Origin of the sequence: Amycolatopsis sp. NPDC051903 (assembly GCF_044452505.1) — a bacterium.
GTDB lineage: Bacteria > Actinomycetota > Actinomycetes > Mycobacteriales > Pseudonocardiaceae > Amycolatopsis.
Genome location: NZ_JBITBT010000018.1, coordinates 1 through 113678 on the forward strand (window position 1 = coordinate 1; position 113678 = coordinate 113678).

Sequence of the window (113678 nt, forward strand, 5' to 3'; positions counted from 1 at the left end):
CCGACCTGCCCGTCGGTGCCTTGGACGATTTCGCTGTGTCCGATGGCGGCGAGGAAGTCGGGGATGTCGCCGAAGGCGCGGACGCGGGCCCAGACCTTGTCGGCGGGTGCGGCGACGACTCCGCTGGCGTAGGGACGCGGCATGGTCACTCCAAGGTGTCGGTGAACGATGGAAAGCGCAGCAGGATCCGCCCGGACACCGCGAAAGGGGCACGACCGGGCGGCGGCGACGTCGGCAAAGGACTCGGCATCGGTGACCCTCCCCCGTCCATCACAACAGAATCTCCCCGGATCATCAACACGCGATCCGTGTGCCGGGCGGCCCTCGCACGGAGGCTCACGCTAGAGGGGCGGGGCGCCGTGCGCACGGCGGAAGGATCCCGAGCCGCCCGGCTTGACCTCTATGTTGGTGGAGGTTCCAGGCTGGCTTAATGACGATCTGGATTTGCGGAACCTGCGGGGTCGAACACCCCGACACCAGCCGGCCCCCGGCCGGTGAATGCGCGATCTGCGCGGACGACCGGCAGTGGGTACCGAGCTCGGGCCAGACGTGGACGACGCCGGCGGAGCTGGCCGCCGACGGGCACGAACTGGTGCACCAGGAACTCGAACCGGGCATCCACCGCCTCAACCGGGAACCCGCGTTCGGCATCGGCCAGTGGACGTACCTGGTGCAGACCGCCGGGGGCAACCTGCTGTGGGACCCGCCGAACCACCTCGACGAGGCGCTGGCCGCCAAGGTCGGCGAACTCGGCGGAGCCGCGGTGATCGTGGCCAGTCACCCGCACATGTACGGCTCGCAGGTCAGCTGGAGCCACTGGCTCGGGCACATCCCGGTACTGGTGCACTCCGCCGACCGGCGGTGGGTGCGGCGGGAGGACCCGGTGATCCGGGAGTGGTCCGGCACCGAGCGGATCCTGCCCGGCGTGACCCTCGTCGAGGCGGGCGGGCACTTCCCCGGCGCGTCGGTGGCCCACGTCGCCAGTGGCTCCGGCGCCTTGCTCGTCGGGGACACCATCGTCCCGGTGGCGGCGGCCGGCTGGGTGACGTTCATGCGCAGCTACCCGAACAAAATCCCGCTTTCCGCGGGCTTGGTGCAGCGGATCGTGGACCGGCTCGAACCCTACGAGTTCGACCGCCTGTACGGACTCTTGGGCGGCACCGTGCCGGGCGACGCCAAGGGTGCGGTGCGGCGTTCCGCGCAGCGCTACATCGCGTGGGTCAGCGGGGCGAACGACCACCTGGGCTAGACGTGAGCCGAGGCGGCCGGTTCGATCGCCCGGCAACGCGGTGCGATCTCGCGGGTGGGGACCGGTCCCCGGCGGCGGGTCTTAGGGTGAAGCCGCGGTGCAGATCACCGGCGGTGAGCGGAGGTGCCTTGTTCGGAGAGAAGTGCGCGGGGTGCAACCGGCGGGCCACTCGCTCGCGCGGCCGCCGCGCTCGGTACGCGTGCCGGGTGTGCCGCCGGGAGGTGAAGGATTTCGCCGCGGTGGAAGCGACGTCGGAACGGCTTCACCAGGCCGTACGTGCGTGGCTCGCGGCGGCCCCGCCCGTCCCGGAATCGCCGCGGCGCCAGGGCCTGAGTGAGAGCGTCGTCTCCCTGGAGGACGCTGTCGGGACGTTCGCCGCCGCCGTCCGCACCATTTCGTTGAACGGGCCGAGCGCGAGCTGGCTGGCGGCCGGCGTGCCGGAGCCGCCCGGCAGGTCGAACTACCTCAGCATGCGGTTCCTGCCCCGGCATCCGCACCAGCTCGCGGGTCCCGCCCTGCCGGCGGGCCACGCGGACGTGCTCGTGCGCGAACGCGTCTACTACCCGGCCCCGGACTCGCAGGGGTTGTTCAACTTCTACATCGGCAGCGTGTTCCGCCACCCCGGCGGCGACGTCGTCGTGCGGTGGTACGAAATCGGCGTCTGGCCCCCGGGGTTCGTCGACTTCGACCGCCCGCTGGGCGATCGGCGCTACACCCCCTGACGGCGCCCAACCCGCCTTTCGAACCTCAGCGCGGCTCTGCTTCCGGCGACGGATTCCGCGGTCGGGTGTCGGCGACTGGGCGAAATCCGCCGCGATCGGTGTTTCGGGTCGGTACCGCTGGGTCATTGCTGCGCGGTGCTTCGGCTACGGGGCCGGGCCGACGGGAAGTCCGTGCTCTGGAAAGGGCCGGCTGCGGTGGGTGCGGGCGTCGTGCTCGCGATGGGACTGGGCGTTACGGCGCCGAACGCGGTGCAGCACAATGAGTTTCGGTCCGAGTACGCGCCAGGTTCGTGCCTCGACTGCTGGGCCGGCTTCGGCCCCTCCAGCACCACCTGCAACGAAGGCGCCTGTCGGCACTGGCTCTGGACGCCCGGCATCCCCGCGACCGGGATGCGGCAGGACGCGACCGGCCTGTGTGTGACAGTCCGCAACGACGTGGCGACGAGGAAACCTTGCGCGGTGACCGACGCCGCAGCGCTGGGGAAGCTTTCACCCGCACGCCCGAATCCGGCCGAGCCGCGCGTGCTGATCACCGACGCCACCGGAAGTACCCCGCGCTCGCCCGCGTCTCCACCGCCATGAGCACCGGCGGCTCACAGCGCTGGGTGCCCTGCGCCGTCTTCTTCTGATCGCGAGCTCTCCGCGCTGCACTGCCTCCGTCGCCGAAGGAGGTCGAGTCGGGTCAGGCGTCGGCCAGTGCTGCACGGATCGCGTGGCGGGCGGTGTGGGCCATCGCGGGGTTCGTCGTCCGGTAGTACGGGAGCGCGATCAGCGCCTGGGAGAGCGCCCGGCCCCGGCCGCGGGTCCAGGTGGCGTCGTCCAGGCCGAGTGCGTCGCGGAAGGTCGCGCGGGCCGCGGGTGGCAGGAGGTTCCACGCGGGGAACAGATCGCAGGCCGGGTCGCCCACGCCGGTGCAGCCGAAGTCGATCACCGAGGTCAGCCGGCCGTCGTGCACCAGGAGGTTGCCCGGCATCAGGTCGGCGTGCAGCCACACCGGCGGCCCGGCCCAGGCCGGCGCGTGGAGCGCCTCCTCCCACACGGCGATCGCCGCGTCGCAGTCGACGCCTTCCTGCGGGATGCCGCGCAGTTCCTCCGCGGCGGCCCGGGTCGAGGCGTCGAGTGAGGCGAGGGGGCCGCCGCGGTAAGCGTTCGGCGCCCCCGGCAGGGTGCTGCTGCGCATCGACGCCACGAACGCGGCGAGATCCTTGGCCAGCAGGATCGGTTCGCCCACCGCTCCCGGCTCGGGAGTCTCCCCGCCCAGCCACCGGTACACCGACCACGGCCAGGGATAGTCCTCGGTGGGTTCCCCGGCCCCGAGGACCTCCGGGATGGCCACCGGCAGCCGGGACGCGAGGCGTGGCAGCCATTCCTGCTCCACCGCCACGTCCGCGGCCCCGCCTTTCAGCAGCGGCAGCCGGACGACCAGGCCCTCGCCCAAGCGGTACATGGCGTTGACCGTGCCGCCGGACGGAAACCGTCGCACCGTCAGCCCCGCCCACTGCGGGAACTGCTCGGCGATCAGCCGCCGCACCAGGTCGTCGTCGATGGGGTGCTGGCCGAGATGCATCTGCCCGGTGCTCATGGGGTGTTATCCGATCGCCGGCCCACCTTGGGCGTCAAACGGGTTTCCGGCCGCCGGGAGGTCCGGACCACCGACGGGCGCACCGAGGAGAACCACCCGGGGGACCGGGACGGCCGCCGCGGTGGCCGTCCCGGTCGTGGTTCAGACCGCCTTCCCGACGCGGGCGGCCGCGGCGGCGTCGACCCAATAACCGGCGTACGACGTGTCCGTGCGCTGCCCGGACGCGTTGGCACTCCAGGCCCGGACGGAAAGCACGTACTGCGTCTGGTCCGCCGGTGCCGTGAACTCGAACGCCGCGGTGCCGTCGGCGCCGGGCTGCACGGTCACGTCCGGTCCCGGCCCGCTCGCCGTCTCGACGGCGTACCCGTAGGAGACCAGGCCCGGCTGGACCGGGGTGACCGTGCAGTGGATCACCTGGCCGGGCCGGACGGACCCACTCGCGTCACAGGTCAGCGGCGGCGCCGCCGAACGCGGCGAGAACGAGTAGTACCCGGCTTCCGAGACCGTGCCGTCGGCGAACGTGGTGGTCGCGTTGAGGTACTGCGAATCGGTGGTGAGCGGTGTCAGGACGACGCTGGCCGTCCCGTCCGGACCGGCGGGCACGGTGACCGGGTCCCCGCCGCGGTAGCGGTAGGTGTAGCTCACCGCGCCCGGCACCGGCGACGAGAACGTGAACGTGCCCGGCGTGGTGACGTAGGCCCCGACCGCCCACTGCGGGTATTCCACGCTCGCGATCGTCGGTCCGTTCGTGCGGGCCACGACGTTCACGTCGTTCGTCGCCGACACCAGCCCGGCCGCGGTCGTCGTGCGGACGTTGATCCAGTGCTGGCCCCCCGACGCCGGGACGAGGGTGACCCGTGCTGTGCCGTCCGGGCCCACCGGGATCGTCACCGGGTCCCCGTGGTCCCAGTCGTAGGTGAAGGACACCGAACCCGGCAAAGTGGCGTGCAGGGTGAAGGTGGCGGGCTTGCCGGTGATGACGCCTTCGGGCACGTCGACCGCGGGCAGGCCCCGATCGATCGCGAGCTGACCGCCGCCGGGGCCGGACAGGTTCCCGTTGGTCATCCGCGCCCGCACGCTGACGTCGTAGCGCTTGGCGGCGTCCGTCGGCGTGACCGTGATGGTGGCGGTGCCGTCCGGGCCCGTGGGCAGCGTGACCTCGGGCGCGTCGTCGATCTTGTAGACGTATTCGGTGGCGCTGTCGCCGTCGTGCGGGCCGAACGTGCACTGCCGGGTCTCGCCGAGGTACGCCTGGGGCGGCGTGCACGTCATCGACGGACCGTTGGCGGCCACGAAGAACCGGTAGGAAGTGGACGGCGAGGAGTTGCCGCCCGCGTCCTCGCCGCGCACCAGCAGCCGGTTGGTGCCCCAGTTCCTGGGGGTGAACGTGTAGGCCGCCGTGCCACCGGGCCGATCGGCCTCGACGTAGATGGGCGGAACGGCTTCGCCGACGGCGAACCGGACGATGTCCTGGTCGCCCCGCGCGTCGAACGTGAACACGCCGGGCTCGCCGATGCCGCCGGCCTCGGCGTCCTCGCCGTCGGGGTAGTCGGCCGAGGTCACCAGGGGCGCGGTCGCCGGCGGGGTGAAATCGGTGCTGAAGCGGCAGGTCGGGCTCCACGGCCCGGCGGTCAGGCCGTCTTTCGCGCGGACTTGCCAGTCGTAGGTGACGCCGTCGGTGAGCTGCTGCTGCCCGACCTCGAGCCACATCGGGTAGCCCGGCGTCCAGAACCGGTCGAGCTCCGCGTTCTGCCGCTGGTCCGGGTGCTCGACCGGCCACCAGGCGAACTCCGCGCCGAGCTGGGCGTCGTCCGGATCGGTGGAGACCGCTTCGAGGCGGGTGTCACCCACTCCGACTACCGGGTTTTCCGTGCAGGCCCTGCGGTTCGTGGCGAGCTGCACGGGCGCGGTGGGCGGCTGGTTCTTCTGCAGGCTCACGTACAGCATCGGCCGGTGGGTGCGGCTGAAACGCGGGTTGTCCTGCTGGCCGTCCGGCAGGCGCAGGACCAGCGTCAGCGAGGTGCGCCCGGCGTCGATCGCCTGCTGCAGGGCCGGTCCGGCGTCCCAGTCGAGGTAGTCCGACGGGCAGACGTCGAGACTGCCGGGGCCGGGCAGCTTGGTCAGTTCCTCGGGCTGGTCGTCCCACGTCGGCGGGTTCGTCGCCGGCGCGGTGACCCACAGCTCGGTGCGGCGCGGCACCGAGCAGTCGGCGACCGCGGTCTCCTTTCCGGACAGTTCCGCGGAGAGCACTTTCGCGCCGCGCAGTCCGGAGAGGTCGAAGGTGAAGTAGGACTTGGACACGTGCTTCTCGTGGTCGGCCGTGACCTTCGCGCCGATCGGCGCGTCACCGGCCGGGTTGGCGAAACTCTCCTTCGGCCGGGCCGAGTCGGTGTACGACCACGACACGGACTGGATCGACGTGTAGCCGGTCGCGTCGGCCGGTGCCGCGAGCACCGCGGACCCGGTCGTGAGCAGCGCCGCGGTGACGGCGAGGACGCCCGCTCTCGCGGGCAGGATCGATCTACCGGAGCCCAAAAGGCTCACCCCCTGTGTGCGGCGGCCGCCGCTGCGGCCGGTCCGAATACCGACACGCGCGAAGGAGGTGGACGGTTGCCCCGAAACGGACTTCGGGCAGGGGGCAGCACTCAAGTGGCGGGTTCGCGATCGCAGCCGCGTTCTCGATCGCCGGCCTTCGGTGAGCACTGCTTCACCGCCGCGGGTTCACAGTTCCCCGTTGCTCACCGCGGCTGCGTCAAGGGGGGAGAGGCCGCGCGATCCGAGGCCGGGCAGCGGTTCCCAGGACCACTCCGCCGGAATCTGCCCGAGCCCGGTCCGGCCGCGACGACGCCGCCCACGATCGCGCACGTCGTGTCCGTGTCCCCACCCGCCGGCACCGTCGCCCACAACGCTTCGGGCAGATCATCGAGGCTGCGGTCCGCGCTCCACAGCGCGCGTACGGGACTGTGTCCGCAGCCGAAATCCGCAGGCCGCAGCCCAGCGTGCCCGCGGCGTACCGCGGATCCAGCCCGAACCGCAGCCGCGTCGCGCGCCGCAACCCGGACGCGACCTCGCCGTCGGGCACGTGCTCCAGGACACCCGGGATCAGGTCCTGCCCCGCCACGCCCCGCACCGCCAACGCCGCGGCGACCGCGACGGCACCAGCCGCCGCCTCCGGATGCGCGTGCGTCACCACGGCCTGGGCCCGCGCCTGCTCGACGACAGCACCCGGACCATCGGCGAACCAGACCCCCCACGGCGCGACCCGCATCGCCGCACCGTTGCCCCACGAACCCAGCCCGTCGAACATCCCCGTGGTCACCACCCGCCAGCCCGCACCGTCCCCGATCGCTTGCAGCACCTGGTGCATCGAACCGCCGTACTTCCGATGCGGATCGTCGCGATAGGACTCCGCGAACCGGCTCGCCAGCGCGTCCTGGTCAACCTCACCACACTCACGCAGCACCGCGACCAGCGACAGGGCCATCGCCGTGTCGTCGGTCGACGGCACGGAGAACCACTGCTCACCGAACGCGTCCCCCACAGCCAACCCGCGCAATGAAATCTCGACGTCCACTCCGCCGTGGTCGCCACGCCGATCAGTCACGGCAACCACATTCCGTTTGCCGCCGGGATTTCTACCGGCCGCTCGCCTCCGCCAGGCTCTGGTCCCGGGTTTCCGGCGCCATCACCACCGACACCACGACGCCGACGGTGCTGACCACGGCGGCGATCAGCATCGTCACGCCGATGCCCGCCGAGGCGAGCAGGAGGGGGGTGAGGAAGGTGCCGACGGCGGCGCCGATGCGGCTGACGGACGTGCCGACGCCGACGGCGGTGGCGCGGACTTCCGTGGGGAACAGTTCGTTCGGGTAGATCCACTGCATGATGGTGGGGCCGCCGATCGCGATGGCGTAGACGGCGAAGAGCGTGGCCACCACGGGCACCGCCGCGTGGGGGAAGAAGCCGAGGGCGAACAGGGCGGCGGTGGCGACCGCGAACGGGGCGATCAGCAGGCCGCGCCGGCTGAAGCGGTTGGCGACGAGGGTCGCGGCGACGCAGCCGATGAGGAACAGCAGGCCGATCGACGCGTCGCCGAAGTTGGCGAGGCCGGGGCCGTCGAGGCCGAGCGCGGCCAGCAAGGCGGGGCCGAAGGCGTAGATGGCGTAGATCGGCAGGATCGAGCACGTCCAGAAGAGCGCGACGAACACCGTGCGCCGCAAGTAGTTTCCGGAGATCAGCGTGCGGAACCGGACGGGTTCGGGTTCCTCGGGCAGGTCTTCGAGTTCGGCGTCCGGGCCGAACACCTTGTGCAGGGCCGCGCGCGCCTCGTCGACGCGGCCGCGAGCGGCGAGCCAGCGCGGCGACTCCGGTGTGCCCCAGCGCGCGAGGACGAGGAGGATCGCGAACACCGCCGGGGACAGCAGCATCCAGCGCCACGCGTCGGGCCCGAGGTGCTTGAGCCCTTCTCCCACGAGGTACGCGGCGGCGTTGCCCGCGGCCCACATCGCGGTGAGCCAGCCGAGCAGGCTGCCGCGCTTGCGGCGGGGCGCGAACTCGGCCAGCAGCGACGTGGCGATCGGGTAGTCGGCGCCGATGGCGATGCCGAGCACGAACCGGAACGCCAGCAACATCACCGGGCCGGTCGCGAAGAACTGGGCCACCGAGCAGATCGCGACGAGCAGCAGGTCGAGCGTGTACATCACCGTCCGCCCGATCCGGTCGGTCACGTACCCGCCGAGCAGGCCCCCGGCGAACAGGCCGATCAGCGCCGACGCACCCAGCACGCCCTGCCACGCTCCGGACAGGTGCCACGCCGGGGTCAGCTGCGTCAGCGCGACCCCGATGATGCCGAGCACGAACCCGTCCAGGAACGGACCACCGGCCGAGTACACCGTCAGCCGCCGGTGGAACGCGGTCAGTGGGAGATCGTCGAGCGTCCGGCGCGAACCGGTCTCCGCAGGTGTGTCGGCGCCGTTGCCTCGGACACTGCTCATGGTGGTTCTCCTGTCGGGAGGGCCTGCTGTCGTGTCGCAGTGCGCAGCACCGTAGGTATTGTTCAACAACCACGTCAAGACCTCAGCGAGATTGGCCTGGAAACGATGATCGAGATGAACAAGCGCAGACTTTGCTCAACAATCCAGATTGACTGTTGAACAAACTCCGCTACAGTCAATCCCGTGACGGAGAGCGCAGCAGCACAGATCACGGGCGTCGCCGCGCCGGAGCGGGTCGCCGAGACGTTGCGGGACCGCATCGTCGAGGGCGAGTTGCGGCCAGGGGCGCCGCTGCGGGAAGTGGCGCTCGCCGAGGAGCTCGGCGTTTCGCGCAACACGCTGCGCGAAGCCGTGCGCTTGTTGACCACGGAAGAGCTGGTCGAGGTGAAGCGGCACCGGGGCGCGGTCGTCAAGATGATCACCGTCGAGGAGGTGCGCGACATCTACCTCGTCCGGCGCACCGTCGAACTGCGGGCGATCGACGACAGCGCGCTGGCGACCGAGCGCACGATGGCCGGGCTCGAGCGCGCGTGCGCGGCGGCCGAGGAAGCCGCGGTCGCCGGCAGCTGGCGCGAGGTCGGCACGGCGAGCCTGCGGTTCCACCAAGCTCTGGTCGCGACGCTCGGCAGCCCGCGCCTGGACGCGCTCTTCCGCACCACCGTCGCGCAGATGCGGCTCGCGTTCGCGGCGATCGCGGACGAGGCCGACTTCCAGCGGTCGTTCGTCCCGCGCGATCGCGAGATCTGCGACCTGCTCGCGGCCGGTTCCCGGGCCGCGGCCGCGGCCGCGTTGCGCCGCTACCTCGACGACGCCGAACGCGCCGTGATCGAAGTCCTCCGGCTGCACGCCGTGCCGTACCCGTCCTGACCCGACCCTTCGAACCAGCGAGGTTTTCCATGGGCAGCTACCCCGCCGCGTACCAGACGGAAGGGGGCGCGCTCGGCGTCGACCGTGACTTCTACGGCCGCATCGCGAGCGACACCGAGGGCCGCGAACTCGTCGAGGAGTTCACGCTCCCGATCCGCTCGGGCCGGGCGTGGGAGGTGCCGGCGGGGCACGTCTGCCGCATCGTCACCCCGGAAGGCCCGCAGGTGGGCGACTTCAACGTGTGGAACCGCCACGACCCGCGTGAGCGGATGTGGGCCGCGCGCACGCGCCAGCTGCAGGCGGCTCACGTCACGACGTTCGACCGGATCTGGTCCACGCTGCCGTTCCTGCGGCCGCTGCTGACCGTCACCAACGACACCCTCGCCGGCTACGGCACCGACGAAGACGGCGGCCGCGTGCACGACCTGCTCGGCACGCGCTGCGACCCGTACGTGAACCGGATGCTCACCGGCGAAGACTTCGACTTCCACTGCCACTCGAACCTCACCCGCGCCGTTCTTCCCTACGGGCTCACGGAATTCGACGTGCACGACGTGCTGAACGTGTTCCAGTGCACCGGCCTCAACGACGAAGACCGGTACTTCATGAAGGCGTGCCCCGCGAAGGCGGGCGACTTCTTCGAGTTCTTCGCCGAACTCGACCTCCTGTGCGCCCTGTCGACCTGCCCGGGCGGCGACCTGTCCGTGCCGCTGTGGGGCCCGGACGCGAAGGACCCGATCGACGTGTGCCGCCCGCTCGCCGTCCAGGTCTACCGCGTCCCCGACGAACTGCGCGCCGGCTGGCAGCCGCCGCAGCCCGCCGCGTACCGCAACCTCCACGGAATGCGGCTTCCTCACTGGACCGATCCGAACTGATGCGGTCGCACCCGGTGGTGATGATCCACTGTGGACGGTTCCGGGGCTCTGGCCCTGCTTGCCGCCGCCGACCTGGTGAACAACGGGAACCAGCCCGGTTGTTCGTGAGCCACTTCGAGACCGGCGTGATGTACGGGCGCGGGAAACTGAAGCCCCCAAGCCGTACAGCGGGCTGGGGATCACCGCGAGCAGGGCGACGAGCCCGGTGAGGAACCTGCGGAGCCGGCCGCTGTCGCAGGAGGTGATGAACGCCGGCGCGCGCGGCGGCTCGAGCGACTGGCGCACCGCTGAGTCCACGTCGTTCCAGGGCAGCGACCTCGGCGCGTGGGCCGCGCTCGTCCTCTTCGCCGCCGTCTGCCTGCCGCTGCTGATCCGCGGGATCCTGCGCCGCCGGCGACCGTGAGGCGCCGGCCCGGGTGCGTCCGGCGAAAGTGCTCTTGATCTTGCCCTCGTGGGCCATCCTCAGGGCAGCGGCATGGTGACCGTGCACAGCCGGGGCACACACTGGGCGGGTGCTTGATCTTGCCCCGGGGAACCGCTTCGCGTTCGGCGTTTCGCTTCCCGCTCCCGGCAGCGACATCCGGGTGCTGACCGCCGCTCTCGAGGACCTCGAAGCGGCCGACTTCCTCGTGCTGACCGGCGACACGGGCCTCGCACCGATCGCCGCGCTGGGGTTCCTCGCGCCGAGGACGACGATCGGGCTGGTGGCCGAGGTCGACGCGGGCTACGTCGAACCGTTCTTCACGTCGAAGGAACTGGCGACGCTCGACCTCGTCTCCGCGGGCCGCGCCGGGTGGCAGCTCGCCGTCGACCCGGGTGCCGGAGCGGCGCGCAAGCGGGGACGCGCTCCGTTGCCGCCGGCGGAGCTGACCGAGCGCGTCGTCGAATACGCGACCGTCGTGCGGGACCTGTGGGACAGCTGGGATCCCGACGCCGTGGTCCGGGACCGGGCCCGCGGGCTCTTCCTGCGCGCCGACCGCGTGCACCGCCTCGACCACGCCGGCGCGCACTTCCGCGTGCGCGGCCCGGCGATCCTGCCCCGGCCGGTCCAAGGGCACCCACCGGCGTTCGTCCGGCTGACCGGCGATGAGCACAGCTGCCGGCTCGCCCGCGCGGTGGCCGAGGTCGTCCGCGTGCCGGCCGGCTCGGCCGGGCGGGCCCGCGAGACGTTCCCGGACGCCCGGGTGCTGGCGGACGTCCCGTTCGACGGCGTGTCGGCCACGCTCGCCGCGGCCGAGAGGATTTCCGCGGTGGCGCAAGGGATCGTCGTCGAATTCGGGGATCCCGGGGACCTCGCGGCGCTGCGGGAGGTCGCCGGCGGGCTGGGGGAGCGCGCTCCCCGCACCGCAACACTTCGCGAGCGGCTGGGTCTGCCGGCCGCGATCAGCCGGTTCGTCCGGGAGGAGAAGCCGTGACGCGGTCGCGCCACATCCCGCTCGGGTCGGGGTTCTACAGCACCGGTGAGCCCGTCGCGTGGGCCCACCCCGAAGCCGGTGACGTGCTGGACTTCGCCGCGCACCGGCACTTCGCCGCCGCCGCGGAGGCCGCCAAGGTGGACTTCATGTTCTACGGCGAGACGCTCAGCCTGGCCGACGCCGGCGGCGAGGTCGTCGAGGCGTATTCGGCCGGCCGGTTCGACTCGCTGACGATGTACTCGGCGCTGGCCGCCGAGACGTCGAAGCTCGGGTTGATGGCGACGGTCAACACCAGTTACTACGACCCGTACGAACTGGCGCGCCAGTACGCCTCGCTCGACGCGATCTCGGGTGGCCGCGGCGGGTGCAACCTGGTGACGTCCGCCGCGCCCGCGACCGCGGCCAACTTCACCGCCGGTGACGTGCCCCGGGCCGAGCGGTACCCCCGCGCGACCGAGTTCACCGACCTGCTCAAGCGGCTGTGGACCAAGGGGCCGCAGGGGATGTCCTTCCGCGGGCACTTCTTCGACGTGGCCACGGACGCCGGGCTCCCGCCGAGCCCGCAGGGGCATCCGGTGCTGATGCAGGCCGGCGAATCGCCCGCCGGGCGCGACTTCGCGGCGGCGGGCGCCGACCTGGTGTTCACCGGGTTCGACTCGGTCGAACGCGGCCAGCCGTTCTACGCCGACGTCAAACAGCGCGTCGCCGATCGCGGGCGCGACCCGGGGGCGGTGAAGATCATGGCCGCCGCCTTCGTCCACGTCGCCGGCAGCGACGGCGAAGCCGCCGAAGAACTCGCCGAGATCCGCCGATCCCTGACCACGCCCGCCATGGTGCACACGTACCTGGGCCGCTACTTCGGCCGCGACCTGTCGGCCTACGACGTCGACGGCCCGCTGCCGGACCTCGAACCCGATTGGGCCGTCGCCGACGTCTTCACGGCCAACCGCCTCCGCGGCGAACGCGACCCCCGCAGGGCATTCGCCCGCCTGAAGGCCATCGCGGACGACGAGCACCTCTCCATGACGCGCCTGGTCCAACGGGTCTTCGACGACGCACTGCTCGCCACCGTGGTCGGGTCGCCCGAGACCATCGCCGACCTGATCGAAGACGCGGTCGACCGCCGGGCCGTCGACGGGTTCGTCTTCTCCTCCGCCCTGCAGCCCTACGGCATGGACCGCTTCTACAGCCTGGTGCTCCCGATCCTGCGCAACCGCGGCCGCTTCCGCGACGACTACGAGGGCGACACGCTGCGAGACCACCTGGGGCTCCCGCCGGTGGCGTCCGTGCGCCGCTAGACGGGTCTCGACGGCACCAGCCGCCGGCCGGCCGGGACTCGCGCGGATCGGCGCGCGGGGGAGACCGGCCGGGCCGGGTTGCCCGGCCAGGACTCACGCCCGGGACGACAAGTCCTTCACCGAGGATTCCTACCACTTCACGGATCCCAGTGACGCCACATCGCAGTGGCGTTCCCCTACCTTCCCTCGCCCGGAAAGCGTTCTGCTGGGCATGCAACCCCGTACGGGGCGCGCTCGTCGCTGCCGACGAGGCGAACTGGCTCCTGTCCGGGACCGTCCACAACGGACAGGAATTCCCGAGCCGGTCGGGAACGAGTACGAGCGAGTGGACCTTGCGGTGCCGACACCGCGTTCCTCGAATTCCTCTTCCACTCGCCGGTGACCTGCCGCGGGCGCCCGGCCTTCGCCGACGCCACCTACTGCACCACGGCCGCCGCCGCCGTCTTCTCCGCCGGTACCCCAGTACTGGACCTGCGCGCTGGACCCCACCTGCCCCGAGGATCACGCGGACAAGACGGCCAACGCCGCGATCAGCGCCGGTTCCTGCGCGAATACGCCTGAGGGTCGGCCGGACGCACGCACTCCGCCGCCGACAACCTCGCCGCACCCGGAGCCTGAAAGCCGCGCGCGGATCCGCCGCACCTGACGGCGGTTGACGCGCCGACGTCGAGGATGCGACGATTGTTCACAGGCAATGTAAACGTTTTCATCGATTTCTGCAAACCTTTACAGGCCGGAGGTTCGGTCATGACTGCTCAGCAGCGGCGCGCCGGTTCGGTGGGCGTCGTCGATCTCGCCCGTGAGCTCGGGGTGTCGACGGCGACGGTGTCCCGCGCGCTCAACGGCAGCACAGCGGTTCGTCCCGAGCTGGCCGAGCGGATCCGGGCGCACGCGGAGTCCCGCGGGTACGTCGCCAACCGGCTCGCCAGGGCGCTGTCGGCCAACACCAGCCGCGCGTTCGTCGGCTTCGTCATCCCGTACGTGGACACGCCCGCGTATTCCGCGGTCGCGGCGGAATGCGCACGGTTGCTGTCCGCCGACGGCACGCAGATGATCCTCACCGTCACCGGCAACGACCCGATGCAGGAGCTGCGGCAGCTGCGGGAGCTCGTCGCCAGCCGGATCGCCGGGCTGGTGATCTCCCCGACCACGGGAGTGCTCGACGAAACCCGGCGGTTGCTCGGCGGGCTCCCGGTGGTGGAACTGCACCGCGCGTCGGGGATCGAGGCGCCGGGTGTGTTCAGCGACGACGAGCAGGTGCTGGTCGAGAGCGTGCTGCACCTCGCGGCGCTCGGGCACAGCAAGATCGGCTACCTGGGCACACCGGAGGAGCTGTCGAACGGTGCCGTGCGGTTGCGCGGTATCCGCCGGGGGATGGACCTGGCGGGCCTCGACCCGGACACCATGGTCACGCGGCTCTGCGAACCGATTCACGAGAACGGTTATGCCGCGGCGGTGGAACTGCTGGCCACCCACATCACGGCGCTCGTCGTCGGCGGTGGCTCGCTGTCCGTGGGTGCGGCCCAGGCCGTGCGCGCGGACCGGCGCCGCGTTCCCGACGACCTTTCCCTGGTGGTGTACGGCGATCCGATGTGGTTCGCACTGGCGGACCCACCGCTGACGACGATCCAGGTCGACTACCCGGGGCTCGCCCGGCGGGCCGCGCAACTGCTGATCGAGGCGCTCGACGCTCGGCACTCCGGGCTGGCGGGACCCCGCCCGGGACCGCACCTCGTGAGCCCGCACCTGCTCACCGGCGGCTCGACCGCACCCCCGCGCAGCTGAATTTCCGCGAACACCTGTCCGGCACAACGAAGTGCGAGGAGCATCCATGTTCAAGGGCCGCCGTCGATGGCTGGTTGCGACCTTCGTCCTGATCATCACCGCCGTTGCGTACATCGACAGAGTCAATCTCTCGATCGCGGCACCGATCCTCACCCACGAGTTCCACACCAACGCCGCGGTCATGGGACTTCTCCTGTCGAGTTTCACCTGGACCTACACCCTGTTCAACGTCCCGGCCGGCATGCTGGTCGACCGCATTCAGGTGCGGGTGCTGTACTCGCTCGCACTGCTCGTGTGGGCGGTGTCGAGTCTGCTCACGACGCTCGTGCGCTCGGCGGGCACGTTGTTCGTGCCCCGGTTGCTGCTCGGCATCGGCGAGGCACCGTTCGCGCCGGCCGCGATCCGCACGCTGGCGGATTGGCTGCCGAAATCCGAACGGGCGACCGGCAGCAGCATGTTCATTTCCGGGGTGGCGCTGGGCTCGGCGGTCGGCCCGCCCGTGCTGGCCTACCTGGTGAGCGGGTTCGGCTGGCAGAGCGCCTTCATCGCCACCGGCGTGCTGTCGCTGCTGGTCGCGGCGATCTGGTACGCCTGGTACCGCCACCCGCTCGACGACACCAAGCTCACCGAGGCCGAGCGGCAGCTGATCTTCCGCGATCAGGAGCCGCCGAAGCAGGAGGGGCGCGCCCCGTGGAGCCAGATCGCGCGGCACCGCGACATCTGGGCGATCACCGCCGGGTACTTCTGCCTGCTCTACATCCTCTACACGTTCATCACGTGGCTCCCGAGCTACCTCATCGAAGACCGGCACATGACGGTGCTGAAGTCCGGGTTCGCGACGTCGATCCCGTGGGCGGTCGCCTTCCTGTGCGGGATCCTGGGCGGACGGCTGTCGGATTTCGCGCTGCGGCGCGGAGTGTCCACTTTGAACGCCCGCAAGATCGTGCTCGTCGGCGGGATGGTCGCGGCGCTGGCGATCGTCGGCACCGCGCTCGCCTCTTCGGCCGCGCTCGCGATCGTGTGCTTGACGATCTCCACCGCGGGGATCATCACCGCGAACGGTGCGGTGTGGGCGGCGACCCAGGACATCGTGCGCGAGCTGGATCTGACCGGCTCGGCCACGGGGTTCATCAACGGGCTCGGCAACGTCGGCGGCATCCTGGGACCGATCATCACGGGTGCGGTGGTCTACGCCACGGGCTCCTTCCTGGCGCCGCTCATCCTCGCCGCGGTGCTCGCGCTCATCGGAGCGCTGGCGTGGGGCTTCGGGATGCGGAGCACGCCCCGCAACCGCACGACCGGGCAGACCCGGATCCAGGAAACCGCAGTGGCGAAAGGTGGCCATGACCGCTGATACGGGCCCGCTCTCCGGGCTGAAGGTGATCGACGCCGCCACGCTGGCGGCAGGACCGCTGGTGGCGACGTGGCTCGGCGAATTCGGCGCCGAGGTGATCAAGATCGAACAGCCGGGCTCCGGCGACCCGGTGCGCCAGTGGGGCGCCCAGCGCGACGGCGTCGGCCTGATGTGGAAGAGCCTGGGCCGCAACAAGAAATCCGTCACGCTGAACCTCCGCCTCGACGAGGGGCGCGACCTGCTGCGGAGGCTCGTGGCGGAGGCGGACGTGTTGGTCATCAACCTGCGTCCGTCCACATTGCACCGCTGGGGGCTGGACCACCCCAGCCTGGCGAACGTCAACCCGGGTCTGGTCATGGTCCACGTCACCGGGTTCGGGGCCGGCGGCCCCAAGACCGACCGGCCCGGCTTCGGCACCCTCGGCGAGGCCATGAGCGGGTTCGCCCACCTGACCGGCGAGCCGGACGGCCCGCCGACGCTGCCGGCGTTCATGCTCGCCGACGGGGTGGCCGCGCTCAACGCGACCTACGCGGTGATGATGGCGCTGTACCACCGGGACGTCCACAAGGGACCTGGGCAGCTGATCGACGTGAACCTGGTCGAACCGCTGGCGCGGCTGATCGAACAGCCGGTGCTGACCTACGACCAGCTCGGCACGGTGCCCGGGCGCACGGGGAACCGCTGGGACATCAGCGCTCCCCGCAACGTGTACCGCACCAAGGACGGGCATTGGCTCGCGATGTCAGGCAGCGCGCCCACGGTCGCGATGCGGGCGTTGCGCGCGGTCGGGCGGGCCGATCTGACCGTCGATCCGCGGTTCGCCGAAGCGCAGCAACGCCTTCGCAACGCCGCGGAGATCGACCAGGTCGTGGCGGACTGGGTGGCCGATCGCACCCTCGAGGACGCCATGCGGGTGTTCGAGGAGGCGGAAGTCGCCGCGGCCCCGGTGTACGACGCCGAACAGCTCGTGGCCGACGAGCACCTGGTCGCGCGGGGCGTTTATCCGAGCATCCCGGACGACGAGCTGGGCGCGATGCGCGTGCAGGCGCCGGTGCCGCGGTTGTCCGCGACGCCGGGCCGGATCGATCACCTCGGTCCGCGGATCGGGGAGCACAACGACGAGGTCTACCGCGAACGGCTCGGTCTCGGCGACGCGGAGATCGCCGGCCTGGTCGCGAAAGGAGTGATCTGATGGCACGGGTGGTCCGGCCACGGCGGTCCGAACTCGCCACGCCCGCCAGCAACGACTGGATGTTCGCGAAATCCGTCGCCGCCGGGGCCGATCTGGTGTTCCTCGACCTGGAGGACGCCTGCGCCCCCGCCGAACGCGAAAAGGCGCGCGGCAAGGCCGCCCGCGCCTTGCGGGAGCTCGACTGGGGCGCCACGACCCGGGCGATCCGGATGAACGGCGTGGACACGCGCTGGGCCTACGGCGACGTCATCGAGGTCGTCACCGAGGCGCGCGACGCGCTCGACGTCATCATCGTGCCGAAGGTCCGCCGGGGGCGCGACGTGTGGTGGGTGGACACGCTGCTGACCCAGCTGGAGGAAACCCTCGGGCTGGGCAAGCGGATCGGGCTGGAGGTCCTCATCGAGGAAACCGAAGGGCTGGAGAACGTCGGCGAGATCGTGCGGGCGAGCGACCGCCTCGAAGCCGTGATCTTCGGCGCCGGTGACTTCTCCGCGTCCCAGGGCGCCCGCGTGGACACCAATTTCGACCCCTTCGTCGAGTACCCGGGGGACATGTGGCACTACGCGCGGGCCCGCGTGGTGGTCGCCGCGCGCTCGGCGGGGATCGACGCGATCGACGCACCGTTCCCCAACTACCGCGACAGCGACGCCTACCGCGTGGCGTGTGACCGGGCCGCCGCCATGGGCTACGTCGGGAAGTGGGCCATCCACCCCGCGCAAGTGGAGGTCGCCAACACCGTGTTTTCGCCGACCCCGCAGGAGATCGAGCACGCCCGCCGGCTGGTGGCGGCGTACCGGGAGGCCGAGGCGCAGGGCAGGGGAGCGACGGGGCTCGACGGCATGCTCGTCGACGCCGCGCACCTGCGCCACGCGGCGACCATCGCGCAGACCGCCGACCTGCTCGGCTTGTGAGGAAGTGCTGATGTCCAGTGCCGTCCGGGGAGAGCAGGACTCGGATCTGTTCCGCGAGGCGATGGCGTCGTTCCCCAGCGGGGTGACGGTCGTGACGACCACCGACGAGGACGGGAAGTGGTGGGGGTTCACGGCTTCCTCGTTCTGTTCGGTGTCGATGGCCCCGCCGCTGGTGCTGACGTGCGTGAACAAGGACGCCCAGTGCTGGCGCGTGTTCACGTCGGCCCAGCGGTGGGTCATCCACGTGCTGCACGCCGGCCAGGTCCCGCTCGCCGTGCGGTTCGCCACGCGCGGGGCGGACAAGTTCGCCGGCGCCGGGTTCGCCGCCGACATCCACGGCCTGCCCGTGCTGGCGGAGGCGAGCGTGGCCCTCGGCTGCGTGGCGCACGCGAAACCCGATGGCGGCGATCACACGATCCTGATCGGCCGGGTGGAGCGCACCCGGATCTGGCCGCAGGCCCCGTCCATCTACTACCGCCGGGCGTTCCACGAGTTCACCTGACTCTGCCGTCCGGCTCTTCGGAAAGGAGCGGCGATGTCCGCGAAACGTGCCGATCAGATGACGCTGGTCGGGTTCATGCAGGCGTCCAACGTGACCGTCTACTCGGGCTCGTGGCGGTACCCGAGCGCCGCGCCGGACTACCTCGACCTGCGGTACTACCAGCGCGTGGCGCGGGTGCTCGAGGAAGGCACCTTCGACCTGATGTTCTTCGACGACCGGCTCGCCATCCCCTCGATCTACGGGGATTCGCCGGCCGAGGCGGTGCGCCACGGTGCGCGTCCGGTCAAAATGGACCTCACCGCGGTGCTCGGCGCCGCCGCGGCGGCGACTTCGCACCTGGGGCTGGGTGCGACCTACTCGACCACCTACTACCAGCCCTTCCACGTCGCGCGGGCCTTCGCGACGCTCGACCACCTCAGCGGCGGCCGGGCCGCGTGGAACGTCGTCACGTCGGTCAACGACGCGGAGGCGCGCAACTACGGCATCGAAGAGCACCTCGGGCACGACGAGCGCTACGACCGGGCCGAGGAGTTCATCGAGGTCGTCGCCAAGCTCTGGGACTCGTGGGAGGACGACGCGATCGTCGGCGACCGCGCGGCGGGCTTCTACGCCGACCCGGAGAAGGTGCGCGAACTCCGTCACCAGGGCCGCTACTTCTCCGTCCAGGGCCCGCTGACGGTGCCCCGCCCGCCGCAGGGGCGCCCGCCGATCATCCAGGCCGGACAGTCCGCGCGCGGCAGGCAGTTCGCCGCACGGTGGGCCGACCTGATCTTCACCGCGGACCCCGACCGGGCGCGCGCCATCGAACACTACCGCGAGCAGAAGGACCTCATCACCGCCGCGGGCCGCGACGCCGGCAAGGTGCGCCTGCTGCCCATGGTGTACACGGTCGTCGGCGAAACCGAAACGATCGCCAAGGAAAAGGAGGCGATGTTCCTCGAGCAACTCGTGGACCCGATGGCGTCTCTCACGCTGCTCTCGGAACTCATGAACTACGACTTTTCGGGCCACTCCCTCGACGACGTCATCACCGACGAGCTCATCGATTCCATCTCCGGCATCCGCGGCCTGGTCCAAAGCGTCAAACGCCAGCTCGGCGACCGGCCCCTCACCCTCCGCACCCTGGCCGGCCAGCGCGCCACCCTGCTGCAAGGCCCCCGCTTCGTGGGCACCGGCGAGCAGGTCGCCGAGCACATGCAGGACTGGTTCGAATCCCACTCCTGCGACGGCTTCGTCATCGCGGCCACCCACCTGCCGGGCGCCTTCGAGGACTTCGTCCGCCTGGCCGTGCCGGAGCTGCGTAAGCGCGGGATCCTCCGGACTTCGTACACCGGCGGGACTCTGCGGGACAACCTCGGCTTGCCGCGTCCGGCGAACTTGCTGGCTGGTTGACGCAGGGGCCGGTCAGCGCGCCGGACCTCGAACCGACGTGCCGACCGGCTTGCCGGCTTTTCCGGCGTGCTGTGTCGATCACGGATCTGATCCGCAACGAGGTGATCTCGAAGTTCACCTACGTGGCTTCCGGCTGTAACGCCTGGTCACATGCTGGAGCGTTGGTAAACTGGCGGCACACGACTGGCGTCGGGTGGATCACCACCAGGGAGTGCGGGTCGAGACGGCATCGCGCGCCTGGGTGCCGCCTTTCGTGAGCTCGGTGAGTCAACTCGACGAATGCCTCGGCGCCCTGGACCTGAAGCTGGACGACGAGCTGCGGCACCGCCTCGACAACGCGTCATCATTCGACGGCACGACATCGTCCGCGCGGCGATAAGGCTTTTGCACGGATCTGATCAAAGGGAGAGTTTGCGCACCGGCTGGACGAAGCGATCTGGCGCCGGCGCGGCTCCGTAGGTCACAGCAGATCAGCAGGCGGGGGAGCGTCCGTCGGCGGCGACGTCTGGACCTTGTCGGCGGTGGCCGCGTGCAGGTGGTGCAGCCGGTCGGCGATGGTCATGGCCGTGCGGACGCCGGTGGCCAGCCGGAGTGCGCCCTCCGCCAGCTGTTCGAGCAACTGGTCGAACTGGTGCGGTACGGCCTCGTGGGTGGGGAAGGTCGATTCCCCGGGCGGGTTGGCGCCCCCGAGCGCAGCCATGGCACGAGCTGTGTCGGGGCTGCGCGGGCCGTGGCCGGGGAAGGCTTCGGCGATCACGTCCTCGGTGTCCTCGACGTACGGCAGCACCCGGGCCAGCACTTCGAGCGCGTTCCGGGCATCGCCGAGCCGTTGCCAGGAGGGCAGTTCGTCACCACCGGGGAAGTGCCGCGACAAGGCGGCGTCGAGGTCGGCGGGCAGGGAGTGGGGGCGCGGCTCGTCGTGGGAGCTCACGGTCGGGGCCTTTCTGGCGGTGCGGGTGAGCCGGCTGCCTCGACCGGACAGTGGCCTCGCGGCCGGGGGTGTGAAGGCTCGGCCGGCCGATCTTTACCCCTCCGGTTTCCGAGCGTTTGCCTCGGTCGGTGCTCGGCGCGCCAGCTCCTGAGCTCGATTCACGATCCTCTCCGGACGAGGATTTAGCGAATCGTGGCGGCGTCCGGGCTAACCGCGTAGTCGTGGTGGCGGTGCGGCGGGGGACTTGTCGGCGGCGAATTTCTCTGACTATGGTCAGAGAATAAAGGAGCAGATCGTGGCTGTCCGGCGGTTCAACCGGGTCGTCACCCAGCGGGTGGGGGCGCTGGAGGAGGCGTACCTGTCGCGCGAGCGTTCGCTCGGGCTCTCGAGGCTGCTGTGGGAGATCGGGCCGGACGGGGTGGAAATCCGGCTGTTGCGCGCCCGCCTGGGCCTGGATTCCGGCTACGTGAGCCGGAAGCTGCGCGCCCTGGAGGCGCAGGGGCTGGTGACCACGGATCCCGGGGATCACGACGGGCGGGTGCGCACGGCGAGGCTCACGGCCGCGGGCCTCGCCGAGCGCGAGCTGCTCGACCGGGCATCGGACGAGCTCGCCGAATCGATGCTGGCGCCGTTGACGACAGCGCAGCAAGAACGTCTTCTCGCAGCCATGGCCGACGTCGAGAAACTGCTCGTCGCCTCGCTCGTGCGCATCGAGATCACCGATCCGCGCACGTCGGATGCCAGGTACTGCCTGCGGTCGTATTTCGAAGAGCTCGGACGTCGGTTCGACGCGGGCTTCGACCCGTCGCAGAGCATCTCGGCCGGCGACGACGAGATGACTTTGCCCTCGGGGCTGTTGCTGGTCGCGACGCTGCAGGGTTCTCCGGTGGGGTGCGGCGCCCTCAAGCTCCACGCCGACACCGGAATCGCCGAGATCAAACGAATGTGGGTCTCCCAGACCGTCCGGGGGCTCGGTCTCGGCCGGCGGCTGCTCGACCGCCTGGTGCAGGAGGCGTCCACCCGCGGCCTGCACACGCTGCGGCTGGAGACGAACAAGGCTCTCGTCGAAGCCCGGCACCTCTACGAAACCGCCGGATTCACCGAAGTCGACGCGTTCAACGACGAGTCGTACGCACACCACTGGTTCCAGCGAGACCTGCGGCAAGACTGAGCCTGGCATCTGTCCATTCTGGATTCAGCGATCATCCTGACTTGCTTCCGATGCTCAACGGGAGCCGTCAGCGCGAGCCGTCCCGGGAGCCGGGTGCGTTCGGCGCGGCTGGCGGAGCTGCGCTCATCGGCGAGCCGGGCGAGGCTTCACCGGCCTGATCTCGCCGGCCTCGCCCCAGTGCCCATCAGGGATTTCGGCGGGGAACCGCAGGTCCGGCCGGGGTCGCACGGCCCACCACTCCGCCGACGACGAACGCGATTGCGAGCAGCCCGCGCGTCTCCTGCTGTGCGCAGCGGGACACACCGTTTCGTGAAAGCGGACTGACCTCGCCACGTTCTCGGGAGCGGGGCGTCGATGGAGGTCGTCTTTCCGGAAGCCGGCCGACATTCCAGAGTGGACAGTGGCGCACGCGGGCACGTCCGCCGGCGATTGAGAGCCGGGGCCGAACTCCGTGCCGGAGCCGGAGTCAGGAGTGCGGGCCGGACGCGTCGAGCAGAGCGTGCAGCATTCGTCGCAGGGCTATGCGGTCGGCCGGGTCGAGCGGAGCCAGCAGCTCATCCTCGATTTCGGCGCTCAAGGATTTGAGCTTCGTGGCGCGTCGTCGGCCAGTGGGGGTGAGTTCCAGTACCCGGCGGCGCCGGTCGGCGGGGTCGACCTGGCGGATCAGCAATCCTTGCGCAACCGAGGTTTCGATGATCGGCACGGCGTTGCGGGGGTCGATGCCGATCAGGTCGGCCAGCCGCTGCTGGCCGAGTGGACCGGTCTCGTCGAGGGTCAGCAGGAGCTTGAACTGGCTCGAGGTCAGCTCGAGCCGGGCGAGCATGCCGGTCCATCGTTGCAGGACGAGCTTGCCCGCTCCGGCGAGCAGCCACGAGGTGGTGCGCTGGAACCCGAGCGCGCCGGGTGTGCCCGGTGGCGGGCTGTCGTCGACGTCCGAGGTCACGACGCCCAGTCTAGCGGGGCCCACATCCACCATGATAGACATGAGACATGTCTAGTTGCGGGCGTGAGCAGGCCCGCCCAGAGGGAGTGACGATGAAAGCAGTGCGCTTCGACCACTATGGCGACGTCGACGTGCTCGACGTGCGCGAGGTCGACGATCCGGTGGCCGCACCCGGGCGAGTCGTGGTCAGGATCCGGGCGGCTGCGACCAACCCCGGAGACAGCTACGTGCGCGAAGGCCTCGCCGAACAGGCGTGGGCGCTGCGGGCGCGGTTGTCCGGAAAGGACTCGGACGTGCCCCGGTGGTCGATGCCCTTCCCGGCCGGGCAGGGCACGGACCTGGCCGGCGAGATCATCGCCGTCGGCGACGGGGCCGAGCGCTGGCGCGTCGGCGATGAAGTGCTCGGCTGGTCCGACGCGCGGCTCAGCCACGCCGAACTCGCCGCCGTGTCCGCCGCGCACCTCGTCCCGAAACCGGCCGGCCTGAGCTGGGAAGTGGCCGGCTCGATGTACGTCGCGCCGATGGCCGCGCTCGCCGCCGTCGAGGCGGTTTCCCCGGCGCCGGGCGAGACCGTGGTCGTGTCCGGCGCCGCCGGTGCGGTCGGCGTCGTGGCGGTCCAGCTCGCTCGCCGCACCGGTGCCGCCGTGATTGGCCTGACGCGCCAGGCCAATCACGACTGGATGCGCGCTCACGGCGTCACCCCGCTCACCTACGGCGACGGCCAGGCGGCCAGGATCCGCTCGACCGCCCGCACCGGGGTCGACGCGTTCATCGACACCTTCGGTGCGGGCTACGTCGACCTCGCGCACGAGCTCGGCGTTCCCGGGAAGCGCATCAACACCGTCGTCGACTTTCAAGCCGCGCTCGGCGGCCGCGCCCGCATCGCCGGCACCAACGACGCCGGCGGGGCCGCCGGGCTCCAGCGTCTCGTCGACCTCGTCGCCGCGGGCGAGCTGGAAATCCCCGTCGCCGGCACCTATCCGCTCGGCGACGTCCGCACGGCCTACCGGCATGGGGCCGAGCAGCGAACCCGCGGAAAGATCGTGTTGATCCCGTGATCGTCAGCCGCCGGGCGCCGGTGTTCAGTTCTGGCAGCCGCAGCCCGCGTCGGTTTTGGCCTGGGCGGCGGTGGTGGCCGGGTCGGTGGCGTGCTCGGCGGGGGTGCAGCAGCCGGTGACGCCGCAGCAGGACGCGGCGGCCGTGGTCAGGGGTGGCCCGGCGGACTTGGCCGCGCGCACGATGGCGGAGTGCATGCCGTCGGCGACGGTGTGGGTCGGGGTGATCTCGACGTCGGTGAACCCGGCCGCTTCCAGGCCGGCCCGGTATTCGCTGAAGGACAGGGCGCCGGCGATGCAGCCGACGTAGTCGCCGCGCTCGGCGCGCTGGGTGGGGGAGAGGTGGTCATCGGCGACGACGTCGGACACGCCGAGGCGGCCGCCGGGCTTGAGGACGCGGAAGGTTTCGGCGAAGACGGCGGGCTTGTCGGTGGACAGGTTGATCACGCAGTTGGAGATCACCACGTCGATCGTGTTCGCGGGCAGGGGGATGGCTTCGATGGCGCCCTTGAGGAATTCGACGTTCGTGGCGCCGGCCTTGGCCGCGTTCGCGGTCGCCAGGGCCAGCATCTCCTCGGTCATGTCCAGCCCGTACGCCTTCCCTTCGGGCCCGACGCGGCGGGCGGAGAGCAGGACGTCGATGCCGCCGCCGGACCCGAGGTCGAGCACCCGTTCGCCCGGGTGCAGATCGGCCACGGCGGTCGGGTTGCCGCAGCCCAGTGAGGCGGCCACCGCTTCGGCCGGCAGGGCGTCGCGGTCGCCGGCGGTGTAGAGGGTGGAGCCGAAGTGCTCGTCCACCTCGACCGGCTCCGGCCCGCAACAGGCGGCGCCGCCTTCGGTGACCTTGACGGCGGCCGCGGCGTAACGCTGCCGCACGGTCTCGCGCAGGTCGGTCTGCTCGGTCATCACCCATCTCCTCCAGCAGCTTGTATCGATGGTTGTGGAAACAACCTTGCGCCTTGCATCGACAAACGTCAAGATAGAAGCATGTCGATGCAAGAGCTGGAGCTGGTCGACCAGCCCGCCGCCTGCTGCGCGGGGCTGGCCTCGGCGCCGCTGGACGAGCCCGACGCCGCCGAGCTGGCGAAGGTCTTCAAGGCGCTCGGGGACCCGGTGCGGCTGCGGCTGCTGTCGATGATCGCCTCGCGCGAGGGCGGGGAGATGTGCGTGTGCGAGCTGACGCCGGCGTTCGACCTGGCCCAGCCGACCATCTCCCACCACCTGAAGCTGTTGCGCCAAGCCGGCCTGATCGACTGCGAACGGCGCGGCACGTGGGTGTACTACTGGGCGCTGCCGTCCACAATGGAGCGTCTCGCGGCCGTGCTGCGGACTCCGCGGCCAGCCGGCGCGTGAGCACCTCGCTCGGCCGCCGCGCCGCCGCCGAGGCGGCGGGCACGGCGGCGCTGGTGGCCGTGGTGGTCGGCTCCGGGATCCAGGCGGTCGCGCTGTCGCCCGACGTCGGTGTGCAGCTGCTGGCGAACTCACTGGCCACCGTCTTCGGCCTCGGCGTGCTGATCGCCCTGCTCGGCCCGGTGTCCGGCGCGCACTTCAACCCGCTGGTCTCGCTGGCGGCCTGGTTCACCGGGCGCCGCACCGGCGGGGGCCTGGCCCTGCGGGACCTTGCCGTCTACGTGCCGGCCCAGATCGCCGGCGGCGTCGGCGGCGCCGTCGTGGCGAACGCGATGTTCGGCCGGCCGCTGGTGCAGTGGTCCGCGCACGACCGCTTCGGCGGGCACCTGTGGCTGGGGGAGGTCGTCGCGACGGCCGGGCTGCTCTTGCTGATCTTCGGCCTCGCCCGCACCGGACGCGAGCGGCACGCGCCGGTGGCGGTGGCCTCCTTCATCGGCGCCGCCTACTGGTTCACCTCGTCCACCTCGTTCGCGAACCCGGCCGTGACCATCGGGCGCGCGTTCACCGACTCCTTCGCCGGGATCGCGCCCGCCTCCGTGGTCCCGTTCCTCGTCGCCCAGTTCGCCGGCGCCGCCCTCGGCCTCGGTCTCGTCGCCGTGCTGTTCGGGCGCCCGGCCGAAGTCCCCGATCCCTTGGCACTCCAGGAGACCCGCCCATGACCACGCCACCTACGCGCCCGTCGGTGTTGTTCGTCTGCGTGCACAACGCCGGCCGCTCCCAGATGGCCGCCGCGTTCCTCGCCCACCTCGCCGGGGACCGCGTCGAGGTCCGCTCCGCCGGATCCGCACCCGCCGACGCGCTCAACCCCGCCGTCGTCGAGGCCATGGCCGAAGCCGGCATCGACATCTCCGCCGAAACCCCGAAGATCCTGACCGCCGGCGCCGTGCAGTCCTCCGACGTCGTCATCACCATGGGCTGCGGCGACACCTGCCCCGTCTTCCCCGGCAAGACCTACCTCGACTGGCAGCTCGACGACCCGGCGGGCAAACCCCTCGCCGACATCCGACCCATCCGCGACGAGATCCGGCACCGCGTCCGGGGCCTCGTCGACGAGATCGGTTAGCTCCGGCCTGGTGCGGTGATCGTGAGCACCGCGCTAACCGTGCTGGGCGCGTTCGCGGGCTTCGAGGATTTCGGCGACGTGGGTTTCCGCCCATTCGCGGACGGCGCGCAGCGGGATCAGCAGGGACCGGCCGAGGTCGGTGAGCCCGTATTCGACGCGGGGTGGCTGTTCCGCGTAGTCGACGCGGACGAGGAGGCCGTCTTCCTCCATCGCGCGCAGCGTTTCGGTCAGGACTTTCGGGGTGACGCCTTGGATTTTCGCCACCAAGGCGCTGAAGCGCAGCGGGCCGTGCTCCAGCGCGTTGACCACGAACACCGTCCACCGCGCCCCGATGCGGTGCAGCACCACCCGGGACGGGCAGCTGGCGGACATGACGTTGTAGCCCACGGCGATTCCTCCGGCTCCGGTTACGTTGAAGTACCTGGTTACTTTTCCATAGTGTACGTCGGCGATGACCATCGACGGAACGGAGAAGCACCATGGGCAACCGGCTGGCCGGTCAATCAGTGCTCGTACTGGGCGGGCGGCACTTGGGTACGGCGATCGCGGCGACCGCGGCCGCCGAGGGCGCGCGGGTGCACGTCGCGTCCCATCGGCCCGGCGGACTGCACATCGACTTGCGCGACGAGGCGACCATCGCCGCCGCGGCCGCCGAGCTCGGGGCGGTCGATCACCTGATCACCACGGCCGCGGCACCGCACGCGGTGCCGGTCCGCGAGCTCGACCGGGACAAGACCGTCGACGCCTTCACCGCCAAGGTGATCGGGCCCTTGCTGCTCGCGAAGCACTTCACGATCCGGCGATCGCTGCTGCTGTTCTCCGGTCAGGTCGGCTGGCGTCCGGCGCGCGGAAGCGTCGTGACGGGCGTGACCAACGGGGCGGCCGCGTTCGCCGCGCGGCACCTCGCCGCCGAACTCGCGCCGGTCCGGGTCAACGCGCTGTCGCCGGGGATCATCGACTCCGGCGCCTGGGACGCCAAGGGCGAGGCCAAAGCGGACTTCCTCGCGACCGCCGCGAAGCGGACCCTCGTCGGCCGCACCGGCACTGTCGCCGATGTGACGGACGCGGTGCTGTGGTTGCTGCAGGCCGACTTCCTCACCGGCGAGACCGTCCACCTCGAGGGCGGCCGCCCCTGACCGCGATGCCGGCAAGGTGATGAGCTTGCCGCTCGAGGACCTGGGTGCGCCTCGCCACCCAGGTCCTGCACCACCGGCGTGAGTGCCGCGGTCAGAAGGTGGCGATCGGGTTGACCGGGCTGCCGGAGGTGCCGGCGAAGCGGACCGGGGCGACCGCGAGGTGGAAGTCCCACTGGCCGAGTTCGGCGGCGGTCGTCGCGCAGGCCTCCAGGTCGCAGTTGTCGAGGAGCCACAGGCCCATCGCGACGAGGCTCACGGCGTGAACCGGCATCAAGACGTCGTCGTAGCCCGACGGCTGAACGTCCTGGGGGGTGTCGGCGCCGATCAGGGCGACTTCCCGTTCCCGCAGCCACGGCAGGCAGGACGCGTGCCAGCCGGCCTGCGCCAACCCGGCGGACTCACCGGCCTCGCGCCGGGCGCGGCCGTAGCCGGTCCGCAGGAGTACGGCGTCGCCGGGGCGGACCCGCACACCCTGGCGGCGCTCGGCCTCCTCGAGATCTTCGGGGAACACACCTTGGCCCGGTTCCAGCCACGGCACCTCGCGGACCCTCGTGATGTCCAGCAGGACACCCCGCGTGACGATCCCGTTCGCCGCGGCCGTGACGGCCGCCCACGCCGATCCCGTTGCGGCGTCGACCAACGAGTGCGGCCGCCCGTTGTACATCTTGCCGTCCCAGAAGAGGTGGCACGGCGAGTCGACGTGGGTGAGGGTGTTGCCGTGGAACATGAAGCCGAGCCGCTCGTTCGAAAAGCCCCAGCGCCGGTCGGCGTGAAAAGCCGGTGGCATGTTCTCGGCACCCGGCATGTCGACCGCATACGGGCACGCCGTCGTCGACCGCTCCATGTCTTCGGGCACGGCGACCTCCCACGCGCACGACACGCTCCTGCCGTGGCGCACGGCCCGCGCCGCCGCCAGCCGGACGTCGTCGGTGATGTGGTTCAGAGTGCCGAGTTCGTCGTCCTCGCCCCACCGTCCCCAGTTCGACAACGTGTCGAAGTACCCGAGCACGTCGTCCTGCGTCGGCATCGGCCGCCCTGCCGTCATCCCAGCATCGACTCCTCCGGTCACGCGGTTCGAGGCACCAAGGCCCGCTGAACTGCCCTGACAGTAGATCAGCGGGCCGACAGCCTGCGGTCAGGAGGTCCGGTACGGCACAGCTGTGGTTTGCCCGCGGCGACGGTGGCAGGGATGTCGACGACGCGGTGCTCCGCGCCCGGCAGTCGTTCTCACCGAGCGCGGAACCACGGCGGGCCCCGGGATCACCCCACCAGGTCGGGCCGGTCCAGCGCCTCACCCGTGAGCCACGTCGCGACGTCGAACAGCGCGGCGTCGTGGTTGGTGCGGCCCAGGAGTTGCAGGCCCAGGGGTAGGTCCTCGTCGGACAGGGCGGGGATGGTCACGGCGGGGCAGCCGAGCAAGGACGCGGTCACGTTCATGGCGACGTTGCCGGTCGAGTCGAGGCCGAGTGGTGCGGCGCCGCAGGCGCCGAGGGTGATCATCGCGTCATAGTGCGTCGCGGCGTTCTCGTAGGTCGCGCGGGCCGCGGCGCGCCGGGTCAGGAGCTCGCCGAATTCCTCCTGTGTCATCGCTTCGGCGACCTTCAGGCGGTCGCGCGCGTCGAGGCTGAGCTTGCTCGCGTCCAGGTCCGCGTAGGTGTTGAGCGGCCAGCGACCTTCCCACGCGAGGATCGCCGTGGTCAGCGCCGGCGCGTCGGCGACCGCGTGCTCGACGGTCTCGATCCGGTCGTCGTCCGCGCGGCCCACGACCTCGATGCCGTGGTCCTGAAGGCGTTGCTTCAGCGTGGCGAACGCCCGGCGTGCGCCTTCGGTCGTCGCGCTCCACCCGGCGGTCTCGAGGACCGCGAGCTTCACCGGCTTGGTGCGCCGGGTGAAGTCCACTTCGCCGGCCAGGCCCGCGAAGCCCGGATCGCCGCCGGCGCGGTCGGCGATGGCGCGCAGCACCGCCCACGTGTCGGCCAGCGTCGCGCCGATCGAGCCCTGGCAGCTCTGGCTGAAGTGGTCGTGCGAACCGCTCCGGTTGATCGCGCCGACACTCGGCTTGAAGCCCACCGCGCCGCAGAAACTCGCCGGCCGCAGGATCGAGCCCATCACCTGGGTGCCGAGGCCGGCCGGCACCATGCCGGCGCCGACCGCGGCCGCCGTGCCGCTGGACGAGCCGCCCGGTGTGCGCGTCGGATCGTGCGGATTCGTGGTCTCGTGCCACGGGTGCTTCGAGGCGAATTCGGTCGTGGTGGTCTTGCCGAGGACGACGGCGCCGGCCTCCCGCAACGCGTGCACGCTCGCGGAGTCGCGCTTGCCTTCGGTGCCCTCCCACAGCGGCGAGCCCTGACCGGTCGGCATGTCGGCGGTTTCGATGATGTCTTTGATCGCCACCGGCATGCCGTCGATCGGCGACAGCGGTTTCCCGGCGGCCCAGCGCTTCGCCGACTCGTCCGCGGCCCGCCGGGCGCCCTCGCGGTTGACGACGACGAAGGCGCCCACCGCGCCGTCGAGTTCGGTGATGCGGGTCAGGGTCTCTTCCAGGTACGTGCGCGGGCTGAGCTCACCGGACCGCAACTGCCCGCCGTGCGACACGTAGCCCCGCAGCCGGTTTCCGGCCGTCGTCGGTTCGGTCACGCCCGCACCCCCGGGATCTCGACGGTCATCCTGCGCGGGCACCACATCGGATACGAAAGCATGCCCCCATCCTGCGCCACAGGGGGAAAAGATGCACGGCCGCAAGGATCACGTGGCCGGCACCACCGAAGTGCCGGGCTGTTGACCGACTTGCGCGCGTTGTCCACCGTGCCGGGCCGGTGAACCAGTGCCACCCTGTCCGCCATCCGGCCGAGAACCCGTTGCGGCACTTGGGTCTTGCGCCGCCGGCCCGGGCCGCTTCGTCCGATCCGTCCGCGCCCTCGGCGGAAGTTACCGCCGGCGAGAACGCCCAGCCGTCCGGACCACCACGGCGGTGTCAGGCGGCCGGGAACACCTGACACCGCCGGACCTATCCGATGAGCCGGTCGACGGTGCCGGCCGGTGGCGTCGTCGGCTGAGCGTGGCCGCCTGCAGCGGGAGCACGCCGGATGCGGACTTCGACGGCGAGGCAGAGTTCCGCGAGATCCCGGGGCTTCGCCAGGCTCTTGCCGGTGTAGCTCTCGAACCGGCGCAGCCGGCGCCGGATCGTGTTGGCGTGGCAGGACAGCTCCTCGGCCGTCCGCGCCACCTGGCCGTCGTGGGCGACCCAGGCCAGGAAGGTGCGCAGCAGCAGGTCCTGCTCCTCGGGCCGGGCGGCGTCGAGGCCGGCGAGCACCCGGTCGGCGGCCCGGCCCGTGACCGGGGCCGCCGCGACGGCGGTCACGGCGAACGCGTCGTCGTCGAAGACGGTGACCAGCCCGCGCTCCCGGAGAGTGGCGGCGAGGGCCACGTTGGCGAGCTGCAACGCGGGCGCGGCCGCGGCCGGATCGTCGAACGGCGGTGACACCCCGATCGGCCCGGTCGCCTCGGCCCGCAGCGCGTCGACCAGTTCGCGCCGGCGGGCTTCGTCCGGCACCGCGACGATGCCGGCCTGCACTTCGGGCAGGACCAGCCACGCCGACCGGATTCCGAGCGACGCCAGCGTGGCGTCGATCCCGGGCAGGCTCCGCCGGCCGGGCTGGGCCAGTCCGGCGGCCACGACCACGTAGCTCCCCTGGAGGCCGACACCGAGGATCTCGGCCGCTTCCCGCGGCGTGATCGGCCACGTCAGCCGGCCCTCCAGCAACGCCCGCAGCAGCGCCGAGCGTTCGTGCTCACGGGCGAGGATCCGGGTTGCCTGGTGTTCCCGGTACCCCTCGACCGCCGCCTGGGTGACGTGGTGCACGACCTCCCACACGGCCGCTCCCGCGTCGAGCAGCTCGCCATCCGGCACGGCGCCGCCGGCGCGGTTCTCGTCCACCAGGGCCTGCCAGATGAAGCGCGTGCTCAGCAGCGACGCCTGCAGAACCGCGGCCAGCGGGACGTCGGCCCGGGCCCGGGCTTCACCCGTGGCGTAGGCCGCGCCCGTATCCGGTAAGCGCCCGATGCCGAGCGCGAGGAAGACGCTGCGCAGGTTGACGCGCAGGGAGTTCAGCACTTGCTGCTCCGGGTCCGCTGACGCGGGCCGGTAGAACGGGATCTCTTCGCGGAACACAGCCGCCAGCCGCCGCGCCAACGGATCGGCCTGCCCGGCCAGGCGGTTCGCCAGCCGCGACAGCTCGGGATGCGTCCGGCGCCCCGCGCCGGATCTCGCTGCGGGAATCGGTTCGTCCGCCTCACCAGAAGAACCGCACACGATGGGTTTGTTCCCCTTTCTCCGTCGGCCGGCGAAGATCGCCCGGCCGTCTCGTAACGCGCAGAAGTGTCAGCCGGGGCCCACCAGCGGGCCCCGGCCGACACTCGGTCACCGCGGGGTGTTACTGGTTGTCTTCGTTGAACAGGTAGCGGCCGGGTACCTCGTCGGGCCGCAGGATCTTGCCGTCACCGGGGAACGGCTTGGTCCACCCGGTCGAGGTGTACCAGTCGTACCGGCCCAGCTGCGGCTGGTTGACCCCGTCGACCTGAGCGTTCGCACCGGTCAGCTTCGGCAGCGCCTCGTCCTGGTGCCACTGGGCCCAGGCCTCGGCCGTCTGCTGCTGGCCGGCGGGCACGGCGGGAGCCGCGCTCGCCTGAGCCGGCGCCGGAGTCACCGGGATCAGGTTGCTCACGCCTTCGGTGAGCGGGATCTGGTTGGCCGCCGTGGTGTACGGGGTGAAGTCCGGCTTGTCGGTGAACGCGCTGAACATCGGCGTCGCGGCGCGGTCCTCCTGGTTCAGCGGCTGCATCCCGAGGATCTGCTCGATCGTCTTCACCGCGTTGACCTGCGTGAAGTACTCGCTGTTCACGACGCCGCGCTGGGCGTACGGGCTGGCGATGAAGAACGGCGCGCGGTGCCCGTCGACGTGGTCGGTACCGGCCTGGGTGTCGTCCTCGACCACGAACACGGCCGAATCCTTCCAGAACCGGCTGTGCGAAATGTCGGAGATCATCCGGCCGACAGCCAGGTCGTTGTCGGCGACCTGCGCCCGCGGGGTCGCGGGTCCACCGGTGTGGTCGTTGGGCAGTGACATCGTCGTCAGCGCCGGCAGCTCACCGGTCTGCTCGGCCTTCTTGAAGTCCTGCTCCCAGACGTCGACCTTGTACTGGTCGGGGATGGCCAGGTTGAACTGCGGGAATTCCGGGTTGCTGATGGCGTTGTTCGACGGCACGTCGGAGTACGACTTGTACGCGTCCATCGCCACCGGGAGGGTGCCGGTGGCCTTGCCCTCGAGGATCTGCGAGTCCGCGTAGTACTGCTGCCACGAGCCGGGGGTGCCGCTCGCGATGGCCTCGTACTCGCCGTAGTTGCGCGCCTGCTTGCCGGCGCGCGCGGCGGCGTCCCAGATGAACCCGTCACGCTGGTAGGCCAGCGCGTCCCGTGCGTTGTAGGGGTAGCTCCGGGCCCAGGCGCTGGCCGCGTTCTGGGCCAGGTAGTCGTTGGGCTCGGCCTGCGTCAGCCAGTTGTGCCCGTCCGCCGACAGCATGCCGTTGTCGTAGAAGTTGTCGAACGTCGTGAACGTGTCGGCCAGGCTGTGCTCGTTCGGCGTGACCGCCGCGCCGAAGTTGGTCCGCGACGGGTCGCCGTTGCCCTTGCCCAGATCGCCGAGGATCTGGTCGTAGGTCCGGTTCTCCTTGATGATCAGGAACACGTGCTTGATCGGCGACGAATCGCCCCGTACCCGCGGGATCGCCGTCAGCTTGCCCTGGTCGTTGCCGTCCGGCAAGTCGTTCTGCGCCTGCTCCCCGCGGTCCCAGGCGTTGTTGCTGAACACCTGCCGGGTCGTGTCGGCGAGCTGCGCGGGGGCAGGCGGGGCGAAGGAGGTCAGCGTGCCCTTGTAGGCGTAGGTCTGCGGCGCGCCGTCGGTGCCGACGCCCTGCTGGTTGCTGACGACGACCTTGCCCAGCTCGGCGTCGAACTGCACCTCGTTGGGGTACCAGTCGGTGGGGATCAGGCCCTGGTACTTCACGGGCTTGCGGGCGCCGTCGTATTCGAACTGCGCGATCGCGTTGTCGCGCCCGACGCTCACCAGCATGTGCGTCGCGTCGGTGAACGCGATCGAGTTCGGCGACGAGCCGACCTGGACGCCGGGCAGCGGCTCCACGTCGACGGTCTGCGTCACCTCGTGCGTGGCCGCGTCGATGACCGAGACGGTGTCGCTGTTGGTGTTGGTCACGAACACGGCGCCGTCGTGCTGCGTCAGCGACGTCGGCTGGAGACCGACGTCGACGGTGTCGACGACCCTGTTGGTCCCGAGGTCCACCACGGCGACCGTGCCGGTCGTCGAAGCACCGGTCACCGGGTCGGACACGATGTTGGTGCCGTCGGACTTGTTGGTCGTGTCGCCGGCCACGGCGGTGCGGCCACCGCGGTTCGACACGAACGCCGTGGTGCCGGCGATCGTCACGGCCTGCGGCGCGTTGCCCACCGGCACCTGGGCCGTGAGGGTGTTCGTGGCCGTGTCGACCACGCCGAGCTTGTTGCTGCCGCTCAACGCGAGGTACAGCTTCGCGCCGTCGGCCGACACCGTCAGCCCGTACGGCAACGACCCGCCCGGCAGTGTCAGCTTCGCCGGCGTGGTGGGGTTCGTGATCAGGCCGTCCGAGCCGACCGCGTACTTCAGCACGGTGGACGTCGTGGCGGCGTACAGCGCCGTGCCGTCCGGCGAGTACACCGGCGCGGCGACGCCGGTACCGCCGAACGTCTGCAGCACCGAACCGCTTGCGGCGTCGAGGACGGTGATCGACGGCTTGCCCGAGTTGGTGCCACCGGTCTGCGCCGCCACCTTCGAGCCGTCCGGGCTCACGGCGCTGCCGATCGACTGCGCGGAGAACGTGGCCGCGCGCGTGCCGAACGGCGAGATCCAGTGGTTGTCCGACGTCAGGATCCGCCCGGCCACGTGCTCGCCGAGCCTGCTCGTGCCGAACGGGTTGACCGGCACGTCGGCCACGCTGGCGGACGCGACGCCGCCGACCGCGAGCATGACCACGGCGGAGCCGGCGACCGTCCAGCGCTTGCGCGCCGCGGATCGTCGTCTTTGTACTTGCACCATCGATCCTTTCACAGAACGAATGTTCGGAGGGAACTCCGGGAAGCGATTCAACAACCCCAAGGCGGCGCGGCGCCGAAAGCGCGATTGCCCGGGTGCGGTGAAGGGATGTCCGGCTGGTTACGACCCGGCGACGGTCCACCACCGGAACAGGTCCAGACGAGTACCCGCCACCGTCAAGGACGGCAAACGCAACAATCCGGTCAAACAGCCGAAGTTCTTCGGCCGGACCGGCGCTCGCGTGGACCCGGGTTCGGTGTCCATAGTGGAGCCGCAGTGCCGGCACCGCCAGTGCGTCGACGGATTTCCGGGCGACCAGGCGTTTAACTCGGAGCTTACCCGGTTAACCCGGCGATTACCTGGTGCGGTGGAAGAACAACCGGTGTCGCCGACGGCGGACCTCGACCGCCACCGTCCTCACCGGACGGTCATCGATACGCGACGCGCCGCAGCAGGCTGATCAGCTTGTCCTGTTCGGCGGGCGGCAGCGGGGCCACCAGTTCGCGCTGAACGGTCTGCACCGCGGGCGTCACCTCGGCGAGCGTTTCGCGCGCGAGGTCGGTGAGCACCAGGAGCTTGCGGCGCCGGTCGGCTTCGTCGCGGGTGTCGAGCAGCCACCCTCGTCGCCGCAAGCGGGCCACGATGTCCGCGGCACTGGACTTGTCGAGTGAGGCCATCTCGCCGGCGGCCGTCTGGTCGATCGCCGGGCGCCAGACCAGGCTGCACAGCAGCGCGTACTGCGACGGGGTGAGCCGGGTGCCGACGTGCCGGCTCCACAGCGCGCCGTGCACTTGCTCGGCCCGCCGGATGAGGTGACCGGGCGTGGAGCCGAGCCGCAGCACCTCGACGTCTTCGTCCTCGTCCTTGCCCGCCGTGGGCACCGGTCCCTGATAGGCCACCTGGCCCAGCAGTCTGCCGAAGCTGCGCCGCAGGTTCGGGCCCAGTGGCCGCAGGAGCCGGTCTTGCACGGCCTCGACCCGGGCGGTGAGGCCGGGCAGCATTTCCTTGGCCGAGGGAGTCAGCGACAGCAAGTACCGGCGGCCGTCGCCGGCGTCGCGGTCGCGGCGGATCCAGGCCTTGCGCCGCAGCCGGTCGACGATGTCGGCCGTGGTCGACTTGTCCAGCGAGGCCGCGCGGCCCGCGGTGACCTGGTCGACCCCCGACCGCCGGCTCAGCGCGCTCAGGATCGCGTACTGGGGGCCGGTGACTTCGACGCCGACCTCGGCCGACCACAGCGCGGTGTGCACCTGCTGGGCGCGGCGGATGAGGTGCCCGGCCGTCGTGTCGGGCGGCAGGGCGAGGGTGACCGGGCCCGGCGCGCGGGGCGGCGGGCTGCTGCCGATGGCGGTGTCTCGCACGTGGAGTCCCCTTCTTGACCGGTTCACTGTAGCGGACCGAGATAGGCAGTATCCGTACCATCTTGACCTTTCCGCCGGGTCGGATCGTCCACAGATCCCCTTGACTGCTGGGAAACCAGCGTCTAGCGTCGACCAGATAGTACGTACACGGAGTAATTTAGCCTGTATCGTGGCATGCGGAGGGAAACCCCCATGGCGACATCTCGCTTCACCGATCAGGACAGCCGGCTGGACCAGCTGTACGGCGACGTGGCGGCAGCCGATCTCCAGCCGTTGTGGAAGCTCTCCGGCCTGCTGACGCCGGAGCCGGTACCCCGGACCGTCCCGTACCGGTGGCGGGCCGAAGCGCTGAGCACGCTAGCGGCTCGCAGCGGCGACCTGGTCGGTATCGACCGGGGCGGCGACCGCCGGGTGCTGGCCTGCGCGAACCCCGGTCTCGGCGGTGCGCCGTACGCGACCTCCACCATGTGGGCCGGGATGCAGTACCTGGGTGCGGGGGAGCGGGCGCCCGCGCACCGGCACACCCCGGCGGCACTGCGGTTCGTCCTCGCCGGCGAAGGTGCCTGGACGCTCGTCGACGGCGACCCGTTGCGCATGGCGACGGGCGACCTCGTGCTCACCCCGAGCCTGACCTTCCACGAGCACCACAACCCCGGCGCCGAGCCGATGATGTGGCTGGACGTGCTCGACTTGCCGGTCGTGGCCGCGCTCGACGCGGTGTTCTTCGAGGAAGGCGCCGACACCGAGGGCGGCCTGCGCAGCGATCCGGATTCGGCCGCCGAACGGCTCTGGGGCGCGGGTCCCGGCCTCGTGCCCGGTGGGCTCGGCAAGGCCCGGCACGAGGCCGCGCATTCGCCGCTGCTGGTTTACCGGCGGGCCGACACCGACCGGGCGCTCGCGGCACAGCTGGCCGCCACCGGCGGGACGGAGGCGCAGATCCGCTACACCAATCCGCAGACCGGCGCCGACGTCATGCCCACCATGCGCTGCGAGATGCGGCGCGTGCGCGCCGGCAGCCGCAGCCGCACGACCCGGCAGACCGGGTCCCGGATCGGGGCCGTGCTGGCCGGCGCCGGCGAGGTGCTGATCGGTGACCAGCGCTTCGCGCTCGCACCGGGTGACGTCTTCGCGGTGCCGTCGTGGGCTCCCTACGGCCTCGTCGCCGGGGAGACCCTGGACGTGTTCAGCGTCAGCGACGCACCCGTGCTGGACAAACTGGGCCTCTACCGCGAACGGGAGTGCTGAGCGCATGGCGACGACGCCCCTGCCCACGTTGATCGTCGGTGGCGGGATCGGCGGGCTGGCCGCGGCGCTGTCCGTGGCCCGCGCCGGGCGCGAGGTGCACGTGCTCGAACGCGCGGCCGAGTTCACCGAGATCGGCGCGGGCCTGCAGTTCGGGCCGAACGCGATCCGGATGCTCGACCGGCTCGGCCTGCTCACCGAACTGCTGGAGGTCGCCGTGCTGCCGCGCCACGGCGTGATGCGGCACGCGATCACCGCAGACCCGCTCACCACGCTCGACCTCGGCGGTGCCTTCCGCGAGCGCTACGGCTACCCGTACGTGGTGGTGCACCGCAGTGATCTGCTGTCCATTCTGGTCGGAGCCTGCCGGGCGGAACCGTTGGTGCGACTGGAGAACAACCGGACCGTCGCCGAGGTGTGGGCCGACGAGGACGGCGCCGGCGTGCGCTGCGCGGACGGCGCCACCTACCGGACCGAGCTGCTCGTCGGCGCAGACGGGCTGCACTCCGTGGTGCGCGGGCTGGTCTCCGCCGACCAGCCGGTGCCGAGCGGGTTCGTCGCCTACCGCGGCGCGCTGCCCATGAGCGAGGTGCGGACCGAGGTCAGCAACGACGATGTGGTGCTGTGGGTCGGACCCGGGCTGCACCTCATCCAATACCCCGTGCGCCGCGGCGAGCTGTACAACCAGGTCGCCGTGTTCCGCAGTGACAGCTTCCGCCGCGGCGACGAGCCGGTGGGGCCGGTCGAGGAGCTGTTCGGCCGGTTCGGCGAGGCGTGCGAGCAAGTGCAGCGGCACGTCTCCCGCATCGAGACCGGCCGCTGCTGGCCGATCTACGACCGCGACCCGCTGGCCACGTGGGTGCACGGCCGGGCCGTGCTGCTCGGCGACGCGGCGCACCCGATGCTGCAGTACCTCGGCCAGGGGGCGTGCCAGGCGCTCGAGGACGCTCTGGCGCTCGGCGAAGCGGTCCGGGGGAGTGGCACCGACATGGGGAAGGCCGTGAAGTCCTACGACTCCGTGCGCGTCCCCCGCGCGGGGTTGTGCCAGACGCGGGCGCGGCTGTGGGGGCAGGTCTGGCACACCGGCGACCCGGTCACGCTCGGGCTGCGCGACCGGTACCTGCGCGGCCGGCGCCCGGACGACTACAGCGAGCTGGACTGGTTGTACGCGGCGGAATCCACCGTACTTTCGTCCTGAGCACGACACCGAGGAGCCGACCATGAAGTTGCTCAGTTACCGGGCCCGCGACGGCCTCGACCGGGTCGGCGTCGTCGCCGATGGCGTGGTGCGCGAAGTCGCACCGGAACGCCTCGCCGGACCGGCCGGGCTCAGCCCGATACGGCGCCTCATCGCGGCGTCCGGGGACGCGGCGCTGGACGCCGCCCTCACCGACGGCCCCGGCGTCCCGCTCGACGAGGTCCGCGTGCTGCCGCCGGTGCCGGATCCGACCAAGATCGTGGCCGCGCCGGTGAACTACGTGGACCACCAGGCCGAGATGAGCCAGAGCGTGCACGTCGGCTCGCTCGGGGTGTTCCTCAAGGCGCCCTCGTCACTGATCGGTGCCGGTGACGTGATCCGCCTGCCCTACACCGACCGCCGGTTCGACCAGGAGGGCGAGCTGGCGCTGGTGATCGGCCGCACCGCCCGCGACGTGCCCGCGGCCGACGCCCTGTCCCACGTGTTCGGCTACACGTGCCTGCTCGACATCACCATGCGCGGCGGGGAGGATCGCTCCACCCGCAAGTCGTTCGACACCTTCACGCCGATGGGGCCGTGGCTGGTGACACCGGAGGAGGTCGGTCCACTGGAGACACTCCGGCTGACCTGCTCGGTGAACGGCACCCGTCGCCAGGACGCCGACATCCGCGACCTCATCTGGGACGTGCCCGCTCTCGTCGAATACGTCTCGTCGGTGATGACGCTGCACCCGGGTGACGTCATCAGCACCGGCACCCCCGCGGGTGTCGGCGCGATCCACGACGGCGACTCGGTGACCGCGGCCGTGACGCGGGTCGGCGAGCTGACCGTCGGCGTCAGCGCCGCCGGCGCGGTCGCCTGCCCGACCCTGGGCGCGGGGGCTGGCCCGGTGCCGCCCGCCGAGCTCACTCCCGTCCGCGCGGATCGCTGATCCGCTTTTCCCGGCCGCTCAAGCCAGTCGGAGGTGCGCCATCACTACCACACAGATTTCCGGGCAGCCGATCCCCGAGTACCCGATGTCCCGGCCGCCGGGCTGCCCGTTCGACCCGCCGGCCGAGTTCCGCGCGCTGCGCGCCGAGCAGCCGATCTCCCGCGTGCGGTTGTGGGACGGCAAGATCGCCTGGCTGGTCACCCGCTACGACGACGTCCGCGAGGTGCTGGCCGACCCGCGGTTCAGCGCGGACATGACCAACCCGGGCTTCCCGAGCCACAGCGCGGGCGTTTCCGTGACCCGGCAGAAGCACCCCACGTTCCTGAACATGGACGACCCCGAGCACGCCACGCACCGCCGGATGCTCACCCGGGACTTCATGATCAAGCGGGTGGAAGCGCTGCGGCCGCGCATCCAGCGGCACGTCGACGAGCTGCTCGACGCGTTCACCGCCGGCCCGCGGCCCGCCGACCTGGTCACCGGGTTCGCGCTGCCGGTGACGTCGGGCGTGATCTCCGAGCTGCTCGGGGTTCCGTACGAGGACCACGAGTTCTTCCAGCGCCAGAGTGGATTGCTCATCTCGGGCGAGACCAGCGCGGACGACGCGCTCGAGGCCTTCGCCACGATCCGCGCGTACCTCGGCGAGCTGGTCGAGCGCAAATCCGCCGAGCCCGCGCCCGACGTGATCAGCCACCTGCTCGAGATCGAGCGCCAGGGCGGGCTGAGCCGCGACGAGCTGATCAACATGCTCAACCTCCTGCTGCGCGCCGGGCACGAGACGACCGCCAACATGATCGCGCTCGGCACGCTCGCGCTGCTCCAGAACCCCGCCCAGCTCGCCGCGCTGAAGGCCGGCACTTCGCCGGCGGCGGTGGCGAACGCGGTCGAGGAGCTGCTGCGCTACCTGACGATCACGCACTACGGCCGGCGGCGCGTCGCGCTCGAGGACGTCGAGGTCGCGGGCACGCTGATCCGCAAGGGCGAGGGGGTGGTCGCGGCCAACGACTCGGCCAACCGCGACCCGGAGGCGTTCGGCGGCAACCCCGACGAACTCGACCTGTCCCGGTCCGCGCGGCACCACCTCACCTTCGGCTACGGGGTGCACCAATGCCTCGGGCAGCCGCTGGCCCGCGTCGAGCTGCAGGTCGTGTACCCCACGCTGCTGCGGCGCCTGCCGGGCCTGCGGCTCGCGGCGCCGGTGAGCGAACTGCCGTTCAAGACGAACAACGTGTTCTACGGGCTCTTCGCGATGCCCGTCGAGTGGTAACGGAGCCAGCGCATGAAGGTCGAAGTGGAAGCCGACAAGTGCATCGCGTCCGGGCAGTGCGTGCTGTTGTCCGACGCGGTGTTCGACCAGCGCGAGGACGACGGGATCGTCGTGCTCCGCGTGAGCGACGTGCCTTCGTCCGAAGAGGACGCGGTGCGCAGCGCCGAGCGGATCTGCCCCGCGCGGGCGATCCGGCTGGGCGCGTCGGGCGGGTGAGCGCGGACGTGCGCGCGGTGGTGGTCGTGGGTGCGGGCGCGGCCGGGCTCACCGCGGCGGAGACGTTGCGGGAGCACGGTTTCGCCGGCCGGATCACCCTGATCGGCGCGGAATCCCACGCACCGTACGACCGGCCGCCGCTGTCGAAACAGGTCCTGCTCGGTTCCTGGGAGCCGGACCGGCTCGCACTGCGCCCGCCCGGCAGCTACGCCGAGCTCGGGCTGGATCTCCGGCTCGGCCGGCAGGCGACGGGACTGGATCGGCCCGCGCGCCGGGTCCGGCTCGACGACGGGACCACGGTCGAGTTCGACGGGCTCGTCATCGCCACCGGGGTGCGGCCGCGGCGGCTGCCCGGGGCGGGCGCGTGCTACCTGCGCACCGTCGAGGACGCGCTGGCCCTGCGGGAGCGGCTGTCCTCGGCGCGGCACACCGTCGTGGTGGGGGCGGGGTTCCTCGGCATCGAGATCGCCGCGGCCGCGCGGTCGCTCGGCTCGGCGGTCACCGTCGTCGATCCGTTGCCCAGTCCCATGATCCGGCAGTTCGGGCCCGCACTCGGCGAGCTCGTGCGCGCGGCGGGCGAGGAGAACGGCGTGGTGTTCCGGCTGGGTGTCGGGGTGACGGCCGCGGACGCCGGGACGGTGGCGCTGGCCGACGGCACGACGCTCGCGGCGGATCTCGTGGTCGCGGCGGTCGGCGCCGAACCGGCCACGGAGTGGCTGGCCGGCTCCGGGCTGGACTTGCGTGGCGGAGTGCGCTGCGACGCGTTCTGCCGCGCCGCGGATCGCGTCTACGCGGCGGGTGACGTGGCGTGCAACCCCGACCCGGCAACGGGCGCCCACCGGCGGTTCGAGCACCGCATGAACGCCACCGAGCAGGGCCGGCGCGCCGCGCTGAACCTGCTCGGGCACGACGAGCCGTTCGCGCCGTCGCACTTCTTCTGGACCGACGCCGGCGACGTCCGGATCCAGGCCGCCGGCACCTTCGCCGACGGTGAGCTGATGGTGGTCGACGGCGCGGTGGCCGACGGGAAGTTCGTCGCGGCCCACGCGGCCGGCGGCCGCGTCACCGGCGTCCTCGGCTGGAACAGCCCCCGCGGGTTCACCCGGGCCCGCGGCAGGCTAGGTGCCCCGGCCGGGGAAGGGCAAAGCACGGAAGGAAAGGTGCTGACATGACCACCGGCCGGATCGACACCCACCACCACGTCGTCCCTCCGATGTGGGCGGACGCGCTGAGCGCGAGTGGCTACTTCGGCGGGCAGGCCACGCCGGCGTGGAGCCCGGCCGCCGCGCTCGAGCTGCTCGACGAACTCGGCATCGCGACAGCCGTCGTGTCCGTCGGGCGGCCCGGCGTGCACCTGGGCGACAGCGCCGACGACACGCGGAAACTGGCGCGGCAGGTCAACGAGTTCTCCGCCGGCCTGGTCCGCGACCACCCCGGCCGCTTCGGGTTCTTCGCCTCGGTGCCACTGCCCGATGTGGACGGTTCGCTCGCCGAGGTGACCTACGCCTTCGACGAGCTGCACGCCGACGGCGTGATCCTGCTGGCCAATGTGGACGGCACGTACCTCGGCGACCCGGCGTTCGACCCGCTGATGGCCGAACTGGACCGGCGGGCGGCGGTGGTGTTCGTCCACCCGACCGCGCCGCCCGGCCCCGCCGTGCCCGGCGTGCCGCCCTTCGCCGCAGACTTCCTGCTGGACACGACCCGCGCGGCGCTCAACCTGGTGCGCCACGGCGTGGTGGCCCGGTTTCCCCGGCTGCGGATGATCCTCTCGCACGCCGGCGGGTTCGTCCCGTACGCGGCGCACCGCATGGCCAGCCTCACCGAAGGCGCGGCGGGACACGTCGTCACGCGCGAGAACTTCCTGCGCGACCTGCGCACGTTCTACTTCGACACGGCGTTGTCCGCCAACGCGGACACCCTGCCGAGCCTGCTCGCCTTCGCCGGTCCGGACCGCGTGCTCTACGGCAGCGACTGGCCCTACGCCCGCGGCGACAACTCCCAGTACTTCACCGCGCAGCTGGACGCCTACCCGCTGACCCCGGCCCAGCGCGACGGGATCAACCGCGACAACGCACTGGTCCTGCTACCGCGAGTGGCCGGCGCGGCGAAGGCGCACTTTTCCTCGTAACGGCAACGAAAAAACTATGTCCCTGCGCGCGGGCGCGGCGTACCCTACGAACACACATCATTCGCCGGGTGGGTGAATCCCCCTTCCCCGCAAGGCATTTTGACTCGTTTCAGCGGCGAAACGGAGCCAATCGTGAAGCATCGACGCAAGGTGGCCTGCCTGCTGGTCACCGCGGCCGGTTTCCTGCTTTCCTCGTGCGGGGCGCTCAGCGCGACCAACACGCTCGGCGGCGGGTCGACCGGCGGCCTGATCCCGATCACGGCGGGGGTGGCCGCTTCGCAGTCGTCCACCGCCATCCTCGTGGGGCAGGCGCACGGGTTCTTCGCGCAGAACGGGATCGACCTCACCATCGGCCGCGCGGCCACGGGCGCCGGAGCGATCACCCAGGTCATCAACGGCCAGCAGCAGGTGGCGCTCGGCGGCATCTCGCCGGTCGTGATCGCGGCGGCCTCGCGCATCCCCGTCCAGATCGTGTCGGGCGCGGTCGCCGATCGCCCCGCCGCGGCCGGGGCGCAGTACCAGACCATGGTGGCGGGCGGCAGCCCGATCCGGTCCTTCAAGGACCTCGCGGGCAAGACGGTCGCGGTGAACTCCCTCAAGTGCTGCTGGGAGTTCTGGATGCGCGAGGCGATCGAGAAGGACGGCGGCGACGCGTCGTCCGTCCACCTGGTCCAGCTCACGTTCCCCGATCAGCTCACCGCCCTCGAACAGGGCAAGGTCGACGCGATCAGCACCGCCCAGCCGTACGCGACGGCGTTGCGGAAGAAGGGCTTCCGGGACATCGGTGACTCGCCGGCCGTCGCGTTCGCCGATCCGAACGCCGACAACACGGTGTTCTTCATGGCGAAGTCCTTCATCGATCAGCATCCCGGCATCGTGGAAAGGTGGCGCAAAGCGGTGCGACAGTCCAGTGAGTACGCCAACGCACATCCCGACGAGACCCGCAAGGCCATCGTGAAGCAGACGAAGGCCGATCCGGCCCTCGTGGCCCAGGCCCCGCTCCCGCTCTACACCGCGGACGTGAGCCGCCAGGTGATCGAGAAGGAAGCGGCGTTCACGGTCAAGTACGGGGTGGTCTCGGCCGCGCCCGCGTACGGAACGTACGTCGTGCCATGAGCACCCAGCCGACCCCCACCGGCCTGGCCCCCGCGCCCGCCGGACTCGACGCGCCGACGCCGGCGGCCGCACCCGCCCGCCGGGCTTCCCGGCCGTGGCTGCTGCGCGGTCTCCCGTGGCTGACCACCCTCGGCATCCTCGTGCTGTGGGAACTGATCGCCCGCGCCGGCTGGCTGCCGCCGGAGGTGCCGCCGATCAGCGCGATCGGTGCGGCGCTCGTCGACCTGGCTCCCACCGCCGGGTTCGTCCACGCCCTGATGGCGACGCTCGAGCAGTTCGCCGTCGGGCTGGCCGGCGGAGTGGTCGCCGGGCTGGCCCTCGGTGTCGCGCTCGGCGCCGTGCCGCTGCTGTACCGGCTCGTGCACTACCCGCTCGACTTCCTGCGGTTCGTGCCGGCCGTGGTGTTCCTGCCGCTGCTGCTGCTGTTGCTCGGTGCCACGCCGCGGGTGTCCACTTTGCTCGGGATGGTCGGCGCGCTGTGGCCGATGCTCTTCCAGACCTTCTACGGGGTCAGCGGCATCAACGACGTGCTGCGCGACAGCGCCCGGGTGTTCGGCCTGCGCGCCCACCAGCGCCTCGGGCACGTGGTGCTGCCCGCGGTGCTGCCGTTCGTGGCCACCGGCGTGCGGCTCGCGGCGTCACACGTGCTGGTCGTGGTGGTGGCGGTCGAGATCATCGCGTCGGTGCGGGGGATCGGGGCCGATATCGCGGTCTACGCCTCGAACGCGGTCTACCCGAGCATGTACGCGCTCGTGTTCGTCGTCGGGGTGCTCGGTGTCCTGGCCAACGTCGGCCTGCTCGCGATCGAGCGCCGGCTGCTGCACTGGCACGTCTCCTACCGTGAGGAGGCCAGATGACTTCCGTGGTGCGTCCGCGCCGGGCCGGGCGCCGGTTCACGGCGTGGCTCGTCTCGCTCGTCGTGCCGGTCGCGGCACTGCTCGCCTGGTGGTTCGCTTCGCTCGGCAGCACCTCGCCGTTCTGGCCGTCGCTGCGTTCGATCCTCGTGTCGTTCCAGCAGTTGTGGCTGTTCAGCCGGTTCGCCTCCGACGTGCTGCCGAGCGTCGGGCGGATGCTGCTGGGCTACTGCGTGGCCGTCGTGGTCGGCATCGCGCTCGGTGTCCTCTTCGGACGGTTGCCGCTGCTGCACCGCGCGTTCGACCCGGCACTGCAGTTCTGCCGCGCCCTGCCCGCGACCGCGCTGGTGCCGGTGAGCATCGTGCTGCTCGGGATCGGTGACCTGCCGAAGATCGTGCTCACCGCGTTCGTCACGGTTTTTCCCGTGCTGCTCAACACCATCGACGGGGTGCGGGGCGTCGACCGGGAACTCGAGGACGCCGCGCGGTCGTACCGGCTGACCCGGGCGCAGCGGGTGCTGCACGTGCAGCTTCCCGCCGCGGCGCCGAACATCCTCGCCGGGATGCGCATCGCCCTGACCGTGGCGTTCGTGATGATGGTGGTGACGGAGCTCGTCGCGGCGACCAACGGGATCGGGTTCGTCACGTTGCAGGCGCAGCAGAGCTTCGAGGTGTCCCAGATGTGGGCGGGCATGCTCCTGCTCGGGATTCTCGGCGTGCTCTTCAACGGCGCCTTCGTGCTGCTCGAACGCCGGCTGCTGCGCTGGTACACCAAGGACGGGGAGAGCTGACATGCTGACCGTGGACCACCTGAGGAAGTCCTACCGCTCCGCCGGCAGCGAGCTGGAGGTGCTGCGCGACATCTCGTTCACCGTGAACGCCGGCGAGTTCGTCACGATCGTCGGCCCCTCCGGTGCCGGCAAGACGACCCTGCTGCGCTGCCTGTCCGGGCTGCTGCCTTCGTCCGGGGGCAAGGTGGTGCTCACGGAGACGGGCAAGGTGATCGAGAGCCCGCCGCCCGAGGTGGCGTGCGTCTTCCAGGACTACAGCCGGTCGCTGATGCCGTGGTCGAAGGTCGGCCGCAACGTCGCGATCCCGTTGAAGAACAAGATCCGCGACCGCGCGGCGCGCCGGGCGGCGGTTCGCCAGGCGCTGGAGGAGGTGGGCCTCGGCGGCTTCGGCGACAGCTACCCGTGGCAGCTCTCCGGCGGGATGCAGCAGCGGGTCGCGATCGCGCGGGCCATCGCGTACCGGCCGGAGTTCCTGATCATGGACGAACCGTTCGCGTCCGTGGACGCCCAGACGCGCGCGGACCTGGAGGACCTGGTGCTGCGGGTGCGCCACGACGCCGGGCTGACGATCGTGCTGGTCACCCACGACATCGACGAGGCCGTGTACCTCGGTGACCGGGTGATCGTGATGTCCGGGCGCCCGACGACGGTGCTGCGGACGCTCGAGGTCGACCTGCCGCGGCCCCGCAACCAGGTGACCACCAAGGCCCTGCCGCGGTTCACCGAACTGCGCACGGACGTGCTCACCCTGATCAGCGGCGCGGACGCGGGAGCCGCCCGATGACCGGAACCGAACTGTCCGAACGGCTGAACCACCCCGTGAGCACCGCCGAGCTGCACCGCCGGTGGCGCGCGATCCGCGAAGGCATGGCGGATCGCGGAATCGACGTGCTGGTCGCGCAGACCAACAACGACTACGTCGGTGGCTACGTCCGCTACCTCACCGACATCCCGGCCACCAACGGTTACCCGGTCACCGTCGTGTTCCCCCGCGAGGAGCCGATGACGATCATCCGGCACGGCGCCCGGGGCGAGGACCTGGTGGTGGATCCCGACCACGACCCGGTGCTGCGCGGCGTCGGCCGGGCGCTCGCCGGCCCGTACATGAGCTCGGTGTCCTACACCCGTTACGACGGGGCGGAGCTGGCGCTCGACGCACTGCGGGCGTTCGCCACCGGCCGGATCGGGTGGGTCGGCACCGGCACGATCCCGATGGCCTTCGGCGAGTACCTGCAGCGTGAGCTGCACGCGGCGACGTTCACCGAGGCCGCGGACGTCGTCGACACCGTCCGCGCGCTCAAGTCCGAGGAGGAGCTGGAGCTGGTGCGCGCCACCGCGAAGCTGCAGGACGCGGCGATCGCGGCGGCGTTCGAGGCGGTGGCACCGGGGATGCGCGACAGCGACGTGGCCGCCGTCGCGCAGCACACGGCGCAATCGCTGGGCAGTGAGCAGGGCATCTACTGGTGCGTCTCGACCCCGCTCGGCGAGCCCGGCCGGATCGCGCACCCGCACAGCCAGCACCGGGTGATCCGCGAGGGCGACGCGTTCCACCTCATGGTGGAGGTGAACGGGCCCGGCGGGATGTACACCGAGATCGGCCGCTCCGGCGTCGTCGGCCGGGTGCCGGACCGGATCGCCGAGGAGTACGAGTTCTGCCTGCGGGCGCAGCGGTTCTGCTACGGCCTGCTGCGTCCCGGCGCCGCACCCGCCGACATCTGGGCGGAGTACAACGAATTCCTGCGCGACAACGGGCGGCCGGAGGAGCTGCGGCTGCACTGCCACGGCCAGGGCACCGACCTCGTCGAACGCCCGCTGATCCGGGCCGAGGAGCCGATGGTGCTGGCGGCGGGCATGAACCTCGCGTGCCACCCGCGTTACGTGCTCGACGGCTTCTGCCACTGGGTGTGCGACAACGTGATCATCGGCGACGACGGCGTCGAGGAGCTGCACAAGTTCGACAAGCGGCTGGCCGAGCTGGGCCGATGACGAGACAGGTCGTGGCTTCCGGGCCGGACGACGCACTGCCCGCGCTGCGCGCCGCCGCGCCGGGGCGGGTCCGCGTCGTCCCGCTGCCTTCGTCCGGGGGCACGGCCGCGGTGCAGGCGTTGTGGGAGGTCCAGTTCCTCGTGTTGGAGCACCAGCGCACCGACCTGCTGCCGGTGCTCGGCGAGCTGCCCGCGCTGCGCGTGGTGCAGACGCTGATCGCCGGCGCCGAATGGCTCGAGCCGCACCTGCCGGACCGGGTGCGGCTGAGCCGGCCGGCCGGCGCACGCGACAACGCGGTGGCCGAGTGGGTCGCCGCGGCGCTGCTCGGGCTGGCCAGCGGGCTGCTGCCCGCCGTGCGCGAGCAGGGCCTTCGCAGCTGGCGCCGCACGGAGAGCTCGGAGCTGGCCGGCACACGCGTGGTGCTCGTCGGCGCCGGGTCGATCGGCCGCTGCGCCCGCGCCAAACTCACCGGCCTCGGCGCCGCGGTCACGGTGGTCGCCCGCACCGCTCGCGCCGCCGTGCACCCGGTCACCGCGCTCCACGACCTCGTCACCGAGGCCGACGCCGTGGTCCTGCTCGTACCGGCGACCGCCGAAACCACGGGTCTGGCCGGGGCCGGATTGCTGGCCCGGATGCCCGACGGGGCGGTGCTGGTGAACGCCGCGCGCGGCCCGGTCGTCGACACCGCGGCGCTGACCACCGAAGTCCTCTCCGGACGGCTGCTGGCGGTCCTGGACGTCACCGACCCCGAACCACTTCCGCCGGACCATCCACTGTGGACGGCCCCGGGCTGCTTCCTCTCACCGCACATCGCGGGCGCGACGCGGCAGGGCCTGGCCCGCGCGATCGAGGCGGCGGCCGGCGGGCTGGCGCGGTACGTGGGAGGTGGGTCGTGAGCCGGGTCGGTGATGTCGGGGAGTTGCGCGGCCGCGCGCGCAGGCGGCTCCCGCGCCCGGTGTTGGGCTTGTTCGAGGGTTGCGCCGGGGACGAGGGAAAAGTGCGCGCGATCGAGGTGGCGGCTGGCGGGCCGGCGCGGTATGTGTGAGGTGGGTCGTGAGCCGGGTCGGTGATGTCGGGGAGTTGCGTGAGCGTGCTCGCCGTCGGCTTCCGGAATTGGTGTTCGGCTTGTTCGAGGGTGGCGCCGAGAACGGGGAATGGCGTGCGCGTTCGAGCTGGCGGCGGGCGGGTTGGCGGGGTATGTGCGGGGTGGGTCGTGAGCTGCGTCGGTGACGTCGGTGAGTTGCGTGAGCGTGCTCGCGGTTGGCTTCCGCGCCTGGTGTTCGTCTTGTTCGAGGGTGGCGCCGGGGACGAGGGATTGGCGTGCGCGATCGGTATGCCGGCCGGTTGGCTGGCGCAGTACGTGCGGGGTGGGTCGTGAGCTGCGTCGGTGACGTCGGTGAGTTGCGTGAGCGTGCTCGCGGTTGGCTTCCGCGCCTGGTGTTCGTCTTGTTCGAGGATGGCGCCGGGGACGGGGGAATGGCGTGCGCGATCGATACGCCGGCCGGTCGGCTGGCGCAGTACGTGGGAGCTGCGTCGTGAATCGCGCCGGTAACGTCGGGGAGTTGCGCGGCCGCGCGCGTTGGCGGCTTCCGCGCCTGGTGTTCGGCTTGTCCGAGGATGGCGCCGGGGACAGGGGAATGGCGTGCGCGTTCGAGGTGGCGGCCGCCCGGCTGGTGCGGTGCGTGCGAGGTGAGTCGTGAGCCGCGCCGGTAACGTCGCGGAGTTGCGTGACCGAGCGCGCAGGCGGCTTCCGCGCCCGGTGTTCGACCTGATCGAGGGCGGCGCCGAGGACGAGGTGACGGTGCGGCGCAACGTCGAGGCGTTCCGGGCCACCGGGCTGCTGCCGTCGGCCCTGGCCGTGCCGGGTGAGCGCGACACGTCGGTGCGGATCTTCGGTGACCGGGTGGCGTCGCCGATCCTGCTCGCGCCGACGGGCGCGGCGCGGGTGCTGCACGGCGACGCCGAGGTGGCCGTCGCGCGCGCGGCCGCCGCCCGCGGCACCGTTTACGTCCAGGGCATGGTCGCCAGCTTCACCCTCGAGCAGGTCGCCGCCGCGGCGCCCGGACCGCGGTGGTACCAGCTCTACCTCTGGCCGGATCGCGCGGCGGTGCGCGCGCTGCTCGACCGCGTCGCGGCGGCCGGGTATCGGGCGTTGGTGGTCACTGTGGACAGTGCGGTGTTCGGCAACCGGGAACGGGACCGCCGCAACCGGTTCACCGTGCCGATGCGATTCGGGCCGCGGATGGCCCTGCACTGCGCGATGCGCCCGAGCTGGGCGGTGGACATCGCGCGCGGCCACCTGCGCCGGCGCGGGTCGCGCCACGGCCGGGTCACGCCGCACGCGATGCAGCGGGACATGCTGCGCAGCCTCTACCCGGTGACCGCGCGGGACCTCGCCGACCTGCGCGCGTGGTGGTCCGGCCCGCTCGTGGTCAAGGGCGTGCTGCGCCCGGCCGACTGCCGCGTGCTCCTCGACCACGGCGCCGACGGCATCGTGGTGTCCAACCACGGCGGCCGCCAGCTCGACCGCGCGCCCGCGACCATCGAGGCACTCGGCGACGTCGTCGCCGAAGTCGCGGGGCGCGCGGAGGTGTTCCTGGACGGCGGGGTGCGGCGGGGCACCGACGTGCTCGCCGCGCTGGCCACCGGCGCCCGCGCGGTGCTGATCGGCCGGCCCTACCTGTACGGGCTCGCCGCCGGCGGACAGGCGGGCGTTGAGCGGGTGGTGCAGGTGCTGACTGAGGAACTCGACCGCGCGATGGCCCTCACCGGCTGCGCCCGGCTGGAGGACGTCGACCACCGCGTGCTCGCGACGCCCCTCGCCGGAGCCGTCGTGGCCGACCGGCCCGGCGATGGTCCCCGTCCGCGGGCCGGATGGCGGAGGTTCCGCTGACCGTCGCAAAGCAGCTGCCCGGGCCGCCTCACACGAGAGGGCCCGGGTCTTGCCGGCCGGGTCGGTGCCGGCGGTGGGTCTCGCCGCCGCCAGGGCTGCGGCAAGGCCGGCGGGTTGGGCAGAAGCGGGGGTTGACCGGCCAGGGGCTGTTCGATCCCCTCCCCGGTGCCGAGCCACTGCCGGCTGCTCACACCCACCACTTGCCCCGTGTCCTGCGCGGCTCCCGGTTCCGGTCAGCCCGCTCGGTCTCGGCCGCGAAGGCGGGGCCGAAGGCGCTTTCTGTTGTGCCGCCGGCGAAGAACGCAGCGATGCGTCGCGGGCAACGAGTTCACCGGCGGAAGGAGTGAACTAGCCGACCACCTCGCGGAGCGTGTCTTCGGCGTGGTGGCAGGCGCTGCGCCGGGGTTCGCCGCCGATCTCCCGCAAGCGGGGGACGTCGGCGCGGCACTCGTCGGTGGCCAGCCAGCAGCGTGGGTTGAACCGGCAGCCGGGGGGAGGGGAAAGCGGTGAGGGCGGTTCGCCGGCCAGCACCCGCCGCTGAGCCAGCCGGCCTCTCGCGGCGCGGTCCGGGGACGGCACGGCGGACAGCAAGGCCTGGGTGTACGGGTTGGCCGGGTGGTCGTAGATCGCCGCTGTGCCGCCGATTTCGGCGATGCGTCCGAGGTACATGACGGCCACCCGGTCGGCGAGGTGCCGCACGACCGACAGGTCGTGGGCGATGAAGACCACCGCCACCCCCAGCCGGGCGCGCAACCCCTCCAGCAGGTTGATCACCTGCGCCTGCACCGAGACGTCCAACGCGGACACCGGTTCGTCGCAGATCAGCACGTCCGGGTCGAGGGCGAGAGCACGCGCGATGCCGATGCGCTGGCGTTGGCCGCCGGAGAACTGGTGCGGGTACTGGCCCATCATGTCCGGGGACAGGCCGACGAGCGAAAGCAGCTCCGCGACTCGGTCTCGGCGCTGGGCACGCGAACCGCACCGGTTCGCCGCGAGTGGTTCGGCCACCACCTCGAGCACCGTCATCCGCGGGTCGAGAGACGAATACGGATCCTGGAAGATCATCTGCACGCCGTCGCGCAACCGCTTGCGGTCGCGACGGCGACCCGCCGTCACGTCCTGGCCGCGGTAGGCGAGCCGTCCGGCGTCCGGCTTCTCCAGGCCGACCAGCATCCGGGCGAGCGTGGACTTGCCACAGCCGGACTCGCCGACGATCCCGAGCACTTCGCCACGGCGCAGGGCGAGGCTCACGCCGTCGACGGCCGACACGTGCCGGCGGCGCAGCACCGAACCCGCCGGGAACGACCGGACCAGGTCCGTCGCGGTAAGCACGACGTCATCCGTTGCGGACATCGGGAAGCACCTCCGCTTCGTGGCAGGCGACGATCCGCCCACCGTGGTGTTCGGCCGGTTCGGGTCGTACCGCGGCGCACGCCGGGACCGCGCGGTGGCAGCGCGGGTGGAATGAGCAGCCCGGAGGCACCCGGCGCGGATCGGGCGGCGCACCCGGAATGGTGAACAGGTCTCCGCCGCGGTGTTCCAGCCGGGGCACCGACCGCAGCAACGCCTCGGTGTAGGGGTGAGCCGGGTGGGCGAGCACGGAGTCGGCGTCGCCCGCCTCGACGATGCGCCCCGCGTACATCACGGCCAGCCGGTCGGCGACCTCGCTCACGACGGCCAGGTCGTGGGTGATCAACAGAACGCCCATGTCCAGCTGCTCGCGCAGTGCTGCGAGGAGGTCCAGGATCTGCGCCTGCACCGTCACGTCGAGCGCCGTGGTCGGCTCGTCGGCGATCAGCAGCTCCGGCTCGAGCGCGATCGCCATCGCGATGAGGATTCGTTGCCGCATCCCGCCGGAGAACTGGTGCGGGTAGTCCTTGACGCGCGCTCGTGGATCCGGGATGCCGACGAGACCGAGCAGTTCGGCCGCCCGCTCCCGGGCCACTCGCCGAGAAGCTCCACTGTGGACCCGGTACAGCTCGCCGAGCTGGTCGCCGATCGTCAGCACCGGGTTCAGCGCCGAGAGGGCGTCCTGCAGCACGAGGCTCATTCGCGGGCCCCGCAAGGCTTCCAGTTCCCGGGCTCCGGCTACCCGCAGGTCGGTGTCGCCCAGCGCCAGTTCGCTCGCCGAGACCTGCGCGTCCGGGCCGGCGAGGCCGACGATCGCGCGAGCGGTGACGGACTTGCCCGAGCCCGACTCACCGAGCAGCGCGACCAGCTCGCCTCGTGGCACATCGAGGTCGACGTGCCGGACGGCCGGGACGGTCCTGCCCTCGAGGGTGAACGTCACGGAGAGCTCTCTGACCCGCAGCGCGGGCCGGACCAGTGTCTCCACCATCGCATCATCACCTGCCCGTGTTGCCTGAATGTTTCATTTCAAGTTCTGCGATGCCTAATTTCAACATCAACATTGACATTGGCGCCGAATATTGATGAGACTCTCCTTCATTCCCCAGCCCCAGTCAACTGTTCCGGACGGCCCGCCCCATCCCCGCGGGCCGTCCGGGGACGAGGAGACTCACGTGCTCGACCCCGCTCCCCGCTATACCGGCTACACCGCCTACGACTACTTGGAAGCCGGCAAGGACTACCGGGAAATCGCCTACGCGAAACAGATCGGCCGCGTCCCGGCCTACGAGGGTCTCGACCTCAGCACCGAGCAAGCCGAGCGCACTCGCCGGCTGCTGGCCGAGGAGACTGTGATCTCGCTGCACGAACACGTGCAGGTCTTCCCCGAGGACATGACCGACCTGCGTGAACACATCCGCCAGGGCCGGGAACCCACCGGCTACGAAGGATTGTCCCGGTCCGGTCTGACCGCGGTGTTCGACAACGGCATGGACGGCACGTGCTGCATCAGCTCCGACGCCGGCTGGAAGTACCAGGACGTGCTGTTCGATCTCGGCGTGCGGATGGCCGATCTGGCGCACCAGGACTTCGTGCTCAAAGCCGAGAGCCTCGCCGACATCGAGCGCGCCGGGGAAACCGGCCGCATCGCGCACATCTTCGCGCTTGAAGCCGCGACGCCGATCGAGAACGAGATCGACCGGCTCGACGTGCTCTACGGCTTCGGCGTCCGGCAGATGGGTATCGCCTACTCCGAGGCGAACCTGCTCGGCAGTGGCCTCAAGGAGCGCGGCGACGGCGGACTGACCTTCCTCGGCGAGCGTGCCGTCGAGCGGATGAACAAGCTCGGCATCGCCATCGACATCTCCCACAGCGGTGACCGCACAGGCCTCGACGTGATCCGCACGTCGCGGGTCCCGGTGTTCATCACCCACGCCGGGGCGCGTTCGGTGTGGCCGACCAACCGGATGAAGGACGACGAGACGATCAGGGCCTGCGCCGAGCGCGGTGGCGTGATCGGCATCGAAGCGGCGCCGCACACCACGCTGTCCCGTGATCACCCGAGGCACTCGCTCGAATCGGTGATGGACCACTTCACCTACTGCGTCGAGCTGGTCGGTGTCGACCACGTGAGTTTCGGCCCCGACACGCTGTTCGGCGATCACGTGGGGTTGCACAACGCCTTCGCGGCGAACCTTTCGCTCGGGCAAGCGCACGGGGGCGTCGAGTTCGACAAGGTCGAGTACGTCGACGGCCTCGAGAATCCCGCGGAAGGCTTCTACAACATCATCGGCTGGCTCGTCTCGCACGGCTACAGCGACGACGAGATCCGCAAGGTCGTCGGGGGGAACACGTTGCGGATCCTCAAGGAGGTCTGGGTCTGATGTGCCGCCCCCGCTCGGCGCTCGCCGCGGTGACGGCCCTCGCTGTCACCGCCGTGCTGACCACCGCGTGCGCGCCCAGCCCGCCACCGGCCGGCGGTGCCGTCTCCGACGCGACGCTCACCATCGCGACCACCACGGACGTGGTCAACTACAACCCGTTGATCGGCAACAGCCGCAGCGACTACTGGATCACCAACCTGATGTACCCGCACCTGCTGTCGATCGAGCCGAACGGTGCGAAGGGACCCGAGCTCGCCGAGAAGTGGGGATACACCAACGAGACCACCGGGTTCTACGAGATCAGATCCGGGATGAAGTGGTCGGACGGGCAGCCGCTGACCGCTAAGGACGTCGCCTACACGCTCAACGCGGTCAAGCACGACAAGCCCGCCGGCACGCTGTACGGTCAGCTCGCCAACTTCGACTCCGCCACCGCGGTCTCCGACACCCGGGTCGAGGTGAAGCTGACCCACCCCGACTCGTCGCTCATCCCGGAGGTCGGGTTCTGGGGCAACATCGTGCCGGAGCACGTGTTCGAGCCCGCCGGCTCGGTCGCCAAGTTCGCCAACGACGGGAGCAAGGGCGGCTGGGTCAGCGCGGGCCCGTACGTCCTCACCGGTGTCCAACGTGGACAGAGCTACACGATGAAACGGGTGGACGACTACCCGCTCGTGCCGGGTGGCAAGCCCAAGGCCGCGCAGATCGTCTACCGCGTCTACCCCGACGTCAACACCGAGATCCTGGCGCTGAAGAACGGCGACGTCGACGTCATCGCGAACTCGCTGCCACCGGCGCAGGTCAAGCAGCTGCAGAGCGCCTCGGGTATCAAGGTCGCCGAGGCGCCAGGGCTGGGCTACGCCCACCTGACCTACAACATGACCAAGCCCGACCTGGCGAAGAAGGACGTCCGCCTCGCGCTCGCGCACGCGGTGGACTACAACGCCATCCGGCGCGTCGTGCTCCAGGGCCAGGCGGTGTCGACCGGGTCCAGCCCGCTGATGCCCGTGCTGTCGGCGTTCTACGACAAGTCGGTCACCGAATACGAGTACAACCCGGGCCTGTCACGGCAACTGCTCACCCAGGCCGGCTACCAGGCCGACGCGAACGGCAACTTCCCGTTGTCGTTCCGGCTGATCTACTCGCTGCAGGACCCGGTGACCGCGCAGTGGGCGACACTCGTGAAGGACGGCGCGGCCAAGGCGGGCGTGACGATCCAGCTGCAAGGCATCGAACGCAACACCTACCTCGCGATGACCGACAAGGGTGACTTCGACATCTACGCCGGCAACTTCGCGATCATGGACGATCCGGCCACCAACATGTCGCTGGCCTACCTGCCCCAGGGCTCGATCAACTACTCCTACGTCGACGATCCGGCGCTGAACGCGCTGATCGACAAGGCCCGCGTGACGTTCGACCAGGCCGCGCAGGTGCCGTTCATGCGGGACGCGGCGAAGCTCGTGCACGACAACGTCTACGACAACATCATGTACACGCAGAACCTCTACCTGGCCTACCGCTCGGCCTGGAGCGGCTTCGTGGCCAAGCCGAGTGAGCTGCTGTCCATCGTCAACCCGATCTCGGTCGCGTCGGCGGCCAAGACGGGCTGAGGCGGGAGGCCCGGATGTCCCTGGTGCTGTTCGTGCTCAGGCGGCTCGGCCGCGGGGTGCTCACCATCTGGTTCGCGGTCACGATCACGTTCCTCCTGCTGCGCCTGCTGCCGGGTGACCCCGCGCTGGCCATCGCGAGTCCGAACATGACGCCGGCCATCCGGGCCGGCCTGCTCGCGCAGTACGGCCTCGACCAGGCGCTGCCGGTGCAGTACGTGAAGTACCTCGGCCAGCTCGTCCACGGCAACCTCGGCGTCTCCTTCAGCCAGAACATCGACGTCACCCAGGCGTTGCTGGACCGTCTGCCGTGGACGCTGCTGCTGGTGCTGTCGTCTCTGGTGGTCACCGTGTTCGTCGGCATTCCGCTGGGAGTCTTGGCGGCGGCGCGCTCCGGTGGTCTCGCGGACCGCGTCGTGCAGGTGGTCGCGGTCGCGGGGCAGTCCCTTTTCGTCCCGAGCGTGGGCATCGGGCTGCTGTACCTGTTCGGCCTGCGGCTGGGCTTGCTGCCCATCGGCGGGGCCTACGCGGACGGTGTCTACGGCGGCCAGTGGTACCTGAGTGTGGTGGCGCACCTGGTGCTGCCGTGCCTGTCGCTCGTGCTCGTCCAGCTCGGCCCGTACGTGCTGACGGTGCGATCGACGCTGATCGAGGCGCTCGGCGAGGACTACGTGACGCTGGCCCGTGCCAACGGCCTGCCACGGCGCCGGGTGTTGTGGAAGCACGCGCTGCGCAACGCCCTGCTGCCCACCACCACGCTCGTCGGCCTGCAGGTGTGCCTGTACCTGGTCGGCGGCGTGATCCTCATCGAAACGGTCTACGCCTACCCCGGCATCGGCCGCGGGATCTACGAGGCGGTGGTACGGCTCGACTTCCCCGTGCTGCAGGGCGCCTTCCTGTTGCTGGCCGCCGTGGTCGTGCTGGTCAACATGCTCACCGACATCGTCTACGGCGTCCTCGATCCCCGTGTGAAGGCGGCAGCATGACCACTTCCGCTCCTCCCGAAGCGACCCCGGTGGCACCACCGGCCGTGGTCGCCCCCCAGCGCGGCACCTGGTCCGCGTTCCGCCGCCAGCCGCTGGGCCTGGCCGCACTGGCGGTGCTCGTGCTGCTGGTGCTCGTGGCGGTCGCGGCGCCGTTGCTGGCCGGTTATCCGACCGGGTACGGGGACGCGGTGCTCGCGGCGCCGTCCGGTGCGCACTGGTTCGGCACGGACAGCCTCGGCCTCGACGTGTTCAGCGAGGTCGTGTGGGGCACCCGGCAGAGCTTGCTCGTCGCGGCCGCGGCGTCGCTGATCGCGATCGTGCTCGGCACCCTGCTCGCGGTCACGGGCGCGTACTTCCGCAAGCTCGACGTCGTGGTCAGCGTGTTCGTCGACCTGACGTTGTCGCTGCCGATCCTGCCGCTGATGATCCTGGTGGCGGCGCTGGCCGGGCCGAGCACGCTCACGATCATCCTGGTCATCGCGGCGTTCTCGTGGCCCGAGGTGACGCGAGTCGTCCGGTCACAGGCTCTCGCCACGGTGCGCCTGCCCTATGTGGACGCGGCGCGGCTGATGACCAGCTCGCCCGCGTGGATCGTGACCCGGCACGTGGTTCCGGCGGTGACCCCGTTGATCCTCGTTTCCGTCGTGCTCACAGCATCCCGGGCCGTGCTGACCGCAGCCGGCCTGGCCTTCCTCGGCCTCGGCGACCCGAACACGTGGTCGTGGGGCCGGATCCTCTTCGAGGCCCAGCAAGCCGGGGCCATGTCCACCGCGTGGTGGCTGCCGCTGTTCCCGTCGATCGCGATCTTCCTGCTCGTGCTCGCAGCGACGCTGTTGTCCACCGCGTACAACGACGCGCGCAACCCGCGCCGGAAGAAGATGTGAGATGACCTTCTCCCAGCGGCTCGAACCGGCCTTCTTCGCGACGGTCCAGGAGCGCGTCTGCGCTCGTGCGGCCGAGGCCGGTTTCGACGCGGTGCTCACCGATGACCCCGAGGACGTCGCCTACCTCACCGGGTTCTTCCACCACCCGTGCGAGCGCCCGGTCGCGGTCTGGCTGGACGTCGGCGGGCGGTGTGCGTTGCTGCTGCCCGAGCTGGAGCGCGAGCACGCGGAAGCACAGCACGCGGCCGCCGAGCTCGTGTCCTATCCGGAGTACCCCGGAGTGCGGCCGCCGTTCGAAGCGCTTTCCGAAGTGGTGGGCACACGGCGCCGTCGGGTGGGGCACACCACCGCGATCACCTGTCAACGGCTCGCCGCGGCGGCCGCGGCTCTTCCTCCGGCCGACTTGGCGCCGACCGACGTGGTGACCGTCGCCCGGTACGTCAAAACGGCCGAAGAGATCGCACTGCACACCGAAGCCGCCCGGATCACCGATCTGATGCTGGCGGCGGGAGTGGCGCTCGTGACCGACGCCGTCGGCGCCGGCGAACTCCCCAGCGAGGCGGAACTGGCCGCCCACGTCACGAGTGCCGGCACGGGCGCGATGTACGCCGAGCACACCGATGTCGTCGTGGTGTCGCCGCTCGCCGGCGGCCTCGTCTACGCGGGCGCCAACTCGGCGTACCCGCACGGCCTGCCCTCCGGTTACCGCCTCCGGCCCGGCGACACGTTCATGCTGTCGCTGGGCTGCGCGGTGGGCGGCCGGTTCGTCGAGGGTGAGCGGACGTTCGTGCTCGGCGAGCCCACCGCACAGCAGCGCCGCTACCACGATGTCGTGCGACTGGCACAGGAGAAGGGCGGTGAAGCGATCCGGCCCGGGGCCGAGTGCCGGGCCGCCAACGCCGCCTGCCTTGCGGTGATCCGCGACGCCGGGCTCGGCGGCTACCTGCGGCATCGCCAGGGACACGGCATCGGCCTCGGCATGCACGAACCGCCGTGGCTCGAGGACGGCGACCCCACGGTGCTCGAGCCGGGGATGATCGTGTCCAACGAACCGGGTGTCTACGTGCCCGGCCATGCCGGGTACCGCATCTCCGACAGCATGCTCGTCACCTCGGGGGGCGCCCGCCCGCTGACGTCCTATCCACGTGGTCTGGACGACTGCGTGATTCCCGCCTGAAGGAGTGATCGTGTTGGCAGACTCACCGGAATTCGCCGCCGCCACCACTGATGCCCGGCTCGTCGAGATCAACGGCAATCGGCTCGCCGTCGAGGTGCTCGGGCCGGCGGACGCGCCTGTGCTCATCGCCCACCACGGGGCCCCGGGTCTCGGCTCGCGCGCGGAGCCGAGGGCGAGTTTCGGCCGGCTGGCCGACACCTACCGTGTGGTCGTGTTCGACGCTCGCGGCTCCGGGCAGAGCGAAGGGAAGGGCACGTTCAGCCACGATCAGTGGGCCGCCGACATCGACGGGCTGCGCGAATGGATCGGCGCCGAGCAGATCATCATGGCCGGCGGCTCCTACGGTGGGTTCATGGCGATGGAGTACGCGACGCGCTACCCGGACCGCGTGCGCGCGATGGTGCTGCGCGACACCTCGCCGGACCACGCGCACGAGGAGAAGGCACTGGCCAACGCGCTGGCGTCGGCCAGGGTCGAGATCGACCGCGACAAGCTCGACCGGATTTTCGCCGGGGCCGTGCGCGACGACGGGGACCTGCGTGACTGCTGGCGCGAGATCCTGCCGCTGTACGACTACCACTACGATCCGGAGGCAGTGGAGCGGAAGGTGGCGGCGACGCCGTACCGGTACGAAGCGCACAACTACGCGTTCTCGGTGAACATCCCCGGTTACGATGTCAAGCCGCTGCTGCCGTCGTTGACGTGCCCGGTCCTCGTGACGGTGGGCCGCACTGACTGGATCACCCCGGTGGAGTGCAGCGAGAAGATCGCCGAGCTGATCCCGCACGCGCGGCTCGTGGTCTTCGAGCGGTCGGGACATTCCCCGCAGATCGAGGAGGCCGAGGCGTGGACGGAGGCGGTGCGCGCGTTCCTGGCGGAGACGTGCCCGGTGCCATGAAGCCGCTCGACGAGCTCAGCCGCCGGATCGTGGTCGCCCTCCAGCAGGACGGCCGCGCGAGCTGGACCAGCATCGCGGCCCGCTGTGACACGTCGGTACCGACGGTGTCCCGGCGCGTGCAGCAGCTGATGGACGAGAAGATCCTGCGGGTTGCCGTGATGCCCGCACTCGGCAGCACGGGCACGGTGGAGACGTTCTTCGTGCGGATCGGCTGCCGTCCGGGAACGCAGCTGCGGGTGGCGGAACAGCTCGTGGCCAGGTCGGACGTGCGCTGGGCCGCGCTGGTGACCGGCCGCTACGACATCGCCCTGGAGGTCGTGGTCGGCTCGGGGCCGACCCGTTACCCGCGGACGATGCTGGAGCTGCAGCGCATCGACGGCGTCGAGCGGTGGTACAGCGACCTGCTGCTGCACGTGTACAAGGTGTCGCACCAGTGGAGCCGCCAGCTGCTCGACGAGAGCGCGGTACCGGAGCCGGAACCGAAGCTCTGCTCGCCTGAGCACCTGGACGAAGTGGACTGGGCCATCCTCGACCTGCTGCACGACGACGGGCGAGCGAGCTTCAAGACCGTTGCGAAGGCGCTCGACCTCAACGAGAGCACGGTGCGCCGCCGGTTCGAACGAATGGTGGCCGATGGCTGTGCGACCGTGTCCACCATCGTGCCGGCTCCGGCGCTGGGCCTGGAGGCCGAGACGCTGCTGACGGTGAGCGTCGCGCCGGCGAAGCTCGACGAGGTGGCCGGCGCACTCGCACGGCACCGGTCGGTTCGCTATCTCGGCGCCACTCTCGACGGGAATTCGTTGCTGTGCGAAGTGATCGCGGACTCGACGCGCGGGCTGTTCGAGTTCACCACCGCGAGCCTGGCGAAGCTCGAGGGCGTGGTCGGCTGGAACGCGTCGGTCGAACTTCTGACGATGAAGCGCGGCTTCGTGGAGACGCCTTGGTGGCGCGGTCAGCTGGCCGACTACCGGAGCGACAGCGCCGACGAACTCGCCGCGCTGAGCCACCTGATCTCGAATTAGGCGGCTCAGCGCACAACCCCGCGTGCCTGCCGTGCGCGTACCGGCTCCGGAGTTCTCGCGGGAGCCCCTCGCTGCGGACGGGCACCGCGACCGGCGCCCGTCAGAAAGGGGCCCGGCCCGGTTCTGCCGGTGGAGTGCTGGCCGACAACGGTGGTGGGCCCCAGCCGGCGCCGGTGCCGTCGGTGTGTGCGACCCGGTCCTCCCACGGCAGCCGGTAGCGCCCGGCGGTGAGGTCGCGCATGAACGTGTAGGGACAGTCCGTCGCGCCGCCGGGGATGGCGCTGTAGCCGCGGTGGCCGAGTTGGTAGATGTTGTTCTCGACGCCCCACCCGGTGCGGGCGTCGACGGCGCGGGAGGGCACGACCTCCGCGGTGACGATCCGGTCGGGGAGGCCGTCGCCGTGGACGAGCACGGTGCCGTCGATGTCGCAGACCATGGCTTGGCCCTGGGACCAGATCCCGCCCGCGTCGGGCCCCGCCAAGCACACCGATGCGGTGTAGGCCAAGTTGTGGAAGGCGTTCGCCTGGTTCGTGATCTGCCACGAGTGCCGGATGGGGTACGTGTAGCCGGCGGTGCGCAGGATGACGTTCGCCCCGCGGTAGGCGGCCTCGCGGGCCATTTCGGGCAGCATGCCGTCGTGGCAGATGAGCAGCGCCAGGCGTGAACCGGCCGGTCCGTCGCACACGGGGACGCCGAGATCGCCGGGGTGCCAGGGTTCGGCGGGCACCCACGGGTGCATCTTGCGGTAGTAGAGCTTGGTCTCCCCGGAGGCGTCGACGATGACGCCGCTGTTCCACGGGGCACCGCGGGGGTTCCGCTCCATCAGCGAGAAACAACCCCACACTCCGGCCTCCGCGCAGGCGCCGGCCAGGAGCGTCATCTCAGGGCCGTCGAGATCGCAGAGCAGGCGCTCGTCCAACCAGGTGCCGGGGTCGAGCCCGTTGAGGCTGTACTCGGGGAAGACGAGCAGATCCAGCGAAGGCATGGCCTGCTTGGCCTTTCGCAGCTGGGCGGCCAGGCGCTGCGCCGTCACGGCGAGGTCGGCGGGCTCCTCGACGACGGGGACCCGTGCTTGGACCAACCCGAGAACCACGGCTCCCGGCGAGGGGTTGAGCCCGTCCAGCCCGGTCATGACGTGCTCCCGGTCGACGTGGCCGCGACGCAGGCCGGCCAGGAGCTCGCCCACGGCGCGGTCGCCTCGAAGGCGGCGGAGGCCGCGAGCACGGTCGCGTCGGCCAGGTGGCGGCCGACGATCTGCATGCCGACGGGGAGGCCGTGCGCGGTGAATCCCGCGGGGACCGAAGCGGCCGGTTGCCCGGTCAGGTTGAACGGGTTGAGGAATCCCAGCCAGGAGCCGGGACCGGTCATCCGGCCGTCGATCGAGTCAGGTCCTTGGAACCCGACGGGGAACGCCGGCACCGCGAGGGTCGGGGTGACCAGGAGGTCGTAGTCGCTCATGAAGCGCCACATCTGGTTGACCAGCCGTTTGCGGGCCGTCTGGGCTCGGGAGAAGTCTTCCGCGGTCCAGGGCCGCAGGACGAGCTCGACCAGGTGCGGTGACATCCGCGGACCGTGTTCGGCGACCATGGCGCGCATTCCGTCCAGGTCGGTGTCGTTGAACACCAGCGCCCAGAAGTGTGCCTGGGGGTTGGTGAGGCCGGGGTCGGCTTCGACCACTTCGCACCCGAGCCGGTCGGCGAAGACCCGGGCAGCGGCGCCGACGACGCGCCGTACCTCGGGGTCGACGGGAAGGTAGCCGAGGTCCGGGGCGTAGGCGACGCGCAGCCCCGAGAGGTCCGGATTCGCCGCGGTCGCGCGCCAGTCGACGTCGGCGGTCGGGATCGAGTGCCGGTCGCGCGGATCCGGGCCGGCGATGACCGACATCAGCAAGGCCGCGTCGTCGACGGTGCGGGTCATCGGCCCGATGTGTTCCAGCGTCTCCCAGCTGGACATGCCGGGGTAGCGCTCGTCACGGCAGCCCGGGTAGAGCGGTACGCGGCCCATCGACGCCTTCAGCCCGTAGACACCGCACAACGACGCCGGGATCCGGACCGAGCCACCGCCGTCGGATCCGAGCGCGAGCGGGACCATTCCGGTGGCGACCGCGACGCCGGAGCCGGCCGAGGAGCCGCCGGGCGTGCGGGTGGGGTCCCACGGGTTGCGGGCGGTGGGGGACACGGGGTTGTCCGCGACGGCGCTGAAGCCGAGTTCGGGCACGGTCGTCTTGCCGAGGATCACGGCATCGGCGGCGCGCAGGCGCTCGACCACGATGTCGTCCTCGTCCGGGATGAAGGTGGCGTAGGCGGGTGAGCCCGATCGCGTGGTGATGCCTCGCGTCGCGATCAGGTCCTTGATCGCCACCGGCACCCCGGCCAGCGCCCCGACCTCGTCGCCGCGGGCGAGCGCGGCGTCGATCTCGGCGGCCCGGGTGCGTGCCCCGGCCGCGGTGAGTTCGACGAACGCGTGCAGGTCGTCGTCGAGGGCCTGCACCCGATCGAGCGCGGCCGCGGTCACTTCGGCCGCGGACACTTCGCGGTCACGGATCAGCCGGGCGAGGACCGTGGCGGGGAGCCCGGCGAGCTCGGCTCCACTCCGGCCGGTGGGGTGCGCGGGCGAGGGGGGACTGAGAGTCATGTGGCCTCCTTTCGGATAGGTCAGACGCCGGATTCAGCGGCCTGTGCCGGTTCCGTGCTCCGAGCCCGCGATGGGGCCAGGGCTTCGATGACTGCGTACGCGATCGCGGTGACGACGATGCCGGCGCCGGCCTCGCACCAGGCGGAGACGTATTCGTGAACCGCGAACGCGCCCGCTGAGCCGAGGGCCCACGCGGCGAACGGTTCGATGCGCACCGCCCGGATCGCCCGGTTCCGGTGGCGGCGGGCGATGAGCTGGTCGCAGATGAGGACCGCGCCGATGGGCGGGACGAAGATCCCGAGCAGGTTGAGCCAGGTCGAGAAGTAGCTCCACACGCCGGCGAGCGCCGCGGCGAGCCCGATGACACCGAGGACGACGGTGAGCAGGCGCATCTTGGAGCCGGTCAGCTGACTCCAGCCGACAGCTCCGTTGTAGAGGCAGTGCGTGCACACGGAGCCGAGGTTCACGAACACGAAGATCACCGCGAGCGCCGAGAGCAGCGGGCCGTGCGAGGTGAGAATGGGCAGGAAGTCGCCGCCGTCGGAGGCCGGGTTGGCGGCGGCGCCTGCGGCAACGATCAGGCCGCCCACGAGCAACGCGATGAAGTTCGCGACCGGGAAGGCCGTGAACGCGGCCGCGACAGCCTCCTTTCCGGTGCGGGACCAGCGGGTGAAGTCGGCCGTCATGGTGCCGGAGTCGGCGAAGCCGGCGATGACGATCGTGATGGCCGCGCCGACGCTGAGCACCGTGGCGTTGCCGCTGCTGCCCGCATAGGAGGCGAACCCGGCCAGATGTCCATCACGCGCGGCGAAGACGAGCGCGACGACGGCGAGGACGACGAACAGCGGCGCGGCGATGATGCCGATGACGGTCAGCGCGCGGATGCCGACGAAGGTGATGGCGATGTAGAGCACCCCGGCGAGGAGGATCATCGACGGTTCGTTCCACCCGAGCGACGCGTTGAGCGTTGCCCCGGTGAGTCCGGTTTGGAACGCGAACCAGCCGATCACGACCGTGGCGAGGAACCCGGCGGCGACCTTGGCACCGGACCGGCCGAACGTCTCGGCGGCGGTGAGGGCGAAGTTCTTCCCCGAGTTGCCCGCGATGTAGGACAGGCAGCCGACGTAAGCGAGCAGGACGAGGTTGCCGACGACGATCGCCAGCATCCCCTTCCAGAAACCCAGTCCGTAGACGATGGTCCCGCCGAAGACGGCGTTGGTCAGGACCATCGGAAAACCGAACCAGACCGCGGAAACCGAGGCGAGGCTGCGTCGGTGAGTGCGGGGGACGGGTTCGTGTTCGAACTCCGATTCGAGGTGGTGCTCGGGCGCGCCGGGGGTGTCGGTGGTCATGGCGATGCCTCACTCCTGGTAGGGACAAGGGAGACGAACGCGGCGAAGGCGTCCGGGTGGGGCTAGGACGCCGGCAGCGCCGGGGTTCTCGGCCCGAGGTCGTGTTCCGGCAGGACGTGCTCGGGCGCTCGGGGCGAGAAGCCGGCCCTCGCCAGGTGCTGCCGGAGGCCCCGCAGGTAGCGGGGCGCGTCGGGGGTGTCGCTGTGCACGCAGACGGTGTCGATCCCGCCGAGTGCGCTGAACTCGGGACCGGTGAGCGCGGCCAGGGCCCGGGCGGCCGCTTGCGCCGGAGTACCGATGTCCTCGGGGGTCCGCCGGTACATCTGGACTTCGGTGCCCGCGTACGGGCGGTCGGCGAAGTACTCGCCGGCGAGTCGCAGGCCCGCGGCTCCGGTGGCCTCGGCCAGAGCCGAGCCCGGCAGCGCGTACACGGCGAGGGAACCGTCGAAATCCAGCACCGCCCGGCAGGTCGAGGCGGCCAGGTCGGGGTCGCGGTTGGCCATCACATACAGGGACCCGTGCAGTTTGAGGTGGTGCATGCGCGCGCCGGCCGCGCGCACGAACGCGTCGAGCGCGCCGAGTTGGGCCAGGCACAGGTCGTAGAGCTCGCCGGCGCTGGTCGGGATCTCGCGCCGCCCGAACCCCCACCGGTCCGCCAGTCCGACGTGGGCTCCGATCGCGACGTCGTGGTCCAGCGCGGCCCGGACGCTGCGGCGCATGGTCGCCGGGTCGCCGGCGTGGGCGCCACAAGCGATGTTGGCGGAGGTGATCAACGGCATCATCTCGGCGTCGGCTCCGTAGCGGTACACGCCGTAGCTCTCGCCGAGGTCGCAATTGAGGTCCAGGAATCGCGTCATGGTCTCGTCCACCGGTGTTCAGGCCGGTGCCTTGGTGAGCAGGGGCGACGGGCGGCGCGGGCTGGTCGCGAGCTCCCAGGCGCGCGCGAACCGAAGCAGCGCCTTCTCGGCCAGCGGCTTGCCGAGCACTTCCAGCCCGACCGGGAGGCCGGCGGAGGTGAACCCGCAGGGCACGCTCATGGCCGGCAGCGACGACTGCGAGGCGAGCACGGTGTTCGTCGGGAAGTCCAGCGCGGTCCAGCGCTTCGCCGCGAGTGCCTCACGCGTGGGTGGGGGCACCTGGACGGTCGGGTAGACGAGGAAGTCGGTCCCCGTGCGAGCCATCAGGTCGACCAGTCGCCGGCGGAGCTCGTCCTGGCTCAGCCGGCGGCTGTAGTACGCCGGGTCGTCGGCCGGGTCCGCCGGGCCTGCCGCGATGTCGGCCACCAGGTCGGTGAGCTCGTGGAAGACGCCGCTGGTGTGGACCTCCTCGACGGAGTGCACCGGCGCGTGCGGCCGAGCGCCGAGAAACGCGTCGATGTCGTGTTTCGAGACGGTGGTGTAGAGGGAAGTGGCCGCTACCCAGCCGGCCAGATCCCGCTCGCCATCCCCGAGTTCGACGTCGTCGACCACCCGGACGCCCAGATCGGCGAGTCGTTTGACCGCGGTCGCGACCACCTCGTTGGTCTCGCCGGACTCCGGCTGCGTGCCGAAAGCATCGGCGAGGACGCCGACACTGAAGTCCGTGAGTGTCGAGCGTGTCACGTCCTCGAGAGCTTCGCGGTAGCGGCCGATTTCCGGACTGCTCGTGGCGAGGGAGGTGTAGGTGTCGGCGGGGTCGTACCCGACGACGACGTCGAGCGTGGCGGCGAGATCGGGCACGGTGCGCGCCATCGGCCCCGGAGTGTCCTGGAAGTGGACCAGCGGCGAGAACCCGGTGCGCGGAATCAGGCCGGTGGTCACGCGCAGGCCGAACAAGTTCGTGAACGACGAGGGCAGCCGGATGGACCCGCCCGTGTCTTCGCCGATCCCGACCAGGGCGAGGTTCGCGGCGACGGCGGCGGCGGTGCCGGCGCTCGACCCGCCGGTTTCACGGGCGAGGTCGTAGGGGTTCTTGGTGAAGCCGCTGCGCGAGGAGAAGGAGAACCAGCCCGCCGCGAAGTCGCACATCGTCGACTTGCCCAGGATCACCGCCCCCGCCTCCCTCAGACGCGCGACCACCGTCGCGTCCTGTTCGGGCACGTAGTCGGCGAACAGGCCGGACCCGAAGGAGGTCGCGATCCCGGCGGTTTCGGCTTGGTCCTTGAGCACGACCGGGACGCCGTGCAGGGGGCCGGTGAGTTCGCCCCTGGCGGCGTAGCGCTCGTCGAGTGCGGCGGCTTCGGCCAGAGCGTGGGGGTTCAGCGTCACGTACGCGCCGAGACGCGGGCCGTCCTGCGACTGGTCGATCGCCTCGATGCGGCCCAGGTACCACCGGGTCAGGTCCGCGCTGGTCGTGGCTCCCGCGGCGAGCGCGGCGTGGAAGGATTCGATGGTGAGTTCGTCGTAGGTCATGGCCTGGTCCCCTTCGAGAGCTGCGCCGGAGGCGCCGGTGAGAGCTGTCACGACGGTGGCGGCGGTGTGTTCCAGGTGTTCGGCGGTCGTCGCGAGCAGGGCCGGGAGGTCCTTGGTGGCGAACAGGTGCAGGATCTGAAGGTGCTGGCGGTGGGCCTCGCCGAAGTCCTCGACCGCGGTCGCGTAGATCGCCATCGACGGGGTGACCCGGTCCCAGATGTTCCGGATCAGATCGAGCAGATGAGGACTGCGCGAGCAGCTGTAGAGGCGTTCGTGGAATCGGCGGTTCAAGCCACGCCAGACCACGGGGTCCAAGTGGGCGTCAGCCATCTCGTCGAGGATGGCCCGCAGGTCCCGAAGGTCCTCCTCGGTCGCCCGCTCCGCGGCCCATTGCGTAGCGAGGCCTTCCAGCCGTTGCCGGATCTCGAAGATCTGCCGTACTTCCTCGGCGCTCAGGTTGGCGACTGTCACGGTGCGGCGCCCGAACACGACGAGCCCCTCCACGCCCAGCCGCTTGAGCGACTCACGCGCCGGCATCGTGGAAACGCCGAGCTCGTCGGCCAGCGTGCGCAGCGAGAGCCGGGTGCCAGGGGGATAGGTGCCATCGAGGATGGCCTCGCGGAGGCGTCCGTACACCTCGTCCGCGACGCTCGTCATCGCGATCTGGTCGCCGAGCCGGCCACCCGCTCGGTCGACCGCGCGCCGCCCGCCGGTCGTCAATCGGGTCTCCTCTCCGCCGCGCCCGAAAGCGCCGAGCCCGCTGTGATCTGAGATCACGATCGCTCCGGATCGGTGATCGGTGGTTACCGCGAGGCCCTCCGTTTGTGAACTCTGCGCCGGACTCGCGTAACAAGGTGCTGCGGCAGGGCCGGCTCCGGTGATCCACGCGCCCGGGGAGACGAGCGCGTGACGGAACGCCTTTCCCAGGAGGACTTCGCGGTGGCGACTGCGGCGCTGCGCCCAGCCCGTGCGCACTGGCCGCGGCAGCGGGAAAGTGCGCCGTCGGGTAGCCTGACGAGCGGTGTTCACGAAGTGAACAGCCGTATCACGCTGAGCGGGGGAGGGGCTCGTGACCAAGCCGACGCGGTCCCGCGAAGTCCGCGCCGACCAGGCCGACATCCAGGCGGTGAGCCGGGTCAGCCAGATCCTGTCGCTGTTCGATCCGGCGACGCCGGAGGTGACCGCGGGCCAGGTGGCCGAGCGGCTGGGCCTGAACCGCACCACCGCGTACCGGTACTGCACCTCCCTCGTCGCGGCGGGGCTGCTGGAGCGCAGCGCGGACGGCGGTTACGTGCCGGGCGGGCTGTTGCTGCAGCTGGGCGCGTTCGCGATCGGCCACCGCCGGGTGGTCAACCTGGCGCCGCGGCACATGCAGGCGCTGTCGCGGGCGACGCAGACCAGCGCGGTGCTGAGCCTGTGGGGCCTCACGGGGCCGGTGGTGTCCCGGGTCGAGGAGATGGTGTCCACGGTCATCGTGTCCGTGCGGGTCGGCAGCCACCTGCCGCTGGACACCGCGCAGAGCAAGGTGTTCCTCGCCTACCACGCCGACCAGCTGTCGATGGAACGGCTGATCGGCAACCTGTCCGGCACGGCGCGCGACGAACTGCGCGCGGACGTCGACCGCGTCCGCGAGGTCGGCCACTGCTCGGCGATGAGCACGCCGGGCATCGTCGCGGTCGCCGCGCCGGTCTTCGACGAGTACGGCATCTGCGCGACGCTGGCGATCGTCGGCCCGGACAACACGCTGTCCATGTCGGACGAAGCGCCGGAGCTGCGGGTCGTGGTCGACACGGCCCGCGAGCTCACCAACGAACTCGGCGGCCACTACCGCCCGGACGACAACCAGCGCGCGGTGTGAGGCAGCCACGCGGGTGACGGTGGTGGCGGGACGTCGCCGTACTCGCGAACTGCGGCCACGGCGCTGCCGACGAACTCGTCGAAGTCCCGTCCCGCCAAGGCAGCGCCGACCCCGTTGACCAGTTCCCGCAGCACCGCCGGTCCGCCGATCCACAGCGCGGTCACGACCTCGACGGCGCGCGCACCCGACGCCAGGAACCGCAGCACGTCCGCGGTGGTCCGCGCGCCGTTGGTGCCGATCACCGGCACGTCCAGCGCCTGGCGCGTTTTACCGACCCAGTACAGGCTCATCGGCAGGCAGCCGGGCGATCCCCACGCGCCCCACGAGCCGAGCGCCGCGCCGCCGGCCGGATCGGGCAGGAACCCCGGGTACCGGCCGACCAGGCCGACCGCGTCCGCGCCGGCCGAGCGCGCTGCCCGGGCCAGCGCCACCACGTCCGAGGCCTGCCCCGGCAGCTTCACGAACAGCGGCACCTCGACCGCGGCGCGCACCGTCCGCACCGCGGCGCGCACACCGTCCACTTCGGTCAGCTGACGCACCGCGCGCACCTCACGTCCGTGGGGCGCACCGAGGTTGAGCTCGACGGCGGGCACCACCGCGGACATCGCCCGGCCGATGCGCGCGGCCGCGTCCGGCTCGCCGAGCGTGATGCTGCCGACGACCGGGCACCCGGCGGGCGCGCCGTGGGTGGAGGCGGCGGCGAGCGTGCCGAGCCAGTCGTCCAGCTCCACCTGCGCGAGCCCGGACCGGTTCAGCAGTCCGTCGTGCCGCTGCGCCGGGCCCGTCCGCACGTGGCCGTCCGGGGAGACGAACGCGTAGTCCGCGATGTCCAGCTGCCGCCGGGCCGCGGCGCTTTCGTTGACGGACTTCGCCACGACCGCCCCGGCGCCCGCGTCGATGCACGCCCTCAGCCCGCCGAGCGTCATGGTCAGCTCGGACGAGCCGACCCACACCGGATTGCCCGCGGCAAGACCCGCGACGTCCATTCAGGACAGTGCCGGGACGGTGCGGTCGTCGGCCATGTCGACGTCCTTGGTCTCCGGGCCCAGGAACCCGCCGAGGCCGATCAGCGCGCCCGCCACGGCGAGCAGTACGACCGGGGCCAGGTGCGCGGGCAGCACGCCGTCGAACTGCTGCAGGTAGAACTGGTAGAACGCGGGCGCGATGAGCGCGAGGCTGTACCCGACGCCGTACCCGGTCGACCGGATGCTCGCCGGGAACCGTTCGGTCAGGTAGGCCGCGATCGGCCCGAAGGTGCCGACGGTGAACACCCCGATCAGGACGCCGAAGCCCAGCGCCGCGCCGAATCCGCCGTTCGACAGCATCAGCAGGGTGTACGAGCCGGAACCGATCACCAGTACCGCCAGGCCGTAGCCGATGTAGAAGCGCCGCCGCCCGATCCGTTGCGACAGCAGGCCGAACAGCGGGTAGGACAGGGCCGCCGACGCGTTGATCACCAGCATCGTCAGCGTGACTTCCTCACTGGACAACAAGAGGTGCGCCTTCAGCTGCGCCGGCGTCACGGCCGCCTCCACGTTGGTCGCGAGCCACGTACCGGTCATCAGCACGAACACCTGGCCCAGTGCGCGCGGGTACTTCACCAGCAGCCGCACCAGCGGCAGCTTGTGCTTCTCACCGTTGCGCTCGACCGGCGGCTCGTGCACCTGGTTGCGGTAGTAGCGGTACAGCACGGCAGCGAGCACGGCCCCGACGAGGAACGGCACGCGCCAGCCCCACTGCACGTAGGCGCTGTGCAGCCCGGCGGCCGGCAGCAGCGCCAGCATCAGCAGCGTGATCGCGGCGATCACCGCGTACGCCGCCGGGGAGGTGGAGGTGATGATCGAGGCGTAGAGCCCGCGTTTGTGCTTCGGGCTCCACTCCATCGCCAGCGGCACCGCGGTCGTGTACTCGCCGCCGAGGAAGATCCCGTCGACGAACCGCAACGCGATGAGCAGGCCGATCGACCACATCCCGATCTGCTCGTGCCCGGGCAGGCACGCGGTCAGCAGCGTGGTGACCCCGAACCCGCCGACCGCGACCAGTGTCGTGCGCTTGCGCCCGACCGTGTCCGCGAAGTGGCCGAAGATCACCGCGCCGAGCGGACGGCCGATGAGCGTCGAGGCGAACACCAGCGACGCCAGCAGGGCCGTCGTGCTCGCGCTCAGGTTCGCCGCCTGGAAGTACACCGCCGCCGGGGCCAGTACGACGATCGGCAGGTAGATGTCGAACTGGTCGACGAAGTAGGCGAGCGTTCCGCCGCGGACCGCGGCGCGCACCTTGTCGAGGTCCGGGCCGTGCGCGGCGCCGGGGAGCGCGGCCGGTTCTGCGGAGCTGGGCGGTGTGGACATCGGTGTCCTCCGGGCGGCTCGATGAATTCGAACGTGATGTTCACCAAGTGAACGAGGAGCACTCTAAATGGGTGCACTGGGTTCCACAAGGGCGGTCGAAGGGTTGACAGCCGGTCTTATAGTGAACTTCGACTTCACAATCTGAACGAAGGGTGCCCCATGAGCCCGCGTCCCGCTGTCGCCGCCGTCCTCGACGGACTGGTCGACCTGCACGTCCACTCCGGCCCCAGCCCGTTCCCGCGGCGCTTCGACCACGTCGAGGCCGCGCAGGACGGCGCGCGGATCGGCCTGCGCGCCATGGTCGCCAAGTCCCACCACCACAACACGCAGATGGACGTGCTGGCGATGAAGGGCCGCCTCGCCGACGTCCGCGCCCAGGTCTTCGGCGGCATCGCGCTGAACAGCACGGTCGGCGGCCTGAACCCGCACGCCGTGCGCATGTGCCTGCGCATGGGCGGCAAGGTCGTGTGGTTCCCGACCATCTCCTCGGGCCGGCACATCGACTGCCACCCCGAGGACGGCGCGTTCCCGACCACGACCGTCCCGCTCACGCTCGAGCGCATCGACATCGTCGACGGGGGCGGGCGGCTCAAGCCCGAGGTGCTGGAGATCCTCGACGAGATCAAGGACCAGCAGGCCGTGCTCAACGGCGGCCACATGTACCCGGAGTACATCCGCACGCTCTTCGGAGAAGCCCGCGAACGCGGCCTGAAGCGCATGGTCGTGAGCCACCCCGACTTCGTCATCGGCGCCGACCCGGAGCTGTGCCGGGAGCTGATCGGATTCGGCGCGTTCATCGAGCACGAGGTCGGCATGTACGACCCCGAAGGGACCCAGAAGTGGGACCCGAAGCAGCTGCTGACCTGGATCGAGACGCTCGGCCCCGAGCACACCGTGCTGGCCTCGGACTTCGGGCAGCGGGCCAACCCCAAACCGGTCGACGCGTGGCTGCGCGTGAGCGAGGCGCTGCTCGACCTCGGGCTGCCGGAGAAGGACCTGCGCCGCGTGGTCCGCGACAATCCGGCCTACCTGCTCAACCTCGACGCCTGACCCGAACCGGAAGGACGATCCCGTGTACGACAAGGACGATCCCCGTTCCGCCCTCGCGACCGCGTCCCGGCCGGAAACCGGTGCCGCGATCGCGCCGGCCCAATACCTCGACCTGCGGGCCACCCCGGTCGTGCGGGCGCAGAACGTCACGCTGATCCACACCGACGCGCACGAGGGCGACGACCTCGACAACGGCACCCTCGAAGGCGAACTCGCCGTCGTGGTGACCGGCGCTTCGCCCGCGTTCACCGTGCTGACCGGCGCCGGAGCCACCACAGTGGACACTCCGGGGCTCGTCGTCGTGCCGCCCGGCTCGTCCCGGATCAGCGTGCACGGCGACGGTCCGCTCGTCCGGCTGGTCGAAGCGGCCGAGCCGGCGTGGCGCGACCGGGTGGCCAACGCCGATGCGTACGCCGAAGACCACGCGCGCGTCGCACTCCTGCAGCGGTGGCCGGAACCCACCGGCGGACCGCGGGTCCGCGTCTACCCGTTGTCCGCGGTCCCGGACGACCCGAAGCGCTTCGGCCGCATCTTCCGGACGCGCTCGTTCATGGTGAACTTCCTGCCCCCGCAGGAGGGTCCGCGCGACCCGCGGCGGCTCTCGCCGCACCACCACGACGACTTCGAGCAGCTTTCCCTGGCCGTGCGGGGGGAGTACGTGCACCACATCCGCACACCGTGGCTGCCCGACAGCACCACCTGGCGCGAGGACGAGCACGTGCGGATCGGCAGCCCGTCGGTGACGATCATCCCGCCGCCGACCGTGCACACGTCCGCGGCGAGCGATCCGGGGGTGAACCAGCTGATCGACATCTTCAGCCCGCCGCGGCAGGACTTCTCGGAGAAACCGGGCTGGGTCCTGAACGCCGACGACTACCCGATGCCGTGAGCGCCCCGCGCCGCCCGGGCGGCAGTCTGTTCGACCGCCCGGCCACTCCCGTCGGCACCTGGCTGAAGATCGCGTCGGGGGAGCCCGTCGAGATCATGGCGTACGCCGGGTTCGACTTCGTCGTGATCGACCTGGAGCACGCACCGCTCGATCTGCAGACCGCGTACCGGCTGATCAACTCCGCCGCCGCACTGGGTATGACGCCGCTGGTGCGGGTGCCCGACAAAACTCCGTCGACGATCCAGAAGATCCTCGACGCGGGTGCGCTCGGCATTCTCGTCCCGCACGTCGACACCGTCGAAGAGGCGGCGGCTGTGGGCCGGGCGTGCCGGTTCCCGCCCCGCGGTGTCCGCGGTGCCGGCGGCACGAGCCGGGCCGGGGCGTGGGGCTTGCGCCCGAACGCAGAGTACCTCGCGTCGGGCGACGACGTGCTGTGCGTCCCGCAGCTGGAAAGCGCCGAGGCGATCGGGGCGGCGCCGGAGATCCTGGCACTGGACACAGTGGACGCGGTGTTCGTCGGCGCGGCGGATCTGTCGCTGTCGATGGGCAGCACGCCCTCGTCGCCCGAGGTGCTGGAGCTGATCGGGTCGGCGATCCAGGCCGCGCACGCCGCGGGGAAGCGGTGCGGGCTCGCGTTCGGCGGGGTGCCGGAGCGGGCCGCGCAGGCAGCGCGGGACGGCTGTGACTTCGTCCTGCTCAGCAACGACACGTCGATGCTGGCGGAAGCCGCCCGTGGTCTGGTCAGTGCGTTCCGGGCAGCCGCCGGATGAGTCTCGTCCTGCCCCGCACGGCACTGTCCCTTTCGGAGCCGGACAGTCTCGGCCACTCCGATCTGGTGCGTTTCGTGCGCTCGCTCGAGGACTACGGCCACCGCGTGGTCTGGCTCCCGGAGGTAGCCGGGCGCGAGGCGTTCACCACCGCGGCGCTGGTGCTGGCCTCGACGGAGCGGCTGATCGTCGGCAACGGGGTCGCGCGTGCCCTCGAGCGCGTGCCGAAGTCGGCGGGCTCGGCGGCGCGCGACCTCGCCGCCGGCTACCCCGGCCGTTACGTGCTGGGGCTCGGCGTCAGCGGCGCGGTCCGTGAGCGCGGCACCGGGCCGGTGCCGTTCCTGCGTGACTACCTCGACGGGATCGACAAGGTGGCCGGGGGCGTGCCGCGGGTGCTCGGCGCCTACTCACCGGGCCTCACCCGGCTCGCGGCCGAACGCGCCGACGGCCTGATCACGTTCCTCGTCCCGCCGGAGCACACGCGGTGGGCGCGCGAGACGGTCGGACCGGAGCTGTTCGTCTCGGTCGTCCAGTGGGCGGTCGCGGGCCGGTCGCGGGCGGCGGCCCGGGAAGTCGCCCGCGAACGGCTCGCGTACTACCTGACATTGCCGCACCAGATCCCGAAACTGACCCGCCTGGGCTTCACCGAAGCCGACCTCGCGCCGCCCGGCTCCGACCGCCTGGTCGACGCGCTCGTCGCCTGCGGTACGCCCGAGCAGATCCGGGAAGCCGCACGCGCCCAGTACGACGCGGGCGCCACCCAGGTCGCGCTCACGCTCGTCGGGCCGCTCGACGACGCCAAACTCGCCGCCTACCGCGAACTCGCCGAAGAGGAGAATTGATGCGCAGGGCTGAGAAAGTCGTCATCACCACGGCGATCACGGGATCGGTGCACGTTCCGTCGCAGAGCCCGTACCTGCCGTTGTCCGCCGACGAAGTGGCCGACGCGGCGGTGGAAGCCGTCGAAGCGGGCTCGGCCGTCGTGCACCTGCACGCGCGGGAGCCGGACGGGCGGCCACCGCCGATCCCGCGGTGTTCGAGAAGATCGTCGGGCGCGTCACCGCGCAGACCGATGCCGTCATCAACATCACCACCGGTGGCGCTTCGTCGATGACGACCGACGAACGGCTCGCGGCCGCGCGGCACCTGAAGCCGGAGCTGGCGTCGATGAACATGGGGTCGATGAACTTCGTCTACTCGGGCATCGCGGACAAGGTGACCGAGTGGCGCCACGAGTGGGAAGAACCGTACGTGCGCGCCACGTATTCGCAGCCGTTCGTGAACACGTTCGACCGGATCGAGGACACCCTGCGCTCCCTCGGCGAGGAGGGCACGCGGTTCGAGTACGAGTGCTACGACATCGGGCACCTGTACTCGCTGGCGTACTTCGCCGAACTCGGCCTGGCGAAGCCGCCGCTGTTGATCCAGGGGGTGTTCGGCGTGCTCGGCGGCATCGGAGCGGATCACGCGAACCTGGAGCACATGGTGCGCGTCGCGGACAAGCTCTTCGGCGACGACTACTACTTCTCGGCGTTCGCGGCCGGTCGCGACCAGATGGCGTTCGGCACCCACAGCGCGTGGCTCGGCGGGCACGTGCGGGTCGGGCTGGAGGACAACCTGTGGCTCGGCAAGGGCAGGCCGGCCGAGAGCAACGCCGAGCAGGTCCGGAAGATCCGGGCCGTGGTGGAGGACCTGGGCAAGCCGATCGCGAGCCCGGCGGAAGCGCGCGAGATGCTGGCACTACGAGGAGCCGGGGCATGAGCCTGCTGACGGGGAAGGTGGTCCTGGTCGTCGGGGCCAGCTCGGGCATCGGCGCGGAAGCTGCCCGCGTGTTCGCTGCGGACGGCGCGTCGGTGCTGCTGGTGGCCCGGACCGAGGAACCGTTGGTGGCACTGGCGAAAGAGCTCGCGTCGGAGGGGTACGACGTCGCCCACGCGACGGGTGACGTCTCCTCTGCGGACAGCGTGGCGGAGTTCGTGGCCGCGGCGGTCGCGCGGTTCGGCCGCCTCGACGGCGCGTTCAACAACGCCGCGATGGGCCAGGGTGGCCGGCTCGACGCGGTGTCCGAAGCCGACTTCGACCGGATCATGACCGTGAACGTGAAGGGCACGTGGCTGTGCCTGCGCGAGGAGGTCCGGGTGATGGAGGGCCAGGGGGCGGGCTCGATCGTCAACGTGAGCAGCATCGGCGGGCTGCGTGGCAGCTCGGGCATGGGCGCGTACCAGGCCACGAAGCACGCGGTGATCGGGCTGACCCGCACGGCCGCGCACGACTTCGGGCCGCTCGGGATCCGCGTGAACGCGATCGCCCCCGGCCCGACGGAATCCCCGATGCTGGAGGAATTGCGCCGCACCATCCCAGGCGGGGTGGAGGCGCGGATCGCCGCCACACCGCTGCGCAAAGCGGGCACGGGCGCGGAAGTCGGCTCGACGGCGGCGTTCTTGATGAGCGACCGCGCGAGTCACCTCAGCGGCGTCGTGCTCCCGGTGGACGGCGGCTTCACCGCGTGAGCGACGGCCGGCGCGGTCGTCCACACGGGACGGCTCAGGTGCCGCTCAGCCGCTGCACGCCGTCCGCCCCGACGACGGCGCCGCCCGGCACGCCGGCCCAGCCCGGCCCGACGACCGGTGCCGCGCCGGGGCAGTCCGCGCTGAAGACCATCGACCCCGCCGCGTTCCAGGCGACCGTGGCGGCTGCCGCGAAGGAGCTGATGGTTCCCGGCGCCGTGGTGCTGGTGCGCACCCCGCAGGGCACCTACACGGCGGCGGTCGGCACCACGCAGCTGGGCACGAGCACACCGCCCGCGGCGGACACCCACTTCCGCGTCGCGTCGAACACCAAGACCATGACGTCGGCGCTGATCGTGCTCCTCGCGCAGGACGGCAAGCTCCGGTTCACCGACCCGGTGTCGCGGTACGTCCCCGGTGTGCCCAACGGCGACACCATCACCCTGGCGCAGCTGCTGAAGATGCGCAGCGGCCTGTACGACTACACCGAAGCACCCGAGCTGGCGGCGGCGATGGACGCCGACCCGGCGAAAGTCTTCACCCCGCAGGACGTGCTGGCCATCGCGTTCCGGCACCCACCGGTGTTCCCGCCCGGTACGGCGTACCAGTACAACAACACCAACTACGCGCTGCTGGGCCTGGTGGCCGAGAAAGTCGGCGGACGCCCGCTGGCGCAGCAGATGCAGGAGCGACTGTGGGGTCCGTTCGGCCTTCGGCAGACTTCGCTGCCCGCCACCACCGACACCACCATTCCGGCCGGCTACTCGCACGGTTACCTCTACGGTGGCAGCGAGTACGCGTTCGTCGACAAGCCGTACCCGCCCGACCTGCAGGCCGCCGCCCGCGCCGGCACCCTCCAGCCCACCGACTACACCAGGCAGAACCCCTCGTACGCCACCGCCGCCGGCGGCGCCATCTCCACCTCGGCCGATCTGGCCACGTGGATCCGCGCGCTGGTCTCGGGCAAGGTCTTCAACGCCGACTTCCAGCGCCAATGGCTCGACAGCCTGCAACCCGAAGACCCGAACGCGCCCGACGGCCAGAAGTACGGCTACGGAATTGCCTACCAGCGCTTCGCGCCGACCGCCGCCATGTGGTACCACGGCGGCGAACTCCCGGGCTTCAACTCGCACATCGGTTACGACCCCGCGAACGACGTGACGCTGACCGTGTGGACCAACTTGACCCTGTCCCCGGACGGGCGGACCACCGCGGTCGCCTTGCTGCCGACCATCCTCAACGAGATCTACACCGGCCTGTCCCTGCCACCCGCGCCGACCCCGACGTGAACCGCGTGCTGCGGATGTCGCCGGTCAGTCGGAAACGACGCGCATCGCCGAACTGATGGCCGGCAGCGCGACGAGCAGAGCGACACCGCGCACCGCACCGGCGACCGGGTACGCGGCCCGGATGCCGAGGGTGTCGGCGACGAGGCCGCCGACGAGTGAGCCCAGCGGCATCAGCCCCCAGCCGAGCATCCGGTAGACGCTGTGCACCCGCCCCCGCAGCTCCTCGGGCACCACCTGCTGGCGCAGGCTGACCGTGACGACGCTCCAGAGCGTGGTGGCGAACCCGTTGCAGGCCAGCAACGCGCCGAGAACCACCGCGTCCGGGCTGGCGCCGATGAGCACGAAGACGACGACGTTGGCGATCAGCGCGGTGAGCAACGCCGGCAGCGCCCCGATCCTGGCGACGACGCGCGCGTTGACCACCCCGCCGAGCACGCTGCCCACGGCGGCTCCGGCGAGGAGCAGGCCGTACCCGCGTCCGCCGACGTGCAGGGTTTCGGTGGCCAGCAGGACGACGGTGACGTTGCCGAGCTGGAAGCAGAACGTGTTGACCGCCAGCAAACCCGCCAGCGTGCGCAACAGCCGGTGGCCGGCGAGCCAGCGCACCCCTTCGGCCACCGCGGCCCGCATCCGTGGCTGCGCCGGACGACGCCGGGGGCGGCGAGGCAGCGTCGCCAGCAGTGCGGCGGACACGGCGAACGAGCCCGCGTCCACGCTGAACGGCACCACGGCCGCGACCGCGAACAGCACGCTGCCGACGGGTGGCCCGAGGAACAGCTGGCCCGCGTTGGCGATCGTGTACTGGTTTCCGTTGGCTCGGTGCAGCAGCGCGCCGGGGACGAGGTCCGGCAGGATCGCGAGTGACGCGTTGGCGAACACGACCTCGCACGCGCTGAGCCCGAACCCCACGACGGCCAAGCCGGTGATGTCGATCCGGTCGAGCCGGATCAGCACGGCGGCCACTGCGACGATCGCCGCCTGCAGGGCCTGCGAGCGCCACATCAGGCTGGTCCGGTCGAACCGGTCCACCAGGGCACCGGCCGGGAGCGACAGCAGCAGCCAGGGCAGGTAGGTCGCCGCCGAGACGAGCGAGACGAGCACCGGGTCACGGGTGATCGTCAAGGTCAGCAGGGGGACCGCGGCGGCGAACACGCCATCGCCGACGTTGTCCACCGCCGAGGCCCACCACAGCCGCCAGTAAGCGGCCGGCAGCCGCATCCGGGAGTCGCGTTGTGTCATGCGGGACAGCGTCGCGAAATCGAACGTGTGTTCGCCATGATGTAGCCGAGTGCTACATCGTCGGCAGGCGGCCCGGCGAACGCCGGTCCGCGTCCGGCGGCGCGGTTCGCCTGGTGGTTACTTTCCGCGGCCGTGTTTGGCGGCACGCAGGCGTTCTTCGCGCAGCGTGGTGACTTCCGGCAGGTCCAGTGCCGCCGGCGGTCCGCCGAGGGCCCAGCCGAGCACCAGGTCGGCGAGGGCGGGGTTGCGGGCGAGGACGGGGCCGTGCAGGTAGGTCCCCAGGACACGGCCGGTGGTGGCCCCTTCGCTGCCGTCGCCGTTGCCGACACCGGCGTGCACCTTGCCGAGGGGGCGGCTGCCCGGGCCGACGCGGGTGCGGCCGAGGTGGTTCTCGAAGCCGGTGAGGGGCTCCGGGCCCACGGGCGGCGCGACGTCCACGACGATCTCCCCGATCGCGCGGCGGCGGCCGGGGGTGGTGGTCGCGTTGAGCAGGCCCAGCCCGGTGTGGGTGGTGCGGTCGGAGGTGGTGAAGTTCGTGCCGAGGACCTGGAAGCCCGCGCAGACGCCGAACACGACGGCCCCGTGCGCGGCGGCGTGCTGCAGTCCGGGGTGGGCGCGCAGGTGGCTGACGGCGAGGGCCTGGGCGTCGTCTTCGCCGCCGCCGAGGAGGTAGACGTCGAGGGTGGCGGGGATGGCGTCGCCGTGGCGGATGTCGAGGACGGCGGCGGGGATGCCGCGCCATTGCAGGCGGCGCTGGAGGACCTGGGCGTTGCCGCCGTCGCTGTAGGTACCGAGGACATCGGGCAGCACGAGGCCGATGGTCACCCTGGAGTCAGGCATGGCCGAGCTGGTGTTGTGCGCAGCGGAACGCGGTGTAGTTGGCCACGAGTTCCACGGGCCCGGGCGGCAGTGCCGCGACGGCGGCGAGCGGGCGGCGGCAGAGCGTGTGCCGCACCTCGGCGTAGGTGAGGCGCACGGCCACGTCGGTGGCCCGCTCGCCGGCGGCGACGACGGGGCGGCCGCGCAGCTGCTCGAACGGCACGTCCCACAGCCAGGAGGTGTCGCGTCCGTCGGCCTCGCCGCTGTTGACCGCGATCACCACCGGCGTGCGCGGATCGAGCAGTGGCAACGTTTCGTGCCAGCCCGCGGGGTTTTTCGCCAGCAGCATGCGCACCGCGTGGCCGTGGTGGTCGGCGCGCCGGTAACGGCCCGCGACGTCCCCGATCGTGCGCAGCCGGGCGAGGGCGACGGACGGCGGCACGCCGAGCCGTTCGGCGGTGGCGACCGCGACGGCCGCGTTCGCGGCGTTCGCCCGGCCCGGCAGGAGCAAGTCGAGGGCGAACGAGGTCCCGGCGGCACTGCGAAGGCCGTCTTCGGCGAGCGTCCACTGTGGAGCGGGCCGGGCGAACCCGCACGCGCAACGCCATTCGGTGGCGGACCGCTGCACGGTTCGACCGCACCGAGCGCAGGCCACGGCGTCGTCGTGCCAGCGTTGTCCCGCGCCGACCCACAGCGGCCGCGACGAGGCGAGAGCCGCCGAGGCGACGAGGGGGTCGTCGCAGTTGGCGACGACCGTCGACTCCGGCAGGGCCGCGGCGACGGCGCGGAGTTCGCGCTCGATCGTCCGCACTTCGCCGACCCGGTCGAGCTGGTCGCGGCTGAGGTTGAGCAGCACCAGGCAAGCCGGGCGGATCTGGGTGGCGACCGCGGGGACGTACGTCTCGTCGACCTCCAGCACCGCGACGGGCGCATCCGGTTTCGCGGCCAGCGCCGCCGTCACTCCGCCGGGCATGTTCGCGCCGTCGCCGTTGGCGGCCACGTCGCCGAGTGATTGCAGCACCCGGCTGATCATCAGCGCCGTGGTGGTCTTGCCGTTCGTCCCGGTCACCAGCACGACGGTGCGGCCGTGGCTGAGCCGCTGCAACGCACGGGGGTCCAGCGCGAGCGCGAGCCGGCCGCCGATGACACCGCCGGAGCCCAGCCCGAGCCGGCGCGAGGCAGCGGCGGCGAACCGGGCCGCCGCGACGGCGAGCCGGGTCCGCGCCGGAAGCCGGCGCACCGCCGGGGACACCGCGGCTCGAGCATCGAGGGCGGCGGGCGGGCTGGGGCTGACCACACGATCTCCTTCCGCTGTCCTCGGGCGAATCGCGGCCACCCCTCACCGCGCCCTGTGCGGACCGTGAGAATCGGCAGCCGCCCCACGGATCGACGGTAAACCGCAGCCTCGCGGGAAACGGCGTTCACGGAGTTCACCGAACGCTGTTTCCGCGCGCCACGCTGGGCCGCGGTCCGTGGTGGGCAAAATTTTGCCGTGCCCGCGCCTTGCCTCGGCTTTGCCCAGCCGAGCCGTGCCGCGCTGAGACGAGGGCGGCTGCGCAGGTGGACGGGGGAGCCGAATCCGGAGGCCGGCTTGTGCGAGGGACGGGAATCGGTCTGGTCGAAGGGGCGGACGATCGCGCGGTACCGCTCGCCCGGCGGAAGTAGCCGACGGTGACGAGGTCCGACCGCGCCGGCACCCATCGGGCTCCCTGCCGCGGATGTCCGCGTCGTGCGCGGAGAAGATCATCTTCGCCGTGCCCGGCGTCCGCGCTGGTTGACAAATAGTCCTACCATCAGTCCATACTGTGGCGTACCGATTCCGCAGTCACGACGAGGTGAGCTGCCGCCCTTGCCGAACGACGGGCCGGCCTCACCGGAGGGAACGGCGATGAACGTTTGGCGCTCGATCCGGCGGCCGCTCACCACCGTCTTCACCGCGTTGCTCGCGCTCGGAGCCGTCGCCGGCTGCGGCACCGGCGAGGCCGACGACTCCGCGGCGCAAGCAGCGGCGGACAAGCTGACCCCGGACCAGCTCGCGGCCGCCGCCGCGAAGGAGGGGAGCGTGGTCTGGTACACCACGTTCGCGGACACCGACGTGCAGCCGATCATCGCGGCATTCACCAAGACGTACCCCGGGGTGAAGGTGAACGCCTTGCGCCCCAGTGCTTCCGAGCTGCCGCAGCGCATCATCACCGAGCAGCGCGGCGGAAAGTACAACGCCGACGTCGTCTCCGGTGAAGGGCCGCAGATCGCCCAGCTCGTTCAGGCCGGGGCGCTGCAGCCGTACCAGCCGAAGGACGCGCCGCCGCTGCCCGCGGGCCTGACGTTGCCGAACGGCTACCAGGGTGTGGTGTACGTGCTCACCACCGTGCTGTCGTGGAACCCGACCGTGGTGCACCAGCGCGGCCTGACGCCGCCGACGTCGTGGGAAGACCTGACCAAACCGCAGTGGCGGGGGCAGTTCTCCATCGACCCGTACGCGGTGAACTGGTACGACAGCCTCATCATCGCGATGGGCCACGACAAAGCGCTGGCACTGCTGAAGGCCCTCGGGCAGAACTCGCCCCGCTTCGTGCAGAGCCACACCGCGTCGTTGACCAACGTCCAGGCCGGCGAACCACTGGTGGCGGCAACCGCGTACGGCTACAAGGCTTCCGCGCTCAAGCAGAAGACACCGGCGCAGCTCGATTTCGCCAATGCCACGCCCTTGCCCGCCTCGCTGAGCCTGATCGACGTGGTGAAGAACTCGCCGCACCCCAACGCCGCCCGGCTCTTGGACGACTGGCTGGTGTCCAAAGCCGGCCAGGAGGCGGTCGTGAAGATCACCAACCACACGTCCATCCGCACGGACGTCACCAACGACACCGCCGTCTGGGACCCGGCGAAGTGGGCGCCCGCGTGGAGTCACCCCGTGCTCAAACAGGCCGACTACAACTCCTACCTGGCGGAGATGAAGTCCGCGCTGCACGCGCCCTGATCGGGGCGGTTCGGCCGCGCTAATCGAAGGCGAACACGTTGGCCTGGGCGCCGGCGTCGGCGAAGCAGAGCGCACGCCAGTCCGCGAAGTCGTTGTCGATCGCGATCGGACAGGTGACGCCCGGCCTCGCGCGGGTCGACCAGACCTTCTCCACCTCGCGCTCGACGGGGAACTCCGGCGAATGGGCGCCGATGATCACCACTCCGTTGTCGCGGTACGACTCGGCCCGGCGATGTGCGCGAGGGTGCGCGGCTGGGTCACCGAGCTCCGCCGCGGCGAACAGAACGGCTTTTCCTTGCGGGCGCTAAGGGTTTCGAGGATCACCGGACCTCGTCAAGACGGTGAAGGGACGACTCGCCCGGGCGCGGAGAACTATTCACCGGCCCGTGGTTTTGTGGGTGAGGACCTTCGTCTCTGTCGCCTTCTCCTTCGCTCGCACAGAATGGCTGGCGAGCAGTCGGGCGGGCGTCGGGGCCCAAGGGGAGCCGCCCGACTGCTCGATCTTCAGTCCGAGAGTTCGGCGGGTACGGCGATCACGTCGACGAGGGCTCCGTTGCGCAGCACGGTGACCTCCATCTGCTGCCCGATCGCGTCGGAGAACAGGCGTTTCTGCAGTGATTGCGCGCTGCCGAGCGGGGCGCCGTCGACGGCGAGGACCAGGTCCGCCGGTTTCAACCCGCTGCGGGCGGCCGGGCTGTCCTCCACCACCTCGACGATGCGCATCGCGGTGCGCTGGCCGAATCGCTCGGCCTGGCCCGGGTTCAGGGGCGCCGGGGTGGTCACCAGGCCGAGGTAGGCGCGGCGGACCCGCCCGTCGTGCATCAGCGCGTGGATGATCCGGTGGGTGGTGGCGTTGATCGGGACGGCCAGCCCGAGGCCGAAGCCCGCGACGGCGGTGCTGATGCCGACGATCCGGCCGTGGCTGTCGGCCAGCGCGCCGCCGGAGTTGCCGGGGTTGAGCGCGGCGTCGGTCTGGATGACGTCCTCGATCAGCCGCGCGGCGGTGCGGGTGCGCGCCGGCATGCTCCGGCCGAGGGCGCTGACCACTCCGGCCGTGACGGTGCCGGCCAGGCCGAGCGGATTGCCGACCGCGACGACGAGGGAGCCGACGAGAAGGTGGTCGGCGTCGCCGTAGTCCGGCGGCGCGGGGATTTCCCGGTCGGCGCGGATCACGGCGATGTCGGAGAGGGGATCGCGGCCGACGACGGCGAAGCCCGCGACGGTGCCGTCGGCGAACTCCGCGGTGCCGTGGTCGCCGCCGGAGACGACGTGGGAATTGGTGATCAGATGGGATTCGCCGGTCAGGACGACGGCCGACCCGGCGGCTTCTCCGGCCCGCGACCGGATGGTCAGGGCCGCGACCCGGGGGGTCAGCTGCGCGGCGACGGAGGTGACGATTGCCGAGTACGCGTCCAGCGCGTCGGGCTCCGTCTTGTCGTTGTTCATATCGTGCAAACGCGTTGAGCGCCGTGCCCGATTCCGGGGTTCACCGTCAGCGAACTGTGCCGTTCAGGCAACGACCAGGCGGCCGCTCAGGTGCGCGGCCATCCGGATCCGCAGTCCGCGCACGTTCGCGAGGGCGATCGTGAAGCTCTCCACCGGCCGGTAGCCGACGGTCTCGGCCGAGTCCCGGCACGGCCCGCTCACGTAGACGAACCCGTCTTCGGGATCCACGTGGGGTTCAGCCCAGCGCTGCGCGCGGCACCGGCCGGCGCCGCTGTAGGCGCGCCAGAACACGGGCTGCTTCATGATCTCGCCGAGCGCCGCGGCGAACGTGGGCACCTCGTGCGCGGGCAGGCCGAGCCCGCGGCCGTTCCAGACCCGGGGGAGCGCCTGCGCGACGGCGTGATCCGCGGCCGGCGGAGTGCAGCTGAACGCCGCGACGTCCTCGCGCAGCCGAATCGTCCACCGCTTCGCGTTCGCCGGAAGCACCAACTGGTACACGGTCACCGAAACTCCTCCTCCCCAGGCGAATTCGCCATGCTAAACCGTGTCCCGGCCCGAAGCGGCACTCCGGCACCAGCCACCACCCGGCCGGGTGGTGCGTCCGCGGTGAAGGGTTGTGGGTAAGTGCCCGAACGTCCCTGCCCGGCGCCTTCACGACTCGGCGGTAGCGGGGGACTGGTGACGAAAGACCCTTCAGCGCCGAGTGCGGGCGCGCGACGCTGAGCGGGCTTGTGCTCCGGCACGGAGGCCGGGGAGCCGAGATCGGCCGTACGCGGCCGGTGCCGGGGCTGTCGACCGGACGCCGCGTGCCCCGGTCGACAGCGGAGGAACGCCCATGAAGATCGTGGTGATCGGCGGCACCGGCCTGATCGGCAACACGCTCACCGGCGAAGGGCTTCCGGACGCACTGGCCGGCGCGGGCGGAGCCGAGCGGAGGCTCGTGCCCGCCGGCCCGCCGATCCGCAGCGAGATCCGGTACACCGACTGGCCCAGCCGGACCGGGAAATAGCGCCACTCTTCACCAACCATCCGACCCGGAGGTGATTCCCATGCCCGACACCGATCCCGCGACGACCCGGCAGAAGCCGCGCTCGACCGCGTGGCAGACGGCGTTCACCACGCTGCAGGAAGCGGATCCGCCCTTCATCCCGGCGGGAGCCCACGCGATGACCGTGGTCGTCGAGTACCCGCCCGGTGATCCCGGCGCGCCGCCGCACCGGCATCCCGGTCCGGCGTTCGGCTACGTGCTGGACGGCGAGATGCTGCTGGAGCTGGAAGGCGAGCCGGAGCGCGTCGTGCGCGCCGGGGAGGCGTTCTGGGAGCCGGGCGGCGACGTCATCCACTACCAGGACGGCAACAACCGCGCGGACGTCCCGCTCCGGTTCACCGTCACGATGCTCTGCGAACCCGGCAAGCCGATGCTCGCCCTGGTCGACGAAGCAGAGCTCGAGCAGCGCAAGGACCGCCGGGCCCCGCGGACCTGACCAGGACGCGCTTTCTGGGCAGCCGGGACGGACAGCTCACCCGAGCCCGTGGCGCGTGCGCTCGAACCGGTGCGGCGGGCGCCGACCGCCGCGGCCGCGCACTTCGCCGCTGGGGCGCCGTCGGTCGATTCGGGACAGGCGGCGCCAACGCAGGGACAACCGCTACGGAGGACGAGCCGATGCAGTTCGAGCAGGACATCAAGCCGCTGTTTCGCGAGCAGGACCGCGATGCGATGACGTTCGCGTTCGACCTCTGGTCCCTCGACGACGTTTCGGCGCACGCCGAGGCCATCCTCGGCCGGCTGGAGGACGGCACCATGCCGTGCGACGGAGCGTGGCCCGCCGACCGGATCGCCGTGTTCCGCCGCTGGGTCGATGCCGGCAAACCCGCGTAGGTCCTCGAACCACAGCCGGATCGGAGGTCGTCCGTGCCCGTAGCCAGCCCGCTCCAGTACCGCGTGTTCGTCTCCGGTTTGCTCCCGGTCAGCGACTCGCCGCTGCCGGACGGCACACCCGCGCGGTGGTCGCCGCTGTCGCACACCCTCGTCTACGGCCCGACCGAGGCGGCTGTCGTGGACCCGCCCATCACCGTCGCGCAGGCGACCGCGCTGGCCAACTGGATCGAGGCGTTCGGCAAACGGCTCAGCCACGTCTACATCACCCACTGGCACGCCGACCACTGGCTCGCCACCGGCGAACTCGCCCGGCGGTTCCGCGGCCTGACCGTCCACGCCAGCGCGGCCACGATCGACCGGATGGTCGCGAGCACCCCTGGCGGCGTCCCCGGCGGAAGGTGGGCGGAGTGGTTCCCGGGGCAGCTCCCGCCCACCCCGATCCCGATCCTCGCGGAACCGGTCCCCGCCGCCGGGTTCACCGTGGACGGGCACCACGTCCTCGCGGTCGAGGCCGGCCACAGCGACACCGACGACACCACCGTCCTGCACGTGCCGTCCATCGGGCTGGTCGCGGCGGGGGACGTCGTTTACAACAACGTCCACCAGTACCTCGCCGAAACCCCCGGCGGCGGGCTGGAGGCCTGGCACCGGGCCCTCGACGTCGTGGAAGCTCTGCGCCCCGAAAACGTGGTCGCCGGGCACAAGGACCCGGCCCGCCCCGATTCCCCGGCCGACCTCGACGAAACCCGCGGTTACCTCGACCACGCCGCCGCATTGCTCGCGACCCGGCCGACGCGTTCCGAGTTCTACTCCCGGATGCTCGAGCAGTACCCGGAGCGCATCAACCCCTACACGGTCTGGCTGTCCGCAGGCCGCCTGCTGGAAGACGGGTGAACTTGGTCTGCCCAATGCGGCGGATTTCCGGTGCCCTGGAAGGAACTCGGAGCCGGAGCGTCGACCGTGCTCGGCGCCCGGCTGGTGCGGAACGCGGAACACGCTCCGCACCGGCCGGGCTCCCACACCCGCGCGATCGGGCCCTGCGCCATCCCGATCCCGCAGTCCGCCACGCCGGGCGTTTCGCACAACCCGGACGCGGCCCTCCCCACCGGGTGGCGAATCACCCGGCAGGCCGACCCGCCACCCCGGCACCGAGGCGCATTCGACCGCAGCCCGAGCCGCACCGGCTATCTCCCGTGACGTTCGCCCGGCAACTCCAGCGCGGACTTCGCTGCGCGCTCGACGAAGACGGGCAGATGAGCGTGGATCCGCGCGCCGGCGAAGCGCGAGCGCTCGTGCGCGCTCCGGTCCCGCACCACTGACGGGTCGATCGTGGTGCAGTGCGACGCCGGCCGGGTCTCCGGATGTGCGCACCGGCTGTCCCGGTGCTCGGACGCGATCACGCCCACCGTCTGTTCCTGCATGGCCGCCTCCAGCCGGTGCGCACTGGATGCACCGGTCTGCGAAGACTTCCATTGGACGCCGCCGGCGTGAACGCAGGATGAACAGGCGGGGCACCATCGGCGACCCCGGCGCGGGCGCGGACCGCGCGGGAGTGCCGACCTGTCGGATTTCCCGTGGCGGCGTGAAAAAGCGGACGCCGGTCCGTGACCACGGCTGCCGCGGAGGTCAGAGGGACGGCACGGACACGCGCTCGGTCGGCCGGGCCGGGTTTCCACCCCAGTGTTCGTGCCGGGGGACTTCCTCGCCCTTCATGAGGAACGCGTCGGCGGCGAGCACCGCGCCCTCGCCCATCGTCGCGCCGTAGTGGACGAGGGCGCCGGTGCCGAGGGTGCAGCCGGAGCCGATCGTGATGCGGTCGGCCTTGAAGGTGCCGTCCTCCTGCGAGTGGCACTGGAGTTTGCTGTAGGCGTTGAGGTTGACGTCGTCGCCGATCGTGACGAGCGTCTTCTCCGGGATCGAGCAGCCGTCGTCGAAGAGCCGCCGGCCGAGCCGCACGCCCAGCAGCCGCCACACCACGCTCTTGAACGGGGTTCCGTTGAAGGCCTGCAAGTAGGCCATCGCGGCCGACTTCCAGAAGCGCTCGTGCCGCCAGAACCGGACGTCGTAGATCGAGCAGTGCACCGGTTGCAACGGGTGCAGCACCTGCGAGGCCCGTTCCACCAGCGTGAAGTAGCAGACGCTGAACACCACGGCGGCCAGCGACGCCAGCGCGACGGCCGGTACCCCGAACAGCGGGTAGAGGTCGGTGGTGGCCCAGCCCAGCAGCGTCACGCAGAAGAGGTAGAGCCAGCGGGCCACCATGAACATCAACGCGGTGGCGGCGTTGTGCTTGTTCTTCCCGGCGAGGCGGCGGCGCAGTTCGTCCCCGGATCTGAGGTGGTCGAACTGGCGGTCGCGCGCCACTGTGCGCGGGATCTCGAAGCTGGGCGAGCCGAGCAGCCCGACGTGTTCGCGGACCGGGCCGTCGACGGGGACCAGCACCTTCGTCCCGAGCAGGCAGTCCTCGCCGGTCCGGCCCTGGGCGGGGTAGACGACGTTGTTGCCGAGGAAGTTGTGCGCCCCGATCGACACGTGCGACACCTGGAACGAGGTGCTCGAGTAGTCGGCGCTGACGATCGACAGCCCGTCGGCGATCATCGTCCCGCTGCCGACGCTGATCTGCGACGGGGTCTCGTGCTTGAGCACGGAGCCGAAGTTCGACCCCGTCTGCTCGATCCGGCCCAGGTCGTAGCCGAGGTAGCGCAGGTGGTGCACGATCGCCGAGCTGTCCCCGAAGAGCGTGATGAAGAACTTCGCGTTGGTGAAGAGCCTGATGGCGCGCAGCATCGAGTACCGCAGACCGTAGAGGCGATAGGCCTTGCCCGGCCGGAGGGCGAGGCTGAGCACGCGGGGGAGCACCCCGAGGGCCACCAGGCCGAGGACCATGCCCCCGAAGAAGATCACGAACGACACGAGCAGCGCGTCGCGGTAGAACGTCCAGCTCGTGAACGACAGCACCGGCGTGCCCAGCTTCGCGGTCCACTTCGGGACCTCGGCCAGCAGCAGGTCGACGCCGCCGACCATCAGCGGCAGGTACACCAGCAGCACCGCCAGCAGCTGCGAAACCCCGTAGGAGAACCGGCGCACCATCCCGCAGCGGACCGGGCCGACCCCGCGGTAGTCCGCCTCGGTCCGCAGTGCCGGCGATCCGTGCCACCGCTCGCCCGCCGGGACGAGCTGCCCCGGGTGCAGTGAAGAAACGTGCCCCAGCTGGGATCCGTCGCCCAGTTCCGTGTCGATGTCGAGCACGGACATCTCCCCGACGAACACGTTCTCGCCCAGGGTGACCGCGCCCGTCCGGAGCGCGCCCGCCTCGGCGCGGTACCCGGTGAAGAAGGAGTCCTTGAGGATCACCGACCCGGCGCCGATCGTGAGCAGGTCCGTGCACACCGGCACGTTCCGGGAGAAGATCGCGACCCCGCGGCCGATCTTCGCGCCCAGCGCCTTCAGATACAGCCCGTACAACGGCGAACCGAGGAACAACAGCACCACCAGGTTTCGCTGCACCAGTGTTTTGACCAGCCAGAACCGAAAGTAGTCCAGCGTCCACACCCGGATCCGCCGCGGCTTCCACCGGCCGATGAGTACCCACTTGGCCACGATCGGCAGCACGCACAGCCCCGCGAGCGCCGCACTGGCGAACGCGATCAACCGCAGATACAGGTCGAGCAGCGTCGCCCCGGCCGACACCCAGTCAGCGCCCCGCACGACGATCCACGCGAGCAGGTAGGAGTACCCGAGGAACGCCAGGAACTGCAGCGTGCCGCAGAAGACGTAGAGCGCGGTGCCGACCGGGGTCACGGGTTCGGCGCGGACCGGGGCGGGTGTCGCGGGCGGTGCGGGCGCAGCGTCCCCCACGGCCGCTGCGAGGCTTCGCACGGTCGGGTGCGCGTAGATGTCCTTCATCGACACCGACGGCACCTCCTCCCGCTTGCGGACCCGAGCGCAGAAGTGGGCCATCACCAGGGAGTTGGCACCCAAGTCGGCGAAGAAGTCGCTGTCGACCGCCACGTGATCGACGCGTGCGACGTCCGCCAGCACCTCGGCGAACACCCGCTCGGTGCCGGTCGGCCCACCGGCGAGCCCGGCGTGGGGATCCGGCGATTCTGCCGGACATTTTGTCGGAGCGTCGAATGATTCACTCACTGGATTAACCCCATTAACCAGACAATCTTTGACGATGGTCGTGATCTCTCGAGTGCGCCTGACCGGCATGAATCGAAGATCAAAAAACGCGCCCAACAGCGCGAATCGCCGACAGGAGTGGCAGGTATTTTGTTATCAGAGTGTCATGATCCGGTCGGCGGCGAAGATCGCCGGCCGCTGCTTCCGCAATTCCCCGGGCTGCCCGCGCACAGCCGGGCGTGCTGCTCTGCAGCGGAACTCCGGTGCTGTCCGTGCACGGCGAAATCCCGTGCTGTCGCGGGCTTCGCGGCGGCGTCCTTGCCGCTCAGCGTCTCTCGAGGCAGGGGATGTGCCGTTGTGGCCCGCGGGAAAAGGTGATGATCGCGCACTCGCTCGTTTCCTGGGCGGCCGAGACAGTCCCGGGCAACGCCTCAGCGATCACGGCAAGCTGAGAATTCATTACGCACTCCTCCTCGGCAAGGTGTGGTGCGCAGCACAATTCGCACTGTACTCCGGCTCGGAGAGTGGTCTGGAATAGCGCTCAGCATTCGGGACAGGCGGTCGGCCCGACCGTCCTCGGTAACCCGGTGCGTGGCGGCGAATGGCGAGTTTCCGGACTGGTGCCGGGCGCGCCGGTGACGCGCGGCGCGGTCAGAAGACGCTGTGGCCGGTGAGGTCGGCGAAGGCCGCCAGCGCGGCCGTCGCGGAGACGGAGTTGCCGTGGTCGTCCAGGCCCGGTCCCCAGGCGGCGACGGCGCAGTGGTCGGGGACGATGGCGAGGATGCCGCCCCCGACACCGCTCTTGCACGGCAAGCCGACGCGGTACGCGAACTCCCCGGCGGCGTCGTAGGTTCCGCAGGTCATCATCAGCGCGATGAGGTGGCGGACGTCGGAGCGGGCCAGGAGCCGGGTCCCGTCGGCGCGGATGCCGTGCCGGGCCAGGAGCAAGCCGGCCCGCGCGAGCTCACGGCAGGTGATGGCGACGGAGCATTGGCGGAAGTAGTGCTCGAGCGCGTCGTCGACGGGGTTGACCATGTTTCCGAAGTCGGCCATGAGGTGGGCCAGGGCGCGGTTGCGGTGGCCGGCGCCCGCTTCGGACGCCGCGACGACGTCGTCGACGGCCAGGTCGGGATTGCCGGTTTCGGTGCGCAGCAGGTGGTGCAGCGTCGCGAACCCGTCGCCACCGTCGGCCAGCAGCTGGTCGGTGACCACGATCGCGCCGGGGTTGATGTAGGGGTTGCGCGGGATTCCCCGTTCCAGCTCGAGCTGGATCAGGGAGTTGAACGGGCTGCCGGACGGCTCCCGGCCCACGCGCCGCCAGATGGTTTCCCCGTCGCCGTAGAGCACCAGGGCGAGGGTGAACACCTTCGAAATGCTCTGCATCGAGAAGCTCGTGTCCGCGTCACCGGCGCAGTACACCTGCCCGTCGGTGGTGGCCACCGCGAACCCGAACTGCCGCGGGTCCACTGTGGCCAGCTCCGGGATGTAATCGGCGACCTTGCCGGCCCCGACGCACGACGACACCGCCGCCATCACCCCCGAGACCGCCTGCCGGTAGTCGACGCTCATCAGGGATGCCCTCCTCCTCGCCGCGGCCGGCGGGCGGGCCGGCACCGGGGAACTCTAGCCCGGAGCACGGGCCGGGGATGGCACCCGGGCGTGAGGTTCGCGTCAAGAACGTCTTCCGTGGCGCGAAGGGCGCGGGACCGGTTCACCGGCGTCCTGCGGCTTGTCGTAGCCCGCACGCAGGTGCTGTCCGCAAAGGACGCCGCTGCCGCCCGTCACGCACGCCGCGTCCGCACGATGCTCGGCTGATGCGGGTTGACTTGGACCAGTCGTTCCGCCTACCATGCAAACATGGAACAGCGGTCCAAGTCCGACCCGGGAAGTGCTCAGCTCGACCGGGGCCTCGACATCGTCGAGTTCCTCGTCGGTGCGGGCAGCCCGCAGGGCCTCACGGCCATCGCCGAGCGGGTGGGCGGGCCGAAGGCCACGGTGCACCGGCTGTTGGCCACGCTGCAGCACCGCGGGTACGTGACGCAGGACCAGCGCAGTTCGCTCTACTCGGCGGGCGTGCGCTGTTTCGAGCTGGGCAGCCTGTGGGCCCAGAACCTCGACCTGCGGTCCACCGCGAGCCCGTACCTCAAGGCGCTCAACGAGGCCACGGGGGAGACCATCCACCTCGGCGTGTACGAGCACGGCGACGTGGTCTACGTGGAGAAGCTCGACAGCCTGCACCCGATCGTCGCCGTGTCGCACGTCGGGCGGCGGTGCCCGGCGACGTGCGTCGCGACGGGGCGGGCGTTGCTCGCGTACCAGAGCGAAGCCGAGATCACCGCGGTGCTCAGCGGGCCGCTGCCGCAGTACACCGCCGAGTCCCCGACCGATCCCGCGGCGTTGCGCGCCCTGCTGAACCAGGTCCGCGTCGACGGTTATGCCACCAACCGGGGCAGCTACCGCGAGGGCGTCGGCGGGCTCGCCTCGCCCATCCGCGACCACACCGGCCAGGTCATCGCCTCGGTCGGGGTGTGCCTGCCCGAGCAGCGCTTCGGCGACGACCGGTTCGAGCTGCTGCGCTCGGCGACCGTCGAGGCCGCGGTCGGCGTCTCCGCCGCACTGGGCGGGCCCGCCGTGCTGGTCACCGGCCGAGGGGCCACCCAGAACTAAGACACCACGAAAGGACGTGCAATGAGGCACGTTTCCTTCAGCCTGCCCGGAAAACCCGTCACCAGACGCGCCGTGCTCGCCGGCGGCGCGGCTGCCCTGCTGACCACCGCGTGCGGGGCACCGCAAGGGCTGCACACCGTCAACGGCAAGCAGACGATCACCGTACTGGCGTTCCGGGCTCCGTCGCTCGGCGCGTTCCTGCCCGCGGTGATCAAGGCGAAGCGCTTCGACGACGCGCACGGGTTGCACATCGACTTCGCCTACGCCACCCCGGACAACTACAACACCGAGTTCGCCTCCGGCCACTACCAGGTCGGTGCGAGCGCGGCGCTGCTGTCCGAGGCGCTGCGCCGCGAACGCCAGGTCGACGTGACCTACCTGTTCAACCTGTTCGACTACTTCACCGCTGTCGTCACGTCGGACCCGAGTCTCCGCACCCTCACCGACCTGCGCGGGCACAGCCTCGCCGCGGCCACCGGCACCACGAACCACGCGATGTTCGAGTGGTTCGCCCGGCAAGGCGGCTTGGACCTGCACGACGCGGAGCTGATCAACCAGACCACCGCCGGACTGTCCACGATGGCCCTGATCGGCCGGGCGGACGCGGTCGAGATCTGGGAGCCCGCCTACTCGTCGCTGGTCGCCACCAGGCCCGACATCCGCACCCTGGACATCGGCCTCGGCCAGTGGCAGCGCCGGTTCGGCACCGGGCAGATCCCGTACCTGGGGCTGGCCGCGCACACCGACTGGGCGAAGGCGAACCCCGGCACCGTCGCCACGCTGTACCGGATCTACTCGACGGCCGCGCAGTGGACCACCGCCAACCCGGACGCGGCCGCGGCGATCATCGCCAAGGCCACGCCCCGCGGCAAGGCCGGGCCGCTGGCCAAGCTCATCAAGGACCCGAGCCGGTTGCGCCTGCACCTCGCACCCGCCGCCCAGCTGGCCACCGGCATCGAAGCGGTGCTCGAGGCGGGCCGCGAGACCGGCTACCTCACCGACGCACCGCCCGCGAACCTCGTCTACCAGGAGTTGTGATGGCCGCTCCCTCCTTGTCCCCCACCGTGTCCTCCACCTCGCTGGAAGCGGCCGCGGCCGCGAAACGGCGCGGTGTGCGCCGGCTGTTCGATCCCGGTGTGCTCGTGCTCGTCGTGGTGCTGCTCGGCGCGTGGGCGATCGTGTCCCGGTTCACCCCCGCCTACGCCGTGCCCCCGATCCCGAGCGTCCTCAAAGAACTCAGAACGATCCTCAGCACCCCGGATTCCCTGCTGGGCCTGGGCACGACGCTCGCGCGGGTCCTCATCGGACTCGCGAGCTCGTTCGTGGTCGGCGCCGCGCTCGGCGTGCTGATGGGTGTGAACGACCTGGTGTCGCGGTTCTGCCTGCCGCTGGTGCGGTTCGTGCAGGGCATCCCGTCGCTGTCCTGGGTGATCATCGCGGTCATCTGGTTCGCCGACGTGGAGGTCCGCGTCTGGTTCGTGATGGTGCTGGTGACCCTGCCCGGGTTCGCCCTGCAGGTCTACGACTCCTACCGCGCGATCCCGGCGGACCTGCGGGACATGGCCCGCTCGTTCCGGCCGACCCGGTGGGCGCTGTTCCGGGAGATCACGCTGCCCGCCATCACGCCGGGGATCCTCACCGCGTGGAAGGTCAACCTCGGCCTCGGCATCCGCATGGTCCTCATCGCCGAACTGGTCGGCGCGACCATCGGCGTCGGCGCGGAACTGCTGACGGCACAACAGCTCTTCGACATGGCCTCGGTGATCTCGTGGACCCTGCTGCTGGCGGTCTGCATGCTGGTGCTGCAGGGCGTGATCGAACTGATCGAGAACCGGGTATTGCGCTACCGGCCCGCGGTGGCCGAGCGCGGGCAGGCCAAGCCCGTCCTCGCGTCCGGAAAGGACTGAAGTGATGACCACCCAGCTCGAGAAACCCGTTGTCATCGAGTTCGACCACGTGGACAAGGTGTTCCCCGGCCACCACGCGATGCACGACCTGAGCTTCGCCATCCGCGAAGGCGAGATCGTCGCGATCGTCGGCGTGACCGGCTGCGGCAAGTCGACCACGTTCGGCCTCACCCTCGGCCTCACCGAAGCGACCGGCGGCTCCGTGCGCGTGTTCGAGCACGACCCGTTCGCCGACTTCGGCTGGTTCCGCGGCCGGATGGCCGTGGTGTTCCAGGACCCGCGGCTGCTGCCCTGGCGCACGGTGCTGCACAACGTCTGCGCGGGCATGAAGTTCGCCGGTGTGCCCAAACAGGAATGGGACTCGCGGGCCCGGGACTGGCTGCGCCGGCTCGGCCTCGAAGGCAAGGAAGACGGCTACCCGCACACGCTCTCGGGCGGGCAGCGCCAGCGCGTCGCGCTCGCCCGCGCGTTCGCCGTGGCCCCGGAGATCATCCTGTGTGACGAGTCGTTTTCCGCACTCGACGAGGTGACGGCGGTGGCTTTGCGCCAGGAGTTCGTGGACCTGGTGCGCGACAACGGCAAGACCGGCGTCGTGATCACCCACTCCATCACCGAGGCGCTGACCATCGGCGACCGCGTGCTGGTGCTGCGCCCGCCGGGGCACCTGTGCGACGACATCACGCTGCCGGCCGACCCGACGCCGGAGGAGCTGGCGGAGCTGCGCGCACGGGTGCTCGAGCAGATGACCCCGCAGGTGGGAGGAACGGCGGCGTGATCGACGGTTTCGGCACCCGGACCACCGGCGGCACGCCCGCCTTGACCTACCTCGACTCCGGCGGTGACGCCCGGGCCGGTGTGCTGTTGCTGCACAGCCTCGGCACCGACCACCGGCTGTGGACTGATTGCGCGACCGCGCTGGCCGCCGAGCACCGGGTGCTCGTCCCCGACAGCCGCGGCCACGGCGGCTCGGCGTGGGCCGCGCCGCTCTCGGTCGACACCTGGGTGTCCGATGTGGAGCGGGTGCGCGCCGACGCGGGGCTGGACGAGGTGACCCTGGCCGGGTTGTCGATGGGCGGCGTGCAGGCCCTCGGCTACGCGGCCAAGCACCCGGAACGCGTCACCGGTCTGGTGATCGCGGACAGCTTCGCCGAACTGGACGCGGAATCGGCGCGGGTCAAGACGTCCGGGCTCACGAGCCGGGTCGGCGACATGGCCGCGCTGGCGGAGTTCTACGTGGCCGGCACCTTCACCGTCGACCCGGTGCCGGACACCGCGGAGTCGGTCCGGTCCGCCATCGCGGGCATGCTGCCGGCCGCGTACGCGGCGTCCGCCGAGACCTGCTTCGGCGCCCGGCTCGACCACGCGCTCGCCGGTATCACCGCGCCGGCCCTGGTGCTGTGGGGTGAGCGGGACGCGAAGACCCCGCGCGAGCTGAGCGACCGGATCGCCGAGGGGATACCGAAGTCGCGGCTGGCCGTGATCCCGGCCGCCGGGCACCTGTCGGTGCTGGAGAACCCCGGGGAGTTCACGCGCCTGACGCGTGAGTTCCTCGCCGGAACGGGAGAAGGAGGTAACCGCGATGGGCAGCACGCATGAGATCGACCTCGTGGTGAACGGCGAGTCGCGCCGCGGCGTCGCGTCGGCGCGCACGAGCCTCGCGGACTTCCTGCGCGACGAGCTCGGCCTGACGGGCACGCACCTGGGCTGCGAGCACGGCGTGTGCGGGGCCTGCACGGTGCTGCTCGACGGCGCGCCCGTGCGTTCGTGCATCGTGCTCGCCGCGCAGGCCGACGACCACGTCGTCACCACCATCGAAGGCGCGGGTGACGGCGAAACGCTGAGCCCGGTGCAGGAGGCGTTCTGCGCCACGCACGCGCTGCAGTGCGGGTTCTGCACCCCGGGGATGGTGCTCTCGTGCCAGGCCCTGCTGGAGCGCACGCCGCACCCCACCGAGGACGAGGTGGACGAGGCGCTGGGTGGCAACATCTGCCGCTGCACCGGGTACGTGCAGATCCGCGAGGCCGTCGCGCTCGCGGCCGGCCGGGCGGCCGAAGAGGTGGTCGCGCATGACTGACCACCGGTGGGTCTCGAAACCCGGCCGCATCCGCGAGGACCGCCGGTTCGTGCGCGGCGCCGGCCGCTACGTCGCCGACATCACCCCGCCCGGCACCCTCCACATCGGACTGGTCACCAGCCCGCACCCGCACGCGCGGATCACCGCCATCGACGCGACCGAGGCGCTCGCGCTCGAGGGTGTGGTCACCGTCCTGACCGGGGCGGAGCTGGCCAAGGAGACCGACCCGCTGCGCCAGTACCTCGACCTGGAAGGCGTGGACTGGCGCCCGCTCGCCGTGGAGCAGACCCGGTACGCGGGGGAGTGGATCGCCGCGGTCGTCGCCACGTCGCGGGCCGTCGCCGAGGACGGCGCCGACCTCGTGGTGGTCGACTACGACCCGCTGCCCGCCGTCCTGGATCCGGAGCGGGCGATGGAGCCGGACGCGCCGCTGGTGCACCCGGACCAGGGCACGAACGTGATGACGCACCGCGAGTTCACGTGGGGTGCCGTCGCCGAGGCGTTCGCCGGGGCCGAGCACACCGTGCGCACCCGGGTCCGGTGGAACCGCAACTCCACGGTGCCGCTGGAGACCTTCGGCGTCGTGGCGAGCTGGGACCCCGACCGCGATCTCCTCGACTTGTGGGCGTCCATCCAGATGCCGCAGTTCCCCGACCAGCTCGCCTCGGCGCTGCGGATCCCCGGCAACCAGGTGCGGGTGCACTTCGACGTGGACGTCGGGGGCAGCTACGGCGTCAAGCGCGGCATCAAGCACGCCGTGCTCGCCGGGCACTTGTCGCGCCTGCTGCGGCGGCCGGTGAAGTTCATCGAAGACCGCGCGGAGAACATGCACGGCGGCGACTTCCACGGCCCGGACCGGATCTTCGAGGTGGAGCTCGCGTTCACCGGTGACGGCGAGTTCACCGGCATCCGGATCACCGTGATCGACGACGAAGGTGCCTACCCGGGGCGTTCGCCACTGCAGCTGGCGAAGCCGATCGGCGCGATCGTCGGTCCGTACCGCATCCCGGTCGCCGCCTACACGGCGACGGCCGTCACCACCAACAAGACCGGGCAGGTCGCGGTCCGCGGCTTCGGGCAGGCGCCGACGAACTACGCCATCGAATCCGCCGTCGACGCGGCCGCCCGCGTGCTCGGGATGGATCGCTTCGCGCTCCGGCGGCGCAACTTCATCCGGCCCGAGCAATTCCCGTACCGGATCCCCAGCGGCACCGAGTACGACTCCGGCGACTACCCCGCGGTGCTGGACAAGGCGATCGCCTTGGCCGAGCTGCCGGAGCTGGTGCACCGCCGCGACGCGATCCGCGCCGGGGGCAAGCTGGCCGGGATCGGGGTGGCGACGTGCCTGGAACCCGGCGGCGGCAACGCGATCTTCGAGAACATCATGAACTCCGGCAACGACAAGACCACGTTCCCGGAGGCCTGCCGGCTGCGGGTCGACGGCGCGGGCGCGGTCACCGCCGTGGTGTCCTTGTCCTCGGCGGGCCAGAGCCACGACACGATGGTCGCCACGCTGGTGGGGGAGGAGCTGGGCCGCGACCCGGCGACGATCGCGGTGGTCCGGGCGGACTCGCTCACCGGCCTGCCGTCGCAGAGCCCGGTCGGCAGCCGGATGACCATCGTGCTGGGCGCCGCGATCCGCGGGGCCGCCGACGAGCTGAAGGCCGCGCTGCGCCGCATCGCCGCGCACAACCTGGCCGTGGACGAGGACGAGCTGGACTACGACGATGGCGACTTCACCGTGCGGGCCGACCCGGCCCGGCGCCTCGGCTGGCAGGAGCTCGTCGCCATCGCGCACCGCAAGCAGCACCTGATGCCGCGCGGGATGCAGCCGGGCCTCGAGGTCGTGCACGTCGCGCACACCCCTCGCTCGGGCAAGCTCACCTCGCCGGACGGGCGCGTGCAGCTCTACCCGTGCTACTCGTTCGAGACCCACGTGGTGCTCGCCGTGCTCGACCCCGGCACCGGCCGGATCGACCTCGACGAGTACTACCTCGCCCACGACTGCGGCACGGTGATCAACCCCGACGTGGTGCGCGGCATGGTCTACGGCGGCACCGCGCACGGCATCGGCGTCGCGCTCTACGAGCAGTTCGCCTTCAGCGAGGAGGGCCAGCCGCTCACCCAGTCCTTCATGGACTACCTGCTGCCCAGCGCGCACGAGGTGCCGCACATCGTGGACACCGAGCACTGCACGCCCTCGCCCTACACCACGCTCGGGCAGAAGGGCGCGGGCGAGGCGGGCTACATGGGCGCACCGGCCGCCGTGGCGAGCGCGGTCAACGACGCCCTCGCCCCGACCGGCGCGCCGCCGATCACGTCATTGCCCATCAAGCCCAGCGATGTGTGGCACGCGCTGCACGATTCTTTGGAGACCCCATGACGACCATCGACGTCCACGCCCACCTGGTGCCGGCCGCGCTGCTGGCCGACCTGGCCGCCGGGCGCACCCGGTTCCCGAACGTCCGGGTCGAACCGCACGGCGAGAGCCATGTCGTGTCCTTCGTGGACGGACCACCGACCAGGCCCGTGGCACCCGGCCTCACCGACCTCGCCCGGCGCAGCGCGTGGCTGGGCGAGCAGCGCATCGAACGCCAGCTCGCCGGCGGCTGGCTCGACGTGTTCGGCTACCAGCTGCCCGCCGCCGAGGGCGCCGACTGGGCGGTGCACCTCACCGCCGCGATCGTCGAGCAGACCCGCGAGGACGACCGGCTGCTGCCGCTGGGCACGGTGGCGTTGCAGGACCCCGCGCGGGCCGCGGCGGCGCTGACCGCGCAGCGCGCGGCGGGTGTGCCCGGTGTCATGATCGCCACGCGGGCCGCCGGCCGCGAACTCGACGATCCGGCGTTCACGCCGTTCTGGGAGGCCGCGGACGCGAGCGGTGCGATCGTGTTCCTGCACCCCGGGTTCGGCGGCGCGAGCGAGCGCTACACCGATTTCGGGCTGGTCAACGGCCTCGCGCGGCTCGAGGACACCACCGTCACCCTGGCCCGCCTGCTCTACGCGGGGGTCCCGGCCCGCTACCCGGGGGCGAAGATCATCGTCGCGCACGGCGGCGCGGCCCTGCCCTACGTGCTCGGCCGCCTCACGCGCAACCACCTGCTGCACCAGGATTCCACCGCGGACCCCGTGGAATCGTTCGGCCACCTGTTCTTCGACAGCGTGCTGTTCGATCCGTCCACTGTGGAGTTCCTGGTGGCGAAGACCGGGGCGGGCCGGGTCCTGCTCGGCTCCGACTACCCGTTCCCGATCGGCGACCTCGCGCCGCGCGCGGTCGTGGAGACCGCCAACCTGAAGCCGGACGAGCGGTCGCTGATCCTGGGCGGCACCGCGGCGGCCCTGCTGGAGCTCTCGTGAAGCCAGTCGACTTCACCCTGCACCGTCCCGAGACCGTCGCCGAGGCCGTGGAGCTGCTGGCCGCGAATGCGGACGAGGCGAAGGTCCTCGCCGGCGGGCAGAGCCTGGTACCGCTGCTCAATTTCCGGCTGGCCCGGCCCGAGCACGTGATCGACCTCGGCCGGCTCGCGAGCCTCACCGAGATCCGCCGGACGCCCGGGGAACTGGTGGTCGGCGCGATGGTGCGCCAGGCCCAGGCGGAGCATTCGGCGGCCGTCGCCGCGCACACCCCGTTGCTGGCGGCCGCGCTGCCCGCGATCGCGCACCCGCCGATCCGCAACCGCGGCACCGTCGGGGGCAGCCTCGCCCACGCCGACGCGGCGGCCGAACTGCCCTCGGTGGCCCTGGCCCTGGACGCGACGCTGGTGGCCCACGGTCCGTCGGGGATCCGCGAGATCGCCGCCGCCGACTTCTTCCGCACCCACCTGACCACGGCGCTGGCCGCGGACGAGCTGCTGACCGGGATCCGGTTCCCCAGCGCGGCACCCGGCACTGGCGCGGCCCTGCTGGAGATCGGCCGCAGGCGGGGCGACTTCGCGCTCGTCGGCGTCGCCGTCCAGGTTCGCCTCGCCGAGGGCCGGATCGCCGATGCCCGGGTGTGCTTCAGCGGGGTCGACGAGATCCCGCACCGCTGCCGCGCCGCCGAAGCGGAGCTGAACGGCGCCGCGTCCACGGCCGCGGTGGCCGACCGCGCGGCGGACGCCGCCCGAGACGACGTCCGCCCCAGCGGCGACTTGCACGCCACGGCCGCCTACCGGCGGGACGTGGCCGGAACGTTGCTCGCCCGTGCGGTCGCCGAGGCCGTCCGGCGAGCGGAAGGAGACACCGATGCTGCACGAATTGCGTGAGTACGTGGCCGCTCCCGGACGCGCCGCCGCACTGCACGCCCGGTTCGCCGAGCACACCTTGACGTTGTTCGCCAAGCACGGCATCGAGGTCGCCGGCTTCTGGACCGACGCCACGGACGACGGCCGGATCGTCTACCTGCTGCGGTTCGCCGACGCGGACGCGAAATCCGCGGCGTGGGCGGCGTTCCAGGCCGATCCGGACTGGCACCGGGTGAAAGCCGAATCGGAGGCCGGCGGCCCGATCGTCGCCGAGATGCACAGCACCACGCTCGCCGCGGTGCCCTACTGGCCCGCGCCCGCGGGAACGGGGGAGCAGTCGTGAAGCTGGAGAACACCTTCGAGGTTCCCCTGCCGGTCGATGACACGTGGCGGCTGCTGCAGGACCTGCGCAGGGTCGCGCCGTGCCTGCCGGGCGCGCACCTCGACGACGTCGTGGAGGGCGAATACCGGGGCGGGCTGTCCACGAAGATCGGGCCCATCACGGCGAAGTACCGGGGCAACGCCCGGTTCCTGGAGCGCGACGAGCTCGACCACCGCGCGGTCATCCGGGCGCAGGGCCGCGAAGAGCGCGGCAGCGGGACCGCGGCCGCGACCATCACCGCGACGTTGCGGCCGGCGGGTTCGGGCACGCGCGTCGACCTGGTGACGGACATGGCGATCAGCGGCCGCGCGGCGCAATTCGGCCGCAGCCTGATCTCGGAGGTGAGCGCGACGCTCATCGCGGAGTTCGCCGGCCGGTTGAAGGCGCTGATCACCGGCGACGGGGCGCCGCAGCCCGCCCAGCTCGATGTCGCGCGCACGGTCGTGGTTCCGTTGGCGCGCAAGGCACTCGTACCGGCGATCGCCGGCGTGGTGGCGGGTGTGCTGGGGTGGTTGCTCGGCCGTCGCGGTGCGCGATCGGGGTGAGCGCAGCTCGCCTCAGCGCCACCGGTAGCGGGTCTGGGACGACTCGCCACCGGTGGCGAAGGCGAACCCCTTGTCCGGCTGGACCCGGTAGAGCTGAACGTTTCCCTTCCGCACGGCGTCGCCCAGCTGGTACCACGTGCCGTCCTCGCGGGTGAAGTGCCAGCCGTAGGCCTGTTCGAACGCGGTCGCCACGGCTTCCCTGGTGGCGTCATCGGTGACCACACTCGCCGTGCCTTCGACGATGTAGTCCACACCGGCCAAGGTGCCCGTGCCGGTGCTCAGCGCGCAATGCGGGTTCGCGCTGAGGTTCTTGGCCTTCTGCTCGCTCTCGCCGGTGGGGAACCACATCGCGCCGAACGCCCAGATCGCCAGCACGGGTGTCACGTGGGGCCGGCCGTCGCGGCGCACCGTGCACAGCTGGAACTTCTGGACTCGCCGCAGCGCTCCCTCTGTCGCCTCCCACGGCGTCGGGCCGGCGTCCGGCGAGGAGAACGACGCACCGAGGCTGGTCTGCGGCGCGGCCGAGTCGGCCGGATGAGTGGACATGATCTTCTCCTCGTGATCGTCGCGAATTCCGCCCCCGGCGGATCCGGGGAGGAAGCTCAGCGGGTCCCGGCGAGGTGGCCGGCCAGGATCGAGGTGACCGACAACGCGGTGTCGAAGTTCGGGGTGAGCCGGGTTTTCGTCAGCGCGAAGGCGACCCCTCGCGCGGGATCCGCGTACGCGTAACTTCCGCCCCCGCCCGGCCAGCCGAACGCCCCGGAGCTCTCCTCGGGCGGGGCGCCGATCCTGCCGAGCGGAAAGCCCAGCGCCATCCGCGCCGGCGTGCCGAAAACCTGGTCCGTCCCCTCGAACGCGAGCGCGGACAGTTCGGCCAGCTGAGCGGACTCCACGAGCTCGCCCCGGAGAACGGCGTCGAACATCGCGGCGAGGCCGTGTGCGGTGGCGCTGCCCACCGACGGGACGTCGGCGCGCAGGATCTCCTCGCTGTTGCCGAACTCGGCACTCGGCCGGCCCTCCCACGGCGCGAGGATCGCGTCACCGTCGTCCGGGCCGGCCGGCCAGTGCTGCGCCTGCTGGTCCAGGCGCGCCAATGCCGGCAGCGCCTCCTTCGGCACGGCGAAGTAGAGCTGCCCCTCGATGCCGAGTGGCTCGGTGAGCCACTCCCGCAGCAGATCGCCCGTGCGCCGGCCGGTCGCACGGCGGGCCAGCTCGCCGACGAGAAAGCCGAAGGTGTAGGAGTGGTAGCCCAGCGCGGCGCCCGGCGGCCAGCGCGGCTCGGCGGCGGCCAGCGACGAGCACACCCGGTCCCAGTCGGGGAGCTCGCGCGGGGTGATCTCGCGTGGCAGGGCGGGCAGACCGGTCGTGTGGGTCAGCACGTGCCGCAGTGTCGTCGGGGCTTTGCCGTGCACACCGAACTCGGGCCAGAGATCCGTGACCGGACTGTCGTAACCGAGGAAACCGCGCGCGACGAGCAGGTGCGCGAGAGTTGCCGCCACGTTCTTGCCCGTGGAGAAGCTGAAGATCGGCGTGCCGGACGTGATCGGCTGCCCGTGGACCGTGCCGGCCACCGCGTCGACGATCAGCGCGCCGTCCCGGTAGACCGCGACCTGCAGCCCGGTCTCCGCGCCGGTCTCGACGAGCGTGTCGAGGTGACGCTGGATCTGGTCCGGTAGCTCGGTCATCGCTGTCGCCCCTCCCCTCCCCAGCCGCGCATCCAGCATGCCAAATCCGCCGCCGCGGCGCTGGCAGGCAGACCCGACGCCCCGTTCGCGTGATGACCCGGCTCCGGTGCCGCGAATTGGGCAGCACCGACGTGAGAAACGAACGGAATCGGGTTCGCAGTGTGCCCGACGGCATCGAATTCCAGGGCTGCGTGCAACGGTTCACCACCGTGTCGCGAGCGGGGGAAGGCCTGGCGAACGTCCGCCTCCGTCATGCCGGACCTGGCGTGCTGCGCGGCGCACTCGAACCGGCGGCGGAATTCGACGGTGCCCGGGGTGAGGACGTTGGTCCTCGGCACGGGTGACTCCGGACCGGCGTGGCGGGCTCCGCCGGTTGCTTATTTTCAGGGCACTCCACGGGAAAGGGAGGGCCCGATGCGTGCACGAGACGTGCTGTCCGCGCCGGTGGTGACTGTGCACCCAGGGGCACCGGTCAAGGAGGCCGCGGAAGTGCTGCCCGGGCACGGGTTCACGGCGTTGCCGGTGGCCGACGACGATCGGAACCGAGAGGACCCGTGGCCATGACGACGCGCACCAGCACCACGGTCGCGGTCGGAGCCGACGGATCGGACGGCGCCCGCGAAGCGGTGCGCTGGGCCGCGCGGCTCGTGTCCGGCAGGGCGCTCGAGCTCGAAGTCGTGCACTGCCTGCAGGTGCCCGCCCTCTCCTACGGCAGCGCGCTTTCGGGCAGCGACGTGGTCGTCGAGCAGCTGGACGGCCCCGTCGTGGCCGGGGTCGACTGCACTTCGAACAGCGAAGCCGCCGTCGCCGTCGCGTTCGAGGAGGCCTCCTTCCGCCGCGTCCCGCTCGTCGCGGTGCACGCCTGGAACGACGTCACGTACGACTCGACCGGCGGCAGCGCCCGGCTGGTGCCGCACCGGGAACCGATCGAGCCGGCGCAGGAGCGGCTCTTGGCGCAGCGGCTGGCGGGCTGGCAGGAGAAGTTCCCCGAGGTCGAGGTCCACCGGGCCCTGGTCCGGGACCGGCCGCAGCACGCGCTGCTCACCGAGTCCGAGCGGGCCCAGCTGGTGGTCGTCGGCAGCCGCGGGCGCGGCGGGTTCGCCGGGATGCTGCTCGGGTCGACGAGCCAGGCGCTGATCCAGCACGCGTCGTGCCCCGTACTGGTGGTCCGGCCGGAGGCGAAGCGGTAACGGCGGCCGCGGGCCGGGCCGCGCCGCCGCAATCGTGGCGGGCACCGGCCCGGACGGAGCGATCAGCTGTCCCGGCTGTATGTGCCCAGCGACCGCGCGCGGGCTTCCCGGTCGATGGTGCGCACCAGCGTGGTTTGCGCCATCCGGGCGAACGGGTAGGCGAAGCGCCAGTACCGGCGGAACTTCAGCCAGCTCTTCGGGTCGGTGAGCTGCACGCGGGTGTCGATCGTCAGCAGGCTGCGGTGGGTCCCGTAGGGGCGGACGCCGAAGGTGATCACCAGCTTGCCGTAACCGGGTTCGGCGAACTGCTCGAACTCGTCCGGTTCGATGCGCCGCAAGGTGATGACGGGCCGCCAGAACTTCCCGGCGACGCCGACCGCGAACTCGGTGCCGGGGTGCTCGCCGAGCAGCGCCCAGTCCGATCCGCTGTCGAGGTCGTCCACCGTCAGGCGAGTCGGCTGCCGCGGCGGGCCGTGCCGGGTGCCGCGCCAGCGTTCAGGCAGTTCGCGCAGCCGTTCCGCCGTGGTCAGCAGTCCACTGTGGATGTCGGTGAGGTCGAGGTCCCGGGCCGCGGCGTAGGTGTCCTTGACCGGTGCGTCGACGATCGTGTGGCGCACGAGCGAGAAGTGCGGGTGCGGGGCGAACCGGTCGCCGAGCAGGTCTTGCGCCGGTGTGTGCTGTTGCGTCATCGGTCCTCCTCGAGGTGCGCGTGGAGCACCCAGGATCGATGGCGGTTCACCGGTGGCACTAGGAGCAGACGGTGCGTCCCGGGGTTGATTTCGTCACCGCCGCGTAGGGACTTCTTGCCCTGTCACGGGGTTGCCTCACCGATCGGCGGCCGGGGTGCGCAGATCTTCGAGGAGTTCGATCTGTCCTGACAGGACGCCGGTCAGGATCCGGCGGGCCACGGCCAGCAGTTCGGCCACGTAGGGGCTCGTCAGCGAGTAGAATACGGTGGAGCCCTCTTTGCGCGTGGTCACGAGGCCGGCCCGGCGCAGGACCGCCAGTTGCTGGGAGAGGTTCGCGGGCTCGATCCCGACCTCGGGCAGCATCTCGGCGACGGCGTGCTCGCGTTGGCTGAGCAGTTCCAGCACGCGGATCCGCGCCGGGTGTCCCAGCGTCTTGAAGAACTCCGCTTTCAACTGGTACAGGGGCCTACTCACCCGGTTCGCTCCTCACGCGCTCGCCGCTGCCCCGCGACGCCGCCGTCGTGGTCATGCTGTCGATCGTCCTCCCGTCCACGCCATCTTCGCACCCGGCGCAGCAGTTGCACTCTTTAGAATTTTCCAATACTAGCAAAAGTGGCGACTTCGGCCGGGCGTTTGGCGACGTTCGCTCGGCGGTGTCGCCCGCCGTACGCGGGGGTTACCCCAGCCGAGGGGTTGCGCGGCCGGCGCGGCGGCTTCGGCGTCATGGTGCCGGGGTTCGGAGCTTGACCAGGCGTGACCATTCTCGAGGACGAGCGGGGGAGGTAGTGGTGTTCGCCGAGGCGAAGTCGGTTACGGCGGGGGACCGGGTGACGTACCGGCCGGGTGGGCGGCGCGGGGACGCGGTGGGGCGCTTGTGCCGGCGTGGCGTGGTCGCCGGATCCTCCGTTTTCGACGCGTACACCGAGACGGAATGGGTGCCGGTGCAGGCGGAAGCGGCGGCGCGGGACCGCGAGCCCGAGTGGGTGCGCGCTGACAACATCGTCGACGTCGTGCCGGCGACGTGACTTCGACCCGGTGCCACGCGGGCGGTGGCGGCCGACCTGCCTGACGTGCCGCATTTAACGTGTGTAGAAGTTGCAAAACTCTTCAACTGTGCAGAACATGATGCCGTGAACTTCTCGGGAAGGCGTGCTCGTCCTGGTGGTGCGAAGAGGGCGATCGCCGTCGTCTCGGACGGATCCGCGCTCACCGTGGTCGACGGCGACGACACGGTCGCGCTCGTGCTCACGGGCTACGCCAACCTGCTGCGCTACCTCACCGGGCTCCAGGTCGACGTCTGCCCGGTCGAAGGCGACGACGGCGGCGAGCTGGCGACCCGGGTGCACGCCGTCGCGCGCGACTACCGGAGTGTCTTCCTGACGCACGCCGAACCGGCGCGGTCGCAGGACATCCAGCGCCGGTCACGGCAGTGGGGCGGTGGGTGCGTCGTGACCGACCACGACGCCATGGCGATCGCCCTGGTCGCGGCCGCGCGCACAGCCCTCGCCGGCCGGGGCGCGGCCGCGGGGGAGAGCAAGGTGCTCGCGGTCGGCTCCCGGCACTTGCCGGGCCTCGCCGGGCTGCTCGTCGCCTCGGGGGTGGGCGATCTCGTGCTGTGGAACGCGACCGGCTCGCTGCCCCGCTCGGCCGCGCGCTCGGACGTGATCATCGACGTGTCCGGGGGTGTCGCCCCGCAACCGGCCGACGGTCCCGTGCTCATCACCCGCGGCGACGCCCACGCCGCCCCGTACGCCGCCGCCGGGCTGCTGTCGGCCACGACGCGCAGCACTCGGCTGACCTGCGGTTCGGAGGTCTACGGCACGGTGGCGCGCGTGCTCGCGGCCGAGGGCGCCCCCGATTGGCATCTGGATCACGCCGCGGCCCGCGCCCTGGTCGATCGCATCACCGCGGCGCTCCTCGGCGGTGCCGGTCCCGGTGCCGACCGGAGGCCTTGGTGGGCATCACAGTGCTGAAGAGTTGCATAAATACGAAATTCACAACATCATGGGTCCGAAAAAGCTGGGCAGGACGGGGACGACGGTGGAGAGTCAGTTCGTCGGCGAGCTGCGGCGCGGGATCATCGCGGCGCAGGACGCGTCGACCGCCGCAGCGGATCCGTACGAGGCGCAGCTCCACCGCAGCCGCCTCGCGGAACTGCTGCGCCTCGCCGATGAGCACGACGTCGACACCACCGCGCTGGTCCGGCCGGACGTCTCGGCAGCGCTGGCCGCGGACCGGGCAGCGCTGAGCGAATGACGAACGGGACGGCGCCTCGGCTGGCGATCGTCGGTGATGGCAGCGCTTCGGGCCGGCTCCGCGATGCCGGTGGCGTGCTGGCCGAGCTCGAAGCCGACGCGAGACTGCTGCGTGCGCACACGCCGCTGAACCCCCAGGCCGTGGCCGTGACCGCGCGCGACGAGGAGGACCTCGCGGCGGCCGTCCGCGCACTGCCCGCCGGGGTCAGCACGATCTTCCTGGCCCGGACGGAATCGGGACGCGCCCGCGCCGTGCAACGTGAGTTGGCGCGTGACGGCCGCAGCCCGATCATCACCGAGCAGGACACCCGCGCCATCGCGCTCGTCGCGATGACCCTGGTCTCGTTGCACCGCCGGGCCGTCGCGCCGTTCAACGCGAGGGTCGTGGTCACCGACAGCGCGGCGGTGCCGGTGCTGTTGCCCCTGCTCATGGCGTGCGGCGTCGGCGACATCTCGTCGTGGCGCACCGAGGACGCGCGGGTGTTTCCGCTGTCCGTCATCGCCCAGGACGTCAACGCGGTGATCGACCTCGTCGGAGCCGCCGCGGATCTCGAGGCCGTGGCCGGCGTCGACGTGATCAGTGAAGTCCTGGCCGCGGGCGATCCGGTCGCACACCTGCTGGCACTGCCCGGATTGACGTGTGCGCTGGGGACCGCGCGGGCCGGCGGCACCGCGCTCCAGCAGTTCGGCGTCCATCGCGCCACCGCCCACGCACTCGCGAGCCTGACGCCCGTCGATCGGAAGTTGCCGGATCTCGCCGATCCCGACCTCACCGCCCGGGTCGCGCACGCGGTCTCCGAAGCGCTGACCCCTCCGCCGTTCGCCCACTGATCGGACCTTCCTCATGCACAAACCGTCCGGGTCCGCGGGGTCGAACGAGGGGCACTTTCCCATCGGGAGCTCGGTGGAGGTCGTCAGCGGCCAGTACGCCGGTGATCGCGGCACCGTGCTGGACAAGAAACCCGACCTGCGGCCCGGCTCGGTCTGGGTCGCACTCGACGCCGCCGGCACCCACCTCATCCCCGGCGTACGCCTCACCCGCGGCCGCCCTCCGGCACCCAGCGCCGGCAACGCCTAGCCCGGGCCTCGCAACTCCGGCCGGTCAAGGCCGTGCCGAGCTCCGGGGAGCCGGACGTTCGGCCGCCCAAGAGCCGGTCCGCGGGTCGTGACCTCGGGCATGATGTCGGTCATGACGTGCACCGCCCGGCGCTTTTTCGAGCTCCTCGAGCCGATCTGCCTGGTCACGTTCTTGGCCGACGAGTGCAACGAGGAGCTGGCCGCGCTCGGCCACCGCACCTACTGGGACGGCTACTTCGCCAGCCGCGCCGCGCCGCTGGGCCTGGTGCCGGCGCAGGTCGTGCACGCGGCGTTCTACAGCTTCGCCGAGGGGGAGGCCGCGCGGCACATCCCGAGCGCGTGGGAGACGATCCCGCCCGAGGCGTCCTTCGCCGCACGGGAGCGGGGCAGCGCGGCCTCCCTGCGGCGGATCCTCGGCGACGAGCTGGCCTGCTCGCCGGGCCTGGTGCGCGCCGCCGACCTGACCACCCGAGCCGCGACGAGCGCGCCCACTGAAGGCCGCGTGATGTACGCCGGGATGCGCGCCATGCCGGTGCCGAGCGACCCCGTCGCCCGGCTGTGGCATTCCGCGACCATGCTGCGCGAACACCGCGCCGACGGACACGTCGCCGCGCTCGTCGGCGCGCGCATCGGCGGCACGGAAGCCCACGTGCTCAGCGCCTTGGCACAGGGCGTCCACCCGCCGGAGTCGTTCGGGCGCATCCACCACCTGCCGAAAGAGCGGCTGGCCGCGGTCATGGCCGGCCTGCGCGAACGCGGGCTCGTCGGCCCCGACGGCCGGTTCACCGACGCCGGCCGCGAGACCCAGCACCGCATCGAAGCCCTCACCGACGAACTCGCGGCCCCGCCGTACGACGCCCTTTCACCCGCCGAGCGCGACGAACTGGTCGCCGAACTCGAACCCATCACGGCGGAACTGGTGGCCGCAGGATCCCGGTGACGAGCCGGTTTTCAGCTTTGCCGGAGGTTGCCGATGACGAATTCGGCCATTTTCGCGAGTCCGCCGCAGCGGTCGTTGTCCCAGTAGGTGCCGGGTAGGTCTCTGCCTTGGATGTCGAAGGTGAGCATCTGGTCGTGGGTGACTCGGACGGAGACGGAGCACTCGTACGTGTGCTGGAACACGTGGTGGACGACGGCCGGGAGGCCGGCGATCGAGGTCTCGGTCCAGGGCTCGAGTTCGCCGTCCCTCTTCAAGGGCGACACCGACAGTTCGGCGAGGGTGCTCGGGCTCTGGACCGGCTTGAGGGCCTCGATGAGTGCTCCGCCGTGATTGGTCCAGCAACAGCCGAACGCCGGCAGCATGGTTCGCCTGTTGGCACGGATGTCGTTGGGCGGGTCGGCCACGATAGCGGCGGCCTGGTCTTCGGTGAGCAGGCTGCACGGGTCCGAGTCGAACTTGGCGAGGTTGACGGGCCGGTCGACCCGGGTGAGCGGCAGCGGGGCACCGGTTTGCGCCGGTGCCGGTCGCTGGGAGAGCACGCGGCCGGGTTTCACCGGCCCGCACCCGCTGAGCAGGCCCGCTGCGAGGACCACGATCCCGGCAACCGCCAAGATCCTCATGCCGCGGCCGCCGAGAGCTCGCTGCGCCGCTGCTGCCTCACCTGAAGATCCCGGAACGGCGCGGTCATGACCGCAGCACGGCGTCGAGCATCTGACTTCCCCCTACTCTGGGTTCCATCCGGTGACGGAACGTGTCCGACGAACTGTAACGCGACTCATCGGACAAAGCAGATGCGGCCGGTGCCGCAGCGGATGCCTCCGGCGAGCGCGAACCGCCGCCGCGGGCCGAACCGGTTCCGGCGGGCGCCAGTCAGGCGTGGTGCCGCACCGGGGAAACGCTCGGCCGGGACTCCCGGCCGAGCGTTTCGCCACACTCCGTCGACACCGGACGAAGTCGCGGAACCGGTGCCGCGGAACCGGTCAGGACGTGACCGCGCACTGTCCGCGATCGGCCCGCACCGGGCCCTCGCTCGTCGGGCGCACGTCGAAGTCGAAGATTTCCGTGGGCACGTACAGGGTGCAACACGCGTTGGGGATGTCCACGATGCCGCTGATCCGGCCCTCGATGGGCGCGGAACCGAGCAGCAGGTAGGCCTGCTCACCCGTGAAGCCCCACTTCTTGAAGTACTCCACCGCGTTCAGCGCGGCATTGCGGTAGGCCACGGTCGCGTCGAGGTAGAGGTTCTCGTCGGTCTCGCGGTCGACCGAGACGCCCACGAAGGAGAGGAACTCGGAATACCGGGGTTCCACGTTTCCCGGCATGAACACCGGATTCGAGGTGATGCCGTACTTCTCCATGCCGCCTTTGATGAGGTCGACGTGGAAGTCGATGAATCCGCCCATCTCGATGGCGCCGCAGAAGGTGATCTCGCCGTCGCCCTGGCTGAAGTGCAGGTCTCCGCCGGAGAACTTGGCGTCGTCGACGTAGACCGGGTAGAAGACGCGCGAGCCCCGGGTGAAGTTCTTGATGTCGTGGTTCCCGCCGTTCTCGCGGGCCGGCACCGTGCGCGCGCCCTCGCGGGCGATCCGGTCCGAGGTCGACCCGTCGGCCGTGCCGGCGAGCGTTCCGTCGAGCAGCGGTGGCAGACCCAGCGGCGGCACGCGGTTGGGCTCGCGGTCGACCAGCGCCTGTTCTCTGCGGTTCCACCGCTGGAGCAGCTCGGCCGAAGGCGCGGTGCCGAACAGGCCGGGGTGGGTGATGCCGGTGTAGCGGATGCCCGGCAGGTGGCGCGAGGTGGCCTGCTGACCGTGGAAGTCCCAGATCGCCTTGTAGGCGTCGGGGAAGTAGTCGGTCAGGAACCCCCCGCCGTTGGCCTTCGCGAACACGCCGGTGTAGCCCCAGCCCTGCCCCGGCGCGTCGCCGACTTCCTGCGGAACCGGGCCGAGGTCGAGGATGTCCACGACGAGCAGGTCGCCGGGCTGGGCGCCCTCGACGCCGATGGGGCCGCTGAGCATGTGGCAGCGGTTCAGGTCGACGTCGCGCACGTCGTTGGCCGAATCGTTGTTGCCGAGCTGGGCGTCGGTCCATTCGCGGCACTCCACGCGGAATTCCTGCCCGGGACGGACCATCGCGGCGACCGGGACGTCCGGGTGCCACCGGTTGTGGCCCGGCACGGCCTGATCTCGCATGGATTTCGTCTGGTCGACGCTGAACACGATTTCTGGCATGCGAACTCTCCTCCGTTTGCGGGCCCGTTCATCAGGTTTGCCCGCTGTTATCGGGTCAGTAACCGATGAAGCTCCTGGTCGTATCGGCGACGGCCGGTGAAAAAACCACCGCCTCGATTACGCAAAACCCGAGTTCGTCGAGAATCTGAAATTCTGCAAAAGCCTTCGTCGTTTTCCGGCGACCTGCACCCCGCCCCGGGCGGCAAGCCCCGACGGCTCCGGCCCCGCGCGCTCGCACCCGGCGTCGCGGCGGGGTTGCGGGCCAAGACACCGTCCGGTGCGGGCTACTTTCCGTGACGGCCTGGGCTGACTCGGCCGGACGTTCGGCCACTCCCGAGACCAGGACGGCATGCGGCCCCGACGCCGCGTCTCGAACGCGATCGCGCTGTTCGCAGCGTATTCGCAGGTCGCGCGGGAATGTCAAGGGCAACGAAAAACCACGGTCCAGCTTGACGTAAGGTATATCTGTTCGTTATCTTTCGTCAACTTGCATTGGCTGTCGTTACGGGCGTCCAACCAATGCCGATCAAGAAACCGGTGGAGCCACGTGGAAGCCAAGTCCGACGACGACGGTTCGATGGAGTACGTCGTCCTCACCGCCTGGGAATGCGCCCGGTGTGACGTCGCGGGGCGGACTCCGCCGGGTGCCGCGGTCGAGTGCTGGAGCTGCGGCGGCTCCGTCGTGATCACCGCGCGCCCCAGCATCCGGCGCGTCATCGGGTAGCGCCCGGTTTCCCACCTGCGGTTTCCTCCGGCACCAGGTCACCGGGTGAGGTGCCGCGCCGGGGATCGGCAACCGGATCCGCCGTAGCGGCGTGGATCCCGCAGCAGCAGACCGGTGGCGCTCCCGAGTTGACTTGCCTTCCGGAGGGTCTTACGGTTCCGGAAGGCAGAGAGTACTTTCCGTAGCTCGGAAAGCCGTCCGTATCCGCAGTCAAGCGGGCTGGGAGGGCGCGCATGACGACCTACG

110 protein-coding genes and 3 pseudogenes (1 of these 113 running past the window's edge) are annotated in these 113678 nt (G+C 71.2%); 75 read left to right on the forward strand and 38 right to left on the reverse strand.

Translation table 11 applies throughout. From position 1 onward, the window contains the following. Window positions 1-430: 430 nt before the first annotated feature. The 3 genes from ACIA77_RS30245 to ACIA77_RS30255 all read left to right on the forward strand — a co-directional run bounded on the left by ACIA77_RS30245 (window position 431) and on the right by ACIA77_RS30255 (window position 2553). On the forward strand, window positions 431-1249 hold the full coding sequence (locus ACIA77_RS30245; protein ID WP_395889397.1) for a hydrolase: 819 nt from the start codon (window positions 431-433) through the stop codon (window positions 1247-1249). Window positions 1250-1488: 239 nt separating this feature from the next. After that, a complete protein-coding gene (locus ACIA77_RS30250) occupies window positions 1489-1971 on the forward strand; it encodes a hypothetical protein (protein ID WP_395889398.1) in 483 nt (160 codons plus the stop codon). 171 nt (window positions 1972-2142) lie between these two features. Then, a complete protein-coding gene (locus ACIA77_RS30255) occupies window positions 2143-2553 on the forward strand; it encodes a hypothetical protein (RefSeq protein ID WP_395889399.1) in 411 nt (136 codons plus the stop codon). A gap of 100 nt (window positions 2554-2653) precedes the next feature. On the opposite strand, the gene ACIA77_RS30260 is transcribed toward ACIA77_RS30255, so the two are convergent. The 5 genes and pseudogenes from ACIA77_RS30260 to ACIA77_RS30280 form a co-directional block, all read right to left on the reverse strand. Further along, window positions 2654-3553: an aminoglycoside phosphotransferase family protein gene (locus ACIA77_RS30260; protein WP_395889401.1), complete on the reverse strand. Its 900-nt coding sequence runs from the start codon at window positions 3551-3553 to the stop codon at window positions 2654-2656. Window positions 3554-3694: 141 nt separating this feature from the next. Then, window positions 3695-6088: a hypothetical protein gene (locus ACIA77_RS30265; protein ID WP_395889402.1), complete on the reverse strand. Its 2394-nt coding sequence runs from the start codon at window positions 6086-6088 to the stop codon at window positions 3695-3697. A gap of 203 nt (window positions 6089-6291) precedes the next feature. Next, on the reverse strand, window positions 6292-6447 hold the full coding sequence (locus tag ACIA77_RS30270) for a hypothetical protein (protein ID WP_395889403.1): 156 nt from the start codon (window positions 6445-6447) through the stop codon (window positions 6292-6294). Window positions 6448-6545: 98 nt separating this feature from the next. Beyond that, window positions 6546-7037, reverse strand: a pseudogene (locus ACIA77_RS30275) (ADP-ribosylglycohydrolase family protein); the annotation flags it as partial. 151 nt (window positions 7038-7188) lie between these two features. Then, entirely contained in the window at window positions 7189-8547 is a 1359-nt protein-coding gene (locus ACIA77_RS30280; protein WP_395889404.1) for an MFS transporter, read from the reverse strand. A gap of 183 nt (window positions 8548-8730) precedes the next feature. On the opposite strand from ACIA77_RS30280, the gene ACIA77_RS30285 reads away from it, so the two are divergent. The 11 genes from ACIA77_RS30285 (at window position 8731) to ACIA77_RS30335 (ending at window position 20138) form a co-directional block, all read left to right on the forward strand. Then, window positions 8731-9414, forward strand: a complete 684-nt coding sequence (locus ACIA77_RS30285; RefSeq protein ID WP_395889405.1) for a GntR family transcriptional regulator — start codon at window positions 8731-8733, stop codon at window positions 9412-9414. Window positions 9415-9443: 29 nt separating this feature from the next. Beyond that, window positions 9444-10289, forward strand: a complete 846-nt coding sequence (locus ACIA77_RS30290; protein WP_395889406.1) for an urea carboxylase-associated family protein — start codon at window positions 9444-9446, stop codon at window positions 10287-10289. A gap of 205 nt (window positions 10290-10494) precedes the next feature. Continuing rightward, window positions 10495-10692, forward strand: a complete 198-nt coding sequence (locus ACIA77_RS30295) for a hypothetical protein (protein WP_395889407.1) — start codon at window positions 10495-10497, stop codon at window positions 10690-10692. Between the two features lie 109 nt (window positions 10693-10801). Beyond that, window positions 10802-11704, forward strand: a complete 903-nt coding sequence (locus tag ACIA77_RS30300) for an LLM class flavin-dependent oxidoreductase (RefSeq protein WP_395889408.1) — start codon at window positions 10802-10804, stop codon at window positions 11702-11704. Further along, window positions 11701-13002, forward strand: a complete 1302-nt coding sequence (locus ACIA77_RS30305) for an LLM class flavin-dependent oxidoreductase (RefSeq protein WP_395889409.1) — start codon at window positions 11701-11703, stop codon at window positions 13000-13002. The genes ACIA77_RS30300 and ACIA77_RS30305 overlap by 4 nt, the downstream gene beginning before the upstream one ends. Before the next feature lie 747 nt (window positions 13003-13749). Then, on the forward strand, window positions 13750-14787 hold the full coding sequence (locus ACIA77_RS30310; protein WP_395889410.1) for a LacI family DNA-binding transcriptional regulator: 1038 nt from the start codon (window positions 13750-13752) through the stop codon (window positions 14785-14787). 46 nt (window positions 14788-14833) lie between these two features. Next, window positions 14834-16141, forward strand: a complete 1308-nt coding sequence (locus tag ACIA77_RS30315; protein ID WP_395889412.1) for an MFS transporter — start codon at window positions 14834-14836, stop codon at window positions 16139-16141. Further along, window positions 16131-17333 carry a CaiB/BaiF CoA transferase family protein gene (locus tag ACIA77_RS30320; RefSeq protein WP_395889413.1) on the forward strand — a complete coding sequence of 401 codons (1203 nt, stop codon included), beginning with the start codon at window positions 16131-16133 and terminating at the stop codon, window positions 17331-17333. Before ACIA77_RS30315 ends, ACIA77_RS30320 begins: the two co-directional genes overlap by 11 nt. Next, complete coding sequence (locus ACIA77_RS30325; protein ID WP_395889414.1) at window positions 17333-18244, forward strand: HpcH/HpaI aldolase/citrate lyase family protein; 912 nt, start codon at window positions 17333-17335, stop codon at window positions 18242-18244. The genes ACIA77_RS30320 and ACIA77_RS30325 overlap by 1 nt, the downstream gene beginning before the upstream one ends. 10 nt (window positions 18245-18254) lie before the next feature. Further along, window positions 18255-18746, forward strand: a complete 492-nt coding sequence (locus ACIA77_RS30330; RefSeq protein ID WP_395889415.1) for a flavin reductase family protein — start codon at window positions 18255-18257, stop codon at window positions 18744-18746. A 33-nt stretch (window positions 18747-18779) separates the two neighbouring features. Continuing rightward, window positions 18780-20138, forward strand: a complete 1359-nt coding sequence (locus ACIA77_RS30335) for an LLM class flavin-dependent oxidoreductase (protein ID WP_395889416.1) — start codon at window positions 18780-18782, stop codon at window positions 20136-20138. 460 nt (window positions 20139-20598) lie between these two features. Here the strand turns inward: ACIA77_RS30335 and ACIA77_RS30340 are convergent, their stop codons facing one another. Next, window positions 20599-21069, reverse strand: coding sequence for a hypothetical protein (locus ACIA77_RS30340; RefSeq protein WP_395889417.1), 471 nt, complete (start codon window positions 21067-21069; stop codon window positions 20599-20601). Between the two features lie 244 nt (window positions 21070-21313). Between ACIA77_RS30340 and ACIA77_RS30345 the strand changes: the two genes are divergently transcribed. Then, the gene (locus ACIA77_RS30345; RefSeq protein WP_395889418.1) at window positions 21314-22240 is read left to right on the forward strand and encodes a GNAT family N-acetyltransferase; all 927 of its coding nucleotides are present in this window, start codon (window positions 21314-21316) and stop codon (window positions 22238-22240) included. 466 nt (window positions 22241-22706) lie between these two features. On the opposite strand, the gene ACIA77_RS30350 is transcribed toward ACIA77_RS30345, so the two are convergent. After that, entirely contained in the window at window positions 22707-23183 is a 477-nt protein-coding gene (locus ACIA77_RS30350) for a MarR family winged helix-turn-helix transcriptional regulator (RefSeq protein WP_395889419.1), read from the reverse strand. 92 nt (window positions 23184-23275) lie between these two features. On the opposite strand from ACIA77_RS30350, the gene ACIA77_RS30355 reads away from it, so the two are divergent. After that, entirely contained in the window at window positions 23276-24241 is a 966-nt protein-coding gene (locus ACIA77_RS30355; protein ID WP_395889420.1) for an NADP-dependent oxidoreductase, read from the forward strand. A 24-nt stretch (window positions 24242-24265) separates the two neighbouring features. On the opposite strand, the gene arsM is transcribed toward ACIA77_RS30355, so the two are convergent. After that, a complete protein-coding gene (arsM, locus tag ACIA77_RS30360; protein ID WP_395889421.1) occupies window positions 24266-25144 on the reverse strand; it encodes an arsenite methyltransferase in 879 nt (292 codons plus the stop codon). Window positions 25145-25225: 81 nt separating this feature from the next. Here arsM and ACIA77_RS30365 point away from each other — a divergent pair, with 81 nt between their 5' ends. From ACIA77_RS30365 to ACIA77_RS30375, 3 genes are read left to right on the forward strand one after another with little or no spacing between them, the layout of a single operon-like run. Then, complete coding sequence (locus tag ACIA77_RS30365) at window positions 25226-25591, forward strand: ArsR/SmtB family transcription factor (RefSeq protein WP_395889422.1); 366 nt, start codon at window positions 25226-25228, stop codon at window positions 25589-25591. Continuing rightward, entirely contained in the window at window positions 25588-26307 is a 720-nt protein-coding gene (locus tag ACIA77_RS30370) for an aquaporin (RefSeq protein ID WP_395889423.1), read from the forward strand. Before ACIA77_RS30365 ends, ACIA77_RS30370 begins: the two co-directional genes overlap by 4 nt. Beyond that, entirely contained in the window at window positions 26304-26711 is a 408-nt protein-coding gene (locus ACIA77_RS30375) for an arsenate reductase ArsC (RefSeq protein ID WP_395889424.1), read from the forward strand. The genes ACIA77_RS30370 and ACIA77_RS30375 overlap by 4 nt, the downstream gene beginning before the upstream one ends. 33 nt (window positions 26712-26744) lie before the next feature. Here the strand turns inward: ACIA77_RS30375 and ACIA77_RS30380 are convergent, their stop codons facing one another. After that, complete coding sequence (locus tag ACIA77_RS30380; RefSeq protein ID WP_395889425.1) at window positions 26745-27098, reverse strand: winged helix-turn-helix transcriptional regulator; 354 nt, start codon at window positions 27096-27098, stop codon at window positions 26745-26747. 92 nt (window positions 27099-27190) lie between these two features. On the opposite strand from ACIA77_RS30380, the gene ACIA77_RS30385 reads away from it, so the two are divergent. Beyond that, entirely contained in the window at window positions 27191-27847 is a 657-nt protein-coding gene (locus ACIA77_RS30385; RefSeq protein ID WP_395889426.1) for an SDR family oxidoreductase, read from the forward strand. A 91-nt stretch (window positions 27848-27938) separates the two neighbouring features. Here the strand turns inward: ACIA77_RS30385 and ACIA77_RS30390 are convergent, their stop codons facing one another. The 5 genes from ACIA77_RS30390 to ACIA77_RS30410 form a co-directional block, all read right to left on the reverse strand. Continuing rightward, a complete protein-coding gene (locus ACIA77_RS30390; protein ID WP_395889427.1) occupies window positions 27939-28892 on the reverse strand; it encodes a cyclase family protein in 954 nt (317 codons plus the stop codon). A 215-nt stretch (window positions 28893-29107) separates the two neighbouring features. Then, a complete protein-coding gene (locus tag ACIA77_RS30395; RefSeq protein WP_395889428.1) occupies window positions 29108-30484 on the reverse strand; it encodes an amidase in 1377 nt (458 codons plus the stop codon). Window positions 30485-30854: 370 nt separating this feature from the next. Further along, on the reverse strand, window positions 30855-32159 hold the full coding sequence (locus ACIA77_RS30400) for a PucR family transcriptional regulator (RefSeq protein WP_395889429.1): 1305 nt from the start codon (window positions 32157-32159) through the stop codon (window positions 30855-30857). A 121-nt stretch (window positions 32160-32280) separates the two neighbouring features. Continuing rightward, a complete protein-coding gene (locus ACIA77_RS30405) occupies window positions 32281-34992 on the reverse strand; it encodes an alkaline phosphatase family protein (RefSeq protein WP_395889430.1) in 2712 nt (903 codons plus the stop codon). Window positions 34993-35417: 425 nt separating this feature from the next. Next, the gene (locus ACIA77_RS30410) at window positions 35418-36347 is read right to left on the reverse strand and encodes a MarR family winged helix-turn-helix transcriptional regulator (RefSeq protein ID WP_395889431.1); all 930 of its coding nucleotides are present in this window, start codon (window positions 36345-36347) and stop codon (window positions 35418-35420) included. Window positions 36348-36539: 192 nt separating this feature from the next. On the opposite strand from ACIA77_RS30410, the gene ACIA77_RS30415 reads away from it, so the two are divergent. The 14 genes from ACIA77_RS30415 to ACIA77_RS30480 all read left to right on the forward strand — a co-directional run bounded on the left by ACIA77_RS30415 (window position 36540) and on the right by ACIA77_RS30480 (window position 50972). Next, window positions 36540-37592: a cupin domain-containing protein gene (locus ACIA77_RS30415; protein ID WP_395889432.1), complete on the forward strand. Its 1053-nt coding sequence runs from the start codon at window positions 36540-36542 to the stop codon at window positions 37590-37592. A gap of 4 nt (window positions 37593-37596) precedes the next feature. Then, entirely contained in the window at window positions 37597-38787 is a 1191-nt protein-coding gene (locus ACIA77_RS30420) for an FAD-dependent monooxygenase (RefSeq protein WP_395889433.1), read from the forward strand. Window positions 38788-38809: 22 nt separating this feature from the next. Beyond that, on the forward strand, window positions 38810-39718 hold the full coding sequence (locus tag ACIA77_RS30425; RefSeq protein WP_395889434.1) for a fumarylacetoacetate hydrolase family protein: 909 nt from the start codon (window positions 38810-38812) through the stop codon (window positions 39716-39718). Window positions 39719-39803: 85 nt separating this feature from the next. After that, complete coding sequence (locus ACIA77_RS30430) at window positions 39804-40985, forward strand: cytochrome P450 (protein WP_395889435.1); 1182 nt, start codon at window positions 39804-39806, stop codon at window positions 40983-40985. A 12-nt stretch (window positions 40986-40997) separates the two neighbouring features. Next, the gene (locus ACIA77_RS30435) at window positions 40998-41201 is read left to right on the forward strand and encodes a ferredoxin (RefSeq protein ID WP_395889436.1); all 204 of its coding nucleotides are present in this window, start codon (window positions 40998-41000) and stop codon (window positions 41199-41201) included. Continuing rightward, window positions 41198-42373, forward strand: a complete 1176-nt coding sequence (locus ACIA77_RS30440; protein WP_395889437.1) for an NAD(P)/FAD-dependent oxidoreductase — start codon at window positions 41198-41200, stop codon at window positions 42371-42373. Before ACIA77_RS30435 ends, ACIA77_RS30440 begins: the two co-directional genes overlap by 4 nt. Next, a complete protein-coding gene (locus tag ACIA77_RS30445) occupies window positions 42370-43332 on the forward strand; it encodes an amidohydrolase family protein (protein WP_395889438.1) in 963 nt (320 codons plus the stop codon). Before ACIA77_RS30440 ends, ACIA77_RS30445 begins: the two co-directional genes overlap by 4 nt. A 132-nt stretch (window positions 43333-43464) precedes the next feature. Beyond that, window positions 43465-44448 carry an ABC transporter substrate-binding protein gene (locus ACIA77_RS30450; protein ID WP_395889439.1) on the forward strand — a complete coding sequence of 328 codons (984 nt, stop codon included), beginning with the start codon at window positions 43465-43467 and terminating at the stop codon, window positions 44446-44448. Continuing rightward, on the forward strand, window positions 44445-45305 hold the full coding sequence (locus ACIA77_RS30455) for an ABC transporter permease (RefSeq protein ID WP_395889440.1): 861 nt from the start codon (window positions 44445-44447) through the stop codon (window positions 45303-45305). The genes ACIA77_RS30450 and ACIA77_RS30455 overlap by 4 nt, the downstream gene beginning before the upstream one ends. Further along, entirely contained in the window at window positions 45302-46093 is a 792-nt protein-coding gene (locus ACIA77_RS30460) for an ABC transporter permease (RefSeq protein WP_395889441.1), read from the forward strand. Before ACIA77_RS30455 ends, ACIA77_RS30460 begins: the two co-directional genes overlap by 4 nt. Before the next feature lies 1 nt (window position 46094). Further along, the gene (locus ACIA77_RS30465; RefSeq protein ID WP_395889442.1) at window positions 46095-46877 is read left to right on the forward strand and encodes an ABC transporter ATP-binding protein; all 783 of its coding nucleotides are present in this window, start codon (window positions 46095-46097) and stop codon (window positions 46875-46877) included. After that, a complete protein-coding gene (locus ACIA77_RS30470) occupies window positions 46874-48079 on the forward strand; it encodes a M24 family metallopeptidase (RefSeq protein WP_395889443.1) in 1206 nt (401 codons plus the stop codon). The genes ACIA77_RS30465 and ACIA77_RS30470 overlap by 4 nt, the downstream gene beginning before the upstream one ends. Next, on the forward strand, window positions 48076-48975 hold the full coding sequence (locus tag ACIA77_RS30475; RefSeq protein ID WP_395889444.1) for an NAD(P)-dependent oxidoreductase: 900 nt from the start codon (window positions 48076-48078) through the stop codon (window positions 48973-48975). The genes ACIA77_RS30470 and ACIA77_RS30475 overlap by 4 nt, the downstream gene beginning before the upstream one ends. Before the next feature lie 800 nt (window positions 48976-49775). Beyond that, window positions 49776-50972, forward strand: a complete 1197-nt coding sequence (locus ACIA77_RS30480; protein ID WP_395889445.1) for an alpha-hydroxy acid oxidase — start codon at window positions 49776-49778, stop codon at window positions 50970-50972. A gap of 348 nt (window positions 50973-51320) precedes the next feature. On the opposite strand, the gene ACIA77_RS30485 is transcribed toward ACIA77_RS30480, so the two are convergent. Together ACIA77_RS30485 and ACIA77_RS30490 are read right to left on the reverse strand one after the other, a co-directional pair. Then, window positions 51321-52325, reverse strand: a complete 1005-nt coding sequence (locus ACIA77_RS30485) for an ABC transporter ATP-binding protein (RefSeq protein WP_395889446.1) — start codon at window positions 52323-52325, stop codon at window positions 51321-51323. Further along, window positions 52309-53310 (reverse strand): ABC transporter ATP-binding protein, encoded by a 1002-nt coding sequence (locus ACIA77_RS30490; RefSeq protein ID WP_395889447.1) that lies wholly within the window; start codon window positions 53308-53310, stop codon window positions 52309-52311. The genes ACIA77_RS30485 and ACIA77_RS30490 overlap by 17 nt, the downstream gene beginning before the upstream one ends. Window positions 53311-53494: 184 nt before the next feature. On the opposite strand from ACIA77_RS30490, the gene ACIA77_RS30495 reads away from it, so the two are divergent. From ACIA77_RS30495 to ACIA77_RS30525, 7 genes are read left to right on the forward strand one after another with little or no spacing between them, the layout of a single operon-like run. Next, on the forward strand, window positions 53495-54703 hold the full coding sequence (locus ACIA77_RS30495; RefSeq protein ID WP_395889448.1) for a dipeptidase: 1209 nt from the start codon (window positions 53495-53497) through the stop codon (window positions 54701-54703). Further along, window positions 54703-56313 (forward strand): ABC transporter substrate-binding protein, encoded by a 1611-nt coding sequence (locus ACIA77_RS30500; protein WP_395889449.1) that lies wholly within the window; start codon window positions 54703-54705, stop codon window positions 56311-56313. Before ACIA77_RS30495 ends, ACIA77_RS30500 begins: the two co-directional genes overlap by 1 nt. 14 nt (window positions 56314-56327) lie before the next feature. Beyond that, entirely contained in the window at window positions 56328-57296 is a 969-nt protein-coding gene (locus ACIA77_RS30505) for an ABC transporter permease (protein WP_395889450.1), read from the forward strand. Beyond that, on the forward strand, window positions 57293-58180 hold the full coding sequence (locus tag ACIA77_RS30510) for an ABC transporter permease (RefSeq protein ID WP_395889451.1): 888 nt from the start codon (window positions 57293-57295) through the stop codon (window positions 58178-58180). Before ACIA77_RS30505 ends, ACIA77_RS30510 begins: the two co-directional genes overlap by 4 nt. 1 nt (window position 58181) lies before the next feature. Next, window positions 58182-59357: a M24 family metallopeptidase gene (locus ACIA77_RS30515; RefSeq protein ID WP_395889452.1), complete on the forward strand. Its 1176-nt coding sequence runs from the start codon at window positions 58182-58184 to the stop codon at window positions 59355-59357. A gap of 10 nt (window positions 59358-59367) precedes the next feature. Next, entirely contained in the window at window positions 59368-60255 is an 888-nt protein-coding gene (locus tag ACIA77_RS30520; RefSeq protein ID WP_395889453.1) for an alpha/beta fold hydrolase, read from the forward strand. Next, window positions 60252-61277 (forward strand): Lrp/AsnC family transcriptional regulator, encoded by a 1026-nt coding sequence (locus ACIA77_RS30525; protein WP_395889454.1) that lies wholly within the window; start codon window positions 60252-60254, stop codon window positions 61275-61277. Before ACIA77_RS30520 ends, ACIA77_RS30525 begins: the two co-directional genes overlap by 4 nt. A gap of 100 nt (window positions 61278-61377) precedes the next feature. On the opposite strand, the gene ACIA77_RS30530 is transcribed toward ACIA77_RS30525, so the two are convergent. The 5 genes from ACIA77_RS30530 to ACIA77_RS30550 all read right to left on the reverse strand — a co-directional run bounded on the left by ACIA77_RS30530 (window position 61378) and on the right by ACIA77_RS30550 (window position 68373). Then, entirely contained in the window at window positions 61378-62463 is a 1086-nt protein-coding gene (locus ACIA77_RS30530; protein WP_395889455.1) for a formamidase, read from the reverse strand. Further along, entirely contained in the window at window positions 62406-63911 is a 1506-nt protein-coding gene (locus ACIA77_RS30535) for an amidase (RefSeq protein WP_395889456.1), read from the reverse strand. The genes ACIA77_RS30530 and ACIA77_RS30535 overlap by 58 nt, the downstream gene beginning before the upstream one ends. A gap of 20 nt (window positions 63912-63931) precedes the next feature. Further along, a complete protein-coding gene (locus ACIA77_RS30540) occupies window positions 63932-65263 on the reverse strand; it encodes a cytosine permease (protein ID WP_395889457.1) in 1332 nt (443 codons plus the stop codon). A 62-nt stretch (window positions 65264-65325) separates the two neighbouring features. Further along, window positions 65326-66120, reverse strand: coding sequence for a LamB/YcsF family protein (locus ACIA77_RS30545; protein WP_395889458.1), 795 nt, complete (start codon window positions 66118-66120; stop codon window positions 65326-65328). A gap of 18 nt (window positions 66121-66138) precedes the next feature. Continuing rightward, on the reverse strand, window positions 66139-68373 hold the full coding sequence (locus tag ACIA77_RS30550) for an amidase family protein (RefSeq protein WP_395889459.1): 2235 nt from the start codon (window positions 68371-68373) through the stop codon (window positions 66139-66141). A gap of 349 nt (window positions 68374-68722) precedes the next feature. Here ACIA77_RS30550 and ACIA77_RS30555 point away from each other — a divergent pair, with 349 nt between their 5' ends. Further along, window positions 68723-69511, forward strand: a complete 789-nt coding sequence (locus ACIA77_RS30555; RefSeq protein WP_395889460.1) for an IclR family transcriptional regulator — start codon at window positions 68723-68725, stop codon at window positions 69509-69511. On the opposite strand, the gene ACIA77_RS30560 is transcribed toward ACIA77_RS30555, so the two are convergent. Together ACIA77_RS30560 and ACIA77_RS30565 are read right to left on the reverse strand one after the other, a co-directional pair. Next, complete coding sequence (locus ACIA77_RS30560; RefSeq protein WP_395889461.1) at window positions 69478-70497, reverse strand: hypothetical protein; 1020 nt, start codon at window positions 70495-70497, stop codon at window positions 69478-69480. The genes ACIA77_RS30555 and ACIA77_RS30560 overlap by 34 nt on opposite strands. Next, the gene (locus ACIA77_RS30565) at window positions 70498-71859 is read right to left on the reverse strand and encodes an MFS transporter (RefSeq protein ID WP_395889462.1); all 1362 of its coding nucleotides are present in this window, start codon (window positions 71857-71859) and stop codon (window positions 70498-70500) included. It abuts the gene before it with no gap. 159 nt (window positions 71860-72018) lie between these two features. Here ACIA77_RS30565 and ACIA77_RS30570 point away from each other — a divergent pair, with 159 nt between their 5' ends. From ACIA77_RS30570 to ACIA77_RS30600, 7 genes and pseudogenes are all read left to right on the forward strand, one after another. Next, complete coding sequence (locus ACIA77_RS30570; RefSeq protein ID WP_395889463.1) at window positions 72019-72909, forward strand: DUF6282 family protein; 891 nt, start codon at window positions 72019-72021, stop codon at window positions 72907-72909. 22 nt (window positions 72910-72931) lie between these two features. Beyond that, complete coding sequence (locus ACIA77_RS30575) at window positions 72932-73798, forward strand: hypothetical protein (protein ID WP_395889464.1); 867 nt, start codon at window positions 72932-72934, stop codon at window positions 73796-73798. Beyond that, window positions 73795-74568 carry an HpcH/HpaI aldolase/citrate lyase family protein gene (locus ACIA77_RS30580; protein ID WP_395889465.1) on the forward strand — a complete coding sequence of 258 codons (774 nt, stop codon included), beginning with the start codon at window positions 73795-73797 and terminating at the stop codon, window positions 74566-74568. The genes ACIA77_RS30575 and ACIA77_RS30580 overlap by 4 nt, the downstream gene beginning before the upstream one ends. Further along, a complete protein-coding gene (locus ACIA77_RS30585) occupies window positions 74565-75407 on the forward strand; it encodes an LLM class flavin-dependent oxidoreductase (RefSeq protein ID WP_395889466.1) in 843 nt (280 codons plus the stop codon). Before ACIA77_RS30580 ends, ACIA77_RS30585 begins: the two co-directional genes overlap by 4 nt. Beyond that, window positions 75407-76326: pseudogene (locus tag ACIA77_RS30590) on the forward strand (3-keto-5-aminohexanoate cleavage protein). The gene ACIA77_RS30585 and the pseudogene ACIA77_RS30590 overlap by 1 nt, the downstream one beginning before the upstream one ends. After that, window positions 76323-77075 carry an SDR family NAD(P)-dependent oxidoreductase gene (locus ACIA77_RS30595; protein ID WP_395889467.1) on the forward strand — a complete coding sequence of 251 codons (753 nt, stop codon included), beginning with the start codon at window positions 76323-76325 and terminating at the stop codon, window positions 77073-77075. Before ACIA77_RS30590 ends, ACIA77_RS30595 begins: the two are co-directional and overlap by 4 nt. A gap of 38 nt (window positions 77076-77113) precedes the next feature. Beyond that, on the forward strand, window positions 77114-78361 hold the full coding sequence (locus ACIA77_RS30600) for a serine hydrolase domain-containing protein (protein WP_395889468.1): 1248 nt from the start codon (window positions 77114-77116) through the stop codon (window positions 78359-78361). A gap of 24 nt (window positions 78362-78385) precedes the next feature. Here the strand turns inward: ACIA77_RS30600 and ACIA77_RS30605 are convergent, their stop codons facing one another. From ACIA77_RS30605 to ACIA77_RS30615, 3 genes are all read right to left on the reverse strand, one after another. Beyond that, window positions 78386-79600, reverse strand: a complete 1215-nt coding sequence (locus tag ACIA77_RS30605; RefSeq protein ID WP_395889469.1) for an MFS transporter — start codon at window positions 79598-79600, stop codon at window positions 78386-78388. 117 nt (window positions 79601-79717) lie between these two features. Continuing rightward, window positions 79718-80440 (reverse strand): type 1 glutamine amidotransferase, encoded by a 723-nt coding sequence (locus ACIA77_RS30610; RefSeq protein WP_395889470.1) that lies wholly within the window; start codon window positions 80438-80440, stop codon window positions 79718-79720. Further along, window positions 80433-81716: a MurT ligase domain-containing protein gene (locus tag ACIA77_RS30615; protein WP_395889471.1), complete on the reverse strand. Its 1284-nt coding sequence runs from the start codon at window positions 81714-81716 to the stop codon at window positions 80433-80435. The genes ACIA77_RS30610 and ACIA77_RS30615 overlap by 8 nt, the downstream gene beginning before the upstream one ends. Window positions 81717-82307: 591 nt before the next feature. Here ACIA77_RS30615 and ACIA77_RS30620 point away from each other — a divergent pair. Then, on the forward strand, window positions 82308-83396 hold the full coding sequence (locus ACIA77_RS30620) for an ABC transporter substrate-binding protein (protein ID WP_395889472.1): 1089 nt from the start codon (window positions 82308-82310) through the stop codon (window positions 83394-83396). A 19-nt stretch (window positions 83397-83415) separates the two neighbouring features. Here ACIA77_RS30620 and ACIA77_RS30625 read toward each other — a convergent pair whose 3' ends face one another. The 3 genes from ACIA77_RS30625 to ACIA77_RS30635 form a co-directional block, all read right to left on the reverse strand. Then, complete coding sequence (locus ACIA77_RS30625) at window positions 83416-83595, reverse strand: hypothetical protein (RefSeq protein WP_395889473.1); 180 nt, start codon at window positions 83593-83595, stop codon at window positions 83416-83418. A 305-nt stretch (window positions 83596-83900) separates the two neighbouring features. Then, entirely contained in the window at window positions 83901-84842 is a 942-nt protein-coding gene (locus ACIA77_RS30630; RefSeq protein WP_395889474.1) for a S1C family serine protease, read from the reverse strand. Window positions 84843-84905: 63 nt separating this feature from the next. Beyond that, window positions 84906-85346, reverse strand: a complete 441-nt coding sequence (locus ACIA77_RS30635) for a hypothetical protein (protein ID WP_395889475.1) — start codon at window positions 85344-85346, stop codon at window positions 84906-84908. A gap of 331 nt (window positions 85347-85677) precedes the next feature. Here ACIA77_RS30635 and ACIA77_RS30640 point away from each other — a divergent pair, with 331 nt between their 5' ends. The 4 genes from ACIA77_RS30640 to ACIA77_RS30655 all read left to right on the forward strand — a co-directional run bounded on the left by ACIA77_RS30640 (window position 85678) and on the right by ACIA77_RS30655 (window position 87615). Continuing rightward, the gene (locus ACIA77_RS30640; RefSeq protein WP_395889476.1) at window positions 85678-85851 is read left to right on the forward strand and encodes a hypothetical protein; all 174 of its coding nucleotides are present in this window, start codon (window positions 85678-85680) and stop codon (window positions 85849-85851) included. A gap of 40 nt (window positions 85852-85891) precedes the next feature. Next, a complete protein-coding gene (locus tag ACIA77_RS30645) occupies window positions 85892-86326 on the forward strand; it encodes a cupin domain-containing protein (protein WP_395889478.1) in 435 nt (144 codons plus the stop codon). A 179-nt stretch (window positions 86327-86505) separates the two neighbouring features. Further along, window positions 86506-86721 (forward strand): hypothetical protein, encoded by a 216-nt coding sequence (locus ACIA77_RS30650; protein ID WP_395889479.1) that lies wholly within the window; start codon window positions 86506-86508, stop codon window positions 86719-86721. Between the two features lie 33 nt (window positions 86722-86754). Next, window positions 86755-87615 (forward strand): MBL fold metallo-hydrolase, encoded by an 861-nt coding sequence (locus tag ACIA77_RS30655; protein ID WP_395889480.1) that lies wholly within the window; start codon window positions 86755-86757, stop codon window positions 87613-87615. A 290-nt stretch (window positions 87616-87905) separates the two neighbouring features. On the opposite strand, the gene ACIA77_RS30660 is transcribed toward ACIA77_RS30655, so the two are convergent. The 3 genes from ACIA77_RS30660 to ACIA77_RS30670 form a co-directional block, all read right to left on the reverse strand. Further along, entirely contained in the window at window positions 87906-88142 is a 237-nt protein-coding gene (locus ACIA77_RS30660; protein ID WP_395889481.1) for a three-helix bundle dimerization domain-containing protein, read from the reverse strand. Between the two features lie 205 nt (window positions 88143-88347). Further along, window positions 88348-90867, reverse strand: a complete 2520-nt coding sequence (locus ACIA77_RS30665) for a Pls/PosA family non-ribosomal peptide synthetase (RefSeq protein WP_395889482.1) — start codon at window positions 90865-90867, stop codon at window positions 88348-88350. Between the two features lie 630 nt (window positions 90868-91497). Further along, window positions 91498-92415 carry a glutaminase gene (locus ACIA77_RS30670; protein ID WP_395889483.1) on the reverse strand — a complete coding sequence of 306 codons (918 nt, stop codon included), beginning with the start codon at window positions 92413-92415 and terminating at the stop codon, window positions 91498-91500. Window positions 92416-92703: 288 nt separating this feature from the next. Here ACIA77_RS30670 and ACIA77_RS30675 point away from each other — a divergent pair, with 288 nt between their 5' ends. From ACIA77_RS30675 to ACIA77_RS30725, 11 genes are read left to right on the forward strand one after another with little or no spacing between them, the layout of a single operon-like run. Beyond that, window positions 92704-93513, forward strand: coding sequence for an IclR family transcriptional regulator (locus ACIA77_RS30675; RefSeq protein WP_395889484.1), 810 nt, complete (start codon window positions 92704-92706; stop codon window positions 93511-93513). Between the two features lie 21 nt (window positions 93514-93534). Next, window positions 93535-94551, forward strand: a complete 1017-nt coding sequence (locus tag ACIA77_RS30680) for an ABC transporter substrate-binding protein (protein WP_395889485.1) — start codon at window positions 93535-93537, stop codon at window positions 94549-94551. Next, on the forward strand, window positions 94551-95420 hold the full coding sequence (locus ACIA77_RS30685) for an ABC transporter permease (protein ID WP_395889486.1): 870 nt from the start codon (window positions 94551-94553) through the stop codon (window positions 95418-95420). Before ACIA77_RS30680 ends, ACIA77_RS30685 begins: the two co-directional genes overlap by 1 nt. A 4-nt stretch (window positions 95421-95424) precedes the next feature. Further along, on the forward strand, window positions 95425-96195 hold the full coding sequence (locus ACIA77_RS30690) for an ABC transporter ATP-binding protein (protein WP_395889487.1): 771 nt from the start codon (window positions 95425-95427) through the stop codon (window positions 96193-96195). Then, window positions 96192-97016 carry an alpha/beta fold hydrolase gene (locus tag ACIA77_RS30695; protein ID WP_395889488.1) on the forward strand — a complete coding sequence of 275 codons (825 nt, stop codon included), beginning with the start codon at window positions 96192-96194 and terminating at the stop codon, window positions 97014-97016. The genes ACIA77_RS30690 and ACIA77_RS30695 overlap by 4 nt, the downstream gene beginning before the upstream one ends. Then, the gene (locus ACIA77_RS30700) at window positions 97000-97494 is read left to right on the forward strand and encodes a (2Fe-2S)-binding protein (RefSeq protein WP_395889489.1); all 495 of its coding nucleotides are present in this window, start codon (window positions 97000-97002) and stop codon (window positions 97492-97494) included. The genes ACIA77_RS30695 and ACIA77_RS30700 overlap by 17 nt, the downstream gene beginning before the upstream one ends. Beyond that, on the forward strand, window positions 97487-99877 hold the full coding sequence (locus ACIA77_RS30705; RefSeq protein WP_395889490.1) for a xanthine dehydrogenase family protein molybdopterin-binding subunit: 2391 nt from the start codon (window positions 97487-97489) through the stop codon (window positions 99875-99877). The genes ACIA77_RS30700 and ACIA77_RS30705 overlap by 8 nt, the downstream gene beginning before the upstream one ends. After that, on the forward strand, window positions 99874-100851 hold the full coding sequence (locus ACIA77_RS30710; RefSeq protein ID WP_395889491.1) for an amidohydrolase family protein: 978 nt from the start codon (window positions 99874-99876) through the stop codon (window positions 100849-100851). Before ACIA77_RS30705 ends, ACIA77_RS30710 begins: the two co-directional genes overlap by 4 nt. Then, window positions 100848-101738, forward strand: a complete 891-nt coding sequence (locus tag ACIA77_RS30715) for an FAD binding domain-containing protein (RefSeq protein ID WP_395889492.1) — start codon at window positions 100848-100850, stop codon at window positions 101736-101738. The genes ACIA77_RS30710 and ACIA77_RS30715 overlap by 4 nt, the downstream gene beginning before the upstream one ends. After that, entirely contained in the window at window positions 101719-102060 is a 342-nt protein-coding gene (locus tag ACIA77_RS30720) for an NIPSNAP family protein (RefSeq protein WP_395889493.1), read from the forward strand. The genes ACIA77_RS30715 and ACIA77_RS30720 overlap by 20 nt, the downstream gene beginning before the upstream one ends. Continuing rightward, window positions 102057-102644: an SRPBCC family protein gene (locus tag ACIA77_RS30725; RefSeq protein WP_395889494.1), complete on the forward strand. Its 588-nt coding sequence runs from the start codon at window positions 102057-102059 to the stop codon at window positions 102642-102644. The genes ACIA77_RS30720 and ACIA77_RS30725 overlap by 4 nt, the downstream gene beginning before the upstream one ends. Before the next feature lie 12 nt (window positions 102645-102656). Here ACIA77_RS30725 and ACIA77_RS30730 read toward each other — a convergent pair whose 3' ends face one another. Both ACIA77_RS30730 and ACIA77_RS30735 read right to left on the reverse strand, forming a co-directional pair. Beyond that, complete coding sequence (locus ACIA77_RS30730) at window positions 102657-103190, reverse strand: pyridoxamine 5'-phosphate oxidase family protein (protein WP_395889495.1); 534 nt, start codon at window positions 103188-103190, stop codon at window positions 102657-102659. Between the two features lie 56 nt (window positions 103191-103246). Beyond that, the gene (locus ACIA77_RS30735) at window positions 103247-104329 is read right to left on the reverse strand and encodes a serine hydrolase domain-containing protein (RefSeq protein WP_395889496.1); all 1083 of its coding nucleotides are present in this window, start codon (window positions 104327-104329) and stop codon (window positions 103247-103249) included. Window positions 104330-104743: 414 nt separating this feature from the next. Between ACIA77_RS30735 and ACIA77_RS30740 the strand changes: the two are divergent. Both ACIA77_RS30740 and ACIA77_RS30745 read left to right on the forward strand, forming a co-directional pair. Beyond that, window positions 104744-104866: pseudogene (locus tag ACIA77_RS30740) on the forward strand (CBS domain-containing protein); the annotation flags it as partial. A gap of 23 nt (window positions 104867-104889) precedes the next feature. Then, window positions 104890-105519, forward strand: coding sequence for a universal stress protein (locus tag ACIA77_RS30745; protein ID WP_395889497.1), 630 nt, complete (start codon window positions 104890-104892; stop codon window positions 105517-105519). A 62-nt stretch (window positions 105520-105581) separates the two neighbouring features. Here the strand turns inward: ACIA77_RS30745 and ACIA77_RS30750 are convergent, their stop codons facing one another. Together ACIA77_RS30750 and ACIA77_RS30755 are read right to left on the reverse strand one after the other, a co-directional pair. Then, the gene (locus ACIA77_RS30750; RefSeq protein WP_395889498.1) at window positions 105582-106208 is read right to left on the reverse strand and encodes a hypothetical protein; all 627 of its coding nucleotides are present in this window, start codon (window positions 106206-106208) and stop codon (window positions 105582-105584) included. A gap of 135 nt (window positions 106209-106343) precedes the next feature. After that, complete coding sequence (locus tag ACIA77_RS30755) at window positions 106344-106682, reverse strand: ArsR/SmtB family transcription factor (RefSeq protein WP_395889499.1); 339 nt, start codon at window positions 106680-106682, stop codon at window positions 106344-106346. A 314-nt stretch (window positions 106683-106996) separates the two neighbouring features. Between ACIA77_RS30755 and ACIA77_RS30760 the strand changes: the two genes are divergently transcribed. The 6 genes from ACIA77_RS30760 (at window position 106997) to ACIA77_RS30785 (ending at window position 110480) form a co-directional block, all read left to right on the forward strand. Next, a complete protein-coding gene (locus tag ACIA77_RS30760) occupies window positions 106997-107233 on the forward strand; it encodes a hypothetical protein (protein WP_395889500.1) in 237 nt (78 codons plus the stop codon). A 105-nt stretch (window positions 107234-107338) separates the two neighbouring features. After that, the gene (locus ACIA77_RS30765; protein WP_395889501.1) at window positions 107339-108181 is read left to right on the forward strand and encodes a hypothetical protein; all 843 of its coding nucleotides are present in this window, start codon (window positions 107339-107341) and stop codon (window positions 108179-108181) included. 67 nt (window positions 108182-108248) lie between these two features. Beyond that, a complete protein-coding gene (locus ACIA77_RS30770; protein WP_395889502.1) occupies window positions 108249-108464 on the forward strand; it encodes a hypothetical protein in 216 nt (71 codons plus the stop codon). After that, window positions 108461-109294 carry a hypothetical protein gene (locus tag ACIA77_RS30775; protein ID WP_395889503.1) on the forward strand — a complete coding sequence of 278 codons (834 nt, stop codon included), beginning with the start codon at window positions 108461-108463 and terminating at the stop codon, window positions 109292-109294. The genes ACIA77_RS30770 and ACIA77_RS30775 overlap by 4 nt, the downstream gene beginning before the upstream one ends. 73 nt (window positions 109295-109367) lie before the next feature. Beyond that, on the forward strand, window positions 109368-109541 hold the full coding sequence (locus ACIA77_RS30780; RefSeq protein ID WP_395889504.1) for a hypothetical protein: 174 nt from the start codon (window positions 109368-109370) through the stop codon (window positions 109539-109541). Window positions 109542-109652: 111 nt separating this feature from the next. Continuing rightward, a complete protein-coding gene (locus ACIA77_RS30785; RefSeq protein WP_395889506.1) occupies window positions 109653-110480 on the forward strand; it encodes a MarR family transcriptional regulator in 828 nt (275 codons plus the stop codon). A gap of 11 nt (window positions 110481-110491) precedes the next feature. Here ACIA77_RS30785 and ACIA77_RS30790 read toward each other — a convergent pair whose 3' ends face one another. Then, window positions 110492-111100: a DUF3558 domain-containing protein gene (locus ACIA77_RS30790; protein ID WP_395889507.1), complete on the reverse strand. Its 609-nt coding sequence runs from the start codon at window positions 111098-111100 to the stop codon at window positions 110492-110494. Window positions 111101-111460: 360 nt separating this feature from the next. Further along, window positions 111461-112708, reverse strand: a complete 1248-nt coding sequence (fmdA, locus tag ACIA77_RS30795) for a formamidase (RefSeq protein ID WP_395889508.1) — start codon at window positions 112706-112708, stop codon at window positions 111461-111463. 547 nt (window positions 112709-113255) lie between these two features. Between fmdA and ACIA77_RS30800 the strand changes: the two genes are divergently transcribed. Next, complete coding sequence (locus ACIA77_RS30800) at window positions 113256-113432, forward strand: hypothetical protein (RefSeq protein WP_395889509.1); 177 nt, start codon at window positions 113256-113258, stop codon at window positions 113430-113432. 233 nt (window positions 113433-113665) lie between these two features. Further along, on the forward strand, window positions 113666-113678 hold the 5' end (the start) of the coding sequence (locus tag ACIA77_RS30805; RefSeq protein ID WP_395889510.1) for an FAD-linked oxidase C-terminal domain-containing protein. The gene runs 1475 nt beyond the window's last position; only the first 13 of its 1488 coding nucleotides appear in the window; its start codon is at window positions 113666-113668; its stop codon lies beyond the right edge, outside the window.

Bases quoted from the DNA above. Each gene is read 5' to 3' on its own strand.
- ACIA77_RS30260 (WP_395889401.1), bottom strand. From the start codon at position 3,553: ATGAGCACCGGGCAGATGCATCTCGGCCAGCACCCCATCGACGACGAC.
- ACIA77_RS30405 (WP_395889430.1), bottom strand. From the start codon at position 34,992: ATGGTGCAAGTACAAAGACGACGATCCGCGGCGCGCAAGCGCTGGACG.
- ACIA77_RS30485 (WP_395889446.1), bottom strand. From the start codon at position 52,325: ATGTCCGCAACGGATGACGTCGTGCTTACCGCGACGGACCTGGTCCGG.
- ACIA77_RS30700 (WP_395889489.1), top strand. From the start codon at position 97,000: ATGGGCAGCACGCATGAGATCGACCTCGTGGTGAACGGCGAGTCGCGC.
- ACIA77_RS30420 (WP_395889433.1), top strand. From the start codon at position 37,597: ATGGCGACGACGCCCCTGCCCACGTTGATCGTCGGTGGCGGGATCGGC.
- ACIA77_RS30320 (WP_395889413.1), top strand. From the start codon at position 16,131: ATGACCGCTGATACGGGCCCGCTCTCCGGGCTGAAGGTGATCGACGCC.
- ACIA77_RS30785 (WP_395889506.1), top strand. From the start codon at position 109,653: ATGACGTGCACCGCCCGGCGCTTTTTCGAGCTCCTCGAGCCGATCTGC.
- ACIA77_RS30790 (WP_395889507.1), bottom strand. From the start codon at position 111,100: ATGAGGATCTTGGCGGTTGCCGGGATCGTGGTCCTCGCAGCGGGCCTG.
- ACIA77_RS30335 (WP_395889416.1), top strand. From the start codon at position 18,780: ATGTCCGCGAAACGTGCCGATCAGATGACGCTGGTCGGGTTCATGCAG.
- ACIA77_RS30610 (WP_395889470.1), bottom strand. From the start codon at position 80,440: ATGCCTGACTCCAGGGTGACCATCGGCCTCGTGCTGCCCGATGTCCTC.
- ACIA77_RS30355 (WP_395889420.1), top strand. From the start codon at position 23,276: ATGAAAGCAGTGCGCTTCGACCACTATGGCGACGTCGACGTGCTCGAC.
- ACIA77_RS30680 (WP_395889485.1), top strand. From the start codon at position 93,535: ATGAGGCACGTTTCCTTCAGCCTGCCCGGAAAACCCGTCACCAGACGC.
- ACIA77_RS30675 (WP_395889484.1), top strand. From the start codon at position 92,704: ATGGAACAGCGGTCCAAGTCCGACCCGGGAAGTGCTCAGCTCGACCGG.
- arsM (WP_395889421.1), bottom strand. From the start codon at position 25,144: ATGACCGAGCAGACCGACCTGCGCGAGACCGTGCGGCAGCGTTACGCC.
- ACIA77_RS30545 (WP_395889458.1), bottom strand. From the start codon at position 66,120: ATGACGCGATTCCTGGACCTCAATTGCGACCTCGGCGAGAGCTACGGC.
- ACIA77_RS30630 (WP_395889474.1), bottom strand. From the start codon at position 84,842: ATGAACAACGACAAGACGGAGCCCGACGCGCTGGACGCGTACTCGGCA.
- ACIA77_RS30515 (WP_395889452.1), top strand. From the start codon at position 58,182: ATGACCTTCTCCCAGCGGCTCGAACCGGCCTTCTTCGCGACGGTCCAG.
- ACIA77_RS30245 (WP_395889397.1), top strand. From the start codon at position 431: ATGACGATCTGGATTTGCGGAACCTGCGGGGTCGAACACCCCGACACC.
- ACIA77_RS30425 (WP_395889434.1), top strand. From the start codon at position 38,810: ATGAAGTTGCTCAGTTACCGGGCCCGCGACGGCCTCGACCGGGTCGGC.
- ACIA77_RS30525 (WP_395889454.1), top strand. From the start codon at position 60,252: ATGAAGCCGCTCGACGAGCTCAGCCGCCGGATCGTGGTCGCCCTCCAG.
- ACIA77_RS30325 (WP_395889414.1), top strand. From the start codon at position 17,333: ATGGCACGGGTGGTCCGGCCACGGCGGTCCGAACTCGCCACGCCCGCC.
- ACIA77_RS30290 (WP_395889406.1), top strand. From the start codon at position 9,444: ATGGGCAGCTACCCCGCCGCGTACCAGACGGAAGGGGGCGCGCTCGGC.
- ACIA77_RS30310 (WP_395889410.1), top strand. From the start codon at position 13,750: ATGACTGCTCAGCAGCGGCGCGCCGGTTCGGTGGGCGTCGTCGATCTC.
- ACIA77_RS30490 (WP_395889447.1), bottom strand. From the start codon at position 53,310: ATGGTGGAGACACTGGTCCGGCCCGCGCTGCGGGTCAGAGAGCTCTCC.
- ACIA77_RS30540 (WP_395889457.1), bottom strand. From the start codon at position 65,263: ATGACCACCGACACCCCCGGCGCGCCCGAGCACCACCTCGAATCGGAG.
- ACIA77_RS30510 (WP_395889451.1), top strand. From the start codon at position 57,293: ATGACCACTTCCGCTCCTCCCGAAGCGACCCCGGTGGCACCACCGGCC.
- ACIA77_RS30775 (WP_395889503.1), top strand. From the start codon at position 108,461: ATGACGAACGGGACGGCGCCTCGGCTGGCGATCGTCGGTGATGGCAGC.
- ACIA77_RS30445 (WP_395889438.1), top strand. From the start codon at position 42,370: ATGACCACCGGCCGGATCGACACCCACCACCACGTCGTCCCTCCGATG.
- ACIA77_RS30460 (WP_395889441.1), top strand. From the start codon at position 45,302: ATGACTTCCGTGGTGCGTCCGCGCCGGGCCGGGCGCCGGTTCACGGCG.
- ACIA77_RS30730 (WP_395889495.1), bottom strand. From the start codon at position 103,190: ATGTCCACTCATCCGGCCGACTCGGCCGCGCCGCAGACCAGCCTCGGT.
- fmdA (WP_395889508.1), bottom strand. From the start codon at position 112,708: ATGCCAGAAATCGTGTTCAGCGTCGACCAGACGAAATCCATGCGAGAT.
- ACIA77_RS30650 (WP_395889479.1), top strand. From the start codon at position 86,506: ATGCAGTTCGAGCAGGACATCAAGCCGCTGTTTCGCGAGCAGGACCGC.
- ACIA77_RS30750 (WP_395889498.1), bottom strand. From the start codon at position 106,208: ATGACGCAACAGCACACACCGGCGCAAGACCTGCTCGGCGACCGGTTC.
- ACIA77_RS30475 (WP_395889444.1), top strand. From the start codon at position 48,076: ATGACGAGACAGGTCGTGGCTTCCGGGCCGGACGACGCACTGCCCGCG.
- ACIA77_RS30500 (WP_395889449.1), top strand. From the start codon at position 54,703: ATGTGCCGCCCCCGCTCGGCGCTCGCCGCGGTGACGGCCCTCGCTGTC.
- ACIA77_RS30720 (WP_395889493.1), top strand. From the start codon at position 101,719: ATGCTGCACGAATTGCGTGAGTACGTGGCCGCTCCCGGACGCGCCGCC.
- ACIA77_RS30315 (WP_395889412.1), top strand. From the start codon at position 14,834: ATGTTCAAGGGCCGCCGTCGATGGCTGGTTGCGACCTTCGTCCTGATC.
- ACIA77_RS30735 (WP_395889496.1), bottom strand. From the start codon at position 104,329: ATGACCGAGCTACCGGACCAGATCCAGCGTCACCTCGACACGCTCGTC.
- ACIA77_RS30685 (WP_395889486.1), top strand. From the start codon at position 94,551: ATGGCCGCTCCCTCCTTGTCCCCCACCGTGTCCTCCACCTCGCTGGAA.
- ACIA77_RS30385 (WP_395889426.1), top strand. From the start codon at position 27,191: ATGGGCAACCGGCTGGCCGGTCAATCAGTGCTCGTACTGGGCGGGCGG.
- ACIA77_RS30595 (WP_395889467.1), top strand. From the start codon at position 76,323: ATGAGCCTGCTGACGGGGAAGGTGGTCCTGGTCGTCGGGGCCAGCTCG.
- ACIA77_RS30365 (WP_395889422.1), top strand. From the start codon at position 25,226: ATGTCGATGCAAGAGCTGGAGCTGGTCGACCAGCCCGCCGCCTGCTGC.
- ACIA77_RS30565 (WP_395889462.1), bottom strand. From the start codon at position 71,859: ATGTCCACACCGCCCAGCTCCGCAGAACCGGCCGCGCTCCCCGGCGCC.
- ACIA77_RS30435 (WP_395889436.1), top strand. From the start codon at position 40,998: ATGAAGGTCGAAGTGGAAGCCGACAAGTGCATCGCGTCCGGGCAGTGC.
- ACIA77_RS30465 (WP_395889442.1), top strand. From the start codon at position 46,095: ATGCTGACCGTGGACCACCTGAGGAAGTCCTACCGCTCCGCCGGCAGC.
- ACIA77_RS30505 (WP_395889450.1), top strand. From the start codon at position 56,328: ATGTCCCTGGTGCTGTTCGTGCTCAGGCGGCTCGGCCGCGGGGTGCTC.
- ACIA77_RS30620 (WP_395889472.1), top strand. From the start codon at position 82,308: ATGAACGTTTGGCGCTCGATCCGGCGGCCGCTCACCACCGTCTTCACC.
- ACIA77_RS30430 (WP_395889435.1), top strand. From the start codon at position 39,804: ATGTCCCGGCCGCCGGGCTGCCCGTTCGACCCGCCGGCCGAGTTCCGC.
- ACIA77_RS30640 (WP_395889476.1), top strand. From the start codon at position 85,678: ATGAAGATCGTGGTGATCGGCGGCACCGGCCTGATCGGCAACACGCTC.
- ACIA77_RS30710 (WP_395889491.1), top strand. From the start codon at position 99,874: ATGACGACCATCGACGTCCACGCCCACCTGGTGCCGGCCGCGCTGCTG.
- ACIA77_RS30415 (WP_395889432.1), top strand. From the start codon at position 36,540: ATGGCGACATCTCGCTTCACCGATCAGGACAGCCGGCTGGACCAGCTG.
- ACIA77_RS30605 (WP_395889469.1), bottom strand. From the start codon at position 79,600: ATGACACAACGCGACTCCCGGATGCGGCTGCCGGCCGCTTACTGGCGG.
- ACIA77_RS30690 (WP_395889487.1), top strand. From the start codon at position 95,425: ATGACCACCCAGCTCGAGAAACCCGTTGTCATCGAGTTCGACCACGTG.
- ACIA77_RS30535 (WP_395889456.1), bottom strand. From the start codon at position 63,911: ATGACTCTCAGTCCCCCCTCGCCCGCGCACCCCACCGGCCGGAGTGGA.
- ACIA77_RS30645 (WP_395889478.1), top strand. From the start codon at position 85,892: ATGCCCGACACCGATCCCGCGACGACCCGGCAGAAGCCGCGCTCGACC.
- ACIA77_RS30670 (WP_395889483.1), bottom strand. From the start codon at position 92,415: ATGAGCGTCGACTACCGGCAGGCGGTCTCGGGGGTGATGGCGGCGGTG.
- ACIA77_RS30375 (WP_395889424.1), top strand. From the start codon at position 26,304: ATGACCACGCCACCTACGCGCCCGTCGGTGTTGTTCGTCTGCGTGCAC.
- ACIA77_RS30705 (WP_395889490.1), top strand. From the start codon at position 97,487: ATGACTGACCACCGGTGGGTCTCGAAACCCGGCCGCATCCGCGAGGAC.
- ACIA77_RS30585 (WP_395889466.1), top strand. From the start codon at position 74,565: ATGAGTCTCGTCCTGCCCCGCACGGCACTGTCCCTTTCGGAGCCGGAC.
- ACIA77_RS30560 (WP_395889461.1), bottom strand. From the start codon at position 70,497: ATGGACGTCGCGGGTCTTGCCGCGGGCAATCCGGTGTGGGTCGGCTCG.
- ACIA77_RS30455 (WP_395889440.1), top strand. From the start codon at position 44,445: ATGAGCACCCAGCCGACCCCCACCGGCCTGGCCCCCGCGCCCGCCGGA.
- ACIA77_RS30280 (WP_395889404.1), bottom strand. From the start codon at position 8,547: ATGAGCAGTGTCCGAGGCAACGGCGCCGACACACCTGCGGAGACCGGT.
- ACIA77_RS30330 (WP_395889415.1), top strand. From the start codon at position 18,255: ATGTCCAGTGCCGTCCGGGGAGAGCAGGACTCGGATCTGTTCCGCGAG.
- ACIA77_RS30660 (WP_395889481.1), bottom strand. From the start codon at position 88,142: ATGCAGGAACAGACGGTGGGCGTGATCGCGTCCGAGCACCGGGACAGC.
- ACIA77_RS30570 (WP_395889463.1), top strand. From the start codon at position 72,019: ATGAGCCCGCGTCCCGCTGTCGCCGCCGTCCTCGACGGACTGGTCGAC.
- ACIA77_RS30470 (WP_395889443.1), top strand. From the start codon at position 46,874: ATGACCGGAACCGAACTGTCCGAACGGCTGAACCACCCCGTGAGCACC.
- ACIA77_RS30390 (WP_395889427.1), bottom strand. From the start codon at position 28,892: ATGACGGCAGGGCGGCCGATGCCGACGCAGGACGACGTGCTCGGGTAC.
- ACIA77_RS30745 (WP_395889497.1), top strand. From the start codon at position 104,890: ATGACGACGCGCACCAGCACCACGGTCGCGGTCGGAGCCGACGGATCG.